The sequence below is a fragment of the Burkholderia sp. MSMB1835 genome (assembly GCF_001526365.1).
Taxonomy (GTDB): Bacteria; Pseudomonadota; Gammaproteobacteria; order Burkholderiales; family Burkholderiaceae; genus Burkholderia.
Genome location: NZ_LOYP01000015.1, coordinates 171,355 through 283,419 on the forward strand (window position 1 = coordinate 171,355; position 112,065 = coordinate 283,419).

The window sequence follows — 112,065 nt, forward strand, 5'->3', positions numbered from 1 at the left end:
CCCCAGGTCCAGCCGCCGTTCGCCGGGCGTTGCGACGCGGGGATGCCGGCGCGGCGATAGAAGAAGCCGATGCGGGCGTGGACGTGACGGTCGTCGAACGTGTAGCCGGCGTGCGGATCGGCGGTGAGCGAGAAGATCACCTCCCAGCCCTTGTAGCTGAGCTGGTTCGCGCGCAGGTCGGCCAGCGGCCACGTGTCCCATACCCACACGTTCGAGTTGATCAGCGGGAAATCCTGCGGGATGTCCGGCATCGTCAGCGCTTGCGGCAGCGAATTCCTGTCGGCGCCGGCGGTATGCGATTGCGCGACGATCTGGCGGATGTCCGCCCGCGTCCAGCGCATCGTGAAATTGCCTTCGGGATCGTAGGCCTGCTGCGTATGGGGTGTGGGCATCGGCGCGCCCGTGCCGCTGGACTGCGCGTGCGCGACGGACGCGAAGGCGGCGAGTGCGCCGCCAGCGAGCAGCAAACGTTTGGCCGCGGTCGGGCGGAAAAGGGGAAAGTATGTCATCTCGTCGTCGTTTCCTGGATAGTTGAAAGTGAACGGCTGAGTGGGCATCGATGTCCAAACCGGTTTGGATGCTATTTCAAACCGGTTTGGAACGCAAAAGATATTTATTTGACGGTAATCATTACCCAATGGAAATAATTACCCGGTCGGTGCGTCCGAGTGTTCGGGCGGCCGGGCGGATCGGCGACTGCGAGGGATGACGGTGACGGGGAAGGTGAATCTGAAGGCGCTGTCGGACGCGCTCGGGCTGTCGCGGACGACGGTCAGCCGTGCGTTGAACGGCTACGACGACGTCAGCGAGGCGACGCGCGAGCGCGTGGCGAAAGCCGCGCGGGAAATGGGCTACGTGGCCGATCCGACCGCGCGCCGGCTCGCGACCGGCCGGGCCGACATGATCGGGATCGTCTACCCGTTCGGCGCCGGCGATCTCGGCGATCCGCGGTTCGGCGAAGTCGTCGCGGGCATCACCGAGCGGCTCGCCGAGCGCAATCTCGATTTCATCATCGCGTCGGCGCGACCGAACGCGGAACTGGACACCTATCGGCGCATCGTCGACGGCAAGCTCGTCGACGGGCTGATCGTCGCGCGCACGCTGGTGGACGACCCGCGTATCGCGTACCTGCGGGCGAGCGCGTTTCCGTACGTCGCGTACGGCCGCACGCAGGCGGCCGGCCCGTGTGCGTGGTTCGACTTCGACAACGAGGCGGGCGCGCGCGACGCGGTGCGCCGGTTGATCGGCTTCGGGCATCGGCGCATCGCGATGATCAGCGCGCCGCTGACGCTGAATTTCGCCGCGCAGCGGCGCGCCGGTTATCTGTCGGCATTGCGCGAAGCCGGTATCGACACGCAGCCGGCACTGCTCGTCGAGTGCCCGTTTACGCACGACGGCGGGCTGCAGGCGGCGCGGGCGTTGCTCGCGCACGCCGAGCCGCCGACCGCGCTGCTGGTCGACAACAACATCGCGGGCGGCGGCGCGTTTCGCGCGCTGGTCGACAGCGGATTGCGCCTGGGCGCGGACATGTCGCTGATCGTCTATGACGGCGTGCCGCCGGATATCGCGCATCCGTACCGTGTCACGGCGGTCATGCAGCCGACCGGGCATGCATCGGGACGCACGCTGGCGGAACTGATGCTGCGGCTGCTGGACGACGGCGTGTGCGATCAGCGGCTCGAAGCGCCGGCAATCGAAGCGGGCGATACGGACGGTCCGTTGCGCGGATAGCCGGCGGTGGCCGGCGCCACGGCAGGGCGGCGGGCGGCGATCGCGATGTCGGACTGCGCGCCCCGTCGAAAAAGCCATGACGATGGCAGGGGCGAATACGCGTTCTTCTAGACGACCGGTCTAATCCGGAGATATCATCCGTCCTCGTGAATGCGGCGACGTTCCTGGCAGGTTCATGCAGCGGGACGCCGTCATTTTATTTCGGCTGCTTCTAGACGACTGGTCTAATAGGCGTATATCGCATGCGGACGAATGGATCGCACGTTGCCGCCTGCTGGCTGACTAACCGACAGGCGCGCCGTGCCGACGTGGGCCCCGTTCCCCGTTCATTTTCGAAGGAGTGTCCGATCATGAAGATTCTGGTTGTCCTGACCTCGCACGACGCGCTTGGCGACACCGGCAAGAAAACCGGCTTCTGGCTCGAGGAACTGGCCGCGCCGTACTACACGTTCAAGGATGCGGGCATCGAGCTGACGCTCGCATCGCCGAAGGGCGGCCAGCCGCCGCTCGACCCGAAGAGCAGCGATCCGGCCGCCCAGACTGACGCGACGCGCCGCTTCGACGCCGATGCGGCAGCCAAGGCCGAACTCGCGTCGACGCGCAAGCTGGCCGAGGTGTCGGCGGACGACTACGACGCCGTGTTCTACCCGGGCGGCCACGGCCCGCTGTGGGATCTCGCTGAGGATCTGCATTCGATCGGCCTGATCGAGCGCATGCTCGCGGCCGGCAAGCCGGTCGCGGCGGTCTGCCACGCACCGGGCGTACTGCGTCACGTGAAGAACCCGCAGACCGGCGAGTCGGTCGTGCGCGGCAAGCGCGCGACGGGTTTCACCAACAGCGAGGAAGCGGCCGTCGAGCTGACCGAAGTCGTGCCGTTCCTCGTCGAGGACATGCTGAAGACCAACGGCGCGGCATTCGAGCGCAGCGCCGACTGGGCGCCGCATGTCGTCACCGACGGGCTGCTGATCACCGGGCAGAACCCCGCGTCGTCGGCGCCCGCGGCCGAGGCGCTGCTCGCGAAGCTCGGCCACCGCTAAGCACATGGCGCCGGCCGGGCCGGCGCCGCTTCGTTGCCGTCGCCGGGCGCAGCCGGCCCGCCGGCGGCCCGCATCGTGGCGCGGTGCGCCCCGCACCGCGCATTCCCAACCGTTTTCGTAGAACCCAGCAAAGGAGTCGTGGATGTCTGCCCTGTTCGAACCGTTCAAACTCAAGGATGTCACGCTGCGCAACCGCATCGCGGTGCCGCCGATGTGCCAGTACGTCGCCGAGGACGGCGTCGTCAACGACTGGCATCACGTGCATCTGGCTGGCATCGCGCGCGGCGGCGCGGGCCTCGTGATCGCGGAGGCGACGGCCGTGTCGCCGGAAGGGCGCATCACGCCGGGCTGCGCGGGGTTGTGGAACGACGCGCAGGCCGACGCGTTCGCGCCGTCGGTCGCGGCGATCAAGGCGGCCGGCGCGGTGCCCGGCATCCAGATCGCGCATGCAGGCCGCAAGGCGAGCGCGAACCGTCCGTGGGAAGGCGACGACCATATCGCCGACGGCGATCCGCGCGGCTGGCAGACCATCGCGCCGTCGGCGGTGCCGTTCGGTGCGCACCTGCCGAAGGTGCCGCGCGAAATGACGCACGACGACATCGCCCGCGTGCAGGCCGACTTCGTCGCCGCGGCGCGGCGTGCGCGCGACCTCGGTTTCGAATGGCTCGAATTGCACTTCGCGCACGGCTATCTCGGCCAGAGCTTCTTCTCGGCGCATTCGAACCAGCGCGCCGACGAATACGGCGGTTCGGCCGAAAACCGCGGCCGCTTTCTCGTCGACACGCTCGCGGCCGTTCGCAAGGTCTGGCCCGAGCATCTGCCGCTGACCGCGCGCCTGGGCGTGATCGAATACGACGGCCGCGACGAAGAGACGCTCGCCGAGTCGATCGCGCTCACGCAGCGGATGAAGCGGGAAGGGCTCGACATGCTGAGCGTGTCGATCGGCTTCTCGACGCCTGCCGCGCAGATTCCATGGGGGCCGGCGTTTCTCGCGCCGATCGCCGAGCGCGTGCGTCGCGAGGCCGGACTGCCGGTGTCGTCCGCGTGGGGAATCGACACGCCGCAACTGGCGAACCGCGTGATCGAGCAAGCGCAGCTCGATCTCGTGATGGTCGGCCGCGCGCACCTGGCCGACCCGCACTGGCCGTACTACGCGGCCAAGCAGCTCGGCGTCGAGCGTCCGTCGTGGACGCTGCCCGCGCCGTACGCGCACTGGCTCGAGCGCTACCGGATCGCCGACAAGGCCGCCTGAGCGGGGCGCGTCGACGTCGCGCCGGGCGGCCCGCGCATCGCGCGGGCCGCCGATCCGGCGCCGATGGATAGAATGGCGGTTCGTCCAGGCCGGTTGCCTGGGCGAGCCGCCATTTTTTTCATTTCGACAGAGGTGCCATGGGCGCACATGTCCCGTCGTCTCACGATTCCGCCGCGCGGCCGCGCGCGCAGCAGATCGCCCGCGTCGCGCTGTATGCGGCGCTGCTGGTGCTCGCGCTGTGGGTGATCCGCGACTTCATCCCCGCCATCGCATGGGCCTGCGTGATCGCGATCGCGATGTGGCCGCTGCTGAAACGCTTCGAATCGCACCGGCTGTTCCGCGATCGGCCGACGTTGATCGCGACCGTCATCACGGCGGCGATTTCGCTGCTCGTCGTGCTGCCGGTGGCCGTCGCGACGGCCCAGGCGATCGCGCAGGCGCACGACCTGCGCGAGTGGCTGCGCACGATCCAGGACAACGGCATTCCGCTGCCTGACGTGGTCGGTCGGTTGCCGTACGGCGCCGCGCAGATCACCGAATGGTGGCAGGCCAATCTCGGCCATCCGCTGCATGCGGCCACCGCGATGCATGGCGTCAACGGCGAGAAATTCCTCGCGTTCGGCCGGCAATTCGGCACGAAGCTCGCGCATGTGCTGCTCGAATTCGGTTTCATGCTCGTCACGCTGTTCGTGATCCTGCGCGCCGGCCACAAGCTGTCGGGCGCGCTGCTGCAGGGCGCGCGGCGCGCGTTCGGGCGCAACGGCGCGGAACTGATCGAGCGCATGGTTGCGGCCGTGTACGGCACGGTGACCGGGCTCGTCGTCGTCGGGCTCGGCGAGGGCGCGTTGCTCGGCGTCGCCTATGCGCTCGCCGGCGTGCCGCACGCGGCGCTGCTCGGGCTCGTCACGGCGGTCGCCGCGATGCTGCCGTTCTGCGCGCCGGTCGTGTTCTGCGGCGCGGCGCTCTGGCTGTTCGTGCAAGGGGCAACCATGTGGGCCGTCGTGGTGGCGGTGCTCGGGTTCGTCGTCGTGTTCGTCGCCGAGCATTTCGTGCGGCCGGTGCTGATCGGCGGGTCGACGCGGCTACCGTTCCTGCTCGTGCTGTTCGGCATCCTGGGCGGCGCCGAGACGTTCGGCCTGATCGGGCTGTTCGTCGGGCCTGCGCTGATGACGGTGCTGACGATGCTGTGGACCGAATGGATTGCCTGATCGCGCATGCCGCTGCATGGGGGCTGCTGTACCGGTGCAGCGGGATGGATGCGCGCGCATCGTCTGCGACGATCGATGACGATTCGGCCGTCGCGAAGGCGCAAATGCAGAGATCCGGATAAAGATCTCTACATTTCTTTTCGATCCGGACCCAAAGGTCGAGTAGCATGGGGCTTTCGATCACGCCGGTACGGCGCAGCAGATTTCCCGAGCATGCGATTGATTTCGATGTCCCGTCCCGCAGCGACGCTGTCCCTGGCCGCCAGCTGCCTGATGTTGCATGGCTGTGCGTGGTTCGACTCGTGGCTGCCGTTCTCGTATTCGCGCACGCCGCTTGCACGGGCCGCGTCGCGGCACGGCGCGACGCGCGCCGACGTCGTCCGCGCCGCCGGCAACCCGCGCAGCGTCTGGATGGTTCGCAACGGCAGCGGCGTCTGCTACAACTACTTCATCGAGCACGGCAACGATCACCGGCCGTACTTCGTCGTGTTCGACAAGGCCGGCGTCGTCACGCAGTACGGCTTCGATACCTGCATGGACGCCGATCGCAAGGGCGCGCTTCAGGCGGGCAAGAGCGCGTCGCGATAGGGCGGCGGCCGCGCGCCGCGCGAGTGCGAGCGCGCCATGCTGCCGTCACGCTATCGTGTCGACCACGCCGCCGTCGACGCGCAACGCCGCGCCGGTCGTCGCCGACGCCTGCGGCGAGCAGACGTACACGACCAGGTTCGCGACTTCCTCCGTCGTCGCCGGTCGCCGGATGATCGAGCTCGCGCGCTCGCTGCGCACGAATTCCACGGCAACGTCGTCGATGCTGCGGCCCGTTTCGTCGGCCTGCGCCTTCAGCATTGCGCGCACGCCTTCCGACATCGTCGGCCCCGGCAGCACCGAATTGACGGTCACGCGGGTTCCGGCCGCGAGCTTCGCGAGGCCGCGAGCGATCGACAACTGCGCGGTTTTCGTGAACCCGTAATGAATCATGTCGACGGGGATGTTCAGGCCCGATTCCGACGAAATGAACACGATGCGCCCGGCATTGCGTTCGATCATTCCTTTCAGGTAATGCCGCGCGAGCCGCACGCCGGACATCACGTTGATCTGGAAATAATGTTCCCATTCGGCGTCGTCGATGTCGAAGAACGCCTTCAGGCCGTAGATGCCCGCATTGTTGACGAGAATGTCGGCGTCCGGCGTGTGCTGCGTGACGCGCGCGACGCCGGCCGCGTCGGACAGGTCGGCGGCGACGCCGTCGAAGCGCGCGCCGGGCACGGCGTCGCGCAGTGTCTCGAGCGCGGACTGCACCGACGCATCGCTGCGGCCGTTGACGACGACGTGCGCGCCGGCGCGCGCGAGCCCTTCGGCGATCGCGAATCCGATGCCGGCGGTGGAAGCGGTGACGACCGCGGTCTTGCCTTTCAGATCGATCTGCATGAGCGTGACGGGGGAAGAGTGAACGGGAACCGCCGCGCGTGCCGCGGCGGACGGAATTCAAAGCTTAGGCAAATTCCGGTCGATCGGCCATGTCGCGAGCATGTCCGCGGCGTCGATGCGAAGCCGATCCTCTCGGCTCGCGCGCCCGAGCAGGCGGCATGCCTGCAAGCGAGGGCGGGGGCTGTTATCGCGTCAGCGCGACATGCTCCGCATCTTGTGTCGATGCTTCGGCGGGGCAGGATTGTGCCGCGATCGGTTTCGCGCGTGCAATCGCGCCGAACGTCGAAGCCGGCGGGGCGGTTGCGCGACGCTGCACAGTCTTGTACGGTGAGCGTTCGTCGTCCGACCCGGGAGCCCGCCGCGTGAGCCGCATTGCCAACCGATCCGCCGTACCGTCGCCGTTCTGGCGCGATACCGCGCTGCCGTTCATCGAGGCGCGCACCGTCGACGACGGGCGCGCGATCTGCTACGCGAAGCACACGCACGACACGTTTTCGGTGGGCGCGATCGTCGGCGGCACGAGCACGTACGTGAACGGTGCGACGAACGCACACGTCGGGCGCGGCGTGCTCGTGATCATCGATCCGGAGCAGGTGCACGCATGCAACCCGTACGGCCCCGACGCGTGGGCGTACCGGATGGTCTATGTCGACGTGCCGTGGCTCGCGCGCCTGCAGCACGCGCTGGGCCGCGATCCGAATCGCGATTTTCACGGGTTTTCGCCGAAGTTGACTGAGCGCGGCGATCTGTTCGCGCAATTTGGCGGCTTCTACCGCACGCTCGTGTCGCCCGGCATCGACGCGCTCGGCAAGGAGAGCGCGGCGGTCGAATTCTTCACGGCGCTGCACGGCGCGCTCGATCGCGAGCTGCCCGATTCGCGGCCGGGCGACGACAACGCGAAGCTCGCGCGCGCGGCCGACTACATCGCCGCCCATTGCCGCGAGGCCGTCACGCTCGATGCGATCTGCGCGGCGGCCGACCTGTCGCCGTCGTACCTGATCCGCGCGTTCAATGCGCGTTACGGGATGACGCCGCACGCGTTCCTGATCGATCGGCGCGTGCAGTACGGCCGCACCGAACTGCGCCGCGGCCGGCCGATCGCCGAAGTCGCGCTCGACGCCGGCTTTGCGGACCAGGCGCATTTCCAGCGCGCATTCCGGCGGATCGCGGCCGCGACGCCGGGGCAGTACCGCAGCGCCATGCGCTGAACGCAGCTGCGGCTAGCCGGCTACACGTCGAGTAGAAACAGCGCACTGCCCGCGAGCAGCAACGCCATCAGCCGGTTGAACACGCGCATGCGTCGCGCGTTCGCGAGCCGGTGCCGCAGCGATGCGCCCGCATAACCCCAGCATGCGATCGATGCGAAGCAGATCACCAGATACAGCGCGGCGAACTGCCAGATCAGCGCGCGATCGCCGTCGGCCGCATACGCACCCATCGCGGCCACGCACGCGAGCCATGCCTTCGGGTTGAGCCACTGCATCGCCGCGCCTGCCGCGGCCGACGGGCCGGCCACGTCCGGCTCGGCCGACAGTCGGCCGTCGTCGAGCGCGAGCCGCAGCGCCATGTACAGCAGGAACGCGATGCCCGACCACTGCGTGGCCGTCGTGAGCATCGGCCAGCGCGCGAGCGCCGCGTGCAGGCCGAGGCCGATCAGCAGGAACAGCGCGACGAAGCCGAGCGTCGCGCCGGCCGCGTAGCGCAGGCTCGTGCCGAGGCCATGGCGGGCGCCCGCGCTGAGCGCGACGATGTTGACGGGACCGGGGGTGATCGACGAGGCGAGCGCGAACGCGGCCATCGAAACCAGCATGCTCATCAGGTGTCTCCATGCGACATGTCGAAAGTCGCATCGAGACTACGGGCGCCGCGTCGGCCCGTATTGAAGAAAACTGCCCTCGGCGGCGCGCGGCCGCCGTCAGTGCAACGCGCGCGGCACGTGCGCCGGCCGCGCGCCGCGCGGATCGGCCGAATCGGGGGGACCGGTCGGGCCGACGACGTCGGCCGGCCGCGGCGACCCGCCCGACCAGGGCTGCGTCGACACCGAGAAGCCGAACGTATTGACGCCGCCCGAGCACGCGACGAACACGCCGCCGCCGTGCATCTCGGCCACGGCCTTGACGATCGACAGCCCGAGCCCGTGGTTTTCCTTGCTGTTCGCGCGCGCTTCCTCGAGCCGGTAGAAGCGCTCGAACACGTGCGAGCGCCGCACCGGGTCGATCGGCTCGCCGGGGTTCGACACGGCCATCTCGACGAGCGTGTCGCGGCGCGTGATCGTCACGTTCAGCGTCGCGCCCGGCGCCGAATGCTGGATCGCGTTGATCAGCAGGTTCGTCATCGCGCGGCGGAACAGCGACGGATCGACGGCCGCGCGCGCATCGCCGTGCAGTTCGGCGCGCAATTGCGCCTCGTCGAGCGGGATTTCGAGGAAGTCGAGCATGCGCCGCACCTCGTCGGCGAGCGACACGTCCTTCAGGTCGGTCGCGCGTTCGCCGCGGTCGCTGCGCGACAGGAACAGCATGTCGTTGATGATCACGCGCAGCCGCTCGAATTCCTCGAGGTTCGACTGCAGCGTCTGGCGCATCCGCTCGACCGAGCGGTCGCGGCTCGTCAGCGCGACCTGGGTCTGGCCGATCAGGATGCTGATCGGCGTACGCAATTCGTGCGCGACGTCCGCGTTGAACGCTTCGAGCCGTGCGTAGGTTTGCTGGATCCGTTCGAGCGCGCCGTTGAACGACGTCGCGAGATCGCGCAGCTCGGTCGGCAGCGCGTCGGTGTGCAGCCGCTGGCGGCGGTTCGTCGCGCTCACGCTCGCCGCGTCCTGCGACAGCCGGTCGAGCGGCGCGAGCCCGAAGCGCGCGACCGCGCGGCTCAGCAGCAGCGTGACGGCGGTGGCCGTCGCGATCAGCGCGGCCAGCGTCCACACGAAACGGCGCAGCATCCGCTGGGTGCGCTCGCACGACGACGCGACGATCAGCTTCACGTCCGGACGCTCGCCGCTGCCCGCGATCGCGACGGTCTTCGTCATCACGTTGTAGCTGCTGTTGTTGAGCGCGTACTGTTGGAACGCGCCGAACGGTTTGCCGTCGGGCACGCCGTCGACCGGATGACCGAAGCGGAAATCGGCGTCGGGGCTGTCGACCTGATAGCGCGTCGATCCGTCGGGCGGTTCGAGGTCGGCGAGTTTTTCCTGCATCAGGCGGCCGCGCGCGGCCGTGGTCGCGTGCGACACGATCATCTGCGCGACCTTCGCGCGCGTGTCGATCGTCGCGCGCAGCTCGGCGAGCAGTTGGCGCTCCATCATCACGAACAGCCCGCAGCCGACCAGCGTGAACACGAGCAGCGACACGATGCCGAACATCGCCGACAGGCGCAGGGCGATCGAGCGTTTCATGCGTGCTTCTCCGCGTCGCCTTCCTCGCGCGCCTCGAGCACGTAGCCCATGCCGCGGATCGTGTGCAGCAGCTTGTCCGCGAACGGGCCGTCGAGTTTCGCGCGCAGGCGCTTGATCGCCGTCTCGACGACGTTCGCGTTGCTGTCGAAGTTCACGTCCCACACGAGTTCGGCGATGGTCGTTTTCGACAGCACCTCGCCGCTGCGCCGCGCGAGCACGCCGAGCAACTGGAATTCCTGAGCGGTCAGATCGAGCCGCGCGCCGTCGCGGGTTGCGCGGCGGCCGATCAGGTCGACGCGCAGGTCGCCGATCGAGATCAGCGTCGATTCCTGCACGCGCGCACGGCGCGTGAGCGCCCGCAGTCGTTCGATCAGTTCGAGGAACGAGAACGGCTTGGTCAGGTAGTCGTCGGCGCCGCCGCGCAAGCCTCGCACGCGGTCGTCGACGCGATCGCGCGCGGTCAGCATGATCACGGGCGTCTGCTTCTGCGCGCGCAACGCACGCAGCACGCCGAAGCCGTCGAGCTTCGGCAGCATCACGTCGAGCACGACCACGTCGTAATCGAATTCGACGGCCTTCCACGCGCCGTCCTCGCCGTCGAGCGCGGTGTCGACGACCCAGCCTTCCTCGGTCAGGCCGCTCTTCAGGTATTCGACGACTTTCGGTTCGTCTTCGACGATCAGTACTTTCATGTTCGTTGTCCGCGTAACCGGGTTAAGGGCGGGTCAAGGGCCGACGCCCGCGCTGCGCTGCGGGGCCGCCGACGCGACGTCGGACGGCGCGGGGGCGTTCGCCGCACCGCCGTCCCAGCCGCCGCCGAGCGCCTTCGCGAGAAACACGACGAGCGCCGCGCGCTGGCCCTGGATCTGCACGGCCTGGCGCTCGCTCGTCAGCAATTGCTGCTGGGCCGTCAGCACGTCGATGAACGGCGTCAGGCCGCCCGCGTAACGGTCCTGCGCGAGCGAGACGAGCTTGCGCGCGTCGTCGACGGCCGCGGATGCCTGCTGCGCCGCCTGCGCGAGCACCGACAGGCCGGTCACCGCATTTTGCACCTCCTGGAACGCGGTGAGCACGGTCTGCCGGTAGCTGGCCTGCGCGGCCACGTAGCCGGCCTGCGCGAAATCGACGCCCGCCTTCAGCTTGCCGCCTTCGAACAGCGGCTGGCTGAGCGACCCGCCGACCGACCACAGCAGCGCCGGCACGGTGAACAGGCCCGCGAAGCGCGTCGCATCCCAGCCGATGTCCGGCGACAGCGCGATGCGCGGGAAATACGCGGCGCGCGCGACGCCGATCTGCGCATTCGCGGCGGCCATCGCGCGCTCGGCCGACGCGACGTCGGGGCGCCGCTGCAGCAGGTCGCTCGGCATGCCGGTCGGCAGCGCGGGCGCGTTGATCGGCACCACGCGCGGCGGCAGCGAGAAGGCGGGGGCCGGCGTGCCGACCAGCGTCGCGATCGCGGTTTCGACCTGCGCGCGCTGCTGGATCAGCAGCTGTGCCTGCGTGCGCGTCGCGTCGAGCTGCGCGCGCTGCTGCAACAGATCGAGGCCCGACACCGCGCCGAGGTCGTGGCGCGCGCTCACGTAGTCGAGCGCCTTCTGCTGCAGCTCGATCGAGCGCTTGACCACGTCGATCTCGGTGTCGAGTTCGCGCAACGCGAAATAGCTCGACGCGAGATCGGCGCTCAGCACGAGGCGCGCGTTCGCGAAATCGTCGCGCGCCTGCTCGGAGCTGGCCTGCGCGGCTTCGACGCCGCGTCGCACGCGGCCGAACAGGTCGAGTTCGTAGCTGACCGCCGCGCCGACCTGGATCTCGTTCTGCACGGTCGACATGCTCTTCGTCGCGTAGTTGGTCTGCGGCCGGTCGGCGGAGATCTTGAAGCGCTGGCCGCTCGCGTTCAGGCCGACGGCCGGATATTGCGCGGACGCCACCGATGCGAGCGTCGCCTTCGCCTGGTCGTAGCGCGCGGCCACCGCCTTCAGGTTCTGGTTGTTGCGCAGCGCGTCGGTTTCCAGCGCGTCGAGCTGCGCGTCGCCGAACGCGGTCCACCAGTCCGGATCGAGCGGCGCGCGGGCCGGCGCGGCCGGATGCCAGTACGCGTCGGCCGGGTCGAGCCGCCACGCGGCCGGCGTGTCGACGGCCGGGCGCCGGTAATCCGGGCCGACCGTGCAGCCGGCGAGGGCGGCCGCCGCGATGATCGCGACGGCGCCGATCGCGGCCGGGCACAGGCGCGTGCGCATCGCGCTCACGACTTCGCTCCGGCGACCGCGGATGCCGGCTTCGCGGCCGGCGCCGCCTGCACGACGACCGTGTCGCCGTTCGCGAGCGCGTCGCTCGGGTTTTCGACGAGGCGATCGCTCGGCGTCAGCGGGCCGTCGACTTCGAGCGTCTGCCCGATCGTGCGCGCGATGGTCACGGCTTTCAGATGCACATGGCCGTTCGCATCGACGGTCGCGACCGTCGGCCCTTCGGCGCGGAACAGCAGCGTATTGGCCGGCACCTGCAGGCGGCCGACCGGCGTCATCGGCAGCGTCGCCTGCACGTACGCGCCGGGCAGCAGCCGCCCGTCCGGGTTCGGCAGCGTGATCTCGATCTGCAGCGAACGCGTCGCGACGTCGATCGCCTCGGACGTGCGCGTGATCGTGCCGTCGAACGTTCGCCCGGGCAGCTCGGCCTGCGCGACGCTCACGTGCTGGCCGACCTTCACCTGCTGCGCATACGCCTGCGGCACCTGCACGTACAGCCGCAGCCGGTCGGCCTGCACGACCGAAAACAGCGAGCGGCCCGCGTTGCCGGCATTGACGAGATCGCCGACGTCGACGTTGCGCTGCGTGACGATCCCGTCGATCGGCGCGACGATGCGCTGGAAGCCCTTCAGCTCGGTGAGGCGGCGCATGTTCGCATCGGCCGCGGCGAGGTTCGCGGCGCCCTGGTTGAACGCGCCTTGCCGGTCGTCGAGCTCCTGTTGCGACACGGCATCGCGCTGGCGCAATTGCTGCGCGCGGTCGAACGACGTCTTCGCGAGCGCGAGCGCGGCTTGCGCCTGCTGGCGCTGCGCGGTGGCCTGCGCCAGCTCCTGGTTCAGTTCCGGGGTGTCGAGTTCGGCGAGCGTTTGCCCTTGCTTCACGTGCGCGCCGATGTCGGCATGCCAGCGCAGCACGTAGCCGCTCGCGCGCGCATAGATCGGCGCCTCGACGAAGCCGCGCAGCGTGCCGGGCAGCGTCAGCTTGCCGCCGGTGGCCGCGTCGACCGGATGCGCGACGCTCACGTACTGGCGCGTGTTCTGCTCGGCGACCGCGTCGAGCCGGTTGCGGTTCAGACCGTTGACGATGAGCGTGCGCGCGGCGCCGGCGGCCAGCAGCACGCCGATCACGATCGCGACGATGCGCGCGCGTCGCGACACCGACGCGCGCGCCGGCAGGTGCATGCCGTGGTCGTCCACCTGAATGCCGACGGCGCTGTGATGTTTCTCTTCCATGAATTCAACCAATTCAACCGGGTAGTGGGGCGAAAGTCAGTGTCCGGCCCGGCGCGCGCGCCGCCGGGCCAGCCGCGTATGCACGCCGCCGAACACGAGCGGCACGAACAGCAAGGTCGAAACGGTCGCGAACAGCAGCCCGCCGATCACCGCGCGGCCGAGCGGCGCGTTCTGCTCGGCGCCTTCGCCGAGACCGAGCGCCATCGGCACCATCCCGATGATCATCGCGAGCGCCGTCATCAGCACCGGCCGGATCCGTGTCGCGCCGGCCTCCAGCGCGGCCGTGAGCGGCGGCGCGCCGTCCGCGAGGCGTTGCCGCGCGAACGACACGACGAGAATGCTGTTCGCGGTCGCGACGCCGACCGTCATGATCGCGCCCGTCAACGCGGGTACGCTCAGGTGCGTGCCCGTGACGAACAGCATCCACGCGATGCCGGCGAGCGCGGCCGGCATCGCGCTGACGATGATCAGCGGGTCGAGCCACGACTGGAAATTGACGACGATCAGCAGATAGACGAGCACGATCGCCATCGCGACGCCCGCGCCGAGGCCGAGATACGACGTGCGCATCGTCTCGATCTGGCCGCGCATCGCGAGGCTGGTGCCGCGCGGCAGCGTCGCGCGCGCGTCCGCGACGATGCGGTCGATCTCGCCCGCGACCGCGCCGAGATCGCGACCCTCGACGCTCACGTAGACGTCGATCGCCGGACGGATGTTGAAGTGCGTGATCACGGCCGGGTTCGCGGCACTGCGCACCTGCACCAGATTGCCGAGCAGTTGCAGCGGCATGCCCGTGCGGCCGCTGGCCGAGATCGGCGTGCCGAGCAGGTCGTCGACCGACGAGAGGTTGTATTGCGGGGTCTGGATCTGCAGCGGGTACTGGACGCCGGTGCGCGGGTTGATCCAGAACGACGGCGTCGTCTGCGAACTCCCCGACAGCGAGATCAGCATGTTCTGCGCGACGTTCTGGGCGGAGAGATTGAGCTGCTGCATGCGCGTACGGTCCATGTCGGCCAGCAGGGTCGGCTCGTCGTTGCGTTGCAGCACGTGCACGTCGACGGCGCCGGGGATTTGCCTGATCTTTTTCATCAGGTTGCTCGCAATGGTCATGTTACTCGCGAGATCGTTGCCGAGCACTTGCACGTCGATCGCGGCCGGCTGCCCGAAGTTGAGGATCTGCGTGATGATGTCCGACGGCTGGAAGAAGAACTCGACGCCCGGGAAGCGTTGCGGCAGCAGCGTGCGCAGCGTCTGCACGTAGTGGCCGGTCGCGCGGTGGCCGGGCTTCAGCGCGATCAGCAGCTCGCCGTCGAGCGTGCCGATCGTGCCGGCGTTGCTGTACGACAGGTTGATGCCGCTCACCGGCAGCCCGAGGTTGTCGACGATCGCGCCGAGCTCGTCGGGCGGCACGGTGGCGCGGATCACGCGCTCGACCTGGTCGGCGAGGCGTGCGGTTTCCTCGATCCGGTAGCCGGTCGGCGCGCGCAGATGCAGACGGATGTTGCCGGAATCGGCGTTCGGGAAGAAGTCGCGGCCGAGCACGAACACGAGGCCCGTCGACGCCACGCAGAAGCCGAGGAAGCACAGCGCGTAAAAGCGGCGGCGCACGAGCAGGATGCTGAGCAGCACGATGTACCACGCGCGCAGCCGTTCGAACGCCGCGTTGAACGCGTGATGAATGCGTGCGAAGCGCGACGTGGAATGGCCGGAGCCGGTGCTCGCCTGCTGCGGGCGGAACAGCAGCATCGCGAGCGTCGGCACCAGCGTGCGCGACAGCACGTACGACGCGAGCATCGCGAACACCACGGCTTCGGCGAGCGGCACGAACAGGAAGCGCGCGACGCCGGTCAGAAAGAACATCGGCACGAACACGATGCAGATGCACAGCGTCGACACGAGCGCGGGCACCGCGATCTCGCCGGCGCCTTCGAGGATCGCGTCGTGCAGGTTAGTACCGAACGACGACCCCCACGCTCCCTCCGGTCGCTGCCCCCCGAGGGGGCTGCTCGGCACGCTAGGGGCGGCCCGGCGCGTGCCGAGATGCAGATGCCGCTCGATGTTCTCGATCGTGACGGTTGCATCGTCGACGAGAATACCGACGGCGAGCGCGAGCCCGCCGAGCGTCATGATGTTGATGGTCTCGCCGAGCGCGGACAGCGCGATCAGCGACGTGAAGATCGACAGCGGGATCGAGATCGCGATGATCAGCGTGCTGCGCCAGTTGCCGAGGAACAGCAGGATCATCATCGCGGTCAGCACGGCGGCGATCAGCGCCTCGTGGATCACGCCCTGGACGGCCGCATCGACGAACACCGACTGGTCGAACAGCGGCGTGATCGCGAGCCCCTCGGGCAGCGTCGGGATCACCTTCGGCAGCAGCGCTTTCAGGTCCGACACGACCTTGAGCGTCGATGCGTCGCCGCTTTTCAGGATCGAGATGAGCACGCCGCGCTGGCCGTTCTGGCGCACGACGTTGGTCTGCGGCGCGAAGCCGTCGCGTACCGACGCGACCTCGCGCAGGTAGGTCGTCGCGCCGTTGACGGTCTGGACCGGCAGGTCGTTGATGTCGGCGACCGTATCGGCCGACGCGTTCGTGTCGATCCGGTACTCGGTCTGGCCCATCTTCGCGGTGCCGGTCGGCAGCACGAGGTTCTGCGCGTTGACCGCGTTGACGATGTCGGCCGGCGTCAGGCCCTTCGCGAGCAGCGCCTGCGGATCGAGGTCGATCGCGACCACGCGCGTGCGCCCGCCGTACGGGAACGGAATCTGCACGCCCGGCACCGTGATCAGTTGCGGGCGCAGGAAGTTCAGCGCGATGTCGGCGAGCGACTGTTCGCTGAGCGTCTTGCTCGACAGCCCGAGCTGGATCACCGGAATGCTCGACGCGGAATAGGTGATCACGAGCGGCGGCGTCGCGCCCTGCGGCATCTGCCGCACGATCGCCTGCGCGGACGAGACCGTCTGCGCGATCGCCGTCTGCACGTTCGCACCCGGCTGCAGGAACACCTTCACGACCGCGATGCCGGGCAGCGACGTCGATTCGACGTGCTGGATGTTGTTGACGGTCGTCGTCAGGATCCGTTCATGCACGGACGTGATGCGGTTCGTCATCTCCGTCGCGGAGAAGCCGGTGTAATTCCAGATCACGCTGATCACCGGGATGTTGATCGCGGGCAGCACGTCGACCGGTGTGCGCATCAGCGCAAGCGGGGTGGCCAGCACGATCATGATGGCCATGACGATGAACGTGTAGGGGCGCCTGAGCGCGAGATTGACGATCCACATGGAGGCGGCGGAACAGGCGGTGATCGGGCGTCGGTGAAGGGAACCCGCATGATAGGCGTCGGCCCGGCACGGGTTACTGTCGCGAAACTGGCTGAATTGTCAGGTTGGGGCGCGCCGGCCGTCGGCCGATTCCGCGGACGAAATGCGCGGTTGCGATGGCGGCGGTTTCGCGCATCGGGCGGCGCTCACAGCTGCTCCATGCCGAAGCGCGCCAGCGCGTCGAGATCGACGACGTCGATCTGGTTGTACGCGAGCCGCAACGCGCCGAGCTTCTCGAGCTGCTGCAGCGCCTGGTTGATCCGCTGGCGCGACACGCCGACGAGCATCCCCAGTTCCTCCTGCGAGATCGACAGCGACGGGCCGGTATCCGGGTACAGCGCGGGGTTGAAGAGCTGTGCGAGCGCCTGCGCGACCCGTGCGTCGACATCGAGCAGCCGGCTGTTCTGGATCGACGCGATGAATTCGCCCATCCGGTTGTTCAACTGATGAATCACGAAGCGCGTGAACGGCAGGCTCGTGTCGAGCAGCGCGTGAAACGTGTCGACCGGCACGAACAGCACGGTCGAGCGCTGGATCGCGACGACCTCGTACTTGCGCCGCTCGCGCTTGATCACGCTGCCTTCGCCGAACCAGCCGCCCGACGGCACGCCGGAAAACGTGCAGCCGCGTCCCGACGCGTTGAAGATCGCGAGCTTCAGCAGCCCCCGATGGACGCCGATCCAGTATGCGGACGGCGCGAGTCGGTGCGCGATCACGTCGCCGGCGTCGCACTGCTCGACGTGCGACTGGGCCAACACGAGCGCCTGGTGTTCGGGCGCCAGCGTGCGGAACCACGCGCACTGGCCGAACAGCGTCGCCAGCGGCGGCAGCGGGCCCGGTTCGGGAAGCGTATCGGCCGGGTCGGCGGCCGCGTCGGGGTGGTCGTGCATGGGTGCGGGTTTGCGAGGATAGGGATAACGCGCAGCGCTCGAGCGGCACTCTGTCGTTTCGACGACAGACGGCTCACAATAGCGCCCGTTAGGCTGTCGGCAATTGAACCACATCAAAACGATCCGGGGTGCAGGCGCCCCGGTCGACAGAACACGGGAGACAGGATCATGACGCAGATGTTCGAGGCCGGGCTCGGCCGCCGCGACGCCAACTACGTCCCGCTCACGCCGATCGATTTTCTGGTCCGCGCGGCCGAAGTCTACGGCGAGCGCACGGCGATCGTGCACGGCGACGTGCGGCGCACGTGGGGCGAAACCCATACGCGGGCCAGGCAATTGGCGAGCGCGCTCGCGCGGGCCGGCGTCGCACGCGGCGACACGGTCGCGGCGCTGCTGCCGAACATCCCGGCGATGGTCGAGGCGCACTTCGGCGTGCCGATGGCCGGCGCCGTGCTGAACACGATCAACACGCGGCTCGACGTGTCGTCGGTGCTGTTCATGTTGCGTCACGGCGAGGCGAAGGTGCTGATCGTCGACACCGAATACGCGGAGGTCGCGCGTCGCGCGGCGCTCGAGGTGCCGGGCCTGAAGATCGTCAGCGTGGCCGACGCGATGCCGGCGGATCCCGACCGTTTCGCGGGCGCGACCGACTACGAGGCGTTCGTCGCCGGCGGCGACCCCGACTACGCATGGACGCCGCCCGCCGACGAATGGGAGGCGATCGCGCTGAACTACACGTCGGGCACGACGGGCGATCCGAAGGGTGTCGTCTACCACCATCGCGGCGCGTATCTCGCGGCGATCAGCAACATCCTCGAATGGGACATGCCGAAGCACGCGGTGTATCTGTGGACGCTGCCGATGTTCCACTGCAACGGCTGGTGTTTCCCGTGGGCCGTCGCGGCGCGCGCGGGCGTGAACGTGTGCCTGCGCAAGTTCGACGCGAAGACCGTGTTCGACCTGATCCGTCGCGAGCGCGTCACGCATTACTGCGGCGCGCCGATCGTGCAGAGCGCGATCGCGAACGCGCCGGCCGAGCTCCGCGACGGGATCGACCATACGGTGCACGCGATGGTCGCGGGCGCTGCGCCCGCGCCGGCCGTGATCGCGAAGATGAAGGAGATCGGCTTCGACCTGCTGCACGTGTACGGGCTGACCGAGGTCTACGGCCCGGCGACCGTCTGCGCGAAGCAGGCGCACTGGGACGCGGCGTCCGACGAGGAACGCGCGCGGCTCAATGCGCGCCAGGGCGTGCGCTATCACCTCGAAGCGGGCGCGACGGTGCTCGATCCCGACACGATGACGCCGGTGCCGGCCGACGGCGAAACGCTCGGCGAGATCATGTTCCGCGGCAACATCTGCATGAAGGGCTACCTGAAGAACCCGAAGGCGACCGACGAGGCGTTTCACGGCGGCTGGTTCCATACCGGCGATCTCGCGGTGCTGATGCCGGACGGCTATATCCGGATCAAGGATCGCAAGAAGGACATCATCATCTCGGGCGGCGAGAACATCTCGAGCATCGAGGTCGAGGACGCGCTGTACCGCCATCCGGCCGTCGCCGTGGCGGCCGTCGTCGCGATGCCCGACCCGAAATGGGGCGAGGTGCCGTGCGCGTTCGTCGAGCTGCGCGAAGGCGCGAGCGCGACCGAGGAGGAGATCGTCGCGCACTGCCGGCAACTGCTCGCGGGCTTCAAGGTGCCGAAGGCCGTGCGCTTCGGCGAGCTGCCGAAGACGTCGACCGGCAAGATCCAGAAGTTCCAGTTGCGCCATGCGGTCGGCTCGGACAAGGCGATCGACCTGGCCGGCGAGAAGAAGTAGAAGCAGGCGGCGGGCTTTGCGCCGCCGCGCGTCGACGTCACGAGATTACGCGCCGCGCGCCAGCCGGAACACGCTCACCGCCTCCGACAGTTGCGCGGCCTGGTCGCGCAACGCGACGGCCGCGCGCTCGGCATCCGAGATCAGCCTCGCATTCTGCTGCGTCGCGTCGCCGATCTGCGTGACGGCCAGATTCACCTGCTCGATGCCGGTCGATTGCTCGCGCGACGCGGCGCTGATCTCGCCGATCAGCGTGCGGACCTGGTCGACCCGCGCGACGATGTCGCGCATCGTGCCGCGCGCGGCGTCCGCGATCCGGTAACCCTGTTCGACCGTCGTCGACGATTCGGTGCTCAGCGTGTCGATCTCCTTGACCGCGGCCGCGCTGCGTTGCGCGAGCGCGCGCACCTCGGCCGCGACCACCGCGAAGCCCTTGCCGTGTTCGCCCGCGCGGGCGGCCTCGACGGCCGCGTTCAGCGCGAGGATGTTGGTCTGGAACGCGATGCCTTCGATCGCGCCGGTGATCTCGGCGATCCGGCGCGTCGCGCGGCCGATGTCGTCCATCGTCGCGACCACCCGCTGCACCGCGGCGTCGCCGTTCGTCGCGGCGGCCGACGCGTCCGCGACCAGCGCGTTGGCTTGCGCCGCATGCTCGGCGCTCTGCTGCACGGCGGCGGTGATCTGCTCCATGCTCGCGGCCGTCTGTTCGACGCTGCTCGCCTGCGTCGCGATGCGCGCGGCGATGTCGCCGCTGCCGGCCGCGATGCCGACCGTGCCGTGCGCGATGTCGGCCGCGCTGTTGCGCACCTGCGCGACGATTCGCGCGAGGCCGTCGCCGATCCCGTCGACGGCCTGCACGAGCCGGCCGATCTCGTCGTTGCCCGCGCTGTCGTGCGCGTTCGCGCCGTCGCGGATACGCACGCTGAGGTCGCCCGCCGCATAGCGCTCGGACGCGCGTGCGGCGGCTTCCAGCGGCCGGCTCACGACGCGTCGCACGACGATGACGAACAGCGTCGCGAACGCCGCGACGAGCACGGCGCCGATCATCAGGAAACGGTTGCGGGTGGCGCGCATGGTGGCGAGCAGTTCGTCGTCGAGCGCGATGCCGCCGACGAGCCATTGCCACTGCGGAATCGTCGTGAACGACACGACTTTCGCGGTCGGCCCGCGGTCGTGCGCGGCCGGGTCGGTCGACGTGTATGCGAGCCGGCCCTGGCCGGCCGCGAGCATCTGCGCGTAGGGCGCGCGCGTGCCGTCGGCCGGTTGGCCTGCCGCGTCGGGATGCACGACGAACGCGCCGCGCGACGGGCCCTGCGATGCATCGAGCACGAAGTAGTAGCCGTTGTCGCCGATTTTCAGCGAGCGGATGCCGTCTTCGACGAGCTTGAGCTCGGCGCCGATGTCGAGGCCGACGAACAGCGCGCCGATCACGCGGCCGGTCGCGTCCGTCACCGGTTTGTACTGCGTGATGTACGGCCGGCCGAACAGCTTCGCGAGGCCGGTGTAGCTGCGCCCGGCGACCAGCGGCGCGTACGCGGGGCCGGCGCGGTCGAGCTTCGTGCCGACCGCGCGCGCGCCGTCCTGCTTCTTCAGCGACGTCGTGATGCGCACGAAGTCGTCGCCGTCGCGCGCGAAGATCGTCGCGATCGCGCCGCTTTTCTTCAGAAACTGGTCGGGAATCGAATAGTCGAGGTCGAGCGGCTGGCCGCCGGCGGACAGCGTCGGTGCGGCGACACCGCCGATGTCGACGGTGCGCGCCGGATCGAGCGCGAAGTCGGCCGGCAGGAAGCTCGCGAACAGCGTCATCGCACGCGTCGCTTCGGCCGACAGCGCCTTGTCGAACAGTTCGACCATCGCGCCGATCGACTGCTCCTTGTCGGCGATCCGTGCGTGCGCCTCGTCGGCGAGTTGCTGGCCGGCAAAATGGGCGAGCGCCCACGCGAAAACGGTGAACAGCAGTGCAACGAGCGCGCACGCCAGCGCGGCAAGACGCGTACCGACGCTCACCCGGCCCAATTGGGTCAATCTCATACGGGATCCTGAGTGGGGAGAGAGGGGGCGGAACGCACGCGTCACCGCTTGTCGACGGGTCATCGGCAGTTTCGGCGAATTCTTTAGCGGCGCGCGCACGGCGGCGGCATGCGTCGGCGCGACCCGCGCAACCGGATGACGGACGGCTTCAGTGCGTCACGAGCCACGCGACGGCCAGATAGCGGCCGACCTTCGCGATCGTCACGATCGCGAGAAACGTGGGCAGCGGCTCGCGCAGCACGCCGGCGATCATCGTCAGCGGATCGCCGATCACCGGCGCCCAGCTCAGCAGCAGCGACCAACGGCCGTAGCGCGCATACCAGCGCTCGGCGCGTGCGAGCGCGGACGGCTTGACCGGAAACCAGCGGCGCTCGCGGAAATGCTCGATCCCTCGGCCGAGCGCCCAGTTGATCGCCGAGCCGGCGACATTGCCGACGCTCGCGACGAGCACCAGCGCCCACACAGGCTCGCGCCCGGCCAGCAGCAGGCCGGCGAGCACGGCTTCGGATTGCAGCGGGAACAGGGTCGCGGCGACCATCGACACGGCGAACAGGCCGCCGTAGGTGAGCAATTCGGACATCGCGCGATTGTACCGGCCGCGCGGCGGCGGCCCGGGGTCACACGGCCCCGGGATCGCCGGCGCGCGGCATCAACGCGGCATCGGCCGTGCCGAACGGCAGGTTCGGAATCGTCGACCTGTCGACCGGTTCGTCGTTGGGCGTGCAGGCGAACCGTTGCGGCGGGAACACGTTGTCGGGTTTCAACGGCCGCAGCCGTGCAGGGCGCGGCCACGCTCACGCGCGCGACCGTGCGCGCGGCCGTTCAATTCCAGCCGACCATGATCGCGCCCATTCCGACGAGCAGCCCGCCCGTCACGCGGTTCATCGCACGCATGCGCGCCGGCCGCTGCAACGCGCGGCTCAGCCGATGCGAGAACAGCGCCATCGACGCGACGCCGCCCGCGAACAGCAGCGCGAACGTCGCGGCGAGCAGCAGGTATTGAAGGTTCAGGCTCCAGTCGGCATTCGGGCTGATGAACTGCGGAAAGAACGACGGAAAGAACAGCAGCGTCTTCGGATTCAGCCCGGAAGTCGCGACGCCGCGCCAGAACAGCGCGCGCCCGGTGTCGGCGTCCGGCGCGGCGCTCGCCGTTCCGGCGCCGGCGTCGGCCGGTGCCCCGGCTGCGCCGCCTGGCGCGCGACTCAGCCATTGCTTGCCGCCGAGCCAGACGAGATATGCGGCGCCGGCCCAGCGCAGCACGGTCAGCGCGTGTTCGTCGAGGTGGACCAGCGAATTCAGACACAGCGCGGTCAGCGCGAGTTGCAGCAGCACGGCGAGCGTGCCGCCCCAGACGCACGGTAGCGCGCGGCGCCAGCCGGTGCGCAGCGCCTGGTTCATCGTGAGGAGGTTGACGGGGCCGGGCGCGTAGATGAGGACGACGGAAGCGGCGAGGAACGACAGATAAAGCTTGAACGACATGACGGACGGGCAGGAACGGGGACGCAGGCACCGGCCCCGCACGCGGTCGGATAGGCGTGCGGGCGGCGGGGAATCGCATGCCTGCGGGCCGGCACCGCAACTCGTGATTGCGGCCGTGCGTCCCGCTGCGACGGGTATCGCGGGGAGCGTGCCGGCCAGCAGGCATGGAGAAAATGTATCAAGCGGCCCGGTTAAAAGGCTTCCTGTTTTCCAGCAAAATGGACCTGAAACCGGAATCCTGTTCAGATAGAATGCCGATTTTCAGTAGAAGATTCTTCTCGCCATGGCTACCCGCGAACGCACGCCGAAAACGCTCGACAATCAGGACCGCAAGATCCTCGGTGCATTGCAGAAAAATGCGCGTCTGTCGAACGCCGAACTGGCCGAACAGATCGGCATGTCGACCACCGCCTGCTGGAACCGCACGCGGCAACTCGAACTCGACGGCTACATCGACGGCTATGTCGCGCTGGTCAATCAGCGCAAGCTCGGCTATGCGGACATCGTGATTCTCGAAGTCACGCTCGACCGCCACGAGGACGACGCGCTGGCGCGCTTCGGCGCCGAGCTGGCGGCGCTGCCGGAGGTGCTCGAGGCGTATCTGGTGTCGGGGGAGTACGACTACTGGATCAAGGTGGCGGTGGATGGCACGGCCGGCTACGAACGCTTCCTGCGCGAAAAGCTGTACCGGATTTCGAGCATCCGCCACAGCCGCTCGATGTTCGCGCTGCGGTGCATGAAGGACGTGCCTTCGATTCAGGTGTGACGGAGCGGAGCCGCGCGCGCGGCCGTCGTTGCAACGGCGGGCGTTGGCGGCGACGCGCTGGCGCGGACGAAACCGGCGAACGCCCGACGGCGAAGGCTCGTCGGCGGGATGGCCGGCGAACACGCGAAAACGGAAGAATCTTCCGTCCGCGATGGCCGGGCACGATCGCGGGCCGGCCGGGAACGGCTTTGGGCCGAGGCATGCGGCCGGCGGCAATCCGTATCAATCGGCGCCGATATCGGGCCGAACACGGCCTCGATACGATCTTGAAACGCTCGCCGCGCGGCGAGCATATTCGGCCGGGACGAACCCGGCCGCTTGCTATCTGACCGACGCACCCGTCGCTTGCCCGGTGCAACAGCCGCTGTCGGCGTGCGTCACCGCAAGCGCATCAAGCGGCCGGCAGTCGGCTCAGCGCGGCAGGCGCGCGTGTGCTTCGGCGATGACTTCGCAGTTCGCGAGATGCAGTGCCCAGGCTTCTGCCAGCAGCTCGCCCACGCGTGCGAGCCAGCCAGCGGATTGGGTGGAACGATCGGAGACATTAGACGTTTGCATGACGAAGCCCCATGTAGGTGGCGAGTTAGGGATAACCCTAATCATAGCGAAGGGCTGCCGTCTTGTGAAATGCGATTTCGTTATATGAGAATTACTGACAATTCCTGTTGCTGCCGCGCAACATGACCGTCGGCTGCGCGGGCGTGCCGGACAGGCGCGACGCGGCCGTGCCGGCACGGCTGCGCGTGGAGGAAAAAGGAATTCGAGCGTACGGAGCGGGCGCGATTACCGGCCGATCCATCCGAAGCGCCACGACAATCGCCGCGTCGCGGCCCGCAGCGTCTGCGCCAGCTCGCTGTCCGGCCCGCGCGGAAAGCCGCGCGACGAGCCGATGATCGCGATCACGAGCCGGATGCTGCCGGTGTGATCGAACACGGGTGCGGCAATCGTTCCGATGCCCGGCACCGGCGCGTCGAACGCGAAATCGAGTTCGTCCGCGCGGATCGCCGCGAGCCGGGCGCGGAAGGCCGCGTCGTCCGGTGCGGCGGGCGCGCCGGCGAGGCGCACGGGTTCGTTGGCGAGCAGGTCGGCCAGCACGTCGTCGGACATGCCGGACGCGAAAATCCGGCCGATCGCCGTATTGACGAGCGACATCACGGTGCCGACCTGCAGGCTCACGTGCTGCGGCCGCGCCGATTCCTCGAGCCGGATCACGGTCGGCCCGAGCGGCCCGAGCGTCGCGGCGGCCACGCTCATGTCGGTCGCGCCGGCGAGCGCGACGATCTCGGCTTCCGCGTCGCGCGTCGGCGACACGCGCTGCATCGCGATCAGGCCGAGCGCCTGCGCGAGCGGGCCGCCGTCGAAGCAGCCGGCGTCGTCGCGGCTCAGCAGGCCGATCTTCTGCAGGCTGACGAGATGCGGAAATGCCTTCGCGGCCGGCATGCCGGCCGCCGTCGCGAGATCGCGCAGCGGCAGCGCGCGACCCGCCGACACCAGCGCGAGCAGCAGCTCGCCGGTGCTGTCGAGCGCATGGATTCCGCGCTGGGCTTTCGCGTCGTCGGCCAGCGCGGGCGGGACGCGCGCGGCGCCCGGCGCCGGCGCGGGCGCCGGTTCCGCACGCGCGGCGCCGAGCGACGCGGTGGCTTGCCGCGCCGCCCCGCGCAAGGCCGCCGCGATCGGGCCGTCCCAGTCGACATCGATCGATCCCGTCGAACCGATCACCGTCAACGCGAGTTGCAGGCGCCCGTGCGCATCGAAAACGGGCACGCACATCCCGCTGACGCCCGGGCTCGGCCGGTCGATGCTGCGTTCGATGCCGCGCAGGCGAATCGTGTCGAGTTCGACGGGTTGCGCATCGCCGTCGGGCGCGCCCGACGCGCTGTCGGCGCCGGCGAGCGTATCGCCCGCGCCGGCCTGGCTGGCCGCCATCGCATCGAGTTGCGCGGGCTCGCCGAACGCGCGGAACACCCGGCCGGTCGCCGTCGTGTCGAGCGACATCACCGAACCGACATGCAGGTTCATGTGCAGCGGATAGCCGCCGCGCTCGATGCGCACGATCGTCGGGCCGAGCACGCCCGGCACCGACAGCGCGACGCTCAGGCCGACCGTTTCCGCGAGCCGCGCCGCGTGCGGCAGCGTCGCGCGGTAGGCCGGCTGGCGCTCGATCGACATCAGCCCGAGCCGCAGCGACAGCGGGCCGGGCTCGTAGTTGCCGGTGATCGCATCGCGCTTGACGAGCGCGAGCCGCGTCAGGCTCACGAGATAGGTGTGCGCCTGCGCGGTGGAAAGATCGGCGGCCGCGGCCAGCTCCGACAGCCCGAGCGGCTTGCGCCGGCGCGCGAGCGCGTCGAGCAGCCGGCCGCCGACCTCGACACTCTGGATACCGCGCTGCGCCTTGGGCGGCGCATCGTCCGCGCTGACTTCGTGGTTCTGCACGCGATGATTCTTCCGTTGACGAAACCCCGCATGGTATCCGACGCCATTTCCCGCGCCCGCCCGCAGGTTTACCCGTATTAGACAATAGCAAGCATGTTTGTCATTGACAAATATTCGGTGCGGGCAGATGATCCGCTCATTCCCCTCAACACATGGCTCGAAGCCACGGAACGCACAATGGCCAAAGCATTCGCCTCCCAAGCCGATCTGGAAGAGAAGAAAGTCACCTGGACGCAATTGTCCGAGAACGCATACGCGTACACGGCCGAAGGCGACCCGAATTCGGGCGTGATCGTCGGCGACGACAGCGTGCTGATCGTCGATACGACCGCGACGCCCGCGATGGCGCAAGACCTGATCGCGAAGATCCGCAGCGTGACCGACAAGCCGATCAAGCACGTGGTGCTGTCGCACTACCACGCGGTGCGCGTGCTCGGCGCGTCCGCGTACTTCGACGAAGGCGCGCAGCACGTGATCGCGAGCCGCGGCACGTACGAGATGATCGTCGAGCGCGGCGAGGCCGACATGAAGTCGGAGATCGAGCGCTTCCCGCGCCTGTTCGCCGGCGTCGAGACGGTGCCGGGCCTGACCTGGCCGACGCTCGTGTTCGAGCGCGAGATCACGCTGTTCCTCGGCAAGCTCGAAGTGAAGATCATGCACGTCGGCTCGGGCCACACGAAGGGCGACACGATCGTGTGGCTGCCGTCGCAGAAGGTGCTGTTCTCGGGCGACCTCGTCGAATACGACGCCGCGTGCTATTGCGGCGACGCCCAGCTCGAACAGTGGCCGGCCACGCTCGAGGCGCTGCGCGCGCTCGGCGCCGAGAAGCTCGTGCCGGGCCGCGGCCCCGCGCTGCTGAATCCGGCCGAGGTCGACAAGGGCCTCGACTACACGAAGGATTTCGTCACGACGCTGCTCGCGCAGGGCCGCAAGGCCGTCGAGCGCAATCTCGACCTGAAGGCGGCGATGGCGCTCACGCGCGAAGCGATGGATCCGAAATTCGGCCACGTGTTCATCTACGAGCACTGTTTGCCGTTCGACGTGTCGCGCGCGTTCGACGAAGCGAGCGGCATCACGCATCCGCGCATCTGGACCGCGCAGCGCGACAAGGAAATGTGGGCCGCGCTGCAGGACTGAACGGCGCACGGCGGCGGGGCGGCGTTCACATGACCGCCTCGCCGTTCTTCTGAGGGTTGCGGCATGCGCGGCGGCATCGCGCCGCGGTGCCGGCAACCGTATCCGGTCTCACAAGAAAGCAGGGCGCATGCACGCCCTCGGAGACTGCTGCGCGCTCGACGGCGCGCGGCCCGTTTGGAGAGAGACATGCCCCAATCGCTTCCCGCCGAAGCGACGCTCGCGCACGCGAGCGCTTCGGCGCCGACTTCCGCATCGAACGATGCGCTGCTGTTCCGCAAGATCGCGTGGCGGATCGTCCCGTTCCTGTTCCTCTGCTACGTCGTGTCGTTTCTCGACCGCATCAACATCGGTTTCGCGCAGTTGCAGATGAAGCACGATCTCGGCTTCAGCGACGCGATGTACGGGCTCGGCGCCGCGGTGTTCTACGTCGGCTACGTGTGCTGCGAAGTGCCGAGCAACATGCTGCTCGCGCGGTTCGGCGCGCGCCGCACGTTCACGCGGATCATGCTGCTGTGGGGCATCGCGTCGACCGGAATGATGTTCGTGTCGCAGCCGTCGCATTTCTACGTGCTGCGCTTCCTGCTCGGCGTGTTCGAGGCCGGCTTCTTCCCCGGCATCGTGCTGTACCTGACCTACTGGTTTCCCGCGAACCGGCGTGCGGCGGCGATCTCCGTGTTCTTCGCGGGCGTCGCGGTGGCCGGCGTGCTCGGCGGGTTGCTGTCCGGCTGGATCATGCGCGACATGAGCGGCGTGCTCGGGCTGCACGGCTGGCAGTGGATGTTCGCGATCGAGGGCGCGCCGGCGATCCTGCTCGCATTCGCCGCGTTCGCGTGCCTCGTCGACCGGCCTCGGGACGCCACGTGGCTCACGTCCGACGAAAAGGCGCGCGTCGCCGCGCTGTGCGTCGAAGGCCGCGCACACGGCGGCGCACACGACGGGCGCAGCGTGATGGCCGCGCTCGCGAATCCGCGCGTGTACCTGTTCGCGTTCGTCTATTTCTCGCTGACTTGCGCGTCGCTGACGCTGAACTTCTGGATGCCGCTGATGATCCGCGACTTCGGCGTGACCGACGTCGTCGCCGTGAGCCTCTACACGGTCGTACCGAACGCGGTGGGGGCGGTCGGGCTGATCCTGATCGCGCGCCGCTCGGACCGCACCGGCGAGCGCCGCAAGCACTTCGCGTGCTGCACGATCGGCGGCGGGCTCGCGCTCGCGGCGCTGACGCTGCACCTGCCCAGCTTCGTGGCGATGCTCGCCTGCCTGTCGATCGCGGCGACGCTGATCTTCGCCGCGCTGCCGATCTTCTGGGCCGTGCCGACCCGCTACCTGTCCGGCAACGCGGCCGCGGCTGGGATCGCGCTGATCAGCAGCATCGGGATCACGAGCGGCATCGTCAGCCCGTGGGTGATCGGGATGATCCGCACGCGCACGGGCAGCATGGATCTGGCCGTGTATCTGCTCGCCGCGCTGCTGGTCGCGAGCGGCGTGGCGCTGATGGTCGGCGTGAAGGGCGAAGGCCCGCGGCGCGTCTGAACGGGCAATGGCCGGTCGTCGCCCGCGGGCGGCGGCGACCGACGTTCATCCCCCGTCTGCACCGGAATCCGTCGAGGAGACGAGCGAGGTAAGCCCGTCTGCAAGCTCACGCCGTGCGCGACGCGACGGCGGGACCGGCGACGCGTTGTAGCGCCGCATCGGCGCGCGGATCGTGCCGTTCCTCATCTGCCATATCGTGTCGATCCCGGACCGCATCAACAGTACGAGCCGCCGGCGGTCCGGCGTGCGCTCAGCGAGCCGGCGCGTAGCGCGGCGCGGGCGTGTCGGCCGACAAATGCGGCGCCATCGTGCGGCGTGCGGCCTCGTACGCCTCCCATTCGTCGGCCGCACGCAGCGACGGGATCGTCACGAGTTCGCCGCGATCGAACCCGACCAGCGCCGCATCGACCAGGTCCGTTGCCCGCATCACGATCTCTTTCGGCAGGTGCTCGAGCGGCAGGCCGCCCGTCTGCCAGAAATCGGTGGCCGTCGCGCCGGGCAGCACGGCCTGTACCTGCACGCCCTGGCCGGCGAGCTCGTGATGCAGCGACTGGCTGAATGCGAGCACGAATGCCTTGCTGCCGCCGTACACGCCGTTCAGCGTTTCCGGCGAGATCGCGACGATCGACGAAATGTTGATCACCGCGCCGTGGCCGCGTGCGACGAAACCGGGCACGGCCGCATAGGTCAGGCGCGTGAGCGCGGTCACGTTCAGGTCGATCATCCGCGTCATCGCGTCGACGTCGCTGTCGAGCAGCGGCGCATGCGTGCCGATGCCGGCGTTGTTCACGAGCAGCGTGATGCTCGCGTCCTGTTTCAGCTTGGCTTCGACCGCGGCGAGCGCCGTGCGGTCGTTGAGGTCCGCGTCGACGATCTCGATGCTGCGCTGCGTGTCGTTCGTGATGCGGTCGGCGAGGGCGCCGAGCCGGTCGCGGCTGCGCGCGACGAGGATCAGGTCGTAGCCGCGGCGCGCGAGGCGATCCGCGTAGACGGCGCCGATGCCCGACGATGCGCCGGTAATGAGGGCGGTACCGCGATGTGCTTGCGTCATGATGTACTCCGTTTCGCTGAGGATGGCCGGATGGCGTGAATGCATTCTGGCCTCGAAGCGGTGCGACACAAATGACGTAGATGGGTATGATTCCGGACATCGGGCCAATCGGCACGCGACCGGAGAACGCACATGCACCGAATCGGCTTCTTGATCAGCGACGGCTTTCAGATCATGGCGCTCGCCGCGCAGTCGGTGTTCGAGTACGCGAACATGGGGCTGGACACGCCGTTCTATGCGATGGCCAACTACTCGGTCGACGGCGGCGACGTCCGCTCGTCGCTCGGGCTGCCGGTCGCCACGCGCGCGCTGCGCGGCCGGCTCGGCGTCGATACGTGGATCGTCGCGGGCGTCAACGATCCGCTCGCCGCGCCGGCGCCGGTCGGCGTCGTCGCTTACCTGCGCCGCGCGAACGCGCATGCGCGGCGGATTGCCGGCATCTGCACGGGCGCGTTCGTGCTGGCGGAAGCCGGGCTGCTCGCGCAGCGTCGCGCGACCACGCACTGGGCGTTCGGCCGCGACATGCAGCGGCACTACCCGGAGATTCGCGTCGAGGACGACCGGATCTTCATCGTCGACGGCCCGATCTGGACGTCGGCCGGGATGACGGCCGGGCTCGATCTCGCGCTCGCGATGGTGGAAAAGGACCTCGGCGCCGACGCCGCACGCTCGGTCGCGCACAAGCTGGTGATGCATCAGCGCCGGGCCGGCGGCCAGTCGCAGCATTCGGAAATGCTCGATCTCGCACCGAAATCCGACCGGATCCAGAACGCGCTCGACTACGCGCGCCGGAATCTCGGTCGCGCGCTGACCGTCGAGACGCTGGCCGAGGCCGTCCACCTGAGCCCGCGCCAGTTCAGCCGCGTGTTTACGCTCGAAACCGGGCAGTCGCCCGCGAAGGCGATCGAGCGGCTGCGGCTCGAATCGGCGCGGCTGATGATCGAACAGAGCCGTCATCCGCTCGACGTGATCGCGAAGGAAAACGGTTTTCGCGATCGCCGGCACATGCGCGACGCGTTCGTGCGCGGGTTCGGCGTGCCGCCGCAGGCGTTGCGGCGCGATGCGCGGGCGGACGCGCCGGCAGCGGGCTGACGAGCCGGCGGGGCGGCGGGCGCCGTCCGACGCTTGCCGGCAAAATCGCGCAGAATCTCCATCGACGTTCGTCGCGAGGAGACACCATGCACACTGAACCGTTCGACATTGCGATCCCTGAGCACGCGCTCGACGATTTGCGTCGTCGCGTGCGCGACACCCGCCCGCCGAACCTGACGCCCGCCGAGCCGTGGCAGCAGGGCGTCGACGGCGCGTGGCTGCGCGAATTGGCCGCGTACTGGGCCGACGGCTTCGATTGGCGCGCGGCGGAACGTGCGCTGAACCGGCTGCCGCAGTTCGTCGCGGACGTCGGCGGGCGGCGCGTGCATTTCGTGCATCGGCGCGGTACGGGGCCGAAACCCTATCCGCTCGTCGTCACGCACGGCTGGCCGGGTTCCGCATTCGAATTCCATGCGATGATCGACCGCCTGTGCGATCCGGCCGCGTTCGGCGGCGATCCGGACGACGCGTTCGACATCGTCGCGCCGTCGCTGCCCGGCTTCCTGTTCTCTCCCGCACCGGCGGCGCCCGGCACGTCCGCGCTTCAGGTCGCCGACTGCTGGGCGGAGTTGATGGCCGGCCTCGGTTACCGCCGGTTCGGCGCGCAGGGCGGCGATCTGGGCGCGGGCGTGTCGATCGCGCTCGGCGCGCGGCACGAGGGTGTGGTCGACGGCATCCATCTGAACTACCTGCCGGGCAACTACGACCCGCCGATCGATGCGGCGCTGCCGCCGACCGACGACGAGCAGGCGTTCGTGAAGCAGCGCGGCGATTGGGCGGCGCTCGAAGGCGGATACGCGCACGTCCACATGACGAAGCCGCAGACGCTGGCGGTCGCGCTCAACGATTCGCCGCTCGGGCTGGCCGCGTGGATCGCCGAGAAATTCCGTGCGTGGAGCGATTGCGACGGCGACGTCGCGCGCCGTTTCTCGCACGACACGCTGCTGACCGGCATATCGCTCTACTGGTTCACCGGCTGCATCGGCTCGTCGATGCAGATGTATTGGGAGAACCGGCTGCAGCCGATGCGCTTCGCGGCCGGGCAGCGCGTGGCGGTGCCGATCGCGTTCGCGCGCTTTCCGAAGGAGATCAGCCGGCCGCCGCGCAGCTGGCTCGAACGCGTATTCGACGTGGCGCAGTGGACCGACATGCCGAGCGGCGGCCATTTCGCGGCGATGGAGGAGCCGGACTTGCTGGCCGACGATATTCGGCGGTTTTTCAGGCGCTTCCGGTAACGGGGGCGCGCCGGCGGGAGCCAACCTGTACCGGACCCTGCTCACGCGGGACCGGAGCGGCCGATGCGGATCGCGCCGACTGCGTTATCGCGTAACGAACGCCGTGGCGGCATCCGGCGCCGTACGCGCATGCTTGCGCTGGCGCAGCAGCGCGACGCGGCAATTCTCGCGCGCCGTTTCGCGGCCGTCGTCGTCGAGCAGCACGAGATCGCCGCGCATCACGTTCAGCGTGATCACGTCCTCGCCCGGCGCGCCGAGCGTTTCCGGCGTGTGCACCGAGCCGGCCGGTTCGAGCACCGTCGAACCGGCGTGCGCGACCCAGTCGTATTCGCGATAGCGCCACGCACCCTGCAACGTATGGACGAACACCTCGCCGTCGTGACGGTGGCGCGGCAGCGTGCCGCCGGCCGGCATCTTCAGCAGCGCGGTCAGCGTGTCCTCGGCCGCATTGATGTGCAGGTACTTGATCGCGAGCCCCGGCAGGTCGGCGCTCATCGGCAGCCACGGCAGCGCATCGCCGGGCAGGCACGAGATCGGCGGCAGGTCGGTGGAGAGCGGGGCGGACGGCTGCGTCATGGCGGAAGGCGGTGCGAAAACGGGAAGCCCGCATTATCGCAGAGCCGGATCGCGCGGCCGAACGGGGATGGCCTCGTGCGGAACCCGTGCGCGACGGGCCGATCCTTACGCGCCGAAATAGACAGTCAAACTGTACAGTTTGACTGTCGACGTGCTATCTTGAATTCATGAAACCGCCATCGTCCCCTCCCGACACGCTCCCGCTGGCCGGTCTCGCCGGCGAACTTCGCATTTCGGTCGGCAAGCTGATGCGGCGGATGCGCGAGCAGACCCATCCGAACGACCTCACGTCCTCGCAGAAATCGGTGTTGCTGCGGCTCGATCGCGACGGCCCGGCGACCGTGTCGGCGCTCGCGCGTGCCGAAAGCGTGCGCCCGCAGTCGATGCGCGTGACGGTCGCGACGCTCGAGGCGCTCGGCGCGGTCGCCGGCGCGCCCGACCCCGGCGACGGCCGACAGACGCTGATCGCGCTCACGCCCGGTTTCCGCAAGGTGCTGCAAGCGAACCGCGCGGCCAAGGACGACTGGCTGTTTCGCGCGCTGCACGCGCAACTGTCGGCGGCGGAACAGGCCGAGCTGGCGGCGGCCGTGAAGCTGTTGCAGCGGCTCGCCGAATTCGAGGACCCGGCGCGTCCGTGAACCGTATCGACCCGCTCGCCGAAAGGATGACCCGTACATGAACCTTCTGCATCTCGTGTCGTACTTCTTCGGCGGCGCGTTTCTCGCGAACGCCGTGCCGCATCTCGTCAGCGGGCTGCGCGGCGAGCCGTTCCAGACGCCGTTCGCGCATCCGCCCGGGCGCGGGCTGTCGTCGTCCACCGTGAACGTGGTGTGGGGCGTCGCGAATCTCGCGATCGCTTATGCGCTGGTGTGCCGGGTCGGCGATTTCGACCTGAAGGTCACGGCCGACGCGACGGCGTTCGGGCTCGGCATCCTGGTGCTGGGGCTGTTTCTCGCGCGGCACTTCGGCGCATTGCACGGCGGCAACGCGCCGGACCGGGAGCGGCGATGAGCGTGCCGGCCGCGGGCGTGTTCCGCTCGCTTCGCAGCTTCAACTATCGCGTGTGGGCGATCGGCTCGCTGGTGTCGAACATCGGCACGTGGATCCAGCGTACCGCGCAGGACTGGCTCGTCCTCACGCAGCTCACGCATCACGACGCGTCGGCGGTCGGCACGGTGATGGCGCTGCAGTTCGGGCCGCAACTGCTGCTGTTGCCGTGGACCGGCTACGCGGCCGACCGCTACGACCAGCGCAAGCTGCTGATGGCGACGCAGGCGCTGATGGGCGCGCTGGCGCTCGTGCTCGGCGTGCTGACGGTCACCGGCGCGGTGCGGCTCGAGCACGTGTACGTGTTCGCGTTCCTGTTCGGCTGCGCATCGGCGTTCGACGCGCCGGTGCGGCAGACCTTCGTCGCCGAACTGGTCGGCGACCGCGAGCTCGCGAACGCGGTCGCGCTCAATTCGACGTCGTTCAACGCCGCGCGGATGGTCGGTCCGGCGGCGGCGGGCTTCCTGATCGCATCGGTCGGCACCGGCTGGGCGTTTCTCGCGAACGGGCTCAGTTTCTTCGCGGTACTGGCGTCGCTGTCGCGGCTTCGGGAAGACGAACTGCGCGCGAACGTGCGGGCAAATCGCTCGCGCAGCAGCCTGCTCGACGGGTTCCGCTACGTGTGGGGCCGGCCGGACCTGACGGCGATTCTCGCGATGCTGTTCCTGATCGGCACGTTCGGGCTCAATTTCCAGCTGTTCATTTCGACGATGGCCGCCAGCGTGTTTCACGTCGATGCGCGCGGGTTCGGTTTCCTGTCGTCGATGATGGCGGTCGGCACGATTTCGGGCGCGCTGCTCGCCGCGCGCCGCGAGCAGCCGCGGTTCCGCCATCTGTGGATCGGCGCGGCGCTGTTCGGGCTCGGCTGCACGTTCGCCGCGCTGGCGCCCGGTTACTGGTCGTTCGCCGCCGCGCTGGTGCTGACCGGGATCGCCGCGATCACCTTCATGAATTCGACCAACAGCCTGATGCAGTTGTCCACCGAGCCGGCGATGCGCGGCCGCGTGATGGCGCTGCGCCTCGCGGTCGCGCTCGGCGGCACGCCGATCGGCGCGCCGGTGGCCGGCTGGGTCGCGAACCATCTCGGCCCGCGCTGGGCGCTCGGGGTCGGTGCGGCGTCCGGTTTCGCGGCGGCGCTCGTCGCGACCCACTTCGTCGCGCGCAAGCGGCCGCCGCCGCGCGCGGGCGACGGCGCGGCCTGATCGAACCGACCGCCGCCGCTATGCGGCCGGCCGCGTGGCCGCATGCGCGGCGTCGAGGCACGACTGGAACAGCAGCGCGGCCCGCGACGGCTGCGGCGAGCGTCGCAGCAAGCTCACGAACCGGCACCGGTAATTGAACCGGTGCGGCGCGATCGGCTGCATCAGCCCCTTGCTTTCGAAACTCTCCGCGTAGTGATCGGGCAGGAAGCCGAGATAGCGGCCGGACAGGATCAGCGTCGCGATCGACTCCTGATCCGACGCGGTCGCGCTGCGCGTGAGCTTCGCGCGATGGCTCAGCTCCATGTTCGGCGAATGGAAGCCGAGCCCGGCGAACGCATGGTTGCGGATGGTCGTCCACGTGAGCTTGCCGTGCGGCGCATCGAAGAGCGGATGCTGGCGGCCGCAGTACAGCAGCATCCGTTCGTCGAACAGCGCTGAATAGACGAGGCTGCCCGAGTTGCGGTGCACGGGAATGATCCCGACCTGGTAGCTGCCGTCGATGACCCCGCGCTCGACTTCGTTGATCGACGCGACGTGCAGGTTCAGCGCGACGTCGGGCGCTTCGTCCGCGAACTGGCGGATCGCGTCGCCGAGCCGCGCATTCGCGTTGGTGGCCGTCTTGTCGAACACCGCGATGTGGAGTTCTCCGCCCATCTTGTCGTGAATGCCGTCGATCCTGCTGCGAAATGCCTCCATCGAGGCGAGCAGTCGCAGGGTCTCCTCGTACACCGTCTGGCCCTCGGGCGTCAGCGTGAAGCCCGCGCGGCCGCGCCGGCACAGCACGAGGCCGAGCCGCGTTTCCAGATCCTTCACGTGCCGGCTGATCGTCGAGATGCCGATATTCAGTTCCAGTTCAGCGGCCGCCATCCCGCCGCACTGCACGACGCCCTTGAAGACCCGCAGCAGGCGCAGATCCATGTCGCTGAGCTGGCCGAGCAGCGCGCGGCTCTTCGGTTTCTTTGCTTGCATGATCGAGCAAGTGAACATTGATATTGCGATATTCAAAAGACTAATTGTCGTCCCGACAATGTGCAACATCATCACGAGGAGGAGGGGCGCGCCGCGCCGACCGACATGACCGACATCACCACCGCCCAGCACGACGACACGAACCTCCGCACCGACGCCGCGTGGCTCGATGCGCACTGGATGCCGTTCACGGCCAACCGCCAGTTCAAGGCCGATCCGCGCATGATCGTGTCCGGCAAGGGCGCGTATTACACCGACGGCGAAGGCCGCAAGATCTTCGACGGCCTGTCGGGGCTCTGGTGCACGGGCCTCGGTCACGGCCGCACGGAAATCGTCGAGGCCGTGAGTCGTCAGGTCGCGCAGCTCGACTACGCGCCGGCGTTCCAGTTCGGCCATCCGAAATCGTTCGAGCTTGCCAACAAGATCAAGGAACTGACGCCGGCCGGCCTCGACTACGTGTTCTTCACGGGCTCGGGCTCGGAAGCGGCCGACACGTCGCTGAAGCTGGCCCGCGCGTACTGGCGCGCGAAGGGCAAGGGCACGAAAACGCGCCTGATCGGCCGCGAGAAGGGTTACCACGGCGTGAATTTCGGCGGCATCTCGGTCGGCGGGATCGGGCCGAACCGCAAGCTGTTCGGTCAGGGCCTCGACGCCGATTTCCTGCCGCACACGCAACTGGCCGAGAACAAGTTCTCGCGCGGCATGCCCGAGCACGGCGCCGAGCTGGCCGACCGGCTGCTCGAGCTGATCGCGCTGCACGACGCATCGAACATCGCGGCCGTGATCGTCGAGCCGTTCTCGGGTTCGGCGGGCGTGGTCGTGCCGCCGAAGGGCTATCTGAAGCGCCTGCGCGAGATCTGTACCGCGCACGACATCCTGCTGATCTTCGACGAGGTCATCACGGGCTTCGGCCGCGCCGGCGCGATGACGGGCGCCGACGCATTCGGCGTGGTGCCGGACATCATGAATTTCGCGAAGCAGGTGACGAACGGCGTGCAGCCGCTCGGCGGCGTGATCGCGACGAAGGAGATCTACGACACGTTCATGGCCGCGGGCGGCCCCGAGTACATGCTCGAGTTCCCGCACGGCTACACGTATTCGGCGCATCCGGTCGCCTGCGCGGCCGGCGTCGCGGCGCTCGACCTGCTGGTGAAGGAAGACGCGGTGGCGCGCGTGCGCGATCTCGCGCCGCATTTCGAGGCGGCCGTGCACGGGCTGAAGGGCCAGCGCCACGTCGCGGACATCCGCAACTACGGGCTGGCGGCCGGCCTGACGATCGCCGCGCTGCCGGGCGAGCCGGCGCGGCGCCCGTACGAGATCGCGATGCGCTGCTGGGCGAAGGGCTTCTACGTGCGCTACGGCGGCGACACGATCCAGCTCGCGCCGCCGTTCATCGCCGAGAAGCGCGAGATCGACAACCTGGTCAACGCGCTGTCCGATGCACTGAACGAAGTGGACTGAGCCCGCGCTCGTTCCAAGCGACAACCGAATTCACGAAAGAGCCTGAACGATGAAACACGACAGCAATGTGACCTCCACCGTCGGCCACCTGATCGACGGCAAGCGCGTCGACGGCGGCAGCCGCGTCCAGCCGGTGTTCGACCCGGCGACCGGCGAATCGCACAAGAGCGTCGCGCTCGCCGACAAGCTGACCGTCGAAGCCGCGATCGCGTCCGCGCAGGCCGCGTTCCCGGCATGGCGCAACACGCCGCCGCTGAAGCGCGCCCGCGTGATGAGCCGCTTCAAGACGCTGCTCGAGGAGCACGCGGAAGAACTCTGCGCGCTGATCACGGCCGAGCACGGCAAGGTGCTCGCCGATGCGATGGGCGAGCTGCAGCGCGGGATCGAGAACGTCGAATACGCGACCTACGTGCCCGAGCTGTTGAAGGGCGAGCACAGCAAGAACGTCGGCCCCGCGATCGATTCGTGGAGCGAGTTCCAGGCGCTCGGCGTCGCGGCCGGCATCACGCCGTTCAACTTCCCGGTGATGGTGCCGCTGTGGATGTGGCCGATGGCCGTCGCGTGCGGCAACACGTTCGTGCTGAAGCCGTCCGAGCGTACGCCGTCGTCGACGCTGCGCATGGCCGAGCTCGCGCTCGAAGCCGGCCTGCCGCCGGGCGTGCTGAACGTCGTGAACGGCGACAAGGAAGCGGTCGACACGATCCTGACCGATCCGCGCGTGAAGGCCGTGAGCTTCGTCGGCTCGACGCCGATCGCCGAATACATCTATTCGACCGGCTGCGCGCACGGCAAGCGCGTGCAGGCGCTCGGCGGCGCGAAGAATTTCGCGGTCGTGATGCCGGATGCCGACATCGGCAACGCGGTGAACGCGCTGATGGGCGCCGCGTACGGCTCGTGCGGCGAGCGCTGCATGGCGATTCCGCTGGTCGTCGCGATCGGCGACGAAACGGGCGACCAGGTCGTCGCGGGGCTGAAGGCCGAGATCGAGAAGATGAAGGTCGGGCCGGGCAACGGCGCGGGCGTCGACATGGGGCCGCTCGTCACGCAGCAGCATTTCGAGAAGGTGACGGGCTTCGTCGACGCGGGTGTGGCGGCGGGCGCGACGCTCGTCGTCGACGGCCGCGGCGTGAAGGTCGACGGCCACGACGGCGGCTACTACCTCGGCCCGTGCCTGTTCGACAACGTGAAGCCCGGCATGCCGATCTACCAGCACGAGATCTTCGGGCCGGTGCTCGGCGTGATCCGGCTGAAGTCGCTCGACGAAGCGATGGCGCTGATCGACGCGCACGAATACGGGAACGGCACGTGCCTGTTCACGCGCGACGGCGAAGCGGCTCGCTACTTCAGCGACAACATCCAGATCGGCATGGTCGGCATCAACGTGCCGCTGCCGGTGCCGGTCGCGTACCACTCGTTCGGCGGCTGGAAGCGTTCGCTGTTCGGCGACCTGCATGCATACGGCCCGGATGCCGTGCGGTTCTACACGAAGCGCAAGACGATCACGCAGCGCTGGCCGTCGGCCGGCGTGCGCGAAGGGACGGTGTTCAGCTTCCCGTCGAATCGCTGACGCGACGCGCGCCCGGTTGCATGCAGCCGGTGCGGCGTGCGAGGCCGACGAGGCCCGCCTCGATCGACGATCGGGGCGGGCTTTTTCACGTCCGTGCGATAGGCGCGGAACGCGGCGCAAGAAGGCTTACGGCGCGACCACGTGCCATACGTTCTTGAAGTTGTCGCCGTTGCGCTCGCCCTGTTTCATGTCCTTCGAGAAGAAGTACAGCGGCTTGCCCTTGTATGCCCATTGCGGGCTGCCGTCGTCGCGCTTGACGATCGTGTAGGGGCCGACCGGCACGTCGGTCGCGCTGGCCTTGTACGGCGGCCAGAGGGTTTCGCATGGGCCCGTGCAGGCGCTGGTGCCGGCGTTGGGTTTGTCTTTGTCGAACGTGTAGACGGTCATCCCGTTCGCGGCGACGAGCGCGCCGTTTTCTTCCTTCGTGATGGATCCCTGGGCCGTGGCCGAAGCTGACGCAATGGCGAGCAGGGCGGAGCTGACGAGCAGCGCGGCTTTCATGAGTGCCTCCTGATGGTCCGGTGGGCGGCCGCGATCGCGCACGGGCGAGCGTGCGCCGGAATCGCGATGAATGGTGCCGGAGCACGGCGCCGTCGCCGCCAGCCCGCCCGCGCGAGCGATGCCGGGGCGAATGGCGACAAACGGGGCGCCTTATTCACGATAGGCGGTTTTTGGCGACGCTGCGAGAAGATCGGGGGGCATATCGGCGTCACGCACGCAGCGCGCAACGGCGCGGCGATCGTCGATGTGCCCGGGTATTCGGCATCCGTCCCCGAGCCTGCGCCGCGCGTGCGTTGCGGAGGCAACGACCGCGATACGGGTTTGCGTGGATGACATCGCGCGCGTTCCGCCGGAATATCTCCGTCAGCGCGAGCCGGGCTCGCGCCGAGCCTTTTCCGGGAGGTGACGACGATGCTTCGGGACCCAGGCGATGTTGCGCGCGCCAGCTATCGCGCGTATGTCGACAAGGACCGCGACGCGATCGAAGCGCTGATCGCGCCGGATTTCCATTTCACGAGCCCGCTCGACAACCGGCTCGACCGCGATGCGTATCTCGCACGCTGCTGGCCGAACAGCGAAATGCTTGCCGGTTTCGAATTCGTCGACGTCGCCGTGCACGGCGACTACGTGTTCGTCGTGTACGAAGCCGTCACGACCGCCGGCAGGCGGTTCCGCAATGCCGAACGGTTGCGTATTCGCGATGGCCGGATCGTCGAGGCCGAAGTGTATTTCGGCTGGTACGTGCCGCATCCGGCGCCGGATGGCGGGTTCATCGAATCGGGCAGGTGAACATAGTCGCGCGGCGCGAAGCTGACGTTTTGCCGTCGCGCGCCGCCCGCCGGGGTGTGTCAACCGCGGCCACCCCGTTGCCGTTGTCGTGTCATCCGACCACGCGGGAGCGACCGATGCGCAAGTTGCTGACGGCGATGTTACTGGGTTGTGCCTCCGCGATCGCCGGTGCGCAGACCGTCGTCCACTTCCCGTCGACCGACAGCCCGACGACGATGCTCGACGGCTATCTGTTTCCTGCGCCCGGCGCCGGCCGCCATCCGGCGCTCGTGTTTCTGCACGGCTGCGGCGGGATGTTCGCCAGGTCCGGCAAGCTCTACGCGCGCGATCGCGACTGGGCCGAACGCTTCAACGCGGCCGGCGTCACCGTGCTCGAAGTCGACAGCTTCACGCCGCGCGGTCACGGCGAGATGTGCGCGCCCGCGCATTTCGTCGGCGACATCTATCGGGCGCGGCCGTTCGACGCGTATGGCGCGCTGCGGTATCTGCAGACGCTCGACACCGTGCAACCCGATCGGATCGGCGTACTCGGCTGGTCGCAGGGCGGCGGCACGGTGCTGAACGCGATCCGGGCGTCCAGCCCGGCCCGGCCGGCATCGCTGCCGGCCGGCGACTTCCGCGCGGCCGTCGCGTTCTATCCGGCCAGTTGCAACACGACCGCGCAGGGACCGGCCTGGCAGAGCCCCGTGCCGCTGCTCGTGCTGATCGGCGAGGGCGACGTGTGGACGCCGTACGCCGCCTGCAAGACGCTGTTCGATTCGGTCGCGCCGGGCACGGACGCGACTTTCCATGCGTATCCGGGTGCATATCACGATTTCGACTGGCCGAACATGCCGGTGCACGCGATCGCGTCGTTCACGACGCGCGCCGGCGTCGTGCCGATTACAGGCACGGAGCCCGCCGCACGCGCGGACGCACAGCAGCGCGTGGCCGATTTCGTCGGCGCCAAGCTGCTCGGCCACTAGGCCGTCGGCGGCGACGCAGGGCGTGTGCCGGCGTGCGTTTCGCTCAACCGGCTGCGTCGTCCTCGCCCAGCGCCTGGATGAACCGCGAAAACAGTTCCGGCTGCGACGCGATCCCGAGCTTCGCGTAAAGGTGCCGCCGATGCACCTTCACCGTTTCGGGCGAAATCGCGAGCCGCTCGGCGATCGCCTTCGACGAATTGCCGCGCAGCACCATGCGTGCGATCGCCATCTCGCGATCGGTCAGCACGCCCGCGCCGAAGCGCGCGAGCGCCTGCTCGACGCGCGCGCCGAGGCCCGCGTCGGGCGTCGCGCGTGCGGTGTCGCCCACCAGCCGCCAATGCTGCCGGATCGTCGCGATCACCCACGGCATCGCGGCCGTCAGCTTGCCGAGCGGCTCGACGTCGAAGCGCGTCGATGCGCCGAGCGACAGCGACAGCAGCGTGTCGGCGTTCGGCCGCACGAGAATCTGGATCTCGTCGTCGCCGACCGCGTCGCGGAAATAGCTCAGGAAATACTCGCTCTGCCGGAACAGGTCGGGTGCGACTTCCTCGAGCCGGTAGCAGCCGTCGGCGAGCCCGTCGTGCGCGGCCTGCAGGAACGGATCGAGCAGATATAACCCATTCAGGTAAAGCGGCACCGGCGACGCGGCGTCGGTGCCGCCCGTGTCGTATTCGTCGAGCACGAGCGGCACGCCGTCGCGGCCGATCGCGGTCGCGAGCGCATTGTCGAACGGCGTCATTTCGTTGAGCAGCAGCACGAGGAACCGCCAGAAGCGCGGCTGGCCGAGATGATCGATTGCGCGGCCAAGCGCCTGGTGCATCGCGATTTCGGAAAAGAGACGATCCATACCACCACCGGAAGGGCGTAACACGAAGGGGGAATAGCGGTCCTGAAATTGGCTTCCTAGACTGCCACGCAATCAATCGGGCCCGAGTATGGGTGTTCAAAAATACGCAGGATAGGAGCGACAGGAGAACGAAATGGCGATGATGTCGGAATCGACGGGCAGCCTGCAAGCGGCGCCTGCAACGGAAGACGCGCCGCGCGCGTTGTCGCAGACGCTCAGCGTGCGCGATGCGGTGATGATCACCGTGTCGGGCGTGACGCCGGCCAGCTCGATCTTCGTGATCGCGCCGTTCGCGATCCAGCAGGCCGGCAGCGGCGCCGTGCTGTCGTTCGTGCTCGGCGGCGTGCTCGCGCTCGCGTTCGCGCTCTGCTATGCGGAACTCAGCGCCGCGCACCGCAGCGCGGGCGGCGAATACGTGATGGCCAAGCGCGTGTTCGGCACGCTGCCCGGCTACCTGACCTTCATCACGGTGCTGTCCGTCAGCGTGTTCATCCCGGCCGTGCTCGCGAGCGGCGCCGCGCCGTACCTGAACAACGCGCTCGGCACGCACTTCGGCAACCAGTCGGTCGCGCTGACGATCGTGCTGCTCAGCTATCTGCTCGGCATGCTGAACATCAAGACGAACGCATGGATCACCGGTGCGTTCCTGGTCGTCGAAATCGGCGTGCTGATGCTGATCGCGGGGCTCGGTTTCGGGGCGCCGCACCGCGGCGCCGACGTGCTGATCGCACCGGTCGTCGCGAGCGGCAATGCGCTCGTGCCGGCGACGCTCGCGGCCATCGTGCCCGCGATCGGCACCGCGATCTTCTGCTACAACGGCTTCGGCTCGGCAGCCTATCTCGCGGAAGACCTGCGCGGCGGCAATCGCAACGTCGCGAAGGCGGTGATCTATTCGCTGCTCGTGATCCTCGTCGTCGAACTGGTTCCGCTCACCGCGATCGTGCTGGGTGCGCCGTCGCTGAGCGACCTGACGAAGAGCGCCGATCCGATCGGCTACGTCGTGCGCTCGCTGAGCAATCCGGCCGTGTCGCGCGTGGTCAGCGGCGGGATCTTCCTGTCGGTGTTCAACGCGATCATCGCGATCGTGATCACGATGGGCCGCCTGCTGTACAGCAGCGGCCGGCACGCGCTCTGGTCGCGCACCTGCAACCGCGCGTTCTCGACGATTCATCCGCGCCTCGAATCGCCGTGGCTCGCGACGCTCGCGCTTGCGATACCGTCGGCCGGGCTCGTGTTCGTGTCGAGCCTCGACGAGTTGACCGCGTTCACGGTCGACCTGTTGCTGCTGATCTATCTCGTCGTCGGGCTGGCCGCACTCGCGAGCCGGTTCGTGCGCCGCGACGTCGAGCATCACTACCGGATGCCGCTGTGGCCCGCGACGCCGCTCGTCGCGGTAGCCGGCGCCGCGTATACGCTGGTCACGACGTTGGCGACGGCGACGAAGCCCACCGACCTGATCATCATCGCGGGGCTGCTGGTCGCGGCACTCGTGATGTACGTGGCCTGGGCGCGCCACAGCGACGCGTTCCGCGCGCTCTGAGCACCGGATCGACACCTTGTACCATCGACACACCGAACCATTGAAAGACGGGAGGAATCGCATCATGCGCACGAGGGATCTCGGCATCCGTATCGGACTCGGCACGCCGGGCCGCTTCAACGCGATCACGGACGTGCCGGGCGTGCGGGTCGGACATTGCACGCTGAACATCGAGAACGGCGACGCGTCGGTCCGCACCGGCGTCACCGTCGTCGAGCCGCGCGCGGGCGCCGCGCACGATTCGCCGTGCTTCGCGGGCGTGCACGTGCTGAACGGCAACGGCGACGCGACCGGGCTCGAATGGATTCGCGAAGCCGGCCTGCTGACGACGCCGATCGCCTATACGAACACGCACAGTGTCGGCGCGGTGCGCGACGCGCTCGTCGCGAACGAACGCGAAGCGGCGGCAGGCCGCGTGTACTGGTGCATGCCGGTCGTGATGGAAACCTACGACGGACTGCTGAACGACATCTGGGGGCAGCACGTGAACGCCGCGCATGTCCGGCGCGCGCTGGCTGCCGCCCAGTCGGGGCCGGTTGCCGAAGGCGGCGTGGGCGGCGGCACGGGCATGATTTGCCATGAGTTCAAGGGTGGGATCGGCACCGCGTCGCGCGTGCTGGCGAGCGACGCGGGCGGCTGGACCGTCGGCGCGCTCGTGCAGGCGAATTACGGCGTGCGCGAGATGCTGCGCGTGGCCGGCTACCCGGTCGGCGAAGTGCTGCGGCACGTGCATTCGCCGTTCCGCGACGCAGAGGCGAAGGGCGAAGCCGGCATGGGCTCGATCGTCGTCACGATCGCGACCGACGCCCCGTTGCTGCCGCATCAATGCACGCGTCTCGCGCAGCGCGCGAGCGTCGGGCTCGCCCGCGTGGGCGGCGGCACCGAGGATTCGAGCGGCGACATCTTCGTTGCGTTCGCAACCGGTAACGACGGCTTGCCGGCAGCGAACTACGGCAGCAAGGGCATGCCGACCGCCGACGTGCGGATGGTCAACAACGACCATATTTCCGCGCTGTTCGTCGCGGCGGCGGAAGCGGTGGAGGAGGCGATCGTGAATGCGCTCGTCGCGGGCGGCGACGTCGAGTCGCGCGGGGCGCGGGTCGAAGGGCTCGGGCAGGCGCGCTTGCTGGATGCGTTGCGCGAAGTGGGCTGGCGGCCGGGGCGCGGCGCCTGAAACGGCAAGCGCCGCTTCAATCGAAGCGGCGGGGAGCGGGGCGGCGATGCGGCGATCGGCCGGACCGCCGTCCGCCCGCGCACGTCGTGCGTGCGGTGCGGGCGATGCGGGCCTGGCCGTGACGAGGCGGCGTCATGCTCAGCTGCCGAAGTAGATGTTGCAGAAGCTGACGGGGCCGACGCAGGCGTTCGGGTCTTCCTGCTTCGATTGCGCGCGATCGACGCGGCCGGCGGCCTTGATCGCCTCGGCGCGGTTCGCCTGTTGCGGTGCGGCGTCTGCCGGCGCCGGCTGCGCGTGGGCGACGGCAGCGGTGAGCGACAGGGCAACGAGGGCGAGGTGCAGCGGCTTCATTTTGTTTCTCCTGGGTGAGTGCCAGTCTCGCTGGCAGTGAGGAAACTATAGGCTCGCACTGCTTGAAGATTAATCGCCGCGGGTGGAGAGCTTATTTCCATCCGGAACAACGATCCCGTTGCGCGCGCATCGAGCTTCAACGGCGATGCCGATTGAACGGCGCGTCCTTGTCGAGCAGCGCGCTGCGCATGAAGTGCAGACAGCCGACGATTCGCTGCATGTTGCGACGCGCGTCGGGCACCGCGTACCACGCCTGCAGCGCATGCTGCGCCGCGCGGATCGCGAGATTCACGGATTTCAGCGTGCGCGCATGGCGAACGGGCGTCGGATCGTCGAAGAAGCGCGGCAGTTCGAGCAGGACCGCATCGATCGAACCGGTCCAGCGCAGCGTCTGCGGCGGTTTCGATGCCCGGAACGCGTGCAACTCGTCGCGCAGGTCGATGACCGCGTGGCCGACCTCGAGCGTCGACAACATCCAGCGCAGCGCATCGCGATGCTGCCGCGTGCGGCGCACCAGCAGCGTGCGCAGTTGCGCCATCAGGTCGTGCGTGCTCGACTGGAAGCGCTGCGCGAGGCCGTCCGGCGCGCCTTCGCACGCCAGCGTGACCTGGCGGCGCAAGTCGTGCGCGATCCGGCCGGTGAGCCAGCGCATGTGCGTCGGGAACACGACGGCGAACACGAGCGCGCAAGCGAGCATCGCGACGACGATCGCCAGCCCGTTGTTGATCAGCACTTCAGGCGTATACGCGATCGCGTTGTCGGGGCCTGCGAGCAGGCAGAAGAACACCGCGAAGCCGATTCCGTAGCCGGACAACCCGGGCCGCATCGCGAGAAACGCGCCGAGGCCCAGCACCGGCGCAAGCGCCGCGCACAGCAGCGGAAAGCCGTCGATGTTCGGATAGACGTAGCACAGGAACAGGTAGCCGACCGCGGTCGCGCACGCCGCACCGACACCCATCTGCGCGACGAACTTCGGCGCGCGCGGCGAGGTCGAGCTGAGCGCGCATGCGATCGCGGTGGCGATCACCGCGAGCGAGCCGCTCGGCCATTCGGACGCGATCCAGAACGCGCTCATCGCACCGACGGCGACCACCGTGCGCAGGAACGCGAAACCGACGAAGAACGCGTTGGTTTTCACCGCGTAATGGGTGACCGAGCGCTCGAACGCGTGATCGTCCTGGTCGAGCGACGCGTACGTGTCGACGTAGCCGAGATATTCGGCGACGAACCGGTACAGCAGCTCGATCGCGGTATCGAAGTCGAGCAGGCCGCCCGCCGCATGGTCCTCGATCACCCGCCGCGACGCGCGCGCGGTCTTCGGCAACGCACCGTGGAAGCGGCGCAGTTCGAGCAATGCGCCGGTCGCCGGTGCGAGGCCGCGCCGGCATTCGTCGCGCAACGCGGCGAAGCGCAGCGCGAGCGCATCGACGTGCGGCGCCAGCGCGTCGAGCACCGCGTCCGAGCGATTCGCGCGCAGCCGTTTGACGAGCTGGTGCAGTGCATGCAGCCGCGTGCAGGCGTTCATGAACTCGCTGTTCAGCCGCGCAAGCCGGCGGCTGCGCGCGCGAATGTGCGGATCCTCGAACGACGCGAACGCGCGGTTGGCTTCGAAGCCGACGATGTCGTCGACGAAATCGGCGAAGCGTCGTTCGAAATCGCCGCGCGCGACGTCGCCCGACAGCGCGCCGGCGGCGAACGCGGCAAACGTCGCGTGGCGCGCGCTCAACGAGCGCATCAGCGCCTTCGCGGAGCTCAACGGCAGGATCAGCGCGCTGACCGCGCCCGAGCATGCGATGCCGAGTGCGACTTCCGCGGCGCGCGTGAGCGCGGACTGGAACAGCGTCTGCGGCGTCATCACGGCCGGCAGGCCGATCAGCGCGGCCGTGTAGCCGGCGAGCACGAAGCCGTACCAGCGGAAATGGCGGTTGCGCACCGCGAGTGCGATGCAGCCGCCGATCCACAGCGTGATGCCGGCCATGTACAGCTCGGGCTGCTGCGCGAACAGCCCGCCGAGCGCGAGCGCGCCGACGAGGCCGGCCGCCGTGCCGAGCACGCGGTAGAAGCTCTTCGCGAACACCATGCCCGACAGCGGCTGCATCAGCACGAACACGGTGGTCATCGCGGTGCGCGGTTGCGACATCTCCAGACGCATCGCGATGCCCATCGCCAGCAGCGCCGCGAGCACGGTTTTCGCGAGGTGCAGCCAGATCAATCCGTCGGTCGCGGCCCAGTCGCGCGCCGCGTCACCGAGCGGGTCGAGCCACGCGCTCCATCGTGCCGGTTCGATGGAAGGTCGCTCGATCGCAGGTGGTGGCTTCATGAAAAGAGGGGGCCGGCGCGGTGCCGCGGCGCGTCCGAACGGCCCGTTCGACTGGGGAGGCGCCGATTGTAGGAGGGCGGCGCGCGCGCATTAACGCCGTTGCGGGGAAACGATAGTTGCAGCCGAGGTAACAATCTCTCGCATTCCGTGGAGGAAAATGGCGGCTCCGCTACAGGTCGTTCACAGGAATGGATACCCTACAAAACATGCGGGTGTTTTCGCGCGTCGTCGAGACGGGCAGCTTCACCGCCGCCGCGCAATCGCTGAATTCGACGACGGGCGCGATGTCGCGCGCGGTGTCGGAGCTCGAGGCGCGCCTGCGCACCCGTCTGATGAATCGCTCGACGCGCCGTCTCGCGCTCACGTCGGCCGGCGAAAGCTATCTGCGGCGCTGCCGCCAGATCCTCGCCGACGTGGACCGCGCGGAAGAGGAGGCGAGCTGCGCGCACGAGCGCCCGGCCGGCGTGCTGCGCATGCACAGCTTCGCGAGCGTCGGTCACCACTACGTGTTGCCCGCGCTGACGCGCTATCACGCGCAGTTTCCGGACGTATCGATCGAGCTGTCGCTGTCGCAGCGCATGCCCGACCTGTTCGACGGCACGAGCGACATGGCCGTCGTCACCGCGTCGTCGTTGCCCGATTCGGAACTCGTGTCGCACCTGCTCGGCTCGACGTTCAGCATTCTGTGCGCATCGCCCGATTACGTGAAACGGCACGGCGTGCCGGCGCGCCCGCAGGATCTCGCCGCGCACGCGTGCCTGACGCTGTGTACGCCTGCGTTCCCGACGCACGAATGGGTGCTCGAAGGGCCCGAAGGCGTCGAGCAGATTCACGTCGCCGGGCCCGTGCAGACCAATACCGCCGAATCGCTCGCACTCGCGATCCGCGACGGCATCGGAATCGGCATGCTGCCGCTGTATTCGGCGATCGATGCACTGCGCGACGGCACGCTCGTCCGTGTGCTGCCCGCGCATATCCTGCAGAAGATGAACGTGCATGCGCTGTACCCGTCGCGCCGCTTCGTCGATGCGAAGGTGCGGACCTGGGTCGAGATGCTGCGCGCCCAGGTGCCGGCGATGATCGCGCGCGACGTCGAGATGCTGAACGCGATCGACCGCGAACCGCAGGCCGCCTGAACGCCGTGCGCATCGGCGCGCGGCGGGTCGTTTCATTTCCATGCCGAATACGCGTCGCTCGCCATGCATGCGCGATGCGAGCGACGCGCACCGTCACGGCGCGGGCCTCGCCGCCGCGCCCGATTCGGTTGCCGGCTCGCCGGCCGGGCCGTACGCGGCCTGCGCCGCTTTGCGCTCGGCGAGACGCTTCGCCTGCAGTCGCTCCTGCGCCGCGAGGATGTCGTCCGGATAGTTGCCGACTTCGCCGCGCGCCGGGTTGTAGCCGACCGATTCGAGATCGATCAGCTCCTGCAGCACCTGCGCGCGCGTGACCGGCGATGTCGCCTGCTGGGCGAACGACAGGGCCGGTGCGGCAAGCAGGACGGCGGCGGCCGCGGTAACGACGAGCGATTTCACGTGGTTCTCCTGAATACGGGGTGGGTGGCCGGATCGACACGCCGCACGCGATGCGCGGCTCCGACCTTCGACGTCAGTCTACGCAGCGCTTCCACGCGAAAACACCCCGATTCCAGGAGGGCTGCGTTCCAGAAGGAACAACATTGGCGGCGTCGCCCGCGGCGACCGAACCCGTGTGCGAACACGGGCGCCGTGCACACGGGCGTCGTGCATACGAGTGCCGCGCAGAGGGACGCCGCCGCGCGACGCCGATCAGAACCGCGTGCGCATGCCGATCGTGCCGACCACCTGGTTCGCCGTGCTGGATGCGCCACCCGACGTGTTGATGAACGCCTGATAGCCGCGGCCCGACGCATGCTGGAACATCGCTTCCGCGTACAGGTCGGTGCGGCGCGACAGCTTGTACACGGCCTGCAGGTCGACCTGATGCCATTTCGGGTCGGTCCCATGCTTGCTGTCGGGATTCGACACGCTGGCGTCCGTATAGACATAGGCCGCGCCGACACTGATGGCCGGCGTGACCGCATAGCGCACGTTCACGTCGTAGTTGTTGAACGCGATCTGGCCGCTGGAGCCGAACGCGCCCGTGTTGTCGTACTGCGAGCGCGTGTAGACGAAGCCGGCGGTCACCGGGCCGAACACGTAGCCGACACCGCCGCCGTAGGTGCGCATGCGGTCCGAGCCGATCGACCAGCCGCCCTGGTTCAGGCTCTTCGCTTCGGCCGAATCGGTCGCGCCGGGGCTCGCGCTCGTCGAGCCCTTCGTGCCGTTCATCTGCAGGTACGCGCCGGCCAGCTTCAGCGGACCGTTCGTGTAGCTCGCGGCCACGCTGTATGCGCGGTTCGCGCCGAAGTTCGCCGAGTTGGAGAACGCGTACAGCGCGCCGACCTTGAAGCCCGCGATCGTGTCGCTCGTGTACTTGACCGCGTTGTTGATGCGCAGCGAGTGGTTCAGGTTGTCGTTGTCGAACGGATGCGCGAAGCCCGTATCGCCGAAATCGCCCGACGTCGCGGACAACGGCGCGACGAAGTCGACCATCGTGTCGTACTGGCGGCCGAGCGTCAGCGTGCCGTAGCCGGCGCGGCTCAGGCCGACGTACGCGTGCCGGCCGAACAGCTTGCCGTCCTGGCCGAGCCCGCCGTTGTTCGCGTTGAAGCCGTTTTCGAGCACGAACAATGCCTTCAGCCCGCCGCCGAGATCCTCGGCGCCGCGCAGGCCGAAGCGGCTGCCGTTGATCGTGCCGGTCGTCATGCGCCACTGCGACGCGCCGTTCACGTTGTTGGTATAGGCGATGCCGGCGTCGATCAGGCCGTACAGCGTGACCGAGCTTTGCGCGTGGGCGAGCGGCGCGAACAGGGCGCCGGCGCACGCGCCGGCGATCAGGGTTTTTTTCATCGTGAAGCTCCTGCGTGTGGGACTGGAAACAAAGTTCGGCGCAAGTATAGGAATGCGCGGCGCGCGCAAGGACGCAGCGGCCGCGAGCGCACCGTTCCTGATCCCGCAAGAGTCGTTCACAAAACCGACACGACGACGCGCGTGCGCGCCGGGCCGGCGGTTCCTGCCTGGCGACCGGCACGCGGCTTCGGCCCGGTGCGGCCGGCTGTCGTGTCGATGCAACATGCGCGGCACGTGTGCGCGTCGCCGCTTTCCTCCATACTGGTCGCCCGGACCGCACGGCCGCCGACGCCGATCGCGCGGTCGTGTTCACGCATACGACAAGAGGCCTCCCCATGAACCTGTTCAACGTACGCTTGCGCGGCCGCGACGGCCTGTTCACGATCGGCATCGATGCCGGCAGGATCGCGCGCATCGATGCGCAAACCGCGCCGATCGCGTCGACGAACCCCGACCATATCGACGGCGGCGGCCGCCTCGCGATTCCGCCGCTCGTCGAACCGCATATCCACCTCGATGCCGTGCTGACGGCCGGCGAGCCCGCGTGGAACATGAGCGGCACGCTGTTCGAGGGCATCGAGCGCTGGGCCGAGCGCAAGGCGACGATCACGCACGAGGACACGAAGGCACGCGCGCATGCGGCGATCGGCATGCTGCGCGATCACGGGATCCAGCACGTGCGCACGCACGTCGACGTGACCGATCCGACGCTCGCCGCGCTCAAGGCGATGCTGGAGGTGAAGGACGAGGCGCGCGGGCTGATCGATCTGCAGATCGTCGCGTTCCCGCAGGAGGGCATCGAATCGTTCGACGGCGGCCGCGCGCTGATGGCGCAGGCGATCGAGCTCGGCGCGGACGTCGTCGGCGGCATTCCGCATTTCGAGAACACGCGGGAGCAGGGCGTCAGCTCGATCCGCTACCTGATGGATCTCGCGGAACGCACGGGCTGCCTCGTCGACGTGCACTGCGACGAGACCGACGATCCGCATTCGCGCTTTCTCGAAGTGCTCGCGGAAGAGGCGCGCGTGCGCGGCGTGGGCGCACGCGTCACCGCGAGCCATACCACCGCGATGGGTTCGTACGACAACGCGTACTGCTCGAAGCTGTTCCGGCTGCTGAAGCGGGCGGGGCTGAATTTCATCTCGTGCCCGACCGAGAGCATCCATCTGCAGGGGCGCTTCGACACGTTCCCGAAGCGGCGCGGCGTCACGCGCGTCGCGGAGCTCGACCGTGCCGGGCTCAACGTGTGCTTCGGGCAGGATTCGATCAAGGATCCGTGGTATCCGCTCGGCAACGGCAACATCCTGCGCGTGCTCGATGCGGGTCTCCATATCTGCCACATGATGGGTTACCAGGATCTGCAGCGCTGCCTCGACTTCGTGACCGACCATAGCGCGACGGCGATGCACCTCGGCGACGGGTACGGCATCGCGGTCGGGCGTCCGGCGAATCTCGTCGTGCTCGACGCGGACAGCGACTACGAAGCCGTGCGCACGCAGGCGAAGGCCACGCTGTCGATGCGCCACGGGAAAGTCATCATGCGGCGCGAACCGGAACGCCTGACCTATCCGGACTGACGCGGCAGGCGGTCATCGCGGGCCGCCGGCGTTCGTGCATTCGGAAAATGCATGAGTTGATCAGAAAAATACGTTTGTCTCATGATTGGCGCGGGCCTACGATGCGGTCCTGACGACGGCGTGCGCGGTGCGCGCCGTCTTTTCGATCCCGTTCGCCGACCCCATGCGCTTCGATCTTCCATCCGCTCCTGCTGCTTCGTCGCCGCCCGTCAGCCCATTCGCGCGCATGGCCGTCGTCACGGTCCTGACCGGCATCGGCGCGGGTCTCGGCGGCATGCTGCTCGCGTTGCTGCTGCATGCGATCCAGCACGTCGCGTACGGCTACGACGTCGCGCACGTGATCGGGTCCGAGAGTTTCCTCAGCGGCGTGAGTGGGGCCGAGCCGTTGCGTCGGCTCGCGGTGCTGGTGGTGTGCGGGATCGTCGCGGGCGGCGGCTGGTGGGCGCTTTACCGATACGGCCGGCCACTCGTCGGCATCCGCCGCGCGGTGCGTGCGGCCGATCCGCGGATGCCGTTCGTCAGCACGACGGTCCATGCGCTGCTGCAGATCGTCACCGTCGCGCTCGGCTCGCCGCTCGGCCGCGAAGTCGCACCGCGCGAGATCGGCGCGCTGCTCGCCGGGCGGTTGGCCCATGCGGCGGGGCTCACGCCCGACGACTGCCGGCTGATGGTCGTGTGCGGCGCCGGCGCGGGGCTCGCGGCCGTCTACAACGTGCCGCTCGGCGGCGCGATCTTCGTGCTGGAGGTGCTGCTCGGCACGTTCGAATGGCGTGCGCTGGTCGTGGCGGTCGTGACGTCCGCGATCGCGGCGGTCGTCGCATGGATCGGTCTCGGCAACGAACACCAGTACGCGGTGCCGGCGTTCGTGTCGAGCACGCCGCTCGTCGCATGGTCGATCGTTTGCGGGCCGCTGTTCGGCTTCGCCGCGTACGGTTTCGTGCGGCTCACGACCCGCGCGCGGGCGAACGCACCGAAGGACTGGCGGCTGCCGGTGTTCGCGCTGCTCAACTTCGCGGTGATCGGCGTGCTCGCGACGAAGTTTCCGCAACTGCTCGGCAACGGCAAGGGCCCGGCGTCGCTCAGTTTCGACGGCACGCTGACGATCGGTCTCGCGGCGGCGCTGCTCGTGCTGAAGGTGCTGATCGAGGCCGGCAGCCTGCGGGCCGGCGCGGAAGGCGGGCTGCTGACGCCGGGCCTCGCGAACGGCGCGCTGCTCGGTGTCGTGCTCGGCGGACTGTGGAGCATCGTGTGGCCCGGCGCATCGCTCGGCGGATGCGCGCTGATCGGCGCGACCGCGTTTCTCGCCGCGTCAATGCAGATGCCGATCACGGCCGTCGTGCTGCTGCTCGAATTCACGCGCGCGAATCACGACAGCCTCGTGCCGATGCTGCTGGCCGTGGCGGGGGCGCTCGTCGCGTATCGGGGCGCGCAGCGGCTGGCGGAGCGGCGGGTGAGTGTGGGTGAGACTATGAGCGCACCGGCGACGACGGTGCGTTGACGCACGGTCTGCCATTTCCTTCCAAGGCGGCGCGGATCCTGCCGCCTTTTCCGTTTCCCTGTTCCGACACGACGTGATCGTGACTGCGTGCGCCAAAGCGCGTCTGCCGGTTCTGTGCAAGAATCCGCGCGTTTCCGCGCCTCAACCAACAACGATACGCGCGGAGGTCCCTATCAGGAAACGAGGAGCTCAAGTTGATCCAGCGCATTTCCCGCTTCTTCACGCAGGTGGTTCACCGCGTGTTGCCCGACCCGTTGATTTTCGCGATCCTGCTGACGATCGTCACGTTCGCGCTTGCGTTCGGGCTCACGCCGAACACGCCCGTGCAACTCACGACGATGTGGGGTTCCGGCTTCTGGAACCTGCTCGCGTTCTCGATGCAGATGGTCATGATCCTCGTGACGGGCCACGCGCTCGCGAGTTCGCCGCCCGTGCGGCGCCTGCTCGTCGCGCTCGCGAGCGCCGCGCGCACGCCCGGGCAAGGCGTGATGCTCGTCGCGTTCGTCGGCGCGCTGGCCTGCGCGATCAACTGGGGCTTCGGCCTCGTGCTCGGCGCGATGCTGGCGCGCGAAGTGGCGCGCCGCGTGGCCGGCAGCGACTACCGGCTGCTCGTCGCGTCCGCCTACATGGGCTTCCTGAGCTGGCACGGCGGGCTGTCGGGTTCGGTCCCGCTCGTCGCGGCCACGAAAGGCAATCCGATGGAAAAGACCATCGGCTTGATTCCGGTGTCCGACACGATCTTCACCGGCTACAACGCGTTCATCACGATCGGGTTGATCGTGATGCTGCCGTTTCTCGCGCGGATGATGATGCCGAAGCCGGGCGACGTCGTCAGCGTCGATCCGGCGCTGCTCGCCGAGCCGCCGAGCGTCGAGCGCAAGCTCGCGCCCGACGCGACGTTCGCGGAACGGATGGAAGAGAGCCGCGCGCTGTCGATCGTCGTCGCGGCACTGTGCGCGGCGTTCCTCGTGCTGCGTTTCGCGCAGAAGGGCTTCGCGCTCGACATCGACACGGTGAACCTCGCGTTCCTCGCGGCCGGCATCCTGCTGCACCGGACGCCGATGGCCTATGCGCGCGCGGTGGCCGGCGCCGCGCGCGGCGCGTCCGGGATCATGATCCAGTTCCCGTTCTACGCGGGCATCCAGGCGCTGATGGATCACTCCGGGCTCGCGGGCGTGATCACGAAATGGTTCGTCGATATCGCGAACGTCCATACGTTCCCGCTGCTCGCGTTCCTGAGTTCGGCCGTGATCAATTTCGCGGTGCCGTCGGGCGGCGGCCACTGGGTCGTGCAGGGACCGTTCGTGATGCCGGCCGCGCAGGCGCTCGGCGCCGATCTCGGCAAGGCGGCCATGGCGATCGCGTACGGCGAGGCGTGGACCAACATGGCGCAGCCGTTCTGGGCGCTGCCCGCACTGGCGATCGCGGGACTCGGCGTGCGCGACATCATGGGCTATTGCGTGACGACGCTGTTGTTCTCGGGCGTGGTGTTCGTCGCGGGGATGTATCTGTTCTGACGAAGCGAGGCGGGATGCCGGCGGCGACGTGCCCGCATCCCGTCGGCTCGAGTGTCGTCCGCCTTCAGTCGCGCGAGCGCCCGTCGGCGCGCTCGTGTCCGTGACGCAACGCGAGGCTCGCACATGCCGCGACGGCGAGTGCGGCCGCCAGCAGCGTCAGCCCGTTCTTCGCATTGCCGGTCGCCTGTTCGATCGCGCCGATGACGGTCGGGCCGACGAAGCCGCCGAGCAACCCGCACGTATTCACGAGCCCGAGCCCGCCGGCCAGCGCGCTGCCGGCGAGCCGCGAAGCCGGAAACGTGAACACGATCGACTGCACGACGAAGAACATGGACGCGGCCACGCACACGCAGAGCAGTCCCGCCAACGGCGACGCATGCGCGGCGCCGATCATCCCGGCCGCCATGACCACCAGCCCCGCACACAGCATGCGGCGCGCGTGACGCGACTCGCGTGCGAAGCGCGGCAGCGTCCCGGCCCCGAGCGCGGCGGCGAGCCAGGGCAGCGACGTCAGCAACCCGACCGCGACCGGCGAGAGGCGTCCCGATGCGCCGATGATGCCGGGCAGGAAGAAGATCACCGTGTAGATGGTCAACTGGTGGCAGAAGTACACGAAAATCGCGAGCCAGATCTGCGGATCGCGCAGGGCGGCGCCGAACGCGTGGCCGCCGTGCGCGGCGACGCCCGCGTCCTGTTCGGCGGCCAGCTTGCGCTCGAGCGCGCGGCCGGTTTCCGGGGCGAGCCACGGCGCGGCGCTCGGCCGATCCGGCAAGCGCGTCCAGACGACGAACGCGAGCAGGATCGCCGGAATGCCTTCGACGACGAACAGCCATTGCCAGCCGTGGAAACCGAGCGTGCCGTCGAGCTCGATCAGTGCGCCGGCCAGCGGCCCGCCGACGATGTTGGCGATGCACACGCCGAGCAGGAAATAGCCGGTGGCGCGCGCACGCTCCTCGCGGCCGAACCAGTACGTCAAATACAACATCACGCCGGGAAACAGCCCGGCTTCGGCCGCGCCGAGCAGCAGGCGCATCACGTAGAACGACGTCTCGCCGCCGACGAACGCCATCGCGACCGACAGCGCGCCCCACGTGATCATGATCCGCGTGATCCAGAAGCGCGCGCCGACGCGATGCATGATCAGGTTGCTCGGGATTTCGAAGAGCGCGTAGGTGAGAAAGAACAGCCCCGCGCCGAGCCCATACGCGGCCGATGAAATGCCGAGATCGACGCCCATCGAATGTTTGGCGAACGCGATGTTGGTGCGGTCGAGAAAACTGATCACATACGCGGCGATCAGCAGCGGCATGAGTTTGCGGAACAGCAGCCGGTTCAGCGACGCGTTCGCGTCGCCGGCGGCGGACGACAGGGCCTGAGCGTGATGAGTGGACATGCGGACGACTCCGGTAAGGGCGAACCGGCGCGCACGGCAAGCACGGCGCGCCGCGTTCGGCAGATGCCGCTGCGGTGCAGGCAGCGAATGGGCAGACGACGGAGCCGCGCCGGCGGCGCTCGAACGGAGCGGGGCGATCAAGGGCGTCCTGGCGCCGGCCGGCTCGGGCCGGCGCCTCGTCACTGTGCTTGCGGATACGGGTGTTGCGGGCGCGAGCCGGCGCTCAGAAATTCACCGCGTCGCCGCCCTTGAGGGCGAGCATCGCGCGCGCCTCGGCCGGCGTCGCGATCTCGAGCGACAGGCCTTCGAGCACCTGACGCATTTTCAGGACTTGCGCGGCGCTCGATTCCGCGAGCTTGCCCGGCGCGATCCACAGCGAATCCTCGAGTCCGACGCGTACGTTCGCACCCTGCGCCGCGCCGATCGTCGCGAGCGGAATCTGGTTGCGCCCGGCGCCGAGGATCGACCACACGTAATCGCTGCCGAACAGACGGTCGGCCGTACGGCGCATGTGCATCAGGTCTTCCGGGTGCGCGCCGATCCCGCCGAGCAGGCCGAACACGCTTTGCACGAAGAACGGCGGCTTCGCCAGCCCGCGATCGACGAAGTGCGCGAGGTTGTACAGATGCGAGATGTCGTAGCACTCGAATTCGAAACGCGTGCCGTTCGCGCCGCAGCGCGTGAGGATCGTCTCGATGTCGGCGAACGTGTTCTTGAACACGAGGTCGCGGCTTTTCTCGAGATGTTCGCGCTCCCACGGATGCTTCAGCTCGCGGAAGCGCTCGAGCATCGGGTACAGCCCGAAGTTCATCGACCCCATGTTCAACGACGCGACCTCGGGCTGGAAATGCAGCGCGGGCTGCAGCCGTTCGTCGACCGTCATGTGCGGGCTGCCGCCCGACGTGAGGTTGATCACCGCGTCGGTCCGGGCCTTGATGCGCGGCAGGAATTCGGCGAACACGGCCGGATCCTGCGTTGGTTTGCCGTCGGACGGGTTGCGTGCGTGCAAGTGGAGGATCGCCGCGCCGGCCTGCGCGGCCGCGACCGCGGCCGTTTCGATTTCGTGCGGCGTCACGGGCAGGTACGGCGACATCGACGGCGTGTGGATCGCGCCGGTCGGCGCGCAGGTGATGATGACTTTGCGAGCGTTTGCCATGGATGAATTCCTTTCGATGAACGATGCGGGAGGCGTCAGAGCACTTCGACGTTGCCGCAGACGGAGATCGCCTGCCCGGTGATCCCGTGTCCGCCCGGCGAGCACAGGAACAGCGCGGTCGCGGCGATCTCGGCCGGATCGGTCATGCGCCGCAGCGAGATCTTCTCGAGATAGCGCTTCTCCATTTCGTCGTAGCCGATGCCGAGCTGCTGCGCACGCGCCTCGATCACGCGGCGCATCCGCGGGCCGCGCACGATGCCGGGCTGGATCGCGTTCACGCGGATGCCGAGCGGCCCGAGTTCGATCGCGAGGCTCTTCACGAGGCCGACCACCGCCCATTTGGTGGCCGCATACGGCGTGCGGAACGCGTAGCCGAGCCGGCCGGCGACCGACGACAGCGCAATGATCGCGCCGCCGTGTTTCGACTCGCGCAGCAGCGGCACCGCGCGGCGCGCGAACTGGAATTGCGCGTTCAGGTTGATCGCGACCGTCTGTTCCCATTGAACGGGGTCGATTTCGTCGATCCCGCCGGTCGGGCCGGCGATGCCCGCGTTGTTGACGAGCACGTCGAGGCCGCCGAGCGTGGCCGATATGTCGGCGAACACGCGGTCGACTGCCGCCGGATCGGATACGTCGGCCAACGTTGCGCTGATCGCGCTCGTCGCGGCGTGCGGCGGCCGATCGGCGAGCGCCGCGATCGCGGCCTGCGACGCGTCGCACACGTGCACGCGCGCGCCGCATTCGGCGAACGCGCGGGCGATTTCGAGGCCGATGCCCGACGCGCCGCCGGTCACGAGGACGCGCAGGCCGTCATAGGGTTTCAGCAGGTCGGAAGCTGTCATGCCGGGTTGTCTCCATCGTTGATCTAGTGGGGTGGCCGGCCGCTCGTGCAAAGGCCGGCCGTCGCCAGCGGCCGCTACGGCTTCGCGTTCGCGGTTCGCGGCGTCTGTTCGGCCCGCAGCGTCTCGGCGAGATCGTGTGCGGCCCCGCCGATGTCGAGCGCGATGCCGGCGCGCACGCCGGCGCCGTCGCGCCGTTCGAGCGCATCGACGATCGCGCGGTGCGCGTCCATCGAGCGCCGCATGTGCGGGATGTCGAGCGCGACCATGTTGAGGAACGGGCCGACGCGCATCCACAGGTTCTCGACGATCGCGAGCGTGTTTTCGCTGGCGCCGTGCGCGTAGATCGCGCTGTGGAACGCAAAATTGCTTTGCAGGTAGGCGCGCGAGCGGCCGGCCTCGACGTGCGCCTGCATCGTCTCGCAGGTCTTGCGCACGGCCGCGATCTGCGCATCGGTCATCCGTGCGCACGCGCGCTCGGCGATGCAGCCTTCGAGCGCGATTCGCACGTCGCGCAGCTCGTCGAGCGTGTCGAGCGTCATCGGCGGGACGACGAGCGCCCGATTCGGGCCGTCGACCAGTGCGCGTTCGGCGCGCAGCCGCGTGAGTGCGGCGCGCACGGGCATCGTCGACGAGCCGACCGCCTCCGCGACGCTGCGCAGGCTCAGCGCCTGGCCAGGCGCGAAGCGGCCGCTCATCAGCGCTTCGCGCAGTTGCTGATAGACCTTGTCGGCCATCGTTTCCTGTTCGATGGCTTTCAGTGCGGGCGGGACGATACGAGGCGGCAAGGCGGGGTTCTCCTGGGTTTGATCTGCGATCTGTGATCACACTTGCGATGGGCGAAGTTTTGTCGATCGGTGCGCAGGAGTCAAGTCGAACGAGATCGGGGAAAACGAGGGGGTGGAGCAGAAGAAGGATCGGCGTCTGGAAAGTTGCCATCCTTACAAAAGTGTTTCAATCGCGCATCATGCCCCCTGATTCGAAGGACTCGAAGGTACTCGGAGCACATGAGCTGTCGCGGGTTTTCGATGCGTTCCTCGAGTCGAATTCATTTCAACAACAAGGAGCCAAAGTGAAACGACCATCATTCGCCGTTGCGTGGGCGGCATCCCAGCGAATCTACGACCCGGCAAATTCCGGTGAACGCGTCGCGAAAGTGATAGGTGGATACGTCGAGAAGAACGTCAACAATCCGAATTCGACAGAACGATGGAGCAACACATGCGCGGTGAGGATGAGTTATATCCTGAGTGAAGCCGGTATGGTGATGCCGAGAATCCCCGAACAAACGGTGTCGGGCAGAGACAATCGGCAATACTTTTTTCGTGTCAGGGACTTGATTCGTTTTCTCGAGCAACGATGGGGAAAGGCTGAGGGCGTCAAATATCCGCCGGCGAACGGAGGGCCACTTGCCGGTCGACAGGGTGTCATTCTGTTCGAGGTGTCGGGGTGGAGCGATGCACAGGGGCACGCCACGCTGTTCGACGGGCGGACATGTTACGACCATTGTTACTTCAACGAACCGGGCACGCGGTATCGTACCGATCGCGCAAATTTTTGGAGCCTGTCATGAGGGGAGTCCGAGTCGCTGCCGCGTTGGCGTGCCTGGCGTTTCAACCGGCGATGGTCATGGCGAAGGACGCCGGACAGGTGTCGCCTGGGGCCGGTTCACGCACTTACCTCCAGAACTTCAAGGACATGGTGCTCGCGGAGTGTCTGGCTACCGCATACGAGCAGACGCCCGGCGTGAGCAGGGACATCGGCAGCAGTACCAGTGCGTTGCGCGACTGGACTTACTACGACATGGAACGTGCGCCGGACGTCGTTCACGCGCTGGTCGCGAAGTATCTGGCTCGCGACTACCGGAATCCGGTTGTCGAATCGGAAGTCGCGGATGTGAAGTTCGACTTCCTGAAGTGCATCGATCTGTATCACGGCAAGGAACTGGACGCCGCGGCGAAGCAACTCGTATCGCGCCCGAATCGTACCTACCGGGCCGAGCATCCGCCGAAGCCGCAGTAGCGATCGAACGCCGTTGCGCGATGCAACGGCGCGCCGCGTGCCGTTTCGCCGACGCTATTCGAGCGTCCGGATCGAATTGCTGATCCCGCGCGCGCAGTCGATCACCGCCGGCGCGAGCTTGCGGCGCGCATCGTCGAGCGTCCAGCGGCTCGTCGGCGCGACCACGTGCACGGCCGCGACCGGCTGCCCCTGGCTGCCGAGCACGGGCGCCGCGATCGACATGTCGCCGATGAACAGTTCTTCCTGGTTGGTCGCGTAGCCTTCGCGCCGCGCGCCGTCGAGCAACGCGACGAGATCGTCGAGCGCCGTGACTGTGCGCGGCGTATGCGGCGTGCGCGCCATGCCGTCGAGCCGCACACGTGCTTCTTCCGGCGGCAACGCGCTCAGGAACGCGCGGCCGGAGCCGGTGCAGTACATCGGGATACGGCTGCCGATCGGCATGTGGATCGGCACGAACTTGGTCGACACGAAACGCGCGACGTACACCATTTCATCCTCGTCCGGCTCGGTGAGGTTGGTGGTTTCGCCGGTCAGGTTCGTGAGCTCGGACAGGAACGGATTCGCGACGTCGATCAACGTATCGGCCGCGAGATAGTTGAAGCCGATCCGCATCACGTGCGGCGTGAGCTGGTAGCGCCGTGTGACCGGATGCTTGCGGATGTAGCCGAGCTTCTCGAGCGTATAGACCATCCGCTGCGCGGAGCTTTTCGTCATCCCCGCCGCGTCGGCCACTTCCGCCAGCGTCATCGTGCGCCGCTTCGCGCTGAACGCGCGCAGCACGTTCAGCCCTTTTTCCAGCGACTGGTTGAACAGCAGATCGTTTGCTTGGTCGGGCGACGTTTCCATGGCGGCGGGGCGGGATCGATTCGATATCGCATCATATCGTATCGAATATCGATACGCAAAAATCTATTTGCGATGTTTTTGATTCGTTTTAAGATCAAACCATCGTCGCAGTGTCGATCAGCGACCGGCCGGCGCCCGGATTATTCGAGAAGGAGTCACCATGGTTCCGTTCATCAAGCGGTTCGGCGCATTGGCCGCCGGTTTCGCCACCTGCATCGCACTGTCCACCGCATCGGCGAGCGCCGTGGCGGCCGAGCCCACGCTGAAGGTCGGCGCGACGGCCACCGGCGTGCCGTTCACGTTTCTCGACGTCAAGAGCAATTCGATTCAGGGGATGATGGTCGATGCGATCACCGCGGCCGGGAAGTCGGCCGGGTTTCGCGTCGACGTGCAGCAGACCGTGTTTTCGGCGCTGATCCCGTCGCTCACCACGCAGAAGATCGACATCATCTCGGCCGCGATGCTGAAGACGCCGGCGCGCCAGCAGGTCGTCGATTTCTCCGACACCGTCTACTCGTTCGGCGAAGGCCTGATCGTGAAGGCCGACGATCCGGGCCGCTATACGTCGATGGACGATTTCAAGGACCAGGTGGTCGGCGCGCAGGTCGGCACGGCGTTCGTCGACGCGCTCAACAAGAAGGGCATCTTCAAGGAAGTCCGGACCTACGATTCGATTGCCGACATCATGCGCGACGTCGCGCTCGGGCGCATCAAGGCCGGCTTCGCCGATCAGCCGATCGTCGCGTACCAGATCGAGCACGGCGTCAATCGCCAGGTGCGGCTCGTGCCCGAATACCAGAGCGTCGTGAAGGGGCAGGTCTGCTTCATCGTGCGCAAGGGCGACACCGCGACGCTCGAACAGCTCAACGGTGCGATCCGCAAGATGAAGAGCGACGGCACGCTGCAGCAGATCCTGCAGAAGTGGCACATGAGCTGAGCGTCGGCATTCGATTCCCGACCGGCGTCGCCCGCGCGTCGCGCGCATTCGCGGCGACGGAGCGTCCGGCCATCGCATAGGAGACCTCATGTTTTTTCAGAACGCGATCGATTTCCTGCCGATCCTGTTGAAGGGCGCGGTGGTCACGATCGAGATCACCGCATGCGCGTTCGTGCTCAGCTCGGTGCTCGGGCTGGTTCTCGCGCTGCTGAAGGTGTCGCGCCATCGCGCCGTCTCGACGGCCGGCAGCGCGATCGTCAACGTGATCCGCGGGCTGCCCATCATCGTGCAGCTGTTCTACATGTACTTCGTGCTGCCCGATCTCGGCGTGCAGCTGTCGGCGTTCCAGGCCGGCGTGCTCGGCCTCGGCATCGCCTATTCGGCGTATCAGGCCGAGAATTTCCGCGCGGGCATCGAGGCGATCGACCGCGGCCAGATCGAAGCCGCGCACGCGATCGGCATGCGCGGCCCGATGATCATGCGGCGCGTGGTACTGCCGCAGGCGTTTCGCATCGCGCTGCCGCCGTACGGCAACACGCTGGTGATGCTGCTGAAGGATTCGTCGGTCGCGTCGACGATCACGGTCGCGGAAATCACGCGCGCCGGCCAGCTGATCGCGTCGTCGACGTTCCAGAACATGAGCGTCTACACGCTCGTCGCGCTGCTGTATCTCGCGCTCGGCCTGCCGCTGATGTTCGGCGTGAACCGGCTCGGCAAGCGGCTCGCACTGAGGAGAGGCGCATGATCCGGATCGATTCGATACACAAGCGGTTTCAGCAGCACGCGGTGCTGAAGGGCGTGAGCCTCGACGTGCAGCCGGGCGAAGTCGTGTGCCTGATCGGGCCGTCCGGGTCCGGCAAGTCGACCGTGCTGCGCTGTATCAACGGTTTCGAGACCTACGACGAAGGGTCGATCACGATCGACGGCGTGAAGGTCGACGCGCATTCGAAACGGATCCACGAATTGCGGATGCGGGTCGGCATGGTATTCCAGCGCTTCAACCTGTTCGCGCACCGGACGGCGCTCGAGAACGTGATGGAAGGGCCCGTGCACGTGCGACGGAGGCCGGCCGCGCAGGCGCGCGAACAGGCTCGCGCGCTGCTCGACAAGGTCGGGCTGTCGCACCGGATGAACGCGTATCCGTCGGAACTGTCGGGCGGCCAGCAGCAGCGCGTCGCGATCGCACGCGCGCTCGCGATGGAGCCGCAGGCGATCCTGTTCGACGAACCGACGTCGGCGCTCGACCCCGAGCTCGTCGGCGAAGTGCTCGGCGTGATGCGCGGGCTCGCCCGCGACGGGATGACCATGGTGGTCGTCACGCACGAAATGGCATTCGCGCGCGAGGTGGCCGATCGCGTGTGTTTCTTGCACGACGGGACCATCTGCGAAAGCGGACCGGCGCGCGAGGTGCTCACGCAGCCCGCGCATCCCCGCACGCAGGAATTTCTGCGTCGCCTGCTGGCGTCGGACGGCGCGGACAACCCGGATCGAACATGAGCGCAACGAACGCGACACCCGGATGGCCGGACGCACGGTGGCCGGATTCGCTGTGGGCGGCGACCGCCGCGCCGGCGCCCGATACGCCCGCGCTCGACGCGTCCGCGTCGTGCGACGTGGCGATCGTCGGCGCCGGATTCACGGGTTTGTCGACCGCACTTCACCTGGCCGAACGCGGCGCGAACGTCCGCGTGATCGACGGCGCGCAGCCGGGCTGGGGTGCATCGGGCCGTAACGGCGGGCAAGTGATTCCCGGGCTGAAATACGACCCGGACGAACTCGTTCGCCGGTTCGGCGACGAGGCCGGCGAGCAGCTTGCCGGCCTCGTCGGCGGCGCCGCCGATACCGTGTTCGACCTGATCGCGCGCCACGGAATCGACTGCGATGCGCGCCGTCACGGCTGGATCCAGCCGGCGCCGACCGCCGCGATGCTCGACACGGTCGCACGCCGTGCGCAGCAGTGGGCCGCGCGCGGCGCGCCGGTCGACGTGCTCGGCCGCGACGACGTCGCGCGACGGCTCGGCACGCGGGCGTATGCGGGCGGCTGGATCGATCGCCGCGCGGGCAGCGTGCAGCCGCTCAGCTATACGCGCGGCCTCGTGCGCGCCGTGCAGGCGAGCGGGGCGGTCGTGCACGGCTCGACCCGCGCCGTCGGGCTGACACGCGCCGACGGCCGCTGGCGGATCGCGACGTCCGGCGGCGCGACGCTGTCGGCCGAGCGCGTGGTGATCGCGACCAACGGCTACACGGACGGGCTGTGGCCCGGCTTGCGCCAGTCGGTGATCGCCGCGAACAGCTTCATCGTCGCGACGGAACCGCTCGCGCCGGCGCTTGGCCGCGACATCCTCGCCGGTGGCGAAGTCGCATCGGATGCGCGGCGTCTGCTGCTGTACTTCCGCCGCGACGCGGCCGGGCGCCTGTTGATGGGCGGCCGCGGCCCGTTCGCCGACCCGCGCGCGCCGAGCGACTGGCGCCACCTCGAACGCGCGACGACGCTGTTGTATCCGCAACTGAAGGGCGTCCGGTTCGAATACCGCTGGGCGGGGCGCGTCGCGATCACCGCGGATTTCCTGCCGCACGTGCACGAGCCCGCGCCGGGCGTGACGATCGCGCTCGGCTACAACGGCCGCGGCATCGCGATGGCGACGACGCTCGGCAAGCATCTGGCCGCGCATCTGTCGGGCGATGCGCGACTGCCGCTGCCGTTCCGCGTCACGCCGATCCGGCCGATTCCGTTGCACGGGCTGCAGCGCTTCTATATCGCGGCCGGGGTCGCCTGGTATCGGTTGCTCGACAGCCTGTCCTGACGACGCCCGGCCGGCAATCAGCGCTGCGCCGGCGCGTCCGTCAGCGTGCCGAGAAACGCTTCGATGTCCTTGATGTCCTGCGCCGTCATCGCGGGCTTGTCGCCGGGCTTGCGATCGAACGGCGCATCGGTCACGTCGACGTTCGCGCGATATTTCGGCGGAATGTCGTCGTATTCGTCGACCTTGCCGTCCGCGCCGCGCGAATAGAACTTCTGCGGCGAGATGCTGCGCTCGTTGTAGAACGCCATCACCTGGTCGAGCGTGTGGAACACGCCGTTGTGGAAGAACACGTGGCGCGTCGCCGAATTGCGCAGCGTCGGCGTCAGGAACATTCCGCAGTACTGGGTCTGGTCCTTCAGGTCGTCGCGGAACGGCCCGCACACGCCGAGATCGTAGAACGCGGGGTTGCGGTTCTGCGCGAGCGCGCGGTTGCGCGGCGCGCCGAGCGCCTCGTACTGGTAATCGGTAAACATCGGCGGCAGCCCGTCCTTGCCGGGTTTCGACAAATGACAGCCCGCGCAATTCGCCTTGTCCGGATCGTTGAACAGGCGCAGCCCGCGCAGTTCGGCCTGCGTGAGACGCGCACGGCCTTCGAGCCAGCGGTCGTACTTGCTGTCGTACGGATGGAAGGACGGATCCTCGACCTGATAGCGCGCGATCGCGAACATCGCCTCCGACACCGCGAGCTGCGGGCTGTCGAACACGCGCGCGCCGAACAATTGCTCCAGTTGCGCGCGATGCGACGACTGCGCGAGCTTGTGCGCGACGTCGTCGACGCTCGCGTTCGCCATCTCGACCGGATTCAGCAGCGGGCCGAACGCCTGTTGCTGCAGCGTGTCGGCGCGACCGTCCCAGAACATCCCGCCCTGCGGCACGAGCTGCGGCGCGGCCGACGTGCCGGCCACCTTCTGCGCCTTGACGACGCCGGCCGCCGCCGTGGCCTGCTGCGCGACGCTCGGCGCGGCGTCGTTTTCCCCGGCATCGGGGCCGATGCTGAAATTCGGCTGGCGGTACAGATACATCAGCGACGGCGGCGGACGATAGCCCTGCTGCGTCATCGCGAGGCCGCCCGGCTGCACGTCGAGCGCATTCGGCGGGCCGTACGCATGATCGGGGCTGTGGCACGACGCGCACGACTGCTTGCCCGACGCCGAGAGCGACGGATCGTGGAACAGCGCGCGCCCGAGTTGGGCGACCGCCGACAGCGGCTGCACGGCGGGCCGTTGCAGTACGACCGGATGCGGGTTCGCGCCGGTCCAGTCGGCGACCACGGTGCCGATCGCCGCGGGTACCCGCGCGGGAAACGCGATAGCGAACGCGCCATAGCCGATCGCGGCCGCGCCGAGCACGAATGCCGTGCGGCGCAGCAGGCGGGAAGGGGCGCGCGGCGCGGGCGTGCCGGCGGCATCGGGAGACGGAAACGCGGGGCGAGCTGTCATGCTGTCGGTCGAAAAACGGGTGTCGCGCAAAGCGGCGCGTTGAAATGGAAACGGCCGGCGCATCGCCATGCGCCGGCCATGCGGTCAGGCCGCGACGGTCAGATCGACGGTGCGGCGCTCAATACGGTGCCGAGCGTCGGGTCGAGATAGAGCGGCGTCGTGTTCGGCTTCGACGTGAAGTCGAACAGGTTGCGCAGGTCGCCCGCCGTCGCATCGAACGAGCCGCCGCCGATACGCTGGCCGCCGAGCCAGTTGTCCTCGATGAAGCGCACGACGGACGACTGGTCGAGCATCGTGTGATCGACGTAGTTCTGCTTCGCATACGGCGAGATCACGACCAGCGGAATGCGCACGCCCGGGCCGCAGCGGCCGTTCACGGTCGCGCCGTTCACGCCGGTGGTGCCGCCCGTGCCGCACTTGCCGGCGCCGTTGAGCTGATCGACCGGGTCCGACGACGCGTGCGTCGGCGACGTGTACACATGGTCGTACCAGCCGTCCGAGTCGTCATAGGTGACGATCACGGCCGTGTTCTGCCAGTCCGGTTGCTGCTGCAGGAAGTTGACGACCTTCGTCACGAACGCCTGCTCGTCGAGCGGATCCGAATAGCCGGCATGCCCGTCCTGTGCGGCCGGCGCCTTCAGGTAGCTGACCGACGGGAAGTTGCCGGCCTTCACGGCGGCGAAGAAGTCGTCCGTGTCGTACTGGTGGTTCGCCGGTTCGGCGGTCTTGCCGTCGGCCTCGACGCTCGAGCCGATCGCCGCGATCGAGCTCGGGCGCGTGTGTTGCGGGTTCGCGGTCGACGCGTAGTACTGGAACCAGTTGTGGTGCGGGATGTAGTCGGCGGTCGCGGCGTTCACGGCGGTGGCGACCGTGCTGCGCGCACAGCCCGTCGTGCCGTTGCCGTTCGTCGTCGACAGGTTGAAGCCGCCCATGAAGCCGCCCCACGTGATCTTCGCGGCGTTCAGCAAGTCGCCGATGTTCTTGCCGGACATCATCGCCTGGTCGGTCGTGCTCGAGCACACGTCGAAGCCCGGGTCGACGTCGTTGATCATCGTGAAGCCGCCCTGGCCGTCGTTGATGTAGTACGAGCTGGCGGCGAGCGTCGACGGCTGCTTCGACGTCTTGACGATCTGCATCCCGTTGGTCTGCCCTGCCACGACGTTCAGCGCGCCCGGCGTCGACGGGCCGTAGACCGTCGTGTACGTGTTGTCGCTCATCGCGAAGCGCTGCGCGTAGTTCCACAGCGCGGTCACCGTGTTGCCGTCGAAGTAGCCCATCACCTGGCCCTTCGTGCCGAACGCGCCGGCGCCGCCGGACGAGCCCTTGCCCGTGTACTTCGGGAACAGGTCCGCGAGGCCGTTGTCCTCGGCCTGCTGCTCGGCGGTGTAGGCGTGGTTCTGGTCGGCCGTCGCGGCCTGCGTGCGGTCGAGGCGGAACGGGTTCGCCGCGTCGGTGCCGTTGGCCGTGTTCGTGAAGTTCGGGTTCGCGGTGAGCAGCGTGCCCGTCAGACCGTTCGGCGTCGGCGTGCCGGGTTTCGCGGTGAACGCCGGTTCGCCCGACGGGTTCGTCGCGTTCGGATAGGTGCCGAAGTAGTGGTCGAACGAGATGTTTTCGCCGTAGATCACGACGACGTGCTTGATCGGCGTGGCGGTCTGCAGCGCATCCTGCGACGACACGGCGGGCGCCGGCGTGGAATCGTCGCTGCCGCCGCAGGCGAACAGCGCCAGCGCTGCGGCTGCGCAGGCGGTGACGAGCAAGGCTTGACGGAACATCGGGAAACTCCAGGGTAAGGTCTTCGATGGTGGAGAACGGCCCCGTCGCCGTGTCGGTTCGGCGCGAAGCTCGTGAGGGAGCACGCGCATTGGAACAGTTGCGTATGAAGATATGGGGACGGAGTGTTTTCGCGACGGTTGCGCCGTGGTATCGATTCCATTACGCCGCAGTGCGAGGCGAAAGAGAACGGAAAGGGGTGGACCGCCGGCAACCTTCGTGTCACATGGGGCAGCGCGCAGGCCGCGCGCGGCGCCCGCGTTGCGGGGCGGGCGACCGAGCACGCGGCCGAATTCTTTACGGCGGGCCGTCGGTCGCTTTTTTGACAATCCGGTGACGCATTCATACGATGAACGCCTGCCGCGCATCGCGCAGCTTGACCGTCAGGGAGGTTTCAGCGTGCCGATTCCGGTTCTGTTCGCCGTTCTGTGTGCGGCGTTCCTGCACGCGTCATGGAATGCGCTGGTGCGCAGCAGCGGCGACCGGCTGCGTTCGGCCACGGTGCTGCAGATCGCGATCGGGCTGTTCGCGCTGCTGTTCCTGCCGGCTGCCGCACCGATCGCGCCGGCGAGCTGGCTGTGCGTCGTCGCGTCGGCCGTGATCCACGTCGTCTATACGCTGCTGCTCGTCCGCGCGTACGAACACGGCGACCTGAGCGTCGCATATCCGGTCGCGCGCGGCACGGCGCCGCTGCTCGTCACGCTCGGCGCGGCGGCGTTCGCGGGCGAGCGCCTGAACATCGGCGCGCAATGCGGGCTCGTGCTGATCTGCGCGGGCATCATGGCGATCGGGCTGGAACGCCGGCGCGGCGCGAAACACCGGATGACGCAAGTGCTGCCGACCGCGTTCGCGACCGGCGTGTCGATCGCCGCGTACAGCGTGGTCGACGGAATCGGGGTGCGCGAGAGCGGCAGCACGGTCGGCTATACCGCGTGGATGTTCGTGCTGACGGGCGCGCTGATGGCCGCGTACTACAGGCTGCGGGTGGGGCCGCTGCGGTTGACGCAGGCGGTCGACGAGACGGCGAAGGCCGCATGCGGCGGCGTATTCGCGGCGCTCGCCTACGGCATCGTGATCTGGGCGATGGACCGCGCGCCGATGGGGCCGGTGTCGGCGCTGCGGGAGACGAGCGTGGTCTTCGCGGCGCTGATTGCGCGCATCTACCTCGCCGAGCGGCTGACGCCGCGCCGGGCCGCCGGTTGCGCGGTGATTGCGGCGGGAGCGTTGTTGATCGGTGCGTTCGAGGCGGCGAGCTGAACGCATCGACCCTGCGCGCCGGGCGCGTCAGCTTTCCACCGGCATCGCGCTCGTGCACTTGATCTCGTCGAGGCACACGCTCGAATGCACGCCGCTCACGCCGGGAATGCGCATCAGCGTTTCGAGCAGGAACGTCGACAGCCCTTTCAGATCGTGCGCGACGACTTTCAGCACATAGTCGATGTCGCCCGTCACCGAGAAGCATTCCTGAATCTGCGCGAGATCCGACACGAGTTTCTGGAACTTCGACAAATCGCGGATATGCCCACGCTCCATCGTCACGTGCACGAACGCGGTGACGCCGAACCCGAGCGTATCGGGGCACAGCCGCGTTTCGTAACGGCGGATCGCGCCGATCTCCTCCAGCCGCCGGTGGCGCCGCAACGTCTGCGCGGGCGACAGGCCGACCGCCTTCGCCAGGTCGAGGTTCGACGCGCGGCCGTTCTCCTGCAACACCGACAGCAAATGGCGATCGATGCGATCGAGGACCGGTTCAGGCATTTTTGTTTCCTCATCTGTCTCCTGGATGCAATCTTATATCATAATGTAGGGTTTGCATGAGCGGGTTACGCAACCCGATTTCGCCGTCGCAACGCTAAACTGACGCCGGATTTTCGTGTGCGGCCGCAGCAATGCGGCGTGGGCAACGAGTCGGCGGTCGATCTGGCCGCCCGCCGACGCGAATCGGACGCCCCGCGCGAGAATTGCAGTCCCCCAACTCGGCGGCTCCACGAACGGCCGCCGGCACAGCAAAACAGCGCCCGGCACACCGAGGCGCGCCGCACCGCGTCAGGCGGAGGCGGACAGAGTGGAGAAGACATGGTTTCTGGAAACGAGAGCGACGGCCTGAAGCGCGGGCTGAAGAACCGGCACATCCAGCTGATTGCGCTCGGCGGCGCGCTCGGCACGGGGCTGTTCCTCGGCATCGCGCAGACGATCAAGATGGCCGGCCCGTCCGTGCTGCTCGGCTATGCGGTGGCCGGCATCGTTGCGTTCTTCATCATGCGCCAGCTCGGCGAGATGGTCGTCGACGAGCCCGTCGCGGGGTCGTTCAGCTATTTCGCGAACAAGTACTTCGGCCACTTCACCGGCTTCGTGTCCGGCTGGAATTACTGGGTGCTGTACATCCTCGTCAGCATGGCGGAACTGTCCGCCGTCGGGATCTACGTGCAGTACTGGTGGCCGGGCGTGCCGACCTGGGTGTCGGCGCTCGTGTTCTTCGTCGCGATCAACCTGATCAACCTGACCAGCGTGAAATCGTACGGCGAGACGGAATTCTGGTTCTCGATCATCAAGGTTGCCGCGATCGTCGGGATGATCGGCTTCGGCGGCTGGCTGCTCGCGAGCGGTCACGCGGGGCCGGAAGCGACCGTGCGGAACCTGTGGCAGCACGGCGGCTTCTTCCCGAACGGCGTGTCGGGCCTCGTGATGTCGATGGCCGCGATCATGTTCTCGTTCGGCGGGCTCGAGCTGGTCGGCATCACCGCGGCCGAGGCCGACGATCCGAAGCGCAGCATCCCGCGCGCGACCAACCAGGTCATCTACCGTATCCTGATTTTCTACATCGGCGCACTGGCCGTGCTGCTGTCGCTGTATCCGTGGGAGAAGGTCGTCAGCGGCGGCAGCCCGTTCGTGCTGATTTTCCATGCGCTGAGCAGCAACCTGGTGGCGAACGTGCTGAACGTCGTCGTGCTGACGGCCGCGCTGTCGGTCTACAACAGCGGCGTGTACTGCAATAGCCGGATGCTGTTCGGCCTCGCGCAGCAGGGCAACGCGCCGAAGGTGCTATGCTCGGTGAACAAGCGCGGCATCCCGCTCGCGGCGCTCGGCGCATCGGCGCTCGCGACCGGCGTGTGCGTGCTGGTCAACTACTTCATGCCGGGCAAGGCGTTCGAGGTGCTGATGGGCCTCGTCGTGTCGGCGCTGATCATCAACTGGGCGATGATCAGCCTGATCCACCTGAAGTTCCGCCAAGCCAAGCATGCTGCCGGGGAGAAGACTTCCTTCCGCAGTCTGGGCTATCCTTTCACGAATTACCTGTGCCTGGCATTCATGGCCGGCATTCTCGTCGTGATGTACCTGACGCCGGATCTCCGCCTGTCGGTGTACCTGATCCCGGTATGGCTCGCGGTGCTCGCGATCGGGTATCGCTTCCGTCAGAAGAATGCGGGCTTTGCGGTGCACGACGGCGCTTCCGCACGCTGACGCAGGCCACGACCGACCCTTCTTCCAAACGAGACCGACTCAAGCCATGTTCGAACACATCGACGCGTACCCGGGCGACCCGATCCTGACGCTCAACGAGAACTTCCAGAAAGACCCGCGCGATCGGAAGGTCAACCTGAGCATCGGCATCTATTTCGACGCCGAAGGCCGGATTCCGGTGATGGGCGCCGTGCGCGAAGCCGAAACCGCGCTGCAGCGCGACAGCGGCCCGAAGCCGTACCTGCCGATGGTCGGCCTGGCCGCGTACCGCGACGCCGTGCAATCGCTGGTGTTCGGCGCCGATCACCCGGCCCGCGCGGCCGGCCGCATCGCGACGCTGCAGACGCTCGGCGGCTCGGGCGCGCTGAAGGTCGGCGCCGATTTCCTGAAGCGCTATTTCCCGGATGCGCAGGTGTGGCTCAGCGATCCGAGCTGGGAAAACCACCGCTTCATCTTCGAGCGCGCCGGCTTCACGGTGAACACGTACCCGTACTACGACGAGGCGACGGGCGGCCTGAAGTTCGACGCGATGCTCGCGGCGATCGACGCGCTGCCGGCGCGCAGCATCGTGCTGCTGCACGCGTGCTGCCATAACCCGACCGGCGTCGATCTCGACGAAGGCCAGTGGGAGAAGCTGATCGACGTGATCGAGGCGCGCGGGCTGCTGCCGTTCGTCGACATGGCGTACCAGGGTTTCGGCGCGGGCCTCGACGCGGACGCGTTCGCGGTGCGCGAGCTGGCCCGCCGCGGCGTGCCGACGCTCGTCGCGAACTCGTTCTCGAAGAACTTCTCGCTGTACGGCGAGCGCGTGGGCGGCCTGAGCGTCGTCTGCGAAGACGCGGCCGCGGCCGACCGCGTGCTCGGCCAACTGGCCGGCGCCGTGCGCTCGAACTACAGCAACCCGCAAACCTACGGCGCGAAGGTCGTCGCGGCCGTGCTCGGCACGCCGGCGCTGCGCAAGCAGTGGGAAGAGGAACTGTCGGCGATGTGCCGCCGCATCGCGCGGATGCGCCAGTCGATCCACGACGGCCTGCGCGACCACGTGAGCGGCGAAGCGCTCACACGCTACGTGAAGCAGCGCGGGATGTTCACGTACACGGGCCTGACCGAATCGCAGGTCGACGCGCTGCGCGAGGTGCACGGCGTGTACATCCTGCGCTCGGGCCGGATGTGCGTCGCGGGCCTGAACGACTCGAACGTCGGCATCGTCGCGGACGCGATCGGCCAGGTGCTGAAGAGCGGCGTCTGAACGCGGCGCGGCGGCGCGCCGCGCACGATGCGGAACCGGCTGCATCCCGTCGCGGGAGCAGCCGGTTTTTTGTTGGGCAGCCGTCATGTGCGGCGCCCGGCTGACGTACGCGCAGGCGCGGCGGTACGATCACGGGAACGCATGCACGACAGAGGAGCGACATGGGCATCCGGATCATCCAGCTCGGCACGCCGCGCGCGGCCGGCGAAGGCCTGCGGATCGGCACGGTGAGGCGGCCGCCGCGCGGCGTACCGAAGGCGGAATTCGCGTCGCGCAACTACTATGATGTATGGTTGCCGACGCTGTCGCCGAGCCCCGAGCTCGTCGCGCTGGCGCAGGCCGCCGAAACCGACGCCGAATGGAAGGCGTTCAAGCGCCACTTCCGCGCGGAGATGGCGCACGGCGATCCGGCGAAGGTGCTGGACCTGCTGGCCGCGCTGTCGGCGACCACCGCGTTCTCGATCGGCTGCTACTGCGACGACGAGCGCCATTGCCACCGCAGCGTGCTGCGCGAGCTGCTCGCGGAGCGCGGCGCGGCGATCGAGCCCGACGCGGGCTGAAGCGGCGTCGGCGGCCGCACCGCGATCGAGCGGTGCAGCGAACCGGTTGACGTGGGTCAAGCGCGCGGTCGCGCGCACCACTATGCTCTCGTCATGGAGCCATCGCGACGATGACAGGCCGACAGATGCACATCACTTTCCCGCCCGAGCCGCCGGAATACTGCGCGCGCGACCTGGTCGTCGCGTTCTCCGCGCTGGTCGACGGGCGTTGCGTCCAGTGCGCGGTCACCGCCGAGGCGCTGGAAGACCATTTCGGCGCGCGCTCGCTGCTCGAACGCGATCTGCTGAGCGCATTCGACGCGCACCGGCCGGCCATCGAGGCCATGGCACGACGAATGCTGGAGGAAATCGGCGGCCGGCCGGTGCTGCTGCACAGCGGGCACTTCCGGCTCGAAGGCTGATACCGCAGGAGGGCGCATGACACTGCAGGGCAACATTCACGAACGCGACTGGTCGGTCGAAGTGGAGACGCGCCCGTGCGAATCGGGCGAGTTCCGCTGCCGCGTGTCGGTCGAGCACGGCGCCGGCGCCGCACGGTTTCATCATACGTTCGAGCACAGCCACGCGTATCCGACCGAGCGCGAGGCGATGATCGAAGGGTTGCGGGCCGGCATGACATGGATCGAGATGAAGGCGTCGCAGACCTTCAACGTATGAACGGGTCCGCGCGGCGAAGCGCGGGCAGACTATCGGCCGGCCGCGATCGAAACATGCGCGCCGCGCCGCGGGAAACACCCGTGCCGCCGCATCGCGAGGCGGCCGGCACATGCAAGGCGGTCGACGAGCGGGCGGCCCCGTCAGGAGAGACGACATGGGCGTGGGCATGCAGATCGCCTGCCTCGGATTTACGGGTTCGGCAGCGCTCGAGGCCGAAGCCGGCGCGCAACTGGTGCGGCTCGAACGGTTTCGCGCGTGGATCGACGGCTGCCAACTCGCGATCGAATCGCGCATGGTGGCCGATGGGGCGTGCCTGTACGACGTGCGGCTCGACCTGACGATGCACGGCGCGGTGCGCCGATCGCTGCCGCCGTGCGTCGGCGCCGACGTGGACGATGCGCTGCGCCGCGCGTTCGCGCAGGCCGAACAGGCGCTGATCGAGTGGCAGACGGGCGCCGCAACGGCGGCGCTGCGCGACGCGGCGACGGGCGACACGATGCGGTAATGCCGCGCCGGCCGTCGTGCCCCCGTCCGTCAGACCTGCGCGAGCGCTTGCGCGTCGATGATGCGCACGCGCTTGCCGCGCGTTTCGACGAGCGCTTCGCGATGGAACCGCGAGAACATCCGGCTGACGGTTTCGAGCTTCATCCCGAGATAGCAGCCGATTTCCTCGCGCGTCATCCGCAGGTTGAATTCCGTCGCCGAATAGCCGCGCGCCTCGAACCGCGACGACAGGTTCAGCAGGAAATGCGCGACGCGCTGCTCGGCCGACATCGTGCCGAGCAGCAGCATCTGGCTCGATTCGCGCACGATTTCGCTGCTCAGCATCTGGTAGAGGAAGTGCTGCATCGGCTTCATTTCGCGGCACGCGGCTTCGAGCGCGCCGAACGGGATGATGCACACCACGCTGTCTTCCAGCGCGATCGCGTCGCAGCAGTGCTGGCCGCCGCCGATGCCGTCCATCCCGAGCGTTTCGCCGGCGATCTGGAAGCCCGTCACATGCTCGCGGCCGTCGCGATGCATCATCACCGTCTTGAACGAACCCGCGCGCACCGCATAGATGCTCTGGAACGGATCGTCGGTGCGAAACAGCGCGTCGCCCTGGCGAATCTGTCGCGTCGTGCAGATGATCGCGTCGAGGCGGCCGTATTCGGCGGCCGTCAGGTGCGGCGGCAGGCACATCGAGCGCATCGCGCACGCCGAGCAGCGGGCGGCCGGATGCTTGACGGCGTCGGCGCGCGCGGCCGGGCGCAGGGCAATCGGGGGCCGGGATACGACGGACACGTCGGCGGCGCAGGCGGTGGCGGTGGACATGAGTCGCTCCGGCTCGTCAGGGGCGGTGCACGCGCGCGTGCACCAGGGATTCGATGACACGGCACGCGGCGTCGAATTCGACCGTCTTGTCGAAGAAATAGTCGGCTCCCGCCGTCGCGCATGCCTCTCTGAATGCCGGCGCCGAGTGATTCGTCAGCACGATCGTGACGATGCGCGGCGCGGCCTTCGACAGCATCCCGATCAGGTCGAGGCCGCTGCCGTCCGCGAGCCGCACGTCGACGATCACCACGTCCGCGCGACTGCTGCGGATATGCGTCCACGCGTCGTGGCCGTCTTCCGCTTCGCCCACGACAACGACGCCGCGGATCGCGCCGACGAGCAGCGCGATCCGCCGGCGGACGGCGACGGCGTGATCGACGAGGAACACCCTGAGCGCGGCGGGTGACAGGCTGGCATTCATGCCGGCAGTATCGTGTTGCGCCGCCGAAATTGGAATCGGCCGAATTGGAACTTCGTGTAGGCCGCTTCGACACGGTGTAGGGCGTTTCCTACACCGCGTACGGGAAACCGCCGGCGTGGCCCGGCGATGCGATGCCGCGCGAACGCTCGCGCGTCCGGGTCAGCCGGCGCGGCGCGCGGCCAGCGCGTCGCGCGCGGTGCGGCACGCGGCCAGGTCCCACGCGGCGCAGCCGACGCTCTTGAACAGCAGCGGGCCGCCGCCGGCGAACGTGCCGTTCAGCACGTCGGCGAGCGACGCGACGTGCCGCCAGTCGACCTGCGCAACGATCAGATCGCCGGCTTCGTGGCGCGCGCCGGCCGGATCGTCGACGACGAGCCGGCTGCCATGCACCGTGCTCGCGTCGATCTCGGCGGCATCCGCGGTGAACGCGCCGACGCCGACCACGAGCCGGCCTTCGCGCGCGGCTTCGCGGTAGACGGGCGTGCGGCTCGTCGTCAGCGTGACGACCACGTCGATCGCATCGGGAACCGCGTCGCCGTCGAGCGGTGCGAGTCGCGGCGCATGCGTGCGGTGAGCTGCGCAGAAGGCGGCCGCGCTGTCCGCTGTCGTGCCGCGCACGCGAAGGCGCGCTTCGGGAAAGATTGCCGCGAGCGCTTCCGCGTGATTGGCCGCCTGCTTGCCGGTGCCGATCAGCAGGATGTCTTGGGGCGCGGCGCCATGCAGCGCCTGGATGCCGAGCGCGGTGATCGCCGCCGTGCGGCGGCCGGTGACGGTCGGGCCGTCGAGCGCGAAGCGCATTGCGCCGGTGGTGGCGTCGTACGCGGTGACCTGGCCGAGGATCGTCGGCAGCCCGCGTGCGCCGTTGCCGGGACACACGTTCACGAGCTTGTGGCTTGCCAGGTCGTGGGCGCTCGACGGCATCGACAGCATCACGCCGCCGCCTTGCAGCGGCACGACCAGGCGTTCGGGGCTGACGATGTCGCCCGCCGCATATTCGACGACCGCTTGCCTGAGCGTGGCGAGCAGCGCCGGGTAGTCGAGCAGGGCGGCCGTGTCGGCTGCGTCGAAAACGGGAATCGGAGAAAGGGCGGTCATCGTGTACGTCGTGGGCGTCGGTGAGCGTGAACGGCGGACGCGTGCCGCGCCCGCCACGGGTCTGCCGGATACCGTGACACAAGGCAGCGTGGATCGAATCTATACCACTTTCTGGCGCGCCAGCAACCCAGAAAATAAAGCGCGTCGTGGATTTTGGTTCTAATATCCGGCCAGAAGCTCGCCGCTGCCGCACTGGCCGCGCCGCTCCGGTATAGTGCGAACCCATTCCAGATCCACGCCCCGAACGGGCAGGAGCCATACGATGATGTCCGCGCGTCCCGACTCACTCGAAGGCGGTTTCAGGCCGCTGCAGATCTACGAGCAGGTAGCCGAAAAGATTCGCGACGAGATCCGCGCGGGACGCTACGCGGCGGAATCGCGGCTGCCGTCCGAGCGCGAGCTCGCGGCGCTGTTCCAGGTCGGCCGGCCGGCCGTGCGCGAAGCGCTCGGCGCGCTGCAGAACGAAGGGCTCGTATTCACGAAGCGCAATTCGGGCACCTACGTCGTCGCGGCGCCGCTCGACGTGCTCGCGCAGCGCGGCGACGCGCACACGGCGTCCGAGGCCGACTTCAGCCCGACGTCGACGCTCGACGTGCGGCTGATCCTGGAGCCCGCGATCGCGCGCCTCGCCGCCGCCCATGGCCGCGCCGATCCCGGCGCCGAGCGCTATCTCGCGCAGATGGAAACCATCACCGACGTCGACGATCCGCACCAGCGCGCGCTGTGGAACGAGAGCGACCGGCTGTTTCATCGACAGCTCGCGCTGATGACCGGCGATGCGCTGATCGTGAAGATCGCGGACGAAGTCGCGAAGACGATGGACCAGCCGCTGTGGAAGCGGCTGAAGGACGACGGCATCTACGACGCGGGCCGGATCCGCCTCTATGTGTCCGAGCACCGGCTGATCTACGAGGCGATCGTGTCCGGCGATGCCGATGCGGCCGCCTTCTATGTCGAACAGCACATTCGCCGCGTGCGGCGCGATATCGCGCCGAAGTAGCCCGCCCGCGCGCAAGTTCGATCTGGTCTTCAATATGACCAAAGTATCCGGAATTATTTTGAAATTGCTTGCGGTGTGACCACGCATGTCCTACATTGGTTTCGCACAAAACCAATCAGGAGACATCATGCGACACCTCACGATCGCGCTCTCGGTGGCTGCCGCCGTCGGCGCGCTGACTTCCGCGCACGCGCAGGAAGTCGTGACGATCGGCCATTCGGCGCCGCTGACGGGCCCGCAGGCCGCCAACGGCAAGGACAACGAAAACGGCGCGCGGCTCGCGGTGGACGAACTCAACAAGGCCGGCGTGAAGGTCGGCGGAAAGACCGTTACGTTCAAGCTGGTTTCGGAGGACGATCAGGCCGATCCGAAGGCCGGGGTTCAGGTCGCGCAGAACCTCGTCGACAAGGGCGTCGTCGCGGTGCTCGGGCCGTACAACTCGGGCGTCGCGATTCCGGCCTCGCGCGTGTATGCGAACGCCGGCGTGCCGATCCTGCCGGTCGCGTCGAACCCGGCGCTCACGCGACAGGGCTTCAAGAACATCTTCCGGATCGGCGCGAGCGACGAGCAGCTCGGCGGCACGATGGCCATGTTCGCCGCGAAGACGCTGAACGCGAAAACCGCCGCCGTGATCGACGATCGCACCGCGTACGGGCAGGGCGTCGCCGAGCAGTTCATGAACGTCGCGAAGGCGAACGGCATCAAGATCGTCGACCAGGAATACACGAATTCGTCGGCCACCGATTTCCTCGGCATTCTCACCAAGATCAAGGCCGCCAACCCCGACGTGATCTTCCTCGGCGGCTATGCGGCGCAGGGCGCGCCGATGGCCAAGCAGATGAAGCAGCGGGGCTTGCGCGCGAAGCTGCTCGGCGGCGACGGCATCTGCTCGGCCGACATGGGCAAGGTCGCGGGCGAGGCGGCGTCGATCGTCTATTGCGCGCAGGGCGGTGTCGCGCTCGAGAAGACGCCGGCCGGCCGCGAATTCCTGAAGAAGTACCACGACGCCTATCACGCCGATACGCAGGTCTACGGCGTCAATTACTACGACGGCGTGAAGCTGCTCGCCGACGCGATGGTCAAGGCCGGCACGACCACCGACAAGGCGAAGCTGAGCGCGCAGCTCGCGAAGTCGAACTACGCGGGCGTCGCGGGCACCTATTCGTTCGACGCGAACGGCGACCTGAAAGGCGCGCCGACCACCGTCTACGTGATCCGCAACGGGCTGCCCGCACCGTACGCGAAGTAATCGCCGCACCGCCCGTCACCGGGCGGCGGCCGCGCCGCCGTCCTTCGTTTCAACGCATTCGATCCACCCATGAAAATTTCCCGCTCCCTTTCCACCGTCGAAGTGCACACCGGCGGCGAGGCGTTCCGCATCGTCACGAGCGGGCTGCCGCGGTTGCCCGGCGACACGATCGTCCAGCGCCGCGCGTGGCTCAAGGAGAATGCCGACGAGATCCGCCGCGCGCTGATGTTCGAACCGCGCGGCCATGCCGACATGTACGGCGGCTACCTGACCGAGCCCGTGTCGCCGCATGCGGATTTCGGCGTGATCTTCGTGCACAACGAAGGCTACAGCGACCATTGCGGACACGGCGTGATCGCGTTGTCGACGGCGGCCGTCGAACTCGGCTGGGTGCAGCGCACGGTGCCGGAGACGCGGGTCGGCATCGACGCGCCATGCGGCTTCATCGAGGCCTTCGTCAAATGGGACGGCGAACATGCCGGGCCCGTGCGCTTCGTCAACGTGCCGTCGTTCATCTGGCGGCGCGACGTGTCGGTCGACACGCCGTCGTTCGGCACCGTGACCGGCGACATCGCGTATGGCGGCGCGTTTTATTTCTATGTCGACGGCGCGCCGTTCGACCTGCCGGTGCGCGAATCGGCCGTCGAAAAACTGATCCGCTTCGGCGCGGAAGTGAAGGCGGCCGCGAACGTGAAGTATCCGGTCGTGCATCCGGAGATCCCGGAAATCAACCACATTTACGGCACGATCATCGCGAACGCGCCACGCCACGCGGGTTCGACGCAGGCGAACTGCTGCGTGTTCGCGGATCGCGAGGTCGACCGCTCGCCGACCGGTTCCGGCACCGGCGGGCGCGTCGCGCAGCTCTACCAGCGCGGGCTGCTCGCGGCGGGCGACACGCTCGTCAACGAATCGATCGTCGGGACGGTCTTCAAGGGGCGCGTGCTGCGCGAAACGACGGTCGGCGACATCCCGGCCGTGATCCCGGAAGTGGAAGGCAGCGCGCATATCTGCGGGTTCGCGAACTGGATCGTCGACGAGCGCGATCCGCTCACGTACGGATTTCTCGTGCGCTGAGCCGCAGCGCCGGTCGCGCCGCCGTCGCGTCCTCGTCGCGCGGCGTTCAGGTTGTGGTACCAGGTTTGGCGCGTCGTTCCGGTCGCGGAGCACGCGCCTTTTTTGCGTCGGCGCCGTCGCGAAACCGCCTCGCCGTGTGCCGGCCCGGCGCCGCCGCGGGTCGGACGGCCGCGCGAGTTTGGTACGATGCAGCCTTTTCAGCCGAGCTCCACCCGCGTGAATCGCCGAAACGTGTCGTCAGTGCGTGACTTGTGTGCCAGATGGGTCGCGCGCGCCCAACCTGTCGCGGCGGCCGCTGTCGCGCGGGCCAAGCCTCTCGCCGCCACCGCGTGGCACCATGTCCGCCACCCGACCCGCCGCGGCGTGCTGCTCACGGCCGCCGCCGTGCCGGCGCTGTTCGCGGCGTACGTGGTCGTGCTCATCCCGTTCACGCCGGGCATCGGCGACATCCGCAAGGCGCGCGTCGACCAGCCGGCGCAGGTGCTGTCGGCCGACGGCAAGCTGCTGGCCGAATTCAAGCCGTCGAACCGGGAATGGGTGCCGCTCAAGCAGATCTCGCCGCACATGGTCGACGCGCTGATCGCGACCGAGGATCACCGCTTCTACGCGCACCACGGCCTCGACTGGAAGCGCACGGCGTCGGCCGCGCTCCATACGTTCTCGGGCAGCCGCCAGGGCGGCTCGACGATCACGCAGCAGCTCGCGCGCAACCTGTATCCGGACGAGATCGGCCGCGCGCCGACGCTCACGCGCAAGGTGAAGGAGGCGATCACCGCGCTAAAGATCGAGGCCGTCTACAGCAAGGACCAGATCCTCGAGACCTACCTGAACACGGTGCCGTTCCTGTACAACGCGTACGGCGTCGAGATGGCCGCGCGCACCTATTTCGACAAGTCGGCCGACGAACTCGACGTGCTCGACAGCGCGACGCTCGTCGGGATGCTGAAGGGCAACAGCTACTACAACCCGGTGCTGAACCCCGAGCGCGCGCTGCAGCGGCGCAACACGGTGCTCAGCCAGATGGTGAAGTACGGCAAGCTGTCGCCGGCGCAGTTCGCGCAGTTGCAGCGCCGGCCGCTGCGCATCGACTTCGAACGCCAGAAGGAGCCGCCCGGTCCGGCGCCGCATTTCGCGCAGCAGTTGCGCAAATGGCTGATCGCGTGGGCCGACCGCAACGACTACAACATCTACTCGGACGGCCTGATCGTGCGCACGACGATCGACGCGCGCCTCCAGCAGATGGCGACGCAGGCGCTCACGCTGCAGGGCAATCAGCTGCAGGGCATCGCGAACAACGCATGGAGCGGCCGCGACGGCTGCGGCACCGACAACGAGGTGTTCCGCACCTTCATGCGCGAATCGCCCGAGTACAAGGCCGCGCAGGACGCCGGCAAGGACGACGCGGCGGCGATGAAGCTGCTCGCGGCCGACCGCGGCTTCCTGCGTGCGCTGTGCAAGTCGAAGACCGACGTGCAGGCCGGCTTCCTCGCGGTCGATCCGCGCGACGGGCAGATCCGCGCGTGGGTCGGCAGCCGCGACTTCACCCGCGAGCCGTTCGACCACGTCGCGCAGGCGCGGCGCCAGCCGGGCTCGACGTTCAAGCCGTTCGTCTATGGCGCCGCGTTTGCGAGCGGGATGAAGCCGGACGACACGTTCATCGACCAGCCGGTCGAGATCCCGTTGAAAGGCGGCGAGATCTGGCGGCCGAACGACGACGTGCCGCCAACGGGCAAGCCGATGACCTTGCGCGACGCGGTCGCGCTGTCGCGCAACCGGATCACCGCGCAGGTGATGGAGAAGGTCGGCCCGGCCGCCGTCGCGCGGCTGGCGCGCGACATGGGCGTGCGCGAAAGCCCGCTCGAACGCGTGCCGTCGCTCGCGCTCGGCACGAGCCCGGTCACGCTGAAGGAAATGGTCGCGTCGTACGCGACGATCGCGAACGGCGGGCTGTACGTCGAGCCGCAGATGGTCACGCGCATCGAGAATCGCCAGGGCGACGTGCTCGCCGAATACGCACCGGCGCCGCCCGAGCGCGCGCTCGACGCCGAAACCGACAAGATGCTGCTCGACGTGATGCGCGATGTCGTCACGCGCGGCACGGGCGGCAGCATCCGCACGCGCTTCGGCATCCGCGGCGACGTGGCCGGCAAGACCGGCACGACGCAAGACAACGCGGACGGCTGGTTCATCCTGATGCAGCCGGGCCTCGTCGCCGGCGCGTGGGTCGGATTCGACGACGGCCGCGTGACGCTGCGCAGCGACTACTGGGGGCAGGGCGCGCACAGCGCGCTGCCGATCGTCGGCGATTTCTTCCAGCGCGCGCAGCGCGCCCGGATCGTCGATACGAAGGCGAAATTCGATACCGAGCCGTCGCCGGGCTGGTTCGCGTCGCTGCGCGAGCGCGCGACCGACCTGTTCGACACGTGGTTCCCGCCCGAGCCGAAGAAGGCGCCCGCGCCGGTCAGGACGCAGCGCATCGAGCGCCCGGCCGACGCCGACGAAGGGGCGGCGTCGGCGACGTCCGCCGCATCGGCGCCGGATGCCGCATCCGGCGGTATCGTCGAGGAATGGGTGCCGGCGTCCGAAGTGGCCGCGTCGGCCGCCGCGCTGTCGGCGGGCGCTTCGCAACTGCAGCCGCAGCTTGCGCCGCCGCCGGCAGGCGCCAGTGCGACGAGCGGAAGCAGCGCCGGTATCGGCGTCGCCCCTTCGGCCGTGCCGGCTCCGCCGCCGTCGGTGCCGATGTCGGCCGCGCCCGATGCGACCGGCGCTTCGCAGTAACGACGCCGTGTCGCGGCATTCGGCGCGCAGGTGGCGGTAATCGTCTGATGAAACGGCTTATTCCCGCTCGATTGTACGGTTTCGGTCAACAGTGAATTTGCGATTTAAGTATTTACCCTGATAGTCGAGCCTCCTAGACTTCTACTCATGCGCAACGACCTCGCGTCCGAAGCGCCTGACAAAACAATCCCGGAGGTAACGCATCATGAAATCGCTGATCAAGGCAGTTGCACTGGCCGCCCTGGTGGCCGCACCGGTCGTCTCGTTTGCCCAATCGAACCAGCAGCCGCTGACCCGCGCGCAAGTGCGCGCCGAGCTGGTCCAGCTCGAAAAGGCCGGCTACAACCCGAACGACTGGATGAACTATCCGGAAAACATCCAGGCCGCCCAGGCCAAGATCGCCGCCGCGCAGAACGCCGGCGCGCAAGCCGACGCAACCGGCTACGGTTCGAACCCGGTCGCGACGTCGCAGTCGGGCCAGCGCGCGGTCGTGCCGGCCGTGAGCGACCGCTCGTCGGTGTACTTCGGCCACTAAGCCAGTCGCCGTTTCGCGGCCCTGAAGGCCGCGGCTGACGTCGTATCGAGAAAGCCCGCACCCGGTTCGGTTCCGGGTGCGGGCTTTTTTCCATGATGCGAAGCCCAGCGATCCGGCGCAGACGACGAGCGAAATCGTCGGCCGGGCAATCCGATATTTGCCGACGCGGGGAGATCTCTCTTCCCATGGATCCGTTCGAGCAAAATCCGCGGCAATCGACCCCGACCACCTGCAGCACCCGTGTCCGTGATCGCGGTGCATGCGCAATCGTTCCCGAGCGAGTCTCCGGCTGCAGCCCCGCACCCCGCTGACAATCCGCCGCGCGTGCGCTAGCATCGCGGTCGATGTCGCCGCGGGTAGCGCGGCCCATCCACACGGGGCGCTGCACGGCACCGGGTTCCCGACTTCAACGAACAACAAGGAGCATCCATGCGTGTCTTGACCGGTCTGCTGGGCTCGCTGGCGCTGGCGGCGAGCGTCGCCCATGCGCAAGCGAATTGCGCGGACGCGACGGATCAGGCGACGATGACGGCGTGTGCCGATCGCGCGTACAAGAAATCCGACGGGGAACTGAACCGGACTTACCAGGCCGTCACCGCGCGCCTGCGCGACGCGCGGCCGCTTGCCGACAAGCTCGTGAATGCGCAGCGCGCGTGGATCGCGTACCGCGATGCCGAATGCCATTTCTCGAGCGCGAATGCCGAGGGCGGCAGTGCGTATCCGATGGTCGTATCGACCTGTCTCGACGATCTGACGAAAGCGCGTACCGAAACGCTGAAGGGCTATCTGTCCTGCGAGGACGGCGACCTCGCGTGCCCGGTGCCCGCGAAGTAACGATCACGCGCGGGCCGACCGGGCCCGCCCCATGCCGGCTAGACATCGTCCGTTACACGTCGCCGTTACACGTCGTCCGTTACACGTCGTCCGTTTCGTCGAGCAGCTTGTGCCGCATCGCGTAACGCACGAGCGCCGCTTCGTGCGGCATCTGCATCTTTTCGAGAATCCGGGTCTTGTAGGTGCTGACCGTCTTCGCGCTCACGCACAGCGCGTTCGCGATCTCGGTCAGCGTCTGGCCGGCGGCGATTCGCCGGAACACGTCGAATTCGCGGTCGGACAGCCGCTGGTGCGGCAGCGTTTCGGCCGGCTCGTTCAGGCTCTGCGCGAACTGCTCGGCCATCGCGAGGCTCACGTAGACACCGCCCGACGCCACTTTCGCGACCGCGCCGACCAGCTCCGCGCTCGCGCTTTCCTTCGTCAGATAGCCGGACGCGCCCGCGCGGAACGCGCGCACCGCGTATTGCTGCTCCGCGTGCATCGTCAGCACCAGCACGCGCAGCGCGGGTTTCTCGTCCTTGATCTGCTTGATCAGCTCGACGCCGTTGCGGCCCGGCATCGACAGGTCGAGCACGAGTACCTGCGCGGGCGTCGCACGCACCAGCGCGATCGTCGACGGGCCGTCGCAGGCTTCGCCGGCCACCTCGAACCCGGTGGCGTTCTGGAGGATGTGCCGCAGACCGTCGCGTACGAGCGTATGGTCGTCGGCGATGAGCACCTTGATCATGTGATGAGCGTGTCCTGTTGAACGGTGCCGAGCGGAAACGCGACGGTAATCGAGAAGCCGCGCGCGAGCGCGGTGTCGATCGTCACGGTGCCGCCCAGCATGTGGGCGCGTTCGCGAATGCCGATCAGGCCGAACGACTTGTCCTCGTGGGCCGGACCGCCGGGCGCCGCGCCGCGGCCGTTGTCCGCGACGCGCAGCACGCAAAAGCCTTCCTCGATGTCGAGCCGCAACGTCACGCGCGTCGCATCCGCATGACGCGCGACGTTCGTCAGCGCTTCCTGGACGATGCGGAACAGCGTGGTCGCGCCCGTACTGGTGAACGTGAGGCCGCCCGTTTCGATGTGACGCTCGACATCGATCCCGTAGCGATTCGTGAAATCGTTCGCGAGCCATTCGATCGCGGGCACGAGGCCGAGATCGTCGAGCATCACCGGCCGCAGATCGGCGGCGATGCGCCGCACCGACGCGACCGTCGCGTCGATCAGCCGCCGCATGCCTTGCAGATGCAATTGCACGCCTTCGTCGGGCTGTGTGTGGCCGGGCACGCGCAATTGCTGCTCGACGACCGACAGGTCCATCTTCAACGCGGTGAGCTGCTGCCCGAGATCGTCGTGCAGCTCGCGCGCGATGCGGGTTTTTTCCTCTTCGCGCACGTTCTGCAGGTTCGCGGACAATTCGCGCAATTCCTCGCGCGATTGCTTCAGCGCATTCTCGGCCCGCTGCCGCTCGGTGATGTCGCGCAGCATCACCGTATAAAGCTTGCCCGACGCGTCGCGGATCTGCGAGATCGATGCTTCGATCGGAAATTCCTCGCCGTTGGCCCGCAGCCCGAACAGCACGCGCTGGCGGCCCATCTGCCGCTCCGACACGCCCGTCACGCCGAACTGGTCGACGTGCTTCGCATGTGCGGCGCGGAACCGCTCGGGAATGAAGCGCGACAACGGCGCGCCGATCGCCTCCATCGCGGATACGCCGAACACCTGTTCGGCCATCGGATTGAAGATCACGACCGTCTGCTTTTCGTCGATCGTGATGATCGCTTCCATCGACGAACGGATGATGCCCATCATCCGCGCCTCGTTGAGGATGCCGCGGCTGCTCGCGCCGGCGTCGGCGCGCCCGCGCAGCAGCGCATGGACGAGCGCCGCGAACCCGAACGACGCGATCAGCCCGGCGGCGAGCACGGTGCCGGCCGCCCGCTGCGCGCCGGTCGCGCTCGGCCGGCCGTCCGCGGAATAGGCGAGCGTCAGCGCGGTGCCGCCGAAATTCAGCACGTCGGTGCGCCGCATCAGGTCGGGCGACGCCGACGCTTCGTCGGTCGTCGTCTCGACGCTGACGATCGCGCGCGAATCGCCGCCGGCGGTCATTCGCAGATCGATCCCGCGCTCCGCGTCGAGCGCGCGCTCGATCAGGCGCCGTGGGCTCAGCGCCGCGAACAGCATGCCGTCGGCGCCGGCTTCGCGCGTGCCGGACGGCGTGGCGGCGGCCAGCGGCGAGGCCGTCACGGGCAGAAACAGCGTCAGGGTGCGTGCGTCGCGGGAGGTGTCGTCGTCGGCGGGGTGGACGCCGAGCGCGATATCGCCGGTCCGCAGCGCACGCGTGAGCGGCGCCGCGTCGAACGCGCCGAAGCGCACGACCGGCGCGTTCGACGCGGGGGCGCTAAGCGTCGCTGCCGCGAGCGTATCGGCCGGCAGCGGCTTCGTGCCGGCCAGCGCGCCGCGCGCCGCGGGCGTCAGCGGCGCATAGCCGATCTGCCGGACCGGCGAGCGGCCGCTGTCGAGATCGAGCGTCTCCGCATACCGGCGCCATTGGCCGGGTGTCATGTCCGGCACGAGGCCGAACGCGCCGCGCGCGCCTTCGAGCACGGCGGCGCCGGCCTGCAGTTCATGCCGCAGCATCGCGGTCACGTGCGTCGTGCGGCGTTCGAAACGCGTGCGAACGGCGCCTTGCCACTGCTCGCGCACCAGCAGCGCGACACCGAGCGACAGCACCGCGCCCGCGCACAGCGTCACGACGCCGGCCGCGAGTGGCTGGCGTAACATGATCTGAAGGCGCGTGGGCCCTCGGGCGTCCCGCGTCGGGGTTCCACTGGCGGTCATTCGATGGCCATTCTGTTGTTCGGACTACCCGGGGCACTCGGGCAGCGCGGCAAAACCGGCGGAAAACTCGCACCGGCTGCATGCAACGATTATTTTCAAGATGAAATTGTGCGCGTTTTACACGTTTTTTGTAATGGGGTCGGTTGAAATTGCGGTAAAGGCGCGAAACAGCGGGCGCGCCGGCCGCGGTTGACGCGCGTCAACGCGCGCGCCGGCACGTGGGGCAGACTGTTCGACAGGCAAGCCGGCGCCGGGCCGGCTTGCGATAACGGGCCGTCGTTGCGCAACGCGCGACGTCCGCCCGGTCGGAGGGACGGACCATGTACAAGCGGATTTTCGTCGGGCTCGACGGCAGCCCGAGCGCACGTCTCGCGCTGAACGAGGCGATCCGGATCGCGACGGCGTCCGGCGGCGAAGTGACGTGTGCGTACGTCGTCGAACATCGGCCGCAGCTCGTCGACGTCGACGCCGGCTTCGCCGCCGAGCGCGACGGCGATGTCGCCGCGACCGATGCGGCGACGCCGGTACTCGACGCAGCGAAAGCGATGCTCGCGCAGCAGCATGTGCGAGGCACGGTGCGCGCGCTCGACGCGTACGGCGAGGACATCGCGACGGTGCTGATGCGTACCGCGGCCGAAGCCGACGCCGACCTGATCGTGATGGGTACGAGCGGGCGGCACGGCCTGCGCAGGCTGTTGCTCGGCAGCGTGGCGGAATCGCTGCTGCGTGCGGCCGACCGGCCGGTGCTGTTGGTACGGCACGACGAGGCGGGCACGTCGGCGGCCGCGTGACCGGCGAGGTACGGCGGGCCGATGCGGCACCAGCGCGCGCAGTTGGCGCGCTGCCGCACGGCATCCCGGGCGTCTTGCGCGAGCGGGTGTGCCGCGTCGTCGCGTCGCCCGACACAGCGCGGCGAGCCTCGCCGATACGCATCGCCGATGCGCGATTGCCCGTCCGCAGTTGCATCACGGCATGCAGTTCTGGCAGCATCGGCCGGTGTCCGCTCGATCGCCGCGCGCATGGCCGCGACGATCGACGCAGGGGCATCCGGCGGCACCCGGGCGCATGAATCGCGATCGGACGGTCGGCCGGATGCCGGTTTTCTCCCTTACCGACGTCATCTGCCATGCCGATTTCCGCGACCGACCTGATTCGCCAGTTCGACCTGCAGCCGCATCCCGAAGGCGGCTATTTCCGTGAAACCTATCGCGCGACCGAGTCGGTCGTGCGCCCGGCCGACGGCGCGCCGCGCGCCGCGTCGACCGCGATCTACTACCTGCTGTGCGACGGCGCGTATTCGTCGTGGCATCGCATCCGCTCCGACGAAGTCTGGCATTTCTACGCGGGCGATCCGATCGAAGTGTGGGTGCTCGATGCGCGCGACGGGCTGACGATCCACCGGCTCGGCAACCCGCTCACCCATCCGGGCACCGTGTTCCAGGCGGTCGTGCCGGCCGGAAGCTGGTTCGGCGCGCGCTGCGCGTCGCCGGAGCACGTCGCGCTCGTCGGCTGCACGGTTGCGCCCGGATTCGAGTTCGCGGAATTCGAGCTGGCGGATGCGGCCGCGCTGGCGGCCGAGTTTCCCGACTACGCGGAGCATGTCGCCCAACTCGCGCCGCGCTCCGACGTGTGACCGTCACGGTCGCGTCACGCCGCGCGCAAAGCCCGCGCCGCCGCCCGGTGTTCCGCGCGAGCGAGGCCAAACCCGTTTAGAATGCGCATGATGCATCGGTCGATCGCGGACGTGCCGCGGCGGCCGTTGCGCCGCCGTACCGACGGCCCTGTCGCGCGGCCCGCATGTCTTCCAGGAGCGCCGCCGTGTGGCACTTTCCCATTGCTATTCCATCGTCGCTCGGCCCGTGGGCCGTGTTCGCGAGCGTGTTGATCACGCAGCTCGGCGTGCCGGTGCCGGCCGTGCCGATGCTGATTCTCGGCGGCACGATGGCGGCGATGGGGCAGGCGTCCTGGGTCAGCATGTTCGCGGCGGCGATCGGCGCGACGATGCTGGCCGATTCCCTTTGGTTCTTCATGGGCCGCACGCGCGGCCGGCGCCTGCTGAACGGCCTCGTACGCTTCTCGCTGTCGCTCGACACGACGCTGCGTTTCGCGCGTAACGTATTCGAAAGGTACGGCGCGCCGTTGCTCGTGCTGTCGAAATTCCTGCCGGGCCTCGGGCTCGTGTCGGCGCCGTTGCTCGGCACGACCGCGATCGGCATCGGCGTATTCCTGTTCTGGGATCTGGCGGGCGCGTCGCTGTGGGCGGCGTTCTGGCTGATCGGCGGCGCGGCCATTCACGACCAGATCGTCCAGTTCGTACTGTGGGTGCGCGCGAGCGGCGGCACGATTCTCGACGCGTTTCTCGCGATCTTCATCACGTTCCTGCTGTACCGCTGGGTGCGTCGCGTGCAGTTCCGCCGCTATCTCGCGCAGGTGCGCATCTCGCCGCCGCAGCTCGTGGAGATGATGACGTCCGACGAACCGCCGCTGATCTTCGATGCACGTCCGAAGGCGATTCGCGAACGCGAGCCGTACCGGATTGCCGGCGCGGTGCCGGTCGATCTCGACTCGCCGGACCTGCTCGATCCGGAAGTGCTGAAACGGCCGATCGTCGTCTATTGCGTGTGCCCGAACGAGGCGACCGCGAAGCGGCTGATCGCGAAGATGCAGCGCAAGAAGATGATCCACAACATCCGGGCGCTGAAGGGCGGCCTCGATGCGTGGGAAAAGCACGGTTATCCGGTCGAGCCGCTGCCGGCGGATCTGGATTCGTCGCGGTATTTCGTGCGGCCGGAGCAGGGTGGGCTGGAAGGCGAGTATACGGTGCGGGCGACGTTGTCGAAGTGATGCGGCCAGCGTTGCCGGTTTCAGCGATCGAGCGCGCATATTTTTCCCATCCTGATTTATATATTTTCGACAAGCGAATTTCGCGGCACTATCGCCGTTTATTTCGCAATGGCGCGGTCAACAATATCGTGAGCATTCGGCCACGATCGACCGATTCGCACTGTAGATGGCACGTCGACAACTTCGGATATCTTGTTGGAGTCCGTGCTACGTGTCGTCAAGCGAGAGCCTGCCAATCTGCTGCGCTTACCTTTCTGGCTCGCGGACGGTCGCGCCGGATCCAAGGCCAAGGTCGCCCTGCATGCCGATTTGCGAGCGGAAATACTTCCATATCGGGCGTCGCTTATCGGCTACCTCATCCGCGAACGCGAGAGCAGTCGACAAATCGTGCTTGCAACTGCCGCACATTGTTCGATCGCTGAGCGTGTGAGCGCGCACCTTGACCTGTTCGATCGTGTCATCGCTACCAGTGGCGATATGAATCTCATGGGGGCGGCGAAACTGGCCTGCATTCGCGAGCAGATCGGCGACGACTTCGTGTATGCGGGTGATTGCAAAGCCCTCTGCGACGACCGCTGTCGGTCCGCATGTCCGACGCCGCTGAAGCTGGCGGCGTTGCAGTCGGTCTCGTATATCGAGGTCTGAGCCTGAGAACGCGCGCCCGCCGCGCGCATTCGAATCCAACCACCGCTTTCACCCGCCGCGATTTTCCCAAAATCGCCTGGCATGAAACCGCCGATCCTCCCTATAATCCCGCCTGCATATTGCGTGCGCTCGATTGCGCACATTCGACGCGCGTTCGTTCGCGCCGAAAGCGATGAATCCCGTTGCCGCCCGTCACGCGCACAGCCGCGTCGCGCGGGGCGGTCGGGTGTATTCCGTGAAAGGCCCTGTCCGTATACCCAGATTGTTCCGGGAAATACGGATAATCCGCGGCAATTCCAACCGAATTGACGCGGCATCCGTGTCGTTTCTCATTCGGAAATCGACAACGGGGATTATTTCGTTTTCGGTTGCCGAAATCGGCATGAACGGTCGCGCATTGTCATCGACACAATGACGGCGGTTCGCTCGCGGCCGCCAGGAGACGAATTTGAAACAACCAGAAGACCAACTGCACCGCGGGCTGGAAGAACGGCACATCAACCTGATGGCGCTCGGCGCGACGATCGGCGTCGGCCTGTTCCTCGGCTCGGCCACCGCGATCCGCACGGCCGGCCCGGCCATCCTGCTGACCTACCTGCTGGGCGGCCTCGCGATCTTCCTGATCATGCGCGCGCTCGGCGAGATGGCGATCACCAACCCGGTCGCCGGCGCCTTCAGCCGCTATGCGCGCGACTACCTCGGCCCGCTCGCGGGTTACCTGACCGGCTGGACCTACTGGTTCGTCTGGATCGTCACCTGCATGGCGGAAATCACGGCGGTCGGCGTCTACATGCACATGTGGTTCCCCGGCGTGCCGAACTGGATCTGGGCGCTCGCGGCGCTCCTGGCAATGGGCTCGGTGAACTTCATCGCGGTCAAGCTGTATGGCGAATTCGAATTCTGGTTCGCGCTGATCAAGATCGTCACGATCGTGCTGATGATCGTCGGCGGCGGCCTGATGATCGCGTTCGGCATCGGCAACGGCGGTGTCGCGACCGGCATCTCGAACCTGTGGTCGCACGGCGGCTTCATGCCGAACGGGATCGACGGCGTGATCGCCGCGCTGCCGATCGTGATGTTCGCGTATCTCGGTGTCGAGATGCTCGGCCTCACGGCCGGCGAGGCGCGCAACCCGGAGAAGTCGCTGACGAAGGCGGTGAATTCGGTGTTCTGGCGCGTGTTGATTTTCTACATCGGCGCGCTGTTCGTGATCATGTCGCTCTATCCGTGGGACCGGATCGGCACGCAGGGCAGCCCGTTCGTGATGACGTTCTCGCGCCTCGGCATTCCGGCCGCCGCCGGCATCATCAACTTCGTCGTGCTGACCGCGGCGCTGTCGTCGTGCAACAGCGGCCTGTTCAGCACCGCGCGGATGCTCTACAACCTCGCGCAGCAGGGCCAGGCGCCGGCCGCGCTCGGCCGCGTGAACCGCAGCGGGGTGCCCGTGTACGGCGTGGCCGTGTCGGTCGCGCTGCTGCTGATCGGCGTGTTGCTCAACTACCTCGCACCGCAGCACGTGTTCACGTGGCTCACGTCGGTATCGACGTTCGGCGCGATCTGGACGTGGTGCGTGATCCTGATCGCGCAGATGCGTTTTCGCCGCACGCTGTCGGCCGACAAGATCGCGCGTCTGCCGATCCGCGTGCCGTTCTATCCGCTCGGTTCGTTCGTCGCGCTCGGCTTTCTCGTGCTGGTCGTCGTGCTGATGGCGTTTACGCCCGATACGCGCGTCGCGCTCGTGATCGGGCCGGTGTGGATCGTGCTGCTCGGCATCGCGTACGCGCTGTTCTACGCGAACCGTCCGGCCGCGTCGATGCCGACGAAGTCGTAAGCGGCGCGGGCAGGGAGCCGCGCGATCGTTGATCGCGATCATGCACGCGCGGGCCGGACGGCCTATGCTGAACGAACGCATTGCTTGTCCGCGCTTCGCGTGACAGCCCGTCGATCCTGCCGCCACGGCGGCGGTCCGACGCGGCAACGCCGCTGCCGCGCGAAGTACCCGTCGTCGTTCGGCGACGACGCGCACGCACGGAGACCTTCGCCATGCAGCCTGCCCAGTCCATCCCGACGCTCGCGCGGATCGCGCTGGCCGTCGATCCGACGCCCGAATCGCTGACCGCCGCGCGTTACGTGCGCACGCTGCTGCGTCCGGGCATGCGATTGCGCATCATATGCGCGATCGACAATCCGCGCCTCGTGTTGCCCGACATTCCGCGCATCGACGCGCTGCTGACGTCGGCGCGCGAGGACATGATGCGCGAAGCGCAAGCCATCTGCGAGCGGATCGCGGCGCTGTTCGCCGACAGCGGCGTCGACGTCGAGCGAACGGTCGTCGATACGTCGGTCACGGGCGGCTCGGTGGCGGACGCCCTGGTGAGCGATACGTCGACGTGGCGCGCGGACGTGCTGGCGATCGGCGCGAATCCGCACCACGGGCTGTTGCGGCTCGTCGAAGGCGCGATGTCGGACACGCTGACGAAACGCGCGCGCTGCGCGCTGCTGATCGTGCCCGGCACGTATGCACGGCCGTCGGACGGCGCGCTGCAGCGGCTGATGTTCGCGGTCGACGGCAGCGAGCCGTCGCTGCACGCGGTAAGCGTCGGGCTCGGCTTCGCGGCGCCGACGACGCTGCTGTATGCGGCATACGTGATCGATCGCGCGGTTCGTCTGACCGATGTCGTGCCGGTGCGCGCGCTCGAGGATGCGTACCGCGCGGAAGGCGAGGATGCGCTCGCGAAGGTCGGCCCGCTGCTCCATGCGACGGGCAATCCGACCAAGCGCGGCATCGTCGAAACGCGTCCGACCAGCGACGACGTGGCCCATGCGCTGATGCGCGATGCCGTGCACTGGCGGGCGGAGCTGCTGGTGGTCGGCACGCATGGCCGTCGCGGCATCGCCGCCTGGCTGATCGGCAGCGTCGCGCGGCGCGTCGCGCATCTCGCGCAGGTGCCCGTGCTGCTGGTGCGTAGCGCGGAATGAATTCGGCGTCGTCGCGCTCGAAGCGGGTTTGGATTGACCTGCATCAGAAACGCAGCGCACATCGCGTGAGACAGTGACGAAACGTCCGGCGATGCGGCTGGCCCGTCGTGCACGTGCGATTCCCGACCGCGCCTGCATGCAGGAAGCGAACGCTGCCGCACTTGCCGCCGTCGCATCGTTTTCAGGAGCGGCGCCGCGTGTTGGTCCGGCGCGTCATCCGACCCGGAACTCTCTGGCACGAGGGTAGGCAACCGACGGTTGCCTTGGAGGACGGGCGGGGTGCAAGTCACCCCGTCCGCTTTCCGCCTGGCCTCGTCGAATTCACTTCCCCGCGGGAATGATGTCGAATGCGGCCGCGTCGAGCGGCGCGCCATCGTGCGCGCAACCATTGCGCGGCGCCGTGCCGCGCGTCGTTTCCGTGCGCCGGTCAGAGGGTGCGAAGAATCGATCGCAGGTCGTGCCGGCGGCCTGGGCCGCGTCGTACCCGCGCATGCGGACGCACGACATGGAGCGGTGCGCATGCGCTGCACGTGCGGTTGCGCAAACGATTCGCATGCGGCCAGCCGGGGCGGGCCTTGCGACGCGGCTCGGAGCCGGCCGGTGCGACGGCCGCGTCGCGCGCGTGGAGTGCCGCGGCGAACCGCTGCAAAGCGAGGACCGACCCCACGACGCTCTGATACTTTTCGCGGCCGATCTGCCCGTCGAGCGTGACGAGTAACCCGGCCTCGCGGGCGAGCGCGAGCAAGGTGTCGAGGTCGTCGGACGGACGGGTGTCGGCCGACGCGGCGCGGGCGGGCAGCAGGGCGCGCGCGTTGCCCGACGCGCGCCGCGGGCCGTCCCGGCCCGGTGAGTTGCGATGTGCCATGGTTGGTCTCCTGCGCCGAACCCCGCGCGCCGGCTCGACGGCCGGCTGAGCGATGTCCGGTATGAACGCCTGGTTCATGTGATCAGTATCGTGTGGCGATGGCGCACTGCCAAGCGGCGTGCGCTGAAGTCGCTGTCAGGAAATTGCGCGACGCGTATCGGAATCCGCTGACACGCGCGGCGGCCGGCCGATCCTGCGCGTTCGTCCGACGAATGAATGGCGGGGGGCGCTTGACGCATGATTTCGGACGGTCTAAGTTTCCCCACTGCATCGGCGTCGGGCGGCGTTCCACCGCTGCCCGACGCCAGTGCCGCGCCTCGGGGTGGCGTGGCAGGGTTTCAGTGACGTTCGCGGGCCACGTGCACCGCGAACACTGCGCGGCCGATTCGGAAACGGATCCACACGGCGGCACGCAACGTGCCGTTGATTGCGCGCAAACACGCGCCGGCGCATCGTACGCCGCGCGTCCATCCAGTCTTTAAGCTTCCGGTACCGTCATCTTTTTCGTTCCTCGACCGTCAGGAGTCTGTCGATGTCCAAGGACAATTTGCTCGATTCACTCAAGGAAGCCGCCGAACGGCGCGCGATCGGCGCGGATCAGCTGCGTGCGATGCTCGACGACGAAGTGCGCGCGCTGTCGTCCGATGCGCGCGTGCACGACTACATCCACGTATTCGCGATCCGGCACCTGCGCGAACGGATGCGCCAGAAAGACGATTTCGATCGCGACACCCGGGCCGACGACGCGCCCGCGGACGCCGATCCGCGTCCGAGGCATCGGCTGTAGCAGGTAGCGGCCGGGCGGCGGGAGCGGCACGACGCGCGCCCGTCGAACCCGGCCATCCTGACGATCCGCCGACAATCGCCGACGCGTTTCGTCATACGTTTCAACGAATTGTCACAACGACCTCAAGTAAGCGGCGCGATTTGCCGTTTACCCGGTGAATTCGTCCACCGGGCGTTCCCGCTCCCTTACCGAGTCGTTGCCATGTTCTCGTCCATTCGCGCCCGCATCCTCGCCGCGTGCGTCGCCATCGTCGTATTCGCGCTCGTCGCCACGACGCTGATCAACTATTTCATCGCGCGCTCGTACAACGACGACGCGATCGACCGCAACCTGACCTCGGTCGCCAGCGGCCACGTGGTCGGAATCGCCGACTGGGTCGCCACCCGCAGCCGGATGATCGCGTCGCTGCAGGATGCCGCGCTGACGCCCGATCCGCTGCCGGTGTTCAAGCAGATGGCCGCGGCCGGCGGCTTCACGAACGTCTATGCCGGCTACGCCGACAAGACGTTCCACTTCTCCGACCCGACCGGCATCCCGCCCGACTACGATCCGACCGGCCGGCCGTGGTACAAGCAGGCCGCACAGGCCGGCAAGCCGGTCGTCACGCCGCCGTACGTCGATGCCGGCACGGGCAACCTCGTCGTCACGTTCGCGGTGCCGATCCTGCGCGACGGCGCGCTGAAGGGCGTCGTCGCCGCGGACGTGTCGATGGACAGCGTGATCGCCAACGTCAAGTCGATCCGCCCGACGCCGGCCAGCTTCGGGATGCTGATCGACAGTAGCGGCCACGTCGTCGCGCACCCGGACGCGAAGCTCACGCTGAAGCCGGTCGCCGACGTATCGCCCGAACTCGGCGCGCTGGGTGTGGCATCGATCGCGGCGGCGAGCGCGCCGGTCGAGGTCGGCGTCGGCGGCGACGCGAAGCTGGTGCGCGCGAAACCGGTGCCGGGCACCGACTGGTACGCGCTGGTGCTGCTCGACAAGGCCGAAGCGACGGCCGGGATGCGTTCGCTGCTGACCGCGTCGCTGATGACGCTGATCGTGATCGTCGGCGTGGCGTCGCTGATCATCGGCGCGATCACCGCGACCGCGTTCCGCCGCCTGTCGCAGGTGCGTCAGGCGATGGCCGCGATCGGCTCGGGCGCCGGCGACCTGACGCAGCGCCTGCCGGCCGACGGCCGCGACGAAGTCGCCGACATCGCGCGCTCGTTCAACAGTTTCGTCGACAAGCTGAATGACGTGATGCGCCAGATCCGCGATGCGAGCGAATCGGTGCGCACGGCCGCGAACGAGATCGCGGCGGGCAACCAGGACCTGTCGTCGCGTACCGAATCGGCGGCGGCGAGCCTCGAGGAAACCGCGGCGTCGATGGAAGAGATCACCGCGACCGTCGGCCAGTCGGCGGCAGCCGCGAGCCAGGCCGACGAACGCGCGGCGGCCGCGTCGCGGATCGCGTCGCACGGCGGCGTGGTCGTGTCGGACGTCGTCGCGACGATGGGGAAGATCGAGGAAGCGTCGGGCCGGATCGGCGACATCATCGGCGTGATCGACGGGATCGCGTTCCAGACCAACATCCTCGCGCTGAACGCGGCCGTCGAAGCGGCCCGCGCGGGCGAACAGGGCCGCGGCTTCGCGGTCGTCGCACAGGAAGTGCGCAGCCTGGCGCAACGCAGCGCGCAGGCCGCGCGCGAAGTGAAGGTGCTGGTCGAATCGACGGTCGCGAGCGTGTCGGCCGGATCGGGGCAGGTGCGCCAGGCCGGCGACACGATGCGCGAGATCGTGTCGAACGTGTCGAACGTGACGACCATCATCTCCGAGATCACGCACGCGGCGAACGAGCAGACGCGCGGCATCCAGGAAGTGAACCGCGCCGTCAGCCAGCTCGACGAAATGGTGCAGCAGAACGCGGCGCTCGTCGAACAGTCGACCGCGGCGGCCACCGCGCTGCAATCGCAGGCCAACGCGCTGGCGACGACGGTCGGGCAGTTCAAGGTCGCCTGACGCGGCCGGCTGCCCGCGGCATGCGGGCCGCAGTGCTCACGAGCCGCCCTGGTCGCGCATCAGCGCGAGCCGGTTGTAGAGCGTCTTCAGGCTGATGCCGAGGGCCTTGGCCGCACGCGGCTTGTTACCGTCGAAGTGACGCAGCGTCGCCACGATGAAGCGCTGCTGCGCATGGTGCAGCGTCGCGCCGAGCGGCAGCGCCATCGCGCCTTCCGACGTGCTGTCGACGGTCGGCATCGGTTGCTTCGGCAACGCGATCTCGATGCCTTCGTCGGACAAGAGGTACGCGCGCTCGATCGTGTTGCGCAGTTCGCGCACGTTGCCTGGCCACGAATACGCGCGCAACGCGGCGATCGCGGCATCCGTCAGCCGCTTGTGCGAGCGATGCCGCTCGTTCAGCGTGTCGACGAATTCCTGCGCGATCGTCTCGACGTCGCCGTCGCGCTGACGCAGCGGCGGCACGTAGATCGCGAATGCGGCGAGCCGGTAGAACAGGTCCTCGCGCAGCCGGCCGTCGCGCACGGCGTCGGCCGGATTGTGGCGGGTGGCCGACACGAACCGCACGTCGAGCGGAATCGGTTCGGTGCCGCCCACGCGCACGATCGTATTCGACTCGATCGCCCGCAGCAGCTTCACCTGCAGCGCCGCGGGCATTTCCGCGATTTCGTCGAGCAGCAGCGTGCCGCCGCGCGCGGCTTCGAAGAACCCTTCGCGCTGCGTGGTCGCGCCGGTAAAGCTGCCTTTCTCGTGCCCGAACAATTGCGCCTCGGCAAGCTCGGGCGGAATCGCGCCGCAGTTCACGGGCACGAACGGGCCGTCACGCCGCGCGCTGAGATCGTGCAGCCGCCGCGCGACGATATCCTTGCCGACCCCGCTTTCGCCGGCAATCATCACGCTCGCGCGGGTCGGTGCGATTTTCTCGATACGGCCGAGCAGCGTGCGCATCGCGGCGGACCGGCCGGACAGCCGGCGACTGTCCGCGCGCTGCTTCGTCCGGTTTGCGGATTCACCCATAGGCATTCGCGGCCGTTTTGAAAAACGGCATCGCAGGTTCCGTTGATTGCAATATTTATCATCGACAGCGAAACGGCGGCGAAGGTGCCGCGGAATAGAAAATTCCAATGCGCGCGACATGATCGACAGAAACAGGCCATCGGGCCGTTCGCGCGCCGTCGACGCGGCGCCGCCTTCGGGTTGCGACCCGCACTTTTTTACAGAAATCCGATGAAAAAAAGCGGTCGTCGATACGGTGCGGCGGTGCGCGCGGCGATGCCGACACCCCATCTGTCCGGCCCGCCGCCGATGCAGGCATAGGGCGCGGCCATGCGTTGCCGCGCACGCGCCCCCGGCCGGCGTCGGGTACGTCGTTTGCTGACGCGTTCCTGCTCGCCCGGCGCGCTCGACGGGATGCCGGATGGTCGAAACGCGGCATCCCCCGCACCCGACGGGAGCCGGCGCGATGCAAGGATGCAATGAGGACTATGACCCGTGAGCTGCTCCGGCAGGGTGCATGGATCGTGCTGGCCGTCGGGGTGGCGTCCGCGCTGCAGGCGTGGGCGATTCAGGCTGTCGGCAAGCACGCGCCGTTTGCGCCGCTGCCTTTTTACGCCGGCGTGGCCGCCGCCGCATGGCTGACGTCGCTCGCCGGCGGCCTTGTCGCGACCGCCGCGAGCGTCGGCGTGATCGCCGCATTGTGGTGGCGCGACGCGCCGCTGGCGACGCTGCTCGCGCAAGCCGGCGCGTTCGTCGCGATCGGTTTCGTCGAATGCGTGCTGGTGACGACGGTGAAGCCGCTGCTGGCGAACGATCGTTTGCGCGAGATCGATGACGACGACGGCGATCCGTACCCGCCGCACCGCGAGCCGTCGTCCGTCGCCGGCGGGTCTGACACCGAGCTGCTGCGCCGCGTGGTCGATGCGTCGCCCGATGCGATCGTCGGGACCGACGTGGAGCGCAGGATCACCAGCTGGAACCCGGCCGCGGCAAGAATCTTCGGCATCGATACGGCCCAGGCGAACGGACGCGACCTCGTCACGATGATCGCGCCGCGCTGGCTGCGCCGGCATGCGGTGCCCGCGTCGTTCGCGGACCTGCGCGAGCCGGTCGGGCCGCTCGACGTACTGTGCGTGCGCCGCGACGGCGGCCGTTTTCGCGCCACCTTCGTCGCCTCGCCGATCGTCGACGCGCAGGGCCGCAGCGCGGGCCTGTCGCTGACGCTGCGCGAAGCGGGCGAACGCCGCCGCAACGAACGCCACAACCTTCGCTCGCTGCGCGGCGCACGCGACGCGCGCATGCAGGCCGACACGTCGAACCGGCTGAAGGACGAGCTGCTGGCGACGGTGTCGCACGAACTGCGCACGCCGCTGAACGTGATCTACGGCTGGGTCGAGGTGTTGCGCAACGCCGACGGCCAGGGCTTCGCGCAGCAGGCGGTCGACGCGATCGATCGCAGCGCGCGGTCGCTGTCGCACATGGTCGCCGATCTGCTCGACGCATCGTCCCTCGCGACCGGCCGGCTGCGCCTCGAACGCGTGCCGGTCGATCTCGTGCGGATCGTGCGCGACGCCGCGCGCGAGCTCGACGCGACGGCGCAGGCGAACGGGCTCGTGCTGTCGACGTCGTATGCGATGCCGGCCTGCGTGATCCCGGCGGACGGCGAGCGCCTGCGCCAGGTCCTGTCGAATCTGCTGTCGAATGCGATCAAGTTCACGCCGCCGGGCGGGCGGATCGACGTGTCGCTGACCCGCGCGGGCGAGCGCGTGCGGCTGTCGGTCTCCGACACCGGGCAAGGGATTGCGCCGGAATACCTGCCGCACCTGTTCGATACGTTCAGCCGGCCGGAGGGCGCGTTCACGTCCCCCAGGCGCGGCCTCGGGCTCGGCCTGTCGATCGTGCGCAACATCGCGCAACTGCACGGCGGCGAGGTCGTCGCGACGAGCGCGGGCGCCGGGCGCGGAACGACCGTCACGGTGACGCTGCCCGCGGGCTGGGACGCCGACGATCCGGTCGAGCAGCCGTCGCGCGCGAAGGACAAGGCCGATACGGTCGCGCTCGACGGCCAGCGCGTACTGGTGGTCGACGACGACGCGACGTCGCGGACCAGTCTCGCGGCGGCGCTCGAAACCATGGGCGCGCAGGTATCGACCGCCCGGTCGGGGCACGACGCGCTCGACGCGGTGGAGCGGCAGCAGCCGAGCGTCGTGCTGTCGGATCTCGCGATGCCGGACGGCGACGGTTACTGGCTGCTGGACCGGATCCGGCATTTGCCGAACGGCGGCGGACATCTGCCGGTCGTCGCGGTGACCGCGCATGCAGGCAAGGCCGACCGGCGCCGGGTAATGGCCGCCGGGTTCGATGCGTATCTGTGCAAGCCGGTCGACATGCCGACGCTCGCGAGCGTGATCGTCGACGTCGTGCCGGACGACGTGGGCGACGGGAAGCCGCGCGAGCGGTAGCGGCGCATACCCGACGCATACGCGGCGCGGCAATCCGGTCGCGTGGCCGTCCGGCCGCATACGAGAAAGGAGACGCGATGGACCCAACGAAAAGCACGCGGCGCGACGGCACGGGCAACGCGCCGGCACGCACCGGACGCAGGACGCCGGTCGTGCCGATCGCGAGCATACTGATGCTGTCGTGTGCATGGATCGCGACACCCCGCTACGCATCGGCCGAGGAGGGCACCCGTGCGAAGCTTGCGAGCCAGGCGTCGGCCGTCGGGGGGCAGATCCGCGATGCGACGCTCGCGTCCCGCGTCAGGGCCGCGCTCGTCGCCGAACGCGGCCTGGCCTCCGGCGACATCGACGTGCAGGTTCGCGACCGCGTGGTCGAACTGACGGGCAACGTGCCCGACGAGCGACAACGCGCGACCGCGATCCGCGTCGCGCACGACGTCAGCGGCGTGAGCGGCGTGCGCGACAAGCTGCAGATCCGCCGGAAGTAACGTGATGCGCGGGCCAGCGCCGGGCCGATCGGGCGTCGCGCGCCCGCGGTCCTGCGCGTCACCGGGCAGGAGGTTCGACATGGACACCATCATCGCGGGCCGTTTCTCGCGGCTCGAGCAGGCGGAACGCTGCGCGGAGCAGTTGCGCGGCCACGCCATGCATCGGGACGACGTGAAGGTCTTCTTTCTCAATCCGCCCGGACAGCACGCGCTGTTCTGGCTCGGCGGCGACGTCTATGCGGACTCGGCCGCGCGGCCGGGCGGCATCGGCGCGCTGGAAGGCGTGGCCATCGGCGCGATCGTCGGGCTCGCCGGGGCCGCGCTGCTCTATCTGGGCGGCCTTCATTCCCCGCTCGCGTGGATCGGCGTGCCGCTCGTCGGCGGGTACGTCGGCGCATTGTGCGGCGCGCTCGGCCGGATGCGCGGCGATGCGCCGGAGGGGCATGGCGCGCTGAAGCAATGCGAAAACGGCGTCGTGCTGGCCGCGCACGTGACGCGGCGCACGATCGCGTTCGCGGAGCGGACGATGCTCGCCGCCGGCGCGCTATCGGTGGAGCGCACCGAGGGCGCGTGGCACAACGGCGAGTGGACCGATTTCTTCACGTCGGCCCATCGTCCCGCGTGACGCTCCGTTGCCCGATACGGAGGCCCGGATGACGAAACCGAACCGGATCAAGCCACGCGGGCGCCGGTCGGCGGCAATCGTCCTGACTGCCGCCGCGGGCGCGCTGACGTTCGCGCTCGCGCATGCGCAGGCGCCGCCTGCTTCGTCCGCGCAGGTCGCGCCGGGCGTCGTGCGCCCCGGTCCGACCGCCGACGAGGCGGGCATGACCCAGCGGCCGATCGGCATCGACGCCGAGTTCGTCGACAAGGCAGGCATGATCGGCAAGGTGGAACGGCAGGCCGGCCAGCTCGCGCTCGATCGCTCGTCGAACGCGGAGGTGAAGGCCTTCGCCCGCCGGATGGTCGACGACCATGCGCGTATCGCGGACGAACTGCGGCACATCGGCGCGCAAAAGGGCGTGCCGGTCCAGACGCGAATGCTCGTCGATCCGGCGGTGACGGCATTGCGCGCGAAGAACGGGCCCGCGTTCGATACGGCGTACGTGGCGTTCGCGGGGCCTCGCGCACACGAAGCGGCGGTCCGGCTTTACGAAACCGAAGCGAAAGACGGTCGCGACCCGCAGCTTCGCGCATTCGCGGCCCGCACGCTGCCGACGCTGAACGCGCACCTGAGCGCCGCGCGGCAACTCGCGAAGGCGGTGGCCGCCGCGCAGTGAACCGCTTTCCGGCCGGCAGGCTTCAGTGCTCCCGCGTGCCGTCTTCGGGGCCGCCCGGCGACGCCTCGTACGGCGGCGAATCGAGCGCCGTTTCGCCTTCCTCGATCAGCCAGTACGGCGAACGGCCGTAGTACGCATGCAGGGCTTCGGCCCATTCGGGGTCGGCCATCGCCGGCCACCGGCTCTTGTCGAAGCCGGGCGCCTCGCGCACACGCGCCGTGTCGACCGGCAGTACGAAGCATTCGCGCTCGACATCGAGGACCAGCGCGTTCCACGGCACCGCGAGCAGCTTGTCGCCGATCCCGAGCAGGCCGCCCGACGACACGACCGCGTATGCGATCCGTCCGGCGCGCACGTCGAGCATGATGTGAGCGACCTTGCCGATGTCGTCGCCGTCCAGCGTCAGCACGCGATCGCCTTCGAGCGTGCGGGCGGCCATCACGTCGGGACCCGGGCCGCCGACGGCCGTATGCGGGTTCGTGCCGACGATGCGCGCGGCGTCGCGCGACGGTTTGTCCGTTGTCATCGAAAACCTCCTGATCGAAGCGGCAACCCGGCCCCGCGCGCGAGTTCGTTGCGCGGGCATTGCGCCGGGGCGGCAGGCCGCGCGGGATGATGGATGGGAACGCCGGTCAGCGGCGGCGCGGCAGCGATACGTCCTCGAGCGTGTTGGCCAGCTCGTCGCGCGCCGGGCCGCCCGCACGCGTCGCGATGTCGCCGAGCGACACCATGCCGACCAGCTTCAGACTGCGGTCAAGCACCGGCAAGCGGTGCAACTGCACGTCGGCCATCCGCTGCTGGACATCGCCGACGCCGTCGTCCTCGACGCACCATTGCACGGGTCTGGACGCGACCGCCTGCACGGGCGTGTCGGGCGAATGACCGCGCGACAGCGCCCGCACCGCCAGGTCGCGATCGGTCACGATCGCGACGAGTTCGGCGCCGTCGCAAACGGGCAGCACGCCGATGTCGAAGCGCTGCATCAATTCGGCGGCATGGCGAATCGTGTCGGTCGGTGCGACGCACACCACGTCGCGCGACATGATCTCGTTGACGCGATACATGAACGTCTCCTTCGTGAGCGGGGACGATGCGGGAGCACCGCGCATGCCGCGCGAGGCGCACACGTCGGGCCCCAAGGCCTCTTCACGCTGATAACGGGCTTGCGCCGGATAGCCGGCGACGGAGAAATTTGCCAGCCTGCTTGTACATCTTCCACGGCGACAGCCGCGGCCGTCGGCGCGGGGCGTCAGTGGCCGATGCCCGTCATCGTGACGATTGCGAGGACCACCGCGCTTTCGATCGCGGCCAGCGCCGCGACGCCGGCCGCGCCGCTTACTTCATGCCATCTGCGTTCAAGGACTTTCATCGATCGCTCCTGAGTGGGCCGGCGCGCGAGTGCGCTGTCACGCAGCGCGTGCCGGGTGCCGCCGTCAGCCGTGATCGCGGGGCGGGGAAGGGACGTGCGGCGCGCGCCGTTCGCGCTCGCCGGACGGCTTGGCGGGGTCGATACGCGTCGCACCGCCGACGGCGGGCGGATCGCTGGCCGGGAACGTCTCCTCGAGCCCTTCGTCGATACGCTCCTCCGTCTTGTCTTCGGACGGCGGACGCGACGTGGCGAGCCGGAGCAGTCCGGCAGCCGGTGACACGGCGTCGCGGCGGCCGGGGTCGTGAGCGGTCATGGTCGAACCTCCTTGTCGATGAAAGGCGCAAGCGCCGTACCCGCGGCGGCCGCGGCACGGCGCTTGCAAGCCGCGAGAACCGGCCGGGCATGCGGATACGACGCGCACGAGGTCGGTATGGACGAGAGGACATCGTGATGAATGCAGCCAGGGAAAGGATACGTTACGACGCGAACGTATGCGGCGGCGATTTCGGCCACGTGCGCGAGCGTTTCGACACGTGGAAGCGCGAATCGCGGGTCTATCGGCCGGAGCGGCGCATGTTCGACGGCAAGGACGAAGTACGCGAGCTGAACGACACCGTCTACGACGGCCCCGAGCGCGCGCAGCAAGCGCTCGTCGCGCAATGCGAACCGTCCGATCCGTTCGCGCTTGCCGTGCAACTGCGTGCCGAGGGGCGCACGATGTGGCTCGTCATGGCCGCCTACGACGACTGAATCCCACGGCCACGGGGCGCGGCGCGACAGCGGGCACGGCGCTTGCGGGGGCTCGCTTCGCCATCGACATGCGCGCGCCGTCGCGCAGGAGTGACATGAAGACGCCATCCATGCTGCACCGCCCCGAACCGACGACACCCGACGTCGACCCGGATCCGCCGCCGCCCGGGCACGACGACCCGGTCGACCCGCCCGTGCCCGACGGGCTGCCGCAAGGCGATCCGCCGTCGAACCCGCCGCCGATGCGGATGCCGGGCGGAGGCAGTGCGCCACCACCGGCCGCGCGAACATTGAAAGGAGGACCGTCATGGACATTCACGTGCAATCGCCGGACAAGCGCGCGATCGCTCAGGTACTGGGCCGCTATTTCGAATCGCGTTCGCTGCACTATCACATCGAGGAATTGCCCGGCGGCGTGCTGCAGATCGGCTTTCGCGCCAGCGGCCGCCCGGTCGCCGTCACCGTTTCGTTCGACGATGCCGCGTACGACACCTATACGCACTGGGACGCGAGCCAGAAACAGCTGGCGCTCGGCCGGCTCGCGGACGGCTTCTCGCGAATGATGTCGACGCGCAGCCCGGCCGCGCTCGCCGGCGACTATCACGTCGAGCGTTTCTGATTCCGCAATCATCCGCCGGCGCATGCCGGATCCCGGCAAAGTGCCCGTCCACAACGGGCGCTTTGCGTCCGCACGCGTGTCGCGTAGGATGTCCGTTAATTCAGCGCACACTACGTTCGCGCAGCGGGCTGCCGACTGTTGCAGCCGCTGAAGCGCGACGCGCTTTCCTTCAGGTTCGTTTCGTGCAGCCGACGGAGACCGCCTTGACCACTGTTGCTCGCCTGTTGCTGTCGCCCGGCGCACGCCGGTTCGTATCCGGCCTTTCGGCATGCGCGGCGCTTGCCGCCGGCGCTCGGGACGCGTCGGCCCAGACGCCTTCGCCGCTCGGCGAATGGCAGTACACGGCGGGCGTACCGCTCCAGAAACTCTTCGATCCGACTATTCCCACGTGGCAGGTGAGCGTCGGCGCCGCGATGACGCTGCAGCCGCGCTACGCGGGCTCCGACCGCTACCGCGTGATGGGCGGCCCGAATTTCGACATCCGCTATCGCGACCTGTTCTTCCTGTCGACCGGCGAGGGCCTCGGCGCGAACGTGCTGCGCGGGCCGAACTGGCGCGTGAGCCTGGCGGTCGGCTATGACCTCGGACGGCGTTCGGCCGACGATCTCGGCCACCTGAACGGCCTCGACAACATCAACGCGGCGCCCGTGATGAAGCTCGCCGCCGATTACGTGGTCTCGAAGGATTTCCCGCTCGTGCTGCGCGCGGACGTCCGGCGCAGCATCGGCGGGTCGAACGGCTGGACCGGCGATTTCTCCGCTTACATGCCGATGCCCGGCAGCAACGAACACTTCTTCTGGTTCGCGGGGCCGACCGTGTCGTTCGCCGACTCCCGCTACATGAACAGCTGGTTCGGCGTGAACCAGGGCGCGGCCGCGCGCTCGGGGCTGCCGGCCTATTCGTCGGGGGCCGGGATCAAGTCGGCCGGCCTCGGCGTGACGATGGTGTGGTTCGTGAACAAGCACTGGTTCGTCACGATGGACGGCGCGATCGAGCAGCTCGTCGGCCGCGCGGCGCGCAGCCCGATCACGCAGCAGTCGACCAACGGCGTGTTCGACATGTCGGTGAATTACCAGTTCTGACCGAAGCCGGATCGAAGCCGGATAGCGGGAAGGCGATGCCGGCGTGCGGCATCGCCCGTCATATTTGATATGATTGCGACCTGTACAAATGTACAGTGATTGATTCCCGTGACGCCTGCCTCGCCGACGCCTCCGGCGTTTTACTACCTGACCAATTTCGAACGCGCGCTGGCCTGGCTCGGCGAGCGTTACGACGACCTGTTCGACGCGCACGAGCACGCGTTCGTCCGACAGTTCGCAACGCTGCCGCAGGCGTCGCGGGCGCTGCTCGTGCGGATGCTGATGCGCAACGGGTCCGATTTCCGTGCGAGCAAGCTCGTGTACGACGAGATCGGCTGCACGCTCGACGCCGCCGCGCCGCTCGTCGCCCTCGGCTGGGTCGACCCGGCACCGCCGCTCACGCTCGACGAGCTGTTCGCGCTGTCGACCAAGGCCGAGTTGCTGCGCATCTTTCCGTCGCTCGCCGCGCATGCGGGCGAACGCAAGGCCGACTGGCTCGACCGGCTGCGCCCCGCGCACGACGTCGCGCAACCGCTCGGCGCGTGGTGCGCACAGGCCGACGACCGCGTACTGCGCGTGACGGTCGGCGCCCTGTGCGATCGGCTGCGGCTGATGTTCTTCGGCAATCTGCATCAGGACTGGAGCGAATTCGTGCTCGCCGATCTCGGCGTGTTCCAGTACGAAAGCGTGCCGATCGCGCCGTCGTCGCGCGCGTTCCAGCAGCGTGGCGACGTCGACGCGTATCTCGCGCTGCAGATGTGCCGCGACGCGCTCGATGCATGGCCCGACGATCTGCCGTTCGACGACCTGATCCGCGCGCTGGACGCCGTCGGCTGTGCGCAGCCGTGGCTCGCGACGCGCCGCGCGAAGCTGCTGTTCGCGCTCGGCCAGGCGTGCGAGCGCCGTGCCGACTGGGGCACCGCCCTCGACGCATACACCCGCAGCGCGTGGCCCGGCAGCCGCCACCGGCGCATCCGCGTGCTCGAACGCTGCGGACGCGACGACGACGCGCTCGCGCTGGCGCTCGACGCGCGCGGCGGTTTCGAGAGCGACGAGGAACGTCAGCGCGTCGAGCGCATGCTGCCGCGCCTGCAGCGCCGCGCCGGCCAGCGGGTCGAACGCGCGGCCGCCGCCGCCGACGTGCCGCGCGAGACGCTGGTGCTCGCGCGTCCCGACGCATCCGTCAGCGTCGAATTCGCCGTGCGCGATCATCTCGCGCAGCCGGCTTCGCCGGTCCACTACGTCGAAAACACGCTGATCAATTCGCTGTTCGGGCTGCTGTGCTGGGAGCCCGTGTTCGCGGCCGTGCCCGGTGCGTTCTTTCACCCGTTCCAGCGCGGCCCGGCCGATCTGCACGCGCCCGATTTCGCCGTGCGCCGCGCGGCGGCCTTCGACGCATGCTTCGCGCAGCTCGATTCGGGCGCGTACCGCGACACGATCCGCCGGCATTTCGCGACGAAGGCCGGGCTGCAATCGCCGTTCGTGTTCTGGGGCGTGCTGACCGACACGCTGCTCGACGAAGCGCTCGCCTGCCTGCCGCCCGAGCATCTGCGGCTATGGTTCACGCGCCTGCTCGCGGATATCCGCAGCAACCGGTCCGGCCTGCCCGATCTCGTCCGCTTCTGGCCCGACGAACGCCGCTACGAGCTGATCGAGGTGAAGGGCCCCGGCGATCGGCTGCAGGACAACCAGACACGCTGGCTCGCCTACTGCGTCGCGCACCGCATGCCGGTGCGCGTCGTCGACGTCGAGTGGGCCGGCGGGGCCGCCGCGCACGCCGAAGCGGCGGGGTTGTCCGCATGAGCTACGTCGTCGCGGTGCGGGCGATGTGCGAATTCACCGCGCGGCGCGGCGATCTCGACCTGCGCTTCACGCCCGCGCCGACCGCGCTCGAAGGCATCGCCGGCCACGGCGCGGTCACGTCGAAGCGCGGCGCGCGCTACGAAACCGAGATCGCGCTGACGGGCACGTGGGGCACGCTCACCGTGCGCGGCCGCGCGGACGGCTACGATCCGGTGGCGAACCGGCTCGAGGAAATCAAGACCTATCGCGGCAGCCTCGACGCGATGCCGGCCAACCATCGTGCGCTGCACTGGGCGCAGGCCAAGGTCTATGCGCACCTGATGTGCGACGCGCGCGATCTCGAGGAAATCGTCGTCGCGCTCGTGTATTTCGACATCGTGTCCGAGCGCGAGACCGTGCTGACGGAAACGCTGGATGCCGGCACGCTCGCGACGTTCTTCGCCGAGCAGTGCGCGTGCTTCGTCGGCTGGGCCGAACGCGAGACGGCCCATCGCGCCGCCCGCGACGCGGCGCTGCGCGCGCTCGCGTTTCCGCACGCGCAGTTTCGCAGCGGCCAGCGCGAGCTGGCGGTGGCCGTCTATCGCGCGGCGCGCGACGAACGCTGCCTGATGGCGCAGGCGCCGACCGGCATCGGCAAGACGCTCGGCACCGTGTTCCCGCTGCTGAAGGCCTGCGGCGAGGGCGAGCTCGACCACGTGTTTTTCCTGACCGCGAAAACGCCCGGCCGCGCGCTCGCGCTCGAAGCGGCGACGACGCTCGGCGCCGGCACGCCCGCGCTGCCGCTGCGCGTGCTGGAGCTCGTCGCGCGCGACAAGGCGTGCGAGCATCCGGACAACGCGTGTCACGGCGAATCGTGCCCGCTCGCGAAAGGCTTCTACGACCGGCTGCCGGCCGCGCGCGACGCGGCGATCGAGGCCGGGCTGCTCGATCGCGATACCGTGCGCGCCGCGGCGCTCGCGCACGACGTCTGTCCGTACTACCTGGCGCAGGAACTCGCGCGCTGGTCGGACATGGTGATCGGCGACTACAACTACTACTACGACGGCAGCGCGATGCTGCACACGCTCGCGCAGCAGAACCAGTGGCGCGTCGGCGTGCTCGTCGACGAAGCGCACAACCTGCTCGACCGCGCCCGCAAGATGTACAGCGCGTCGCTCGATCCGTTCGCGTTCGCGGCCGCGCGCGAAGCCGCGCCCGCGGCGCTGCGCAAGGCATTCGACCGGCTCGCCCGTGCGTGGGGTACGCTCAATCGCGCGCAGGCCGAGCGCTATGCGGCCTATCCCGACGTGCCGGGCCCGATCATGTCGGCCGTGCAGAACCTCGTCGCGGCGATCGGCGAACACCTGACCGACGCGCCGCGCGCGAACGGCGACGCGCTGCTGCGCTTTCATTTCGAGGCGATCCAGTTCGGCGTGCTGGCCGAAGCGTTCGACAGCGCATCGATCTTCGACGCGACGCTGCATGGCGAACCGATGCCGCGGCAGCCCGCGCTCGACGGCGTCGCGACGGCCGGTCGCCGGCGCCGCGTCCAGTCGACGCTGTGCGTGCGCAACGTGATCCCGGCCGGTTTCCTGGCGCCGCGCTACGAAGCCGCGCGCGCGACCGTACTGTTCTCGGGCACGCTGAGCCCGTTCCATTTCTACCGCGACACGCTCGGGCTGCCCGGCGATACGGGCTGGCTCGACGTCGACGGGCCGTTCCGCGCCGAGCAACTGACGGTTCGCGTCGCGAGCCACGTGTCGACGCGCTGGCGCGACCGCGATCGCTCGCTCGAGCCGATCGCCGACCTGATCGCCGCGCAATATGCGGCCCGACCCGGCAACTATCTCGGCTTCCTGAGCAGCTTCGACTACCTCGGGCGCGTGGTCGCGCTGATGCAGACGCGCCATCCGGACGTCCCCGTATGGGCGCAAGCGCCCGGCATGGCCGAAAGCGAGCGCGACGCGTTTCTCGCGCGTTTCGACGCGGCCGGCCGCGGCGTCGGTTTCGCGGTGCTGGGCGGGGCTTTCTCGGAAGGCGTCGACCTGGTCGGCGAACGGCTGATCGGTGCGTTCATCGCGACGCTCGGATTGCCGCAGGTCAACGACGTCAACGAGCAGATGCGGCGCGCGATGGACGCGCGCTTCGGCAACGGTTACGACTACATGTACCTGTACCCGGGGCTGCAGAAGGTCGTGCAGGCGGCCGGGCGCGTGATCCGGACCGAGCACGACGAGGGCGTCGTGCATCTGATCGACGACCGTTACCGGCGGCGCGAAGTGCGCAATCTGTTGCCGCGGTGGTGGCGGATCGGGTGAAGGGCAAAAACCGGCCGACGGACTGCCGGTTGCGGCTCAGGGCACTATTCGTTACGTAGCGGGGTTGCAGGCGTTGCACTGGGGCCGTTCGCGGCGAGCAGGGTGCGCTACAGCACGTTGAGCATCGCGAGCGCCGCCTCCTGCAGATGCGGCAGCACGCGCCGCACGGCCGCGTCGGTCGTCTCCGCGCCGATCGGCATGTTCGTGCTCAGCGCGGCGACGACTTCACCGTGACGGTTCTTCAGCGGCACCGCGATCCCGCGCACGCCGACCTGCAACTGCTGCTCGATCGCCGCGTAGCCGGCGTCGCGCGCCTGGTCGACCTGTTCGAGCAGCCGCGCCTTGTTGGTGATCGTGTGCGGCGTGAACGGCGGCAACTCGGTCTCGTCGAGCCACGCGCGCACGGCCTCGCGATCGGGATGATGGGCGAGCAGCACGACACCGGGCGACGTCAGCGGCGCCGGCACGCGTGCGCCGAGCACGAAGCCCGTCGTCATCACGCGCGACACGCCGTTGCGGGCGATGAACACGAGTTCCCAGCCGTCGAGCACGCTGACGTACGCCGATTCGTTCAGCGACGCACTCAGTTGCTGCAGATAAGGCTGGACCGTGCGCGGCAGCCGCGCCGAATCGAAGTACGACCAGCCGACCCGCAGCACGCGCGGCGTGAGGCCGTACAGCTTGCCGTCGGTGTACACGTAGCCGAGCGACTCGAGCGTCAGCAGGTAGCGCCGCGCGGCCGTGCGCGTGAGGCCGGTGCGCGCGGCGGCCTGCGTGGGCGTCATGCGCGCGTGCTGGCTGTCGAACGCCTCCAGGATCATCAGGCCTTTTTCGAGGCCGGCAATCCAGTCGCGTCGGTCGAGATCGGGCTTTTTCATCGTCGCAGGTGGGCGGTGGATGCGCGGTATTCGCGCGAGTGTGAGCGATTATCGCGCGAGTCATGGGTAATTGGGCGCGCGTGCCCGCCCAATTGTCCATTCAGCCGAATTGCGGATTCGCACCAACAATATACAATTGACGGCGTATATCCACGGAGGCTCAGATGCAGGTCGCTAAATGGGGCAATAGCCTGGCGGTTCGTCTTCCGGCCAGTGTGGTCGACGCACTGGAACTTCGCGAAGGCGACGATATCGAGATCGTGGTCGACAGTCCCCGCGTTTTCGCGGTAAGCCGCAAGCCGAGGCCCGACGAGATTCTGGAGCGACTGCGGCGTTTCAGGGGCAAGTTGCCCGCGGATTTCAAGTTCAGCCGGGACGATGCGAATGAGCGGGATTGAGACGGAGAAATCGTTCGTCGACAGCAATGTCGTGCTTTATCTGCTGTCCGAGGACGAAACCAAGGCAAATCGTGCGGAGGCGCTGTTCCTTCGCCGGCCAACCGTCAGCGTCCAGGTATTGAATGA

106 protein-coding genes (2 of these 106 cut by a window edge) are annotated in these 112,065 nt (G+C 68.4%); 63 read left to right on the top strand and 43 right to left on the bottom strand.

Annotated elements, in window-relative coordinates; genetic code table 11:
- A protein-coding gene (locus WS96_RS07290) for a glycoside hydrolase family 68 protein (protein ID WP_059822503.1) crosses the window boundary here: on the bottom strand, positions 1-509 show its start. The gene continues 1,075 nt to the left of window position 1, outside the view; only the first 509 of its 1,584 coding nucleotides appear in the window; the start codon lies at positions 507-509; its stop codon lies off the left edge, out of view.
- A 196-nt stretch (positions 510-705) separates the two neighbouring features.
- Here WS96_RS07290 and WS96_RS07295 point away from each other — a divergent pair, with 196 nt between their 5' ends.
- From WS96_RS07295 to WS96_RS07315, 5 genes are all read left to right on the top strand, one after another.
- Complete coding sequence (locus tag WS96_RS07295) at positions 706-1,731, top strand: substrate-binding domain-containing protein (protein ID WP_059831520.1); 1,026 nt, start codon at positions 706-708, stop codon at positions 1,729-1,731.
- 350 nt (positions 1,732-2,081) lie between these two features.
- Positions 2,082-2,768, top strand: a complete 687-nt coding sequence (locus WS96_RS07300; RefSeq protein WP_059831522.1) for a type 1 glutamine amidotransferase domain-containing protein — start codon at positions 2,082-2,084, stop codon at positions 2,766-2,768.
- A 142-nt stretch (positions 2,769-2,910) separates the two neighbouring features.
- Positions 2,911-4,020, top strand: coding sequence for an NADH:flavin oxidoreductase/NADH oxidase (locus WS96_RS07305; RefSeq protein ID WP_059831524.1), 1,110 nt, complete (start codon positions 2,911-2,913; stop codon positions 4,018-4,020).
- Between the two features lie 137 nt (positions 4,021-4,157).
- Complete coding sequence (locus WS96_RS07310) at positions 4,158-5,228, top strand: AI-2E family transporter (RefSeq protein ID WP_059831526.1); 1,071 nt, start codon at positions 4,158-4,160, stop codon at positions 5,226-5,228.
- 213 nt (positions 5,229-5,441) lie between these two features.
- Positions 5,442-5,816 (top strand): hypothetical protein, encoded by a 375-nt coding sequence (locus tag WS96_RS07315; RefSeq protein WP_034204917.1) that lies wholly within the window; start codon positions 5,442-5,444, stop codon positions 5,814-5,816.
- Between the two features lie 45 nt (positions 5,817-5,861).
- On the opposite strand, the gene WS96_RS07320 is transcribed toward WS96_RS07315, so the two are convergent.
- Positions 5,862-6,656: an SDR family NAD(P)-dependent oxidoreductase gene (locus WS96_RS07320; RefSeq protein ID WP_059831528.1), complete on the bottom strand. Its 795-nt coding sequence runs from the start codon at positions 6,654-6,656 to the stop codon at positions 5,862-5,864.
- Positions 6,657-7,018: 362 nt separating this feature from the next.
- Here WS96_RS07320 and WS96_RS07325 point away from each other — a divergent pair, with 362 nt between their 5' ends.
- Positions 7,019-7,864, top strand: a complete 846-nt coding sequence (locus WS96_RS07325) for an AraC family transcriptional regulator (RefSeq protein WP_059822495.1) — start codon at positions 7,019-7,021, stop codon at positions 7,862-7,864.
- A gap of 20 nt (positions 7,865-7,884) precedes the next feature.
- Here WS96_RS07325 and WS96_RS07330 read toward each other — a convergent pair whose 3' ends face one another.
- From WS96_RS07330 to WS96_RS07360, 7 genes are all read right to left on the bottom strand, one after another.
- A complete protein-coding gene (locus tag WS96_RS07330) occupies positions 7,885-8,472 on the bottom strand; it encodes a LysE family translocator (RefSeq protein WP_059831529.1) in 588 nt (195 codons plus the stop codon).
- 99 nt (positions 8,473-8,571) lie between these two features.
- Positions 8,572-10,047, bottom strand: a complete 1,476-nt coding sequence (locus WS96_RS07335; protein WP_059831530.1) for a heavy metal sensor histidine kinase — start codon at positions 10,045-10,047, stop codon at positions 8,572-8,574.
- Positions 10,044-10,739, bottom strand: a complete 696-nt coding sequence (locus WS96_RS07340; protein WP_059831532.1) for a heavy metal response regulator transcription factor — start codon at positions 10,737-10,739, stop codon at positions 10,044-10,046. Before WS96_RS07340 ends, WS96_RS07335 begins: the two co-directional genes overlap by 4 nt.
- 33 nt (positions 10,740-10,772) lie before the next feature.
- The gene (locus WS96_RS07345) at positions 10,773-12,284 is read right to left on the bottom strand and encodes an efflux transporter outer membrane subunit (protein WP_059831670.1); all 1,512 of its coding nucleotides are present in this window, start codon (positions 12,282-12,284) and stop codon (positions 10,773-10,775) included.
- Positions 12,285-12,289: 5 nt separating this feature from the next.
- Positions 12,290-13,522, bottom strand: coding sequence for an efflux RND transporter periplasmic adaptor subunit (locus tag WS96_RS07350; protein WP_059831533.1), 1,233 nt, complete (start codon positions 13,520-13,522; stop codon positions 12,290-12,292).
- A gap of 36 nt (positions 13,523-13,558) precedes the next feature.
- A complete protein-coding gene (locus WS96_RS07355; RefSeq protein WP_059831535.1) occupies positions 13,559-16,807 on the bottom strand; it encodes an efflux RND transporter permease subunit in 3,249 nt (1,082 codons plus the stop codon).
- 185 nt (positions 16,808-16,992) lie between these two features.
- A complete protein-coding gene (locus WS96_RS07360) occupies positions 16,993-17,736 on the bottom strand; it encodes a Crp/Fnr family transcriptional regulator (protein ID WP_059831536.1) in 744 nt (247 codons plus the stop codon).
- Between the two features lie 168 nt (positions 17,737-17,904).
- Between WS96_RS07360 and WS96_RS07365 the strand changes: the two genes are divergently transcribed.
- Positions 17,905-19,557 carry an acyl-CoA synthetase gene (locus tag WS96_RS07365; RefSeq protein WP_059831538.1) on the top strand — a complete coding sequence of 551 codons (1,653 nt, stop codon included), beginning with the start codon at positions 17,905-17,907 and terminating at the stop codon, positions 19,555-19,557.
- 45 nt (positions 19,558-19,602) lie between these two features.
- Here the strand turns inward: WS96_RS07365 and WS96_RS07370 are convergent, their stop codons facing one another.
- The 4 genes from WS96_RS07370 to WS96_RS07380 all read right to left on the bottom strand — a co-directional run bounded on the left by WS96_RS07370 (position 19,603) and on the right by WS96_RS07380 (position 23,064).
- The gene (locus WS96_RS07370) at positions 19,603-21,585 is read right to left on the bottom strand and encodes a methyl-accepting chemotaxis protein (protein WP_034204907.1); all 1,983 of its coding nucleotides are present in this window, start codon (positions 21,583-21,585) and stop codon (positions 19,603-19,605) included.
- A 148-nt stretch (positions 21,586-21,733) separates the two neighbouring features.
- Entirely contained in the window at positions 21,734-22,165 is a 432-nt protein-coding gene (locus WS96_RS07375) for a YqaA family protein (protein WP_059505133.1), read from the bottom strand.
- Between the two features lie 37 nt (positions 22,166-22,202).
- Positions 22,203-22,349 (bottom strand): hypothetical protein, encoded by a 147-nt coding sequence (locus WS96_RS33585; protein ID WP_156443602.1) that lies wholly within the window; start codon positions 22,347-22,349, stop codon positions 22,203-22,205.
- A gap of 58 nt (positions 22,350-22,407) precedes the next feature.
- Positions 22,408-23,064: a LysE family translocator gene (locus WS96_RS07380; RefSeq protein WP_059831540.1), complete on the bottom strand. Its 657-nt coding sequence runs from the start codon at positions 23,062-23,064 to the stop codon at positions 22,408-22,410.
- Between the two features lie 283 nt (positions 23,065-23,347).
- Between WS96_RS07380 and WS96_RS07385 the strand changes: the two genes are divergently transcribed.
- Entirely contained in the window at positions 23,348-23,830 is a 483-nt protein-coding gene (locus tag WS96_RS07385; RefSeq protein WP_006479115.1) for an Lrp/AsnC family transcriptional regulator, read from the top strand.
- Positions 23,831-24,241: 411 nt separating this feature from the next.
- Here WS96_RS07385 and WS96_RS07390 read toward each other — a convergent pair whose 3' ends face one another.
- On the bottom strand, positions 24,242-24,385 hold the full coding sequence (locus tag WS96_RS07390) for a hypothetical protein (RefSeq protein WP_230624783.1): 144 nt from the start codon (positions 24,383-24,385) through the stop codon (positions 24,242-24,244).
- A 225-nt stretch (positions 24,386-24,610) separates the two neighbouring features.
- Complete coding sequence (locus tag WS96_RS07395; RefSeq protein WP_059831541.1) at positions 24,611-26,260, bottom strand: IclR family transcriptional regulator; 1,650 nt, start codon at positions 26,258-26,260, stop codon at positions 24,611-24,613.
- A gap of 177 nt (positions 26,261-26,437) precedes the next feature.
- On the opposite strand from WS96_RS07395, the gene WS96_RS07400 reads away from it, so the two are divergent.
- On the top strand, positions 26,438-27,397 hold the full coding sequence (locus WS96_RS07400; RefSeq protein WP_034204902.1) for an MBL fold metallo-hydrolase: 960 nt from the start codon (positions 26,438-26,440) through the stop codon (positions 27,395-27,397).
- A 186-nt stretch (positions 27,398-27,583) separates the two neighbouring features.
- Entirely contained in the window at positions 27,584-28,930 is a 1,347-nt protein-coding gene (locus WS96_RS07405; RefSeq protein WP_059831543.1) for an MFS transporter, read from the top strand.
- 250 nt (positions 28,931-29,180) lie between these two features.
- Here the strand turns inward: WS96_RS07405 and WS96_RS07410 are convergent, their stop codons facing one another.
- Positions 29,181-29,981 carry an SDR family NAD(P)-dependent oxidoreductase gene (locus WS96_RS07410; RefSeq protein ID WP_059831672.1) on the bottom strand — a complete coding sequence of 267 codons (801 nt, stop codon included), beginning with the start codon at positions 29,979-29,981 and terminating at the stop codon, positions 29,181-29,183.
- 132 nt (positions 29,982-30,113) lie between these two features.
- On the opposite strand from WS96_RS07410, the gene WS96_RS07415 reads away from it, so the two are divergent.
- The gene (locus tag WS96_RS07415; RefSeq protein ID WP_059831544.1) at positions 30,114-31,073 is read left to right on the top strand and encodes a GlxA family transcriptional regulator; all 960 of its coding nucleotides are present in this window, start codon (positions 30,114-30,116) and stop codon (positions 31,071-31,073) included.
- An 86-nt stretch (positions 31,074-31,159) separates the two neighbouring features.
- Complete coding sequence (locus WS96_RS07420) at positions 31,160-32,308, top strand: epoxide hydrolase family protein (RefSeq protein ID WP_059831546.1); 1,149 nt, start codon at positions 31,160-31,162, stop codon at positions 32,306-32,308.
- Positions 32,309-32,392: 84 nt separating this feature from the next.
- Here WS96_RS07420 and WS96_RS07425 read toward each other — a convergent pair whose 3' ends face one another.
- The gene (locus tag WS96_RS07425) at positions 32,393-32,884 is read right to left on the bottom strand and encodes a 2,4'-dihydroxyacetophenone dioxygenase family protein (RefSeq protein WP_050010988.1); all 492 of its coding nucleotides are present in this window, start codon (positions 32,882-32,884) and stop codon (positions 32,393-32,395) included.
- A 167-nt stretch (positions 32,885-33,051) separates the two neighbouring features.
- Here WS96_RS07425 and WS96_RS07430 point away from each other — a divergent pair, with 167 nt between their 5' ends.
- The 3 genes from WS96_RS07430 to WS96_RS07440 are packed head-to-tail and all read left to right on the top strand — an operon-like array spanning position 33,052 to position 35,133.
- Entirely contained in the window at positions 33,052-33,522 is a 471-nt protein-coding gene (locus WS96_RS07430; RefSeq protein ID WP_059831547.1) for a MarR family winged helix-turn-helix transcriptional regulator, read from the top strand.
- Positions 33,523-33,559: 37 nt separating this feature from the next.
- The gene (locus WS96_RS07435) at positions 33,560-33,895 is read left to right on the top strand and encodes a hypothetical protein (RefSeq protein ID WP_059831549.1); all 336 of its coding nucleotides are present in this window, start codon (positions 33,560-33,562) and stop codon (positions 33,893-33,895) included.
- On the top strand, positions 33,892-35,133 hold the full coding sequence (locus tag WS96_RS07440; protein ID WP_059831550.1) for an MFS transporter: 1,242 nt from the start codon (positions 33,892-33,894) through the stop codon (positions 35,131-35,133). The genes WS96_RS07435 and WS96_RS07440 overlap by 4 nt, the downstream gene beginning before the upstream one ends.
- A gap of 18 nt (positions 35,134-35,151) precedes the next feature.
- On the opposite strand, the gene WS96_RS07445 is transcribed toward WS96_RS07440, so the two are convergent.
- The gene (locus tag WS96_RS07445; protein ID WP_034206192.1) at positions 35,152-36,102 is read right to left on the bottom strand and encodes a LysR family transcriptional regulator; all 951 of its coding nucleotides are present in this window, start codon (positions 36,100-36,102) and stop codon (positions 35,152-35,154) included.
- 105 nt (positions 36,103-36,207) lie between these two features.
- On the opposite strand from WS96_RS07445, the gene WS96_RS07450 reads away from it, so the two are divergent.
- Both WS96_RS07450 and WS96_RS07455 read left to right on the top strand, forming a co-directional pair.
- The gene (locus WS96_RS07450) at positions 36,208-37,563 is read left to right on the top strand and encodes an aspartate aminotransferase family protein (protein WP_059831674.1); all 1,356 of its coding nucleotides are present in this window, start codon (positions 36,208-36,210) and stop codon (positions 37,561-37,563) included.
- A 49-nt stretch (positions 37,564-37,612) separates the two neighbouring features.
- Positions 37,613-39,130 carry a CoA-acylating methylmalonate-semialdehyde dehydrogenase gene (locus WS96_RS07455; protein WP_059831552.1) on the top strand — a complete coding sequence of 506 codons (1,518 nt, stop codon included), beginning with the start codon at positions 37,613-37,615 and terminating at the stop codon, positions 39,128-39,130.
- Positions 39,131-39,256: 126 nt separating this feature from the next.
- Here WS96_RS07455 and WS96_RS07460 read toward each other — a convergent pair whose 3' ends face one another.
- Positions 39,257-39,631 carry a COG4315 family predicted lipoprotein gene (locus WS96_RS07460; protein ID WP_027782957.1) on the bottom strand — a complete coding sequence of 125 codons (375 nt, stop codon included), beginning with the start codon at positions 39,629-39,631 and terminating at the stop codon, positions 39,257-39,259.
- Between the two features lie 411 nt (positions 39,632-40,042).
- On the opposite strand from WS96_RS07460, the gene WS96_RS07465 reads away from it, so the two are divergent.
- Positions 40,043-40,420 carry a nuclear transport factor 2 family protein gene (locus WS96_RS07465; protein ID WP_059831676.1) on the top strand — a complete coding sequence of 126 codons (378 nt, stop codon included), beginning with the start codon at positions 40,043-40,045 and terminating at the stop codon, positions 40,418-40,420.
- 116 nt (positions 40,421-40,536) lie between these two features.
- The gene (locus tag WS96_RS07470; protein WP_059831554.1) at positions 40,537-41,385 is read left to right on the top strand and encodes a dienelactone hydrolase family protein; all 849 of its coding nucleotides are present in this window, start codon (positions 40,537-40,539) and stop codon (positions 41,383-41,385) included.
- A 43-nt stretch (positions 41,386-41,428) separates the two neighbouring features.
- Here the strand turns inward: WS96_RS07470 and WS96_RS07475 are convergent, their stop codons facing one another.
- Positions 41,429-42,232 carry a helix-turn-helix transcriptional regulator gene (locus tag WS96_RS07475; RefSeq protein ID WP_059783589.1) on the bottom strand — a complete coding sequence of 268 codons (804 nt, stop codon included), beginning with the start codon at positions 42,230-42,232 and terminating at the stop codon, positions 41,429-41,431.
- A 133-nt stretch (positions 42,233-42,365) separates the two neighbouring features.
- On the opposite strand from WS96_RS07475, the gene WS96_RS07480 reads away from it, so the two are divergent.
- Both WS96_RS07480 and WS96_RS07485 read left to right on the top strand, forming a co-directional pair.
- Positions 42,366-43,772, top strand: a complete 1,407-nt coding sequence (locus WS96_RS07480; RefSeq protein WP_059831556.1) for an APC family permease — start codon at positions 42,366-42,368, stop codon at positions 43,770-43,772.
- Positions 43,773-43,836: 64 nt separating this feature from the next.
- Positions 43,837-44,946, top strand: a complete 1,110-nt coding sequence (locus tag WS96_RS07485) for a DmpA family aminopeptidase (RefSeq protein WP_059831557.1) — start codon at positions 43,837-43,839, stop codon at positions 44,944-44,946.
- A 138-nt stretch (positions 44,947-45,084) separates the two neighbouring features.
- Here WS96_RS07485 and WS96_RS07490 read toward each other — a convergent pair whose 3' ends face one another.
- Both WS96_RS07490 and WS96_RS07495 read right to left on the bottom strand, forming a co-directional pair.
- The gene (locus WS96_RS07490; protein ID WP_034204888.1) at positions 45,085-45,297 is read right to left on the bottom strand and encodes a hypothetical protein; all 213 of its coding nucleotides are present in this window, start codon (positions 45,295-45,297) and stop codon (positions 45,085-45,087) included.
- Positions 45,298-45,433: 136 nt separating this feature from the next.
- Positions 45,434-47,617 carry an FUSC family protein gene (locus tag WS96_RS07495; protein WP_059831559.1) on the bottom strand — a complete coding sequence of 728 codons (2,184 nt, stop codon included), beginning with the start codon at positions 47,615-47,617 and terminating at the stop codon, positions 45,434-45,436.
- A 188-nt stretch (positions 47,618-47,805) separates the two neighbouring features.
- Between WS96_RS07495 and WS96_RS07500 the strand changes: the two genes are divergently transcribed.
- Positions 47,806-48,753, top strand: coding sequence for a LysR family transcriptional regulator (locus WS96_RS07500; RefSeq protein ID WP_059783581.1), 948 nt, complete (start codon positions 47,806-47,808; stop codon positions 48,751-48,753).
- Positions 48,754-48,846: 93 nt separating this feature from the next.
- Here the strand turns inward: WS96_RS07500 and WS96_RS07505 are convergent, their stop codons facing one another.
- Both WS96_RS07505 and WS96_RS07510 read right to left on the bottom strand, forming a co-directional pair.
- Positions 48,847-49,149, bottom strand: a complete 303-nt coding sequence (locus tag WS96_RS07505) for a DUF4148 domain-containing protein (RefSeq protein ID WP_059831561.1) — start codon at positions 49,147-49,149, stop codon at positions 48,847-48,849.
- 252 nt (positions 49,150-49,401) lie between these two features.
- The gene (locus WS96_RS07510) at positions 49,402-50,544 is read right to left on the bottom strand and encodes a porin (protein ID WP_059831562.1); all 1,143 of its coding nucleotides are present in this window, start codon (positions 50,542-50,544) and stop codon (positions 49,402-49,404) included.
- A gap of 335 nt (positions 50,545-50,879) precedes the next feature.
- Here WS96_RS07510 and codA point away from each other — a divergent pair, with 335 nt between their 5' ends.
- The 3 genes from codA to WS96_RS07530 all read left to right on the top strand — a co-directional run bounded on the left by codA (position 50,880) and on the right by WS96_RS07530 (position 55,136).
- Positions 50,880-52,121, top strand: a complete 1,242-nt coding sequence (codA, locus tag WS96_RS07520; protein WP_059831565.1) for a cytosine deaminase — start codon at positions 50,880-50,882, stop codon at positions 52,119-52,121.
- A 163-nt stretch (positions 52,122-52,284) separates the two neighbouring features.
- Positions 52,285-53,619: a chloride channel protein gene (locus WS96_RS07525; RefSeq protein ID WP_059831678.1), complete on the top strand. Its 1,335-nt coding sequence runs from the start codon at positions 52,285-52,287 to the stop codon at positions 53,617-53,619.
- Between the two features lie 194 nt (positions 53,620-53,813).
- Positions 53,814-55,136, top strand: coding sequence for a TIGR00366 family protein (locus WS96_RS07530; RefSeq protein WP_034204880.1), 1,323 nt, complete (start codon positions 53,814-53,816; stop codon positions 55,134-55,136).
- Positions 55,137-55,200: 64 nt separating this feature from the next.
- On the opposite strand, the gene WS96_RS07535 is transcribed toward WS96_RS07530, so the two are convergent.
- From WS96_RS07535 to WS96_RS07550, 4 genes are all read right to left on the bottom strand, one after another.
- Positions 55,201-56,529 carry an MFS transporter gene (locus WS96_RS07535; RefSeq protein WP_059831567.1) on the bottom strand — a complete coding sequence of 443 codons (1,329 nt, stop codon included), beginning with the start codon at positions 56,527-56,529 and terminating at the stop codon, positions 55,201-55,203.
- Between the two features lie 223 nt (positions 56,530-56,752).
- Positions 56,753-57,685 carry a 3-keto-5-aminohexanoate cleavage protein gene (locus WS96_RS07540; RefSeq protein ID WP_006479084.1) on the bottom strand — a complete coding sequence of 311 codons (933 nt, stop codon included), beginning with the start codon at positions 57,683-57,685 and terminating at the stop codon, positions 56,753-56,755.
- Between the two features lie 35 nt (positions 57,686-57,720).
- Positions 57,721-58,527: an SDR family oxidoreductase gene (locus WS96_RS07545; protein ID WP_059789461.1), complete on the bottom strand. Its 807-nt coding sequence runs from the start codon at positions 58,525-58,527 to the stop codon at positions 57,721-57,723.
- A gap of 74 nt (positions 58,528-58,601) precedes the next feature.
- Positions 58,602-59,312 carry a GntR family transcriptional regulator gene (locus tag WS96_RS07550; RefSeq protein WP_034204877.1) on the bottom strand — a complete coding sequence of 237 codons (711 nt, stop codon included), beginning with the start codon at positions 59,310-59,312 and terminating at the stop codon, positions 58,602-58,604.
- Between the two features lie 32 nt (positions 59,313-59,344).
- On the opposite strand from WS96_RS07550, the gene WS96_RS31980 reads away from it, so the two are divergent.
- Both WS96_RS31980 and WS96_RS07555 read left to right on the top strand, forming a co-directional pair.
- Positions 59,345-60,097, top strand: a complete 753-nt coding sequence (locus tag WS96_RS31980; protein WP_257127957.1) for a type VI secretion system amidase effector protein Tae4 — start codon at positions 59,345-59,347, stop codon at positions 60,095-60,097.
- Positions 60,094-60,546, top strand: a complete 453-nt coding sequence (locus WS96_RS07555) for a type VI secretion system amidase immunity protein Tai4 (RefSeq protein ID WP_059831569.1) — start codon at positions 60,094-60,096, stop codon at positions 60,544-60,546. The genes WS96_RS31980 and WS96_RS07555 overlap by 4 nt, the downstream gene beginning before the upstream one ends.
- A gap of 54 nt (positions 60,547-60,600) precedes the next feature.
- Here WS96_RS07555 and WS96_RS07560 read toward each other — a convergent pair whose 3' ends face one another.
- A complete protein-coding gene (locus WS96_RS07560) occupies positions 60,601-61,392 on the bottom strand; it encodes an IclR family transcriptional regulator (RefSeq protein WP_059831571.1) in 792 nt (263 codons plus the stop codon).
- Between the two features lie 160 nt (positions 61,393-61,552).
- On the opposite strand from WS96_RS07560, the gene WS96_RS07565 reads away from it, so the two are divergent.
- The 4 genes from WS96_RS07565 (at position 61,553) to WS96_RS07580 (ending at position 65,133) form a co-directional block, all read left to right on the top strand.
- Positions 61,553-62,329, top strand: a complete 777-nt coding sequence (locus WS96_RS07565; RefSeq protein WP_034204875.1) for an ABC transporter substrate-binding protein — start codon at positions 61,553-61,555, stop codon at positions 62,327-62,329.
- A gap of 88 nt (positions 62,330-62,417) precedes the next feature.
- Entirely contained in the window at positions 62,418-63,074 is a 657-nt protein-coding gene (locus WS96_RS07570) for an amino acid ABC transporter permease (RefSeq protein ID WP_059831572.1), read from the top strand.
- Positions 63,071-63,826: an amino acid ABC transporter ATP-binding protein gene (locus WS96_RS07575; protein WP_059831574.1), complete on the top strand. Its 756-nt coding sequence runs from the start codon at positions 63,071-63,073 to the stop codon at positions 63,824-63,826. The genes WS96_RS07570 and WS96_RS07575 overlap by 4 nt, the downstream gene beginning before the upstream one ends.
- Positions 63,823-65,133: an NAD(P)/FAD-dependent oxidoreductase gene (locus tag WS96_RS07580; protein ID WP_059831576.1), complete on the top strand. Its 1,311-nt coding sequence runs from the start codon at positions 63,823-63,825 to the stop codon at positions 65,131-65,133. Before WS96_RS07575 ends, WS96_RS07580 begins: the two co-directional genes overlap by 4 nt.
- A 17-nt stretch (positions 65,134-65,150) precedes the next feature.
- Here the strand turns inward: WS96_RS07580 and WS96_RS07585 are convergent, their stop codons facing one another.
- Both WS96_RS07585 and WS96_RS07590 read right to left on the bottom strand, forming a co-directional pair.
- Positions 65,151-66,572, bottom strand: a complete 1,422-nt coding sequence (locus WS96_RS07585) for a cytochrome-c peroxidase (protein ID WP_059831680.1) — start codon at positions 66,570-66,572, stop codon at positions 65,151-65,153.
- Between the two features lie 98 nt (positions 66,573-66,670).
- The gene (locus WS96_RS07590) at positions 66,671-68,344 is read right to left on the bottom strand and encodes a phospholipase C (protein ID WP_034204871.1); all 1,674 of its coding nucleotides are present in this window, start codon (positions 68,342-68,344) and stop codon (positions 66,671-66,673) included.
- Between the two features lie 397 nt (positions 68,345-68,741).
- Here WS96_RS07590 and WS96_RS07595 point away from each other — a divergent pair, with 397 nt between their 5' ends.
- Positions 68,742-69,599, top strand: coding sequence for an EamA family transporter (locus WS96_RS07595; protein WP_059831682.1), 858 nt, complete (start codon positions 68,742-68,744; stop codon positions 69,597-69,599).
- Between the two features lie 27 nt (positions 69,600-69,626).
- Here the strand turns inward: WS96_RS07595 and WS96_RS07600 are convergent, their stop codons facing one another.
- Entirely contained in the window at positions 69,627-70,100 is a 474-nt protein-coding gene (locus WS96_RS07600) for an Lrp/AsnC family transcriptional regulator (RefSeq protein WP_006479071.1), read from the bottom strand.
- A gap of 318 nt (positions 70,101-70,418) precedes the next feature.
- On the opposite strand from WS96_RS07600, the gene WS96_RS07605 reads away from it, so the two are divergent.
- The 6 genes from WS96_RS07605 to WS96_RS07630 all read left to right on the top strand — a co-directional run bounded on the left by WS96_RS07605 (position 70,419) and on the right by WS96_RS07630 (position 74,775).
- Positions 70,419-71,804 carry an amino acid permease gene (locus tag WS96_RS07605; protein WP_059831578.1) on the top strand — a complete coding sequence of 462 codons (1,386 nt, stop codon included), beginning with the start codon at positions 70,419-70,421 and terminating at the stop codon, positions 71,802-71,804.
- A gap of 46 nt (positions 71,805-71,850) precedes the next feature.
- A complete protein-coding gene (locus WS96_RS07610; RefSeq protein ID WP_034204868.1) occupies positions 71,851-73,053 on the top strand; it encodes an amino acid aminotransferase in 1,203 nt (400 codons plus the stop codon).
- A 161-nt stretch (positions 73,054-73,214) separates the two neighbouring features.
- Positions 73,215-73,613: a DUF488 domain-containing protein gene (locus WS96_RS07615; protein WP_034204867.1), complete on the top strand. Its 399-nt coding sequence runs from the start codon at positions 73,215-73,217 to the stop codon at positions 73,611-73,613.
- A gap of 110 nt (positions 73,614-73,723) precedes the next feature.
- Positions 73,724-74,014, top strand: coding sequence for a DUF1488 domain-containing protein (locus tag WS96_RS07620; RefSeq protein ID WP_034204866.1), 291 nt, complete (start codon positions 73,724-73,726; stop codon positions 74,012-74,014).
- A gap of 16 nt (positions 74,015-74,030) precedes the next feature.
- The gene (locus WS96_RS07625) at positions 74,031-74,270 is read left to right on the top strand and encodes a hypothetical protein (RefSeq protein WP_006479066.1); all 240 of its coding nucleotides are present in this window, start codon (positions 74,031-74,033) and stop codon (positions 74,268-74,270) included.
- 154 nt (positions 74,271-74,424) lie between these two features.
- Complete coding sequence (locus WS96_RS07630; protein WP_059831580.1) at positions 74,425-74,775, top strand: hypothetical protein; 351 nt, start codon at positions 74,425-74,427, stop codon at positions 74,773-74,775.
- Positions 74,776-74,804: 29 nt separating this feature from the next.
- Here the strand turns inward: WS96_RS07630 and WS96_RS07635 are convergent, their stop codons facing one another.
- From WS96_RS07635 to lhpI, 3 genes are all read right to left on the bottom strand, one after another.
- A complete protein-coding gene (locus WS96_RS07635) occupies positions 74,805-75,584 on the bottom strand; it encodes a helix-turn-helix domain-containing protein (protein ID WP_034204864.1) in 780 nt (259 codons plus the stop codon).
- Positions 75,585-75,600: 16 nt separating this feature from the next.
- Positions 75,601-76,005, bottom strand: coding sequence for a response regulator transcription factor (locus WS96_RS07640; protein ID WP_059822445.1), 405 nt, complete (start codon positions 76,003-76,005; stop codon positions 75,601-75,603).
- Between the two features lie 159 nt (positions 76,006-76,164).
- Positions 76,165-77,100, bottom strand: coding sequence for a bifunctional Delta(1)-pyrroline-2-carboxylate/Delta(1)-piperideine-2-carboxylate reductase (lhpI, locus tag WS96_RS07645; protein WP_059831582.1), 936 nt, complete (start codon positions 77,098-77,100; stop codon positions 76,165-76,167).
- Between the two features lie 262 nt (positions 77,101-77,362).
- Between lhpI and WS96_RS07650 the strand changes: the two genes are divergently transcribed.
- The 6 genes from WS96_RS07650 (at position 77,363) to WS96_RS07675 (ending at position 84,573) form a co-directional block, all read left to right on the top strand.
- The gene (locus WS96_RS07650; RefSeq protein WP_059822442.1) at positions 77,363-78,100 is read left to right on the top strand and encodes a FadR/GntR family transcriptional regulator; all 738 of its coding nucleotides are present in this window, start codon (positions 77,363-77,365) and stop codon (positions 78,098-78,100) included.
- Positions 78,101-78,227: 127 nt separating this feature from the next.
- Positions 78,228-79,349 (top strand): branched-chain amino acid ABC transporter substrate-binding protein, encoded by a 1,122-nt coding sequence (locus tag WS96_RS07655; protein WP_059831584.1) that lies wholly within the window; start codon positions 78,228-78,230, stop codon positions 79,347-79,349.
- Positions 79,350-79,418: 69 nt separating this feature from the next.
- The gene (gene lhpH, locus WS96_RS07660; protein ID WP_059831586.1) at positions 79,419-80,426 is read left to right on the top strand and encodes a trans-3-hydroxy-L-proline dehydratase; all 1,008 of its coding nucleotides are present in this window, start codon (positions 79,419-79,421) and stop codon (positions 80,424-80,426) included.
- Between the two features lie 186 nt (positions 80,427-80,612).
- Positions 80,613-83,204 carry a penicillin-binding protein 1A gene (locus WS96_RS07665; RefSeq protein WP_059831588.1) on the top strand — a complete coding sequence of 864 codons (2,592 nt, stop codon included), beginning with the start codon at positions 80,613-80,615 and terminating at the stop codon, positions 83,202-83,204.
- Positions 83,205-83,409: 205 nt separating this feature from the next.
- Positions 83,410-83,739 (top strand): DUF4148 domain-containing protein, encoded by a 330-nt coding sequence (locus WS96_RS07670; RefSeq protein ID WP_034204857.1) that lies wholly within the window; start codon positions 83,410-83,412, stop codon positions 83,737-83,739.
- Between the two features lie 429 nt (positions 83,740-84,168).
- Entirely contained in the window at positions 84,169-84,573 is a 405-nt protein-coding gene (locus tag WS96_RS07675) for a lysozyme inhibitor LprI family protein (protein ID WP_059831589.1), read from the top strand.
- A 79-nt stretch (positions 84,574-84,652) separates the two neighbouring features.
- Here the strand turns inward: WS96_RS07675 and WS96_RS07680 are convergent, their stop codons facing one another.
- Together WS96_RS07680 and WS96_RS07685 are read right to left on the bottom strand one after the other, a co-directional pair.
- Positions 84,653-85,300: a response regulator gene (locus WS96_RS07680; RefSeq protein ID WP_034204855.1), complete on the bottom strand. Its 648-nt coding sequence runs from the start codon at positions 85,298-85,300 to the stop codon at positions 84,653-84,655.
- The gene (locus tag WS96_RS07685; RefSeq protein ID WP_059831591.1) at positions 85,297-87,399 is read right to left on the bottom strand and encodes a PAS domain S-box protein; all 2,103 of its coding nucleotides are present in this window, start codon (positions 87,397-87,399) and stop codon (positions 85,297-85,299) included. The genes WS96_RS07680 and WS96_RS07685 overlap by 4 nt, the downstream gene beginning before the upstream one ends.
- 320 nt (positions 87,400-87,719) lie before the next feature.
- On the opposite strand from WS96_RS07685, the gene WS96_RS07690 reads away from it, so the two are divergent.
- The 6 genes from WS96_RS07690 (at position 87,720) to WS96_RS07715 (ending at position 93,867) form a co-directional block, all read left to right on the top strand.
- Entirely contained in the window at positions 87,720-88,190 is a 471-nt protein-coding gene (locus tag WS96_RS07690; RefSeq protein WP_034204853.1) for a universal stress protein, read from the top strand.
- Between the two features lie 335 nt (positions 88,191-88,525).
- On the top strand, positions 88,526-89,032 hold the full coding sequence (locus tag WS96_RS07695) for a cupin domain-containing protein (protein ID WP_059831593.1): 507 nt from the start codon (positions 88,526-88,528) through the stop codon (positions 89,030-89,032).
- Positions 89,033-89,217: 185 nt separating this feature from the next.
- The gene (locus WS96_RS07700) at positions 89,218-90,243 is read left to right on the top strand and encodes a DedA family protein/thiosulfate sulfurtransferase GlpE (protein ID WP_050011042.1); all 1,026 of its coding nucleotides are present in this window, start codon (positions 89,218-89,220) and stop codon (positions 90,241-90,243) included.
- A gap of 204 nt (positions 90,244-90,447) precedes the next feature.
- Positions 90,448-90,888 carry a hypothetical protein gene (locus WS96_RS34430; protein WP_257127958.1) on the top strand — a complete coding sequence of 147 codons (441 nt, stop codon included), beginning with the start codon at positions 90,448-90,450 and terminating at the stop codon, positions 90,886-90,888.
- A gap of 448 nt (positions 90,889-91,336) precedes the next feature.
- Entirely contained in the window at positions 91,337-92,719 is a 1,383-nt protein-coding gene (locus WS96_RS07710) for an amino acid permease (RefSeq protein ID WP_059831597.1), read from the top strand.
- Between the two features lie 212 nt (positions 92,720-92,931).
- Positions 92,932-93,867 (top strand): universal stress protein, encoded by a 936-nt coding sequence (locus WS96_RS07715; RefSeq protein WP_059831598.1) that lies wholly within the window; start codon positions 92,932-92,934, stop codon positions 93,865-93,867.
- 427 nt (positions 93,868-94,294) lie between these two features.
- Here WS96_RS07715 and WS96_RS07720 read toward each other — a convergent pair whose 3' ends face one another.
- Positions 94,295-94,732: a hypothetical protein gene (locus WS96_RS07720; protein ID WP_059831600.1), complete on the bottom strand. Its 438-nt coding sequence runs from the start codon at positions 94,730-94,732 to the stop codon at positions 94,295-94,297.
- A 532-nt stretch (positions 94,733-95,264) separates the two neighbouring features.
- Here WS96_RS07720 and WS96_RS07725 point away from each other — a divergent pair.
- Positions 95,265-95,519: a DUF3562 domain-containing protein gene (locus WS96_RS07725; RefSeq protein ID WP_059505238.1), complete on the top strand. Its 255-nt coding sequence runs from the start codon at positions 95,265-95,267 to the stop codon at positions 95,517-95,519.
- 201 nt (positions 95,520-95,720) lie between these two features.
- Positions 95,721-97,520 carry a methyl-accepting chemotaxis protein gene (locus WS96_RS07730; RefSeq protein WP_034204846.1) on the top strand — a complete coding sequence of 600 codons (1,800 nt, stop codon included), beginning with the start codon at positions 95,721-95,723 and terminating at the stop codon, positions 97,518-97,520.
- 36 nt (positions 97,521-97,556) lie between these two features.
- Here the strand turns inward: WS96_RS07730 and WS96_RS07735 are convergent, their stop codons facing one another.
- Positions 97,557-98,534, bottom strand: coding sequence for a sigma-54 interaction domain-containing protein (locus tag WS96_RS07735; protein WP_257127959.1), 978 nt, complete (start codon positions 98,532-98,534; stop codon positions 97,557-97,559).
- Positions 98,535-98,992: 458 nt separating this feature from the next.
- Here WS96_RS07735 and WS96_RS07740 point away from each other — a divergent pair, with 458 nt between their 5' ends.
- The 4 genes from WS96_RS07740 to WS96_RS07755 all read left to right on the top strand — a co-directional run bounded on the left by WS96_RS07740 (position 98,993) and on the right by WS96_RS07755 (position 102,743).
- The gene (locus WS96_RS07740) at positions 98,993-100,975 is read left to right on the top strand and encodes a hybrid sensor histidine kinase/response regulator (protein WP_059831604.1); all 1,983 of its coding nucleotides are present in this window, start codon (positions 98,993-98,995) and stop codon (positions 100,973-100,975) included.
- A gap of 77 nt (positions 100,976-101,052) precedes the next feature.
- Positions 101,053-101,463 carry a BON domain-containing protein gene (locus WS96_RS07745; protein WP_034204844.1) on the top strand — a complete coding sequence of 137 codons (411 nt, stop codon included), beginning with the start codon at positions 101,053-101,055 and terminating at the stop codon, positions 101,461-101,463.
- Positions 101,464-101,542: 79 nt separating this feature from the next.
- Positions 101,543-102,088 carry a hypothetical protein gene (locus tag WS96_RS07750; RefSeq protein WP_034204843.1) on the top strand — a complete coding sequence of 182 codons (546 nt, stop codon included), beginning with the start codon at positions 101,543-101,545 and terminating at the stop codon, positions 102,086-102,088.
- Between the two features lie 28 nt (positions 102,089-102,116).
- Positions 102,117-102,743 carry a DUF4142 domain-containing protein gene (locus WS96_RS07755; protein WP_059831607.1) on the top strand — a complete coding sequence of 209 codons (627 nt, stop codon included), beginning with the start codon at positions 102,117-102,119 and terminating at the stop codon, positions 102,741-102,743.
- 22 nt (positions 102,744-102,765) lie between these two features.
- Here WS96_RS07755 and WS96_RS07760 read toward each other — a convergent pair whose 3' ends face one another.
- From WS96_RS07760 to WS96_RS07770, 3 genes are all read right to left on the bottom strand, one after another.
- A complete protein-coding gene (locus tag WS96_RS07760; RefSeq protein ID WP_059831609.1) occupies positions 102,766-103,269 on the bottom strand; it encodes a PRC-barrel domain-containing protein in 504 nt (167 codons plus the stop codon).
- Positions 103,270-103,375: 106 nt separating this feature from the next.
- Positions 103,376-103,807, bottom strand: a complete 432-nt coding sequence (locus tag WS96_RS07765) for a CBS domain-containing protein (protein ID WP_059831611.1) — start codon at positions 103,805-103,807, stop codon at positions 103,376-103,378.
- Positions 103,808-104,176: 369 nt separating this feature from the next.
- Complete coding sequence (locus WS96_RS07770) at positions 104,177-104,425, bottom strand: hypothetical protein (protein ID WP_059831613.1); 249 nt, start codon at positions 104,423-104,425, stop codon at positions 104,177-104,179.
- Positions 104,426-104,562: 137 nt separating this feature from the next.
- Between WS96_RS07770 and WS96_RS07775 the strand changes: the two genes are divergently transcribed.
- The 5 genes from WS96_RS07775 to WS96_RS07795 all read left to right on the top strand — a co-directional run bounded on the left by WS96_RS07775 (position 104,563) and on the right by WS96_RS07795 (position 110,663).
- Entirely contained in the window at positions 104,563-104,862 is a 300-nt protein-coding gene (locus WS96_RS07775; protein ID WP_059831615.1) for a hypothetical protein, read from the top strand.
- A 307-nt stretch (positions 104,863-105,169) separates the two neighbouring features.
- Positions 105,170-105,481 (top strand): hypothetical protein, encoded by a 312-nt coding sequence (locus tag WS96_RS07780; protein WP_006479035.1) that lies wholly within the window; start codon positions 105,170-105,172, stop codon positions 105,479-105,481.
- 203 nt (positions 105,482-105,684) lie between these two features.
- Positions 105,685-106,563, top strand: coding sequence for a MipA/OmpV family protein (locus tag WS96_RS07785; protein WP_059831617.1), 879 nt, complete (start codon positions 105,685-105,687; stop codon positions 106,561-106,563).
- A gap of 108 nt (positions 106,564-106,671) precedes the next feature.
- Entirely contained in the window at positions 106,672-108,366 is a 1,695-nt protein-coding gene (locus tag WS96_RS07790) for a VRR-NUC domain-containing protein (protein ID WP_059831683.1), read from the top strand.
- Positions 108,363-110,663 carry an ATP-dependent DNA helicase gene (locus WS96_RS07795; RefSeq protein WP_059831619.1) on the top strand — a complete coding sequence of 767 codons (2,301 nt, stop codon included), beginning with the start codon at positions 108,363-108,365 and terminating at the stop codon, positions 110,661-110,663. The genes WS96_RS07790 and WS96_RS07795 overlap by 4 nt, the downstream gene beginning before the upstream one ends.
- A gap of 107 nt (positions 110,664-110,770) precedes the next feature.
- Here WS96_RS07795 and WS96_RS07800 read toward each other — a convergent pair whose 3' ends face one another.
- Positions 110,771-111,541, bottom strand: coding sequence for an IclR family transcriptional regulator domain-containing protein (locus WS96_RS07800; protein ID WP_059505261.1), 771 nt, complete (start codon positions 111,539-111,541; stop codon positions 110,771-110,773).
- A 164-nt stretch (positions 111,542-111,705) separates the two neighbouring features.
- Between WS96_RS07800 and WS96_RS07805 the strand changes: the two genes are divergently transcribed.
- Positions 111,706-111,939 (top strand): AbrB/MazE/SpoVT family DNA-binding domain-containing protein, encoded by a 234-nt coding sequence (locus WS96_RS07805; protein WP_059831622.1) that lies wholly within the window; start codon positions 111,706-111,708, stop codon positions 111,937-111,939.
- Positions 111,926-112,065, top strand: the 5' portion of a protein-coding gene (locus tag WS96_RS07810; protein ID WP_059831623.1) for a PIN domain-containing protein. Its footprint extends 274 nt past the window's final position; 140 of the gene's 414 nt are visible here — the first part of the coding sequence; the start codon lies at positions 111,926-111,928; its stop codon lies beyond the right edge, outside the window. The genes WS96_RS07805 and WS96_RS07810 overlap by 14 nt, the downstream gene beginning before the upstream one ends.

Excerpts from the sequence above, each read along its gene's own strand:
- WS96_RS07295 (WP_059831520.1), top strand. The coding sequence starts at position 706 with ATGACGGTGACGGGGAAGGTGAATCTGAAGGCGCTGTCGGACGCGCTC.
- WS96_RS07300 (WP_059831522.1), top strand. The coding sequence starts at position 2,082 with ATGAAGATTCTGGTTGTCCTGACCTCGCACGACGCGCTTGGCGACACC.
- WS96_RS07305 (WP_059831524.1), top strand. The coding sequence starts at position 2,911 with ATGTCTGCCCTGTTCGAACCGTTCAAACTCAAGGATGTCACGCTGCGC.
- WS96_RS07310 (WP_059831526.1), top strand. The coding sequence starts at position 4,158 with ATGGGCGCACATGTCCCGTCGTCTCACGATTCCGCCGCGCGGCCGCGC.
- WS96_RS07315 (WP_034204917.1), top strand. The coding sequence starts at position 5,442 with ATGCGATTGATTTCGATGTCCCGTCCCGCAGCGACGCTGTCCCTGGCC.
- WS96_RS07320 (WP_059831528.1), bottom strand. The coding sequence starts at position 6,656 with ATGCAGATCGATCTGAAAGGCAAGACCGCGGTCGTCACCGCTTCCACC.
- WS96_RS07330 (WP_059831529.1), bottom strand. The coding sequence starts at position 8,472 with ATGAGCATGCTGGTTTCGATGGCCGCGTTCGCGCTCGCCTCGTCGATC.
- WS96_RS07335 (WP_059831530.1), bottom strand. The coding sequence starts at position 10,047 with ATGAAACGCTCGATCGCCCTGCGCCTGTCGGCGATGTTCGGCATCGTG.
- WS96_RS07340 (WP_059831532.1), bottom strand. The coding sequence starts at position 10,739 with ATGAAAGTACTGATCGTCGAAGACGAACCGAAAGTCGTCGAATACCTG.
- WS96_RS07345 (WP_059831670.1), bottom strand. The coding sequence starts at position 12,284 with ATGCGCACGCGCCTGTGCCCGGCCGCGATCGGCGCCGTCGCGATCATC.
- WS96_RS07350 (WP_059831533.1), bottom strand. The coding sequence starts at position 13,522 with ATGGAAGAGAAACATCACAGCGCCGTCGGCATTCAGGTGGACGACCAC.
- WS96_RS07355 (WP_059831535.1), bottom strand. The coding sequence starts at position 16,807 with ATGTGGATCGTCAATCTCGCGCTCAGGCGCCCCTACACGTTCATCGTC.
- WS96_RS07360 (WP_059831536.1), bottom strand. The coding sequence starts at position 17,736 with ATGCACGACCACCCCGACGCGGCCGCCGACCCGGCCGATACGCTTCCC.
- WS96_RS07365 (WP_059831538.1), top strand. The coding sequence starts at position 17,905 with ATGACGCAGATGTTCGAGGCCGGGCTCGGCCGCCGCGACGCCAACTAC.
- WS96_RS07370 (WP_034204907.1), bottom strand. The coding sequence starts at position 21,585 with ATGAGATTGACCCAATTGGGCCGGGTGAGCGTCGGTACGCGTCTTGCC.
- WS96_RS07375 (WP_059505133.1), bottom strand. The coding sequence starts at position 22,165 with ATGTCCGAATTGCTCACCTACGGCGGCCTGTTCGCCGTGTCGATGGTC.
- WS96_RS07380 (WP_059831540.1), bottom strand. The coding sequence starts at position 23,064 with ATGTCGTTCAAGCTTTATCTGTCGTTCCTCGCCGCTTCCGTCGTCCTC.
- WS96_RS07385 (WP_006479115.1), top strand. The coding sequence starts at position 23,348 with ATGGCTACCCGCGAACGCACGCCGAAAACGCTCGACAATCAGGACCGC.
- WS96_RS07390 (WP_230624783.1), bottom strand. The coding sequence starts at position 24,385 with ATGCAAACGTCTAATGTCTCCGATCGTTCCACCCAATCCGCTGGCTGG.
- WS96_RS07400 (WP_034204902.1), top strand. The coding sequence starts at position 26,438 with ATGGCCAAAGCATTCGCCTCCCAAGCCGATCTGGAAGAGAAGAAAGTC.
- WS96_RS07405 (WP_059831543.1), top strand. The coding sequence starts at position 27,584 with ATGCCCCAATCGCTTCCCGCCGAAGCGACGCTCGCGCACGCGAGCGCT.
- WS96_RS07410 (WP_059831672.1), bottom strand. The coding sequence starts at position 29,981 with ATGACGCAAGCACATCGCGGTACCGCCCTCATTACCGGCGCATCGTCG.
- WS96_RS07415 (WP_059831544.1), top strand. The coding sequence starts at position 30,114 with ATGCACCGAATCGGCTTCTTGATCAGCGACGGCTTTCAGATCATGGCG.
- WS96_RS07420 (WP_059831546.1), top strand. The coding sequence starts at position 31,160 with ATGCACACTGAACCGTTCGACATTGCGATCCCTGAGCACGCGCTCGAC.
- WS96_RS07425 (WP_050010988.1), bottom strand. The coding sequence starts at position 32,884 with ATGACGCAGCCGTCCGCCCCGCTCTCCACCGACCTGCCGCCGATCTCG.
- WS96_RS07430 (WP_059831547.1), top strand. The coding sequence starts at position 33,052 with ATGAAACCGCCATCGTCCCCTCCCGACACGCTCCCGCTGGCCGGTCTC.
- WS96_RS07435 (WP_059831549.1), top strand. The coding sequence starts at position 33,560 with ATGAACCTTCTGCATCTCGTGTCGTACTTCTTCGGCGGCGCGTTTCTC.
- WS96_RS07440 (WP_059831550.1), top strand. The coding sequence starts at position 33,892 with ATGAGCGTGCCGGCCGCGGGCGTGTTCCGCTCGCTTCGCAGCTTCAAC.
- WS96_RS07445 (WP_034206192.1), bottom strand. The coding sequence starts at position 36,102 with ATGCAAGCAAAGAAACCGAAGAGCCGCGCGCTGCTCGGCCAGCTCAGC.
- WS96_RS07450 (WP_059831674.1), top strand. The coding sequence starts at position 36,208 with ATGACCGACATCACCACCGCCCAGCACGACGACACGAACCTCCGCACC.
- WS96_RS07455 (WP_059831552.1), top strand. The coding sequence starts at position 37,613 with ATGAAACACGACAGCAATGTGACCTCCACCGTCGGCCACCTGATCGAC.
- WS96_RS07460 (WP_027782957.1), bottom strand. The coding sequence starts at position 39,631 with ATGAAAGCCGCGCTGCTCGTCAGCTCCGCCCTGCTCGCCATTGCGTCA.
- WS96_RS07465 (WP_059831676.1), top strand. The coding sequence starts at position 40,043 with ATGCTTCGGGACCCAGGCGATGTTGCGCGCGCCAGCTATCGCGCGTAT.
- WS96_RS07470 (WP_059831554.1), top strand. The coding sequence starts at position 40,537 with ATGCGCAAGTTGCTGACGGCGATGTTACTGGGTTGTGCCTCCGCGATC.
- WS96_RS07475 (WP_059783589.1), bottom strand. The coding sequence starts at position 42,232 with ATGGATCGTCTCTTTTCCGAAATCGCGATGCACCAGGCGCTTGGCCGC.
- WS96_RS07480 (WP_059831556.1), top strand. The coding sequence starts at position 42,366 with ATGGCGATGATGTCGGAATCGACGGGCAGCCTGCAAGCGGCGCCTGCA.
- WS96_RS07485 (WP_059831557.1), top strand. The coding sequence starts at position 43,837 with ATGCGCACGAGGGATCTCGGCATCCGTATCGGACTCGGCACGCCGGGC.
- WS96_RS07490 (WP_034204888.1), bottom strand. The coding sequence starts at position 45,297 with ATGAAGCCGCTGCACCTCGCCCTCGTTGCCCTGTCGCTCACCGCTGCC.
- WS96_RS07495 (WP_059831559.1), bottom strand. The coding sequence starts at position 47,617 with ATGAAGCCACCACCTGCGATCGAGCGACCTTCCATCGAACCGGCACGA.
- WS96_RS07500 (WP_059783581.1), top strand. The coding sequence starts at position 47,806 with ATGGATACCCTACAAAACATGCGGGTGTTTTCGCGCGTCGTCGAGACG.
- WS96_RS07510 (WP_059831562.1), bottom strand. The coding sequence starts at position 50,544 with ATGAAAAAAACCCTGATCGCCGGCGCGTGCGCCGGCGCCCTGTTCGCG.
- codA (WP_059831565.1), top strand. The coding sequence starts at position 50,880 with ATGAACCTGTTCAACGTACGCTTGCGCGGCCGCGACGGCCTGTTCACG.
- WS96_RS07525 (WP_059831678.1), top strand. The coding sequence starts at position 52,285 with ATGCGCTTCGATCTTCCATCCGCTCCTGCTGCTTCGTCGCCGCCCGTC.
- WS96_RS07535 (WP_059831567.1), bottom strand. The coding sequence starts at position 56,529 with ATGTCCACTCATCACGCTCAGGCCCTGTCGTCCGCCGCCGGCGACGCG.
- WS96_RS07540 (WP_006479084.1), bottom strand. The coding sequence starts at position 57,685 with ATGGCAAACGCTCGCAAAGTCATCATCACCTGCGCGCCGACCGGCGCG.
- WS96_RS07545 (WP_059789461.1), bottom strand. The coding sequence starts at position 58,527 with ATGACAGCTTCCGACCTGCTGAAACCCTATGACGGCCTGCGCGTCCTC.
- WS96_RS07555 (WP_059831569.1), top strand. The coding sequence starts at position 60,094 with ATGAGGGGAGTCCGAGTCGCTGCCGCGTTGGCGTGCCTGGCGTTTCAA.
- WS96_RS07560 (WP_059831571.1), bottom strand. The coding sequence starts at position 61,392 with ATGGAAACGTCGCCCGACCAAGCAAACGATCTGCTGTTCAACCAGTCG.
- WS96_RS07565 (WP_034204875.1), top strand. The coding sequence starts at position 61,553 with ATGGTTCCGTTCATCAAGCGGTTCGGCGCATTGGCCGCCGGTTTCGCC.
- WS96_RS07570 (WP_059831572.1), top strand. The coding sequence starts at position 62,418 with ATGTTTTTTCAGAACGCGATCGATTTCCTGCCGATCCTGTTGAAGGGC.
- WS96_RS07575 (WP_059831574.1), top strand. The coding sequence starts at position 63,071 with ATGATCCGGATCGATTCGATACACAAGCGGTTTCAGCAGCACGCGGTG.
- WS96_RS07580 (WP_059831576.1), top strand. The coding sequence starts at position 63,823 with ATGAGCGCAACGAACGCGACACCCGGATGGCCGGACGCACGGTGGCCG.
- WS96_RS07585 (WP_059831680.1), bottom strand. The coding sequence starts at position 66,572 with ATGACAGCTCGCCCCGCGTTTCCGTCTCCCGATGCCGCCGGCACGCCC.
- WS96_RS07590 (WP_034204871.1), bottom strand. The coding sequence starts at position 68,344 with ATGTTCCGTCAAGCCTTGCTCGTCACCGCCTGCGCAGCCGCAGCGCTG.
- WS96_RS07600 (WP_006479071.1), bottom strand. The coding sequence starts at position 70,100 with ATGCCTGAACCGGTCCTCGATCGCATCGATCGCCATTTGCTGTCGGTG.
- WS96_RS07605 (WP_059831578.1), top strand. The coding sequence starts at position 70,419 with ATGGTTTCTGGAAACGAGAGCGACGGCCTGAAGCGCGGGCTGAAGAAC.
- WS96_RS07610 (WP_034204868.1), top strand. The coding sequence starts at position 71,851 with ATGTTCGAACACATCGACGCGTACCCGGGCGACCCGATCCTGACGCTC.
- WS96_RS07615 (WP_034204867.1), top strand. The coding sequence starts at position 73,215 with ATGGGCATCCGGATCATCCAGCTCGGCACGCCGCGCGCGGCCGGCGAA.
- WS96_RS07620 (WP_034204866.1), top strand. The coding sequence starts at position 73,724 with ATGACAGGCCGACAGATGCACATCACTTTCCCGCCCGAGCCGCCGGAA.
- WS96_RS07625 (WP_006479066.1), top strand. The coding sequence starts at position 74,031 with ATGACACTGCAGGGCAACATTCACGAACGCGACTGGTCGGTCGAAGTG.
- WS96_RS07630 (WP_059831580.1), top strand. The coding sequence starts at position 74,425 with ATGGGCGTGGGCATGCAGATCGCCTGCCTCGGATTTACGGGTTCGGCA.
- WS96_RS07635 (WP_034204864.1), bottom strand. The coding sequence starts at position 75,584 with ATGTCCACCGCCACCGCCTGCGCCGCCGACGTGTCCGTCGTATCCCGG.
- WS96_RS07640 (WP_059822445.1), bottom strand. The coding sequence starts at position 76,005 with ATGAATGCCAGCCTGTCACCCGCCGCGCTCAGGGTGTTCCTCGTCGAT.
- lhpI (WP_059831582.1), bottom strand. The coding sequence starts at position 77,100 with ATGACCGCCCTTTCTCCGATTCCCGTTTTCGACGCAGCCGACACGGCC.
- WS96_RS07650 (WP_059822442.1), top strand. The coding sequence starts at position 77,363 with ATGATGTCCGCGCGTCCCGACTCACTCGAAGGCGGTTTCAGGCCGCTG.
- WS96_RS07655 (WP_059831584.1), top strand. The coding sequence starts at position 78,228 with ATGCGACACCTCACGATCGCGCTCTCGGTGGCTGCCGCCGTCGGCGCG.
- lhpH (WP_059831586.1), top strand. The coding sequence starts at position 79,419 with ATGAAAATTTCCCGCTCCCTTTCCACCGTCGAAGTGCACACCGGCGGC.
- WS96_RS07665 (WP_059831588.1), top strand. The coding sequence starts at position 80,613 with ATGCAGCCTTTTCAGCCGAGCTCCACCCGCGTGAATCGCCGAAACGTG.
- WS96_RS07670 (WP_034204857.1), top strand. The coding sequence starts at position 83,410 with ATGAAATCGCTGATCAAGGCAGTTGCACTGGCCGCCCTGGTGGCCGCA.
- WS96_RS07675 (WP_059831589.1), top strand. The coding sequence starts at position 84,169 with ATGCGTGTCTTGACCGGTCTGCTGGGCTCGCTGGCGCTGGCGGCGAGC.
- WS96_RS07680 (WP_034204855.1), bottom strand. The coding sequence starts at position 85,300 with ATGATCAAGGTGCTCATCGCCGACGACCATACGCTCGTACGCGACGGT.
- WS96_RS07685 (WP_059831591.1), bottom strand. The coding sequence starts at position 87,399 with ATGACCGCCAGTGGAACCCCGACGCGGGACGCCCGAGGGCCCACGCGC.
- WS96_RS07690 (WP_034204853.1), top strand. The coding sequence starts at position 87,720 with ATGTACAAGCGGATTTTCGTCGGGCTCGACGGCAGCCCGAGCGCACGT.
- WS96_RS07695 (WP_059831593.1), top strand. The coding sequence starts at position 88,526 with ATGCCGATTTCCGCGACCGACCTGATTCGCCAGTTCGACCTGCAGCCG.
- WS96_RS07715 (WP_059831598.1), top strand. The coding sequence starts at position 92,932 with ATGCAGCCTGCCCAGTCCATCCCGACGCTCGCGCGGATCGCGCTGGCC.
- WS96_RS07720 (WP_059831600.1), bottom strand. The coding sequence starts at position 94,732 with ATGGCACATCGCAACTCACCGGGCCGGGACGGCCCGCGGCGCGCGTCG.
- WS96_RS07725 (WP_059505238.1), top strand. The coding sequence starts at position 95,265 with ATGTCCAAGGACAATTTGCTCGATTCACTCAAGGAAGCCGCCGAACGG.
- WS96_RS07730 (WP_034204846.1), top strand. The coding sequence starts at position 95,721 with ATGTTCTCGTCCATTCGCGCCCGCATCCTCGCCGCGTGCGTCGCCATC.
- WS96_RS07735 (WP_257127959.1), bottom strand. The coding sequence starts at position 98,534 with ATGGGTGAATCCGCAAACCGGACGAAGCAGCGCGCGGACAGTCGCCGG.
- WS96_RS07740 (WP_059831604.1), top strand. The coding sequence starts at position 98,993 with ATGAGGACTATGACCCGTGAGCTGCTCCGGCAGGGTGCATGGATCGTG.
- WS96_RS07745 (WP_034204844.1), top strand. The coding sequence starts at position 101,053 with ATGGACCCAACGAAAAGCACGCGGCGCGACGGCACGGGCAACGCGCCG.
- WS96_RS07750 (WP_034204843.1), top strand. The coding sequence starts at position 101,543 with ATGGACACCATCATCGCGGGCCGTTTCTCGCGGCTCGAGCAGGCGGAA.
- WS96_RS07755 (WP_059831607.1), top strand. The coding sequence starts at position 102,117 with ATGACGAAACCGAACCGGATCAAGCCACGCGGGCGCCGGTCGGCGGCA.
- WS96_RS07760 (WP_059831609.1), bottom strand. The coding sequence starts at position 103,269 with ATGACAACGGACAAACCGTCGCGCGACGCCGCGCGCATCGTCGGCACG.
- WS96_RS07765 (WP_059831611.1), bottom strand. The coding sequence starts at position 103,807 with ATGTATCGCGTCAACGAGATCATGTCGCGCGACGTGGTGTGCGTCGCA.
- WS96_RS07770 (WP_059831613.1), bottom strand. The coding sequence starts at position 104,425 with ATGACCGCTCACGACCCCGGCCGCCGCGACGCCGTGTCACCGGCTGCC.
- WS96_RS07775 (WP_059831615.1), top strand. The coding sequence starts at position 104,563 with ATGAATGCAGCCAGGGAAAGGATACGTTACGACGCGAACGTATGCGGC.
- WS96_RS07780 (WP_006479035.1), top strand. The coding sequence starts at position 105,170 with ATGGACATTCACGTGCAATCGCCGGACAAGCGCGCGATCGCTCAGGTA.
- WS96_RS07795 (WP_059831619.1), top strand. The coding sequence starts at position 108,363 with ATGAGCTACGTCGTCGCGGTGCGGGCGATGTGCGAATTCACCGCGCGG.
- WS96_RS07800 (WP_059505261.1), bottom strand. The coding sequence starts at position 111,541 with ATGAAAAAGCCCGATCTCGACCGACGCGACTGGATTGCCGGCCTCGAA.
- WS96_RS07805 (WP_059831622.1), top strand. The coding sequence starts at position 111,706 with ATGCAGGTCGCTAAATGGGGCAATAGCCTGGCGGTTCGTCTTCCGGCC.